Below are 115,343 nucleotides of genomic sequence, written 5' to 3'. Positions count from 1 at the left end.
GGTATACGTCATCTGAAACGGTTTTTTTACTGTTGCGATCCCAATATTCGGTTTCGCCGGATGCTCCATACGCGAATACGGCGCGAATGCCGGCATTTTGCAAACCTTGAATTAATCCGTCTGCGTGCTCAGGGGAATAAATCATCGACCAATCCAAAAGGGTAGTTACACCGGCATTCAGCGCATCCAGTGCTCCCAGCAGATTAGCGGCACAACTGTCTACTGGCCGCAATTTGCTGCCAAGCCCGCCATAATAAATGTTTTGCAAATAGGTAGGCAGTGACCAGTCCGTGCCTATGGTTCGAACTAATGATTCCCAAATATGACGATGGGTATCGACGAAGCCGGGCATGACAATCATATCTGTAGCATCGACAATTTCGCAATCTAAAACATCGAGCTCTTCTTTTATCGCTACAATGAGCGAATCTTCTACTAGAATATCCGCTTTCTTAAAATCTCCTAAAGACTTAAAACGAAGCCGTTTTTAATTAAGTATCGTTTACTCAACATTTCCATCTTCTTTGATAAATGAATGGGATTACAAAAGTGATGATAAAAAAGAATGCTCAAGGGCGACTAATCAACTAAATAATGCAATGATTAAAATATATACATTACATAATTTATCACAATTTGTAAACCATACTTAGCGGAATTATCGACTGAATGTCTGGCAGCAGCTAGAGTTTCAAATGTGAAAAGAAAATAAAGTGTTAGACTGAAAATTATCAAGACCTTGGTTGAAAAAACTTATTAAAATAAAAGCATAAATCGAGGATCGATCGTTACGCTAACGGGCAGTTAACGCAACAATATTGGCCTTCAAGATCGAAACATACGCGGTATGTGTGTCCGCAACAGCAAGAATTGCCCTACCGAACTACAGATGGACGGAGCACCTTAGAATTAGCAAAAGAAACCCGAAGTCTCATAAAAGACTTGGGTTTCTCGTCAATCTGAGTAGCCTTTAGGACTACTTTTTATTTTCTAATATTAAACCAACCTGGCATTGCTTGAATTACATTCCAAAGTTTTTCTGGAATATTAAGCTGGTCGAGTTTCGAAACGTTCAATTCAGAATCTACCTCGGCTTCACGTCCATTTGCGACCTTTTCAACCCAATTAGGATCCATAATTAACGCATGCCCAATGGCGACTAGCGGCAAACCTAATTCCATAGCTTCAAGAGCATCATCCGGTGTTATTATGGAACCAGCAGCCATCACATGTACCTTACCGTTTGCTCTTTCAAGAATTAATTCAAGTCGTGTTTTTTCATCTTGACTATCTACTGGCTTTGAAGACACATTATCTAATGAAGCATGTATATAATCTAAATCCTGTCCAACAAGGAAATCAATTAATTCATACGTGTCTTTCATACGTAATCCGCCCACTTTGGAGGATTCTTCAGGAGAAAGTCGGAATCCTATAATGAATGGTTTTGTAGCATGTTTTTCAATGACTTTTTTGATTTCTTCAATAATTGCCAACGGAAAACGCAAGCGATTTTCAAGTGATCCTCCCCATTGGTCCGTCCGTTGATTTGTCGCTGGCGACCAAAAATTCTGAATTAAAAATCCATGAGCCCCATGAATTTCGACGCCATCAAATCCGGCTTCAATTGCTCGTCTTGTTGTGTCTCCAAAAGCACGTACAATCGACAAGATCTCCTCATGTGATAGTTCTCTTGTTTCTGAAGTTGAACCTAAATTTGTAACTTCGGGTTGCAATGCACTCGCACTAACTGCATCCAATCCAGGCACGGCTTTATTGCCAGCATGGAAAATCTGTAGGATCGCAGGAGCGCCTCCACTTTTCGCTGCCTCAGCTAATTTTCGTAAACTTGGAGTAAATTCATCATTGTATCCAGCGAATTCATTCGTAAAACCCTGCCCATTAGGTGTAACATGAGTACACCCTGTAATGACGAGTCCTACTCCATTCACTCTTTGTTTGTAATACTTTACTTCGTCATCCGAAATGGTAAGATCGTCATTACTTGACCAGGTTGTCATAGGTGCCATAACGATACTATTCTTAATTGTTATTCCATTTCTGAATGTGAAGGATTCAAATAACCTACTGTATTTCTGATTCATTTCATAAACCTCGCTCTCATATTCTCTTTTCTATTTCAGTTTAATTGGTTTCCGTTACGGAAAGTCAAGTATTTGTTTTTATATGATTAAATATAGATTTTTTGCGTTGTCATTCTCTTTATGATATATATTTAGTTATAGTAACTGTAACTAAAGGAGGGGGACAAGTAGATGTTGTATTCAATGACATATGTAGTGGAGAGTTTAAATGTATCTGCAAAGACGCTTCGATTTTATGAAGAGCAGGGGATATTACCAAATATATCTCGTGACGAAAAAGGCCGTAGAGTTTATAGCGAACAACAAATAGACTGGATTTCTTTTATTCGCTGCCTTAAAGAGACAGGCATGCCTCTTTCAAAAATAAAGGATTACAAGGAACTTTATGAATTAGGAAATACTACCTATTTACAAAGAGAAGAAATGTTGATGCAGCATAAATTGGAAGTGCAGAAGAAAATTGACGAAAGTTTTAAACACTTAGAAGAAATAAACTATAAAATAGCCATGTATGAACTTCAGAAAGAAGAGGTTATGAAAAACCCAAACTATAATTTTAAATGTCACGGACTGGAGATTAAGACGGTGAATTAATGTAAGGTACTTACGCTAAAGGGCAGGATTGCTTCATAAAATGTGGAATTATAATTACAGTTTGGTGTCTCTAGGAGAATGTTTTTAAGACCTTAAACCATTCCAAATACCGTCTGGCCCTTCACGATTGCGGTACTATATTTTCCTTGAAACTGATTGTACATAACAAAAATATTCTAGGAACCGCCGTGCTGCGCTACAATGGCCGTTTGCGCGCTTCCGACGGGGTTACGCCTTTGTACTGCTTGTACAGCTTTGTAAAATAATTCGGATTGTCGCAGCCTACTGCTGCTGCAATTTCGGCAATGGTAGATGCCGTTTGCAGCAGCAGCCTTTGCGCCTCGTTTACGCGACAAACATTGACATATTCGATGAAGGTGCGCCCAGTCAGCTTTTTGAACTGCTTGCAGAAATGGAAGGGGTTCAGATTAACCTGCCGCGCCGCTGCTTCTACCGTTATTTTGGTTTGAAAATCGGATTCCAATCGTTTGATCAGCTGCTTGAAGCGGTCGCGGTTAGCCAAATGAGAGGCTGCTGCGCCTCTGCCACTGTTTGGCGGCTGGCTGTCGTAACGGCGGGCAAGCAGTGTTAGCACGCTGTACAGCTTCGCTTTGACGAGCAGTTGATAGCCGGTCTGCTTGTCGTCAAGCTCTCCCACCAGCTCATCCAGCAGCTTCACGATAGCGCCGCCATGCTGCTCATGCTCTAGCGGTTTGACAGGAAATCTCAGCGTTCCTTCCAGGTAAGGCGCAACAAGCTGCGCATGCACGGGATCATGAACCCACTCATTGAACAACGAGGCATTAAAGACGATACAATCATAACGAATATCGCCCTCGCTCAGCGCATAGCCAACATGCAGGCCGCCTCCCGGAATAACGATCAGCTCCCCCTGCGATATCTCATAAGGTCTGCTGTCGATATGCAGCAGCGCACTGCCTTCCCGCATCAGAATAATCTCGAAATGCTCATGCCAGTGCAAATACAGCATGCTGTCACCCGGTTTAATGCCAAGTGCTTGGTTATGAAATAATTGAATGGGATACGCCTTATGCTCTAGTCGCGTATTTTCCCAAAGTTCCTTTGGATACGTCATAATATCATTCACCACCACAAGATTAGACTACTTTTGCTCAAGATTGTTTAGAGTCATCTCGTAATTCTCTCGTTATAATGAAGGTGCTAAGCATACTATAAGCCAATATTGGAGTGATATTCAAGTGAGTGAACAAATGCGAATAGGTACCTTGGTAGGCGGCGGGAATGCCGATGTGATTATACCGCAAATCGTGGGACATGGTTTTGAATCTTTTAATTTGACGTTCTGGCAGACTACGGGCGAAAACGATTTGACGGAATTGGCTAAACGTGTAAGAGCGTTATCCGATCAGCATGGGTTTGTGGTGTCGGCTCTTAGCGTCTTCGGCAATCCGCTTACAGGTGCAGGCGACAATGCGGATACTTTAGCTAGCTGGGAGCGCTTAATCGACCATGCGCCACTCTTTGGCGCTAATATTGTATCTGGGTTTACTGGGCGATTGACGGACCAGCCGATTGATGAATCCATCCCGCGTTTTAAGGAAGTGTTCGGGGAACTAACGAGGCGTGCGGCGGACAAAGGCGTGCGAATTGCATTTGAAAACTGCGATATGGGTGGTACTTGGACACAGGGAGACTGGAATATTGCGCATAATCCGGCAGCGTGGGAGCTTATGTTCAACGCAGTGCCGGAAGATAATATCGGGCTGGAGTGGGAGCCTTGCCACCAGATGGTCAGCCTGATTGATCCGATCCCGCAGCTTCGCAAATGGGCAAGCAAAGTATTCCATGTTCATGGCAAAGATGCGACGATCGCTTGGGATATTGTGAAGGAGCACGGTGTGCATGGTCCACAGCCATTTGTATGGCATCGGACGCCGGGCTTTGGCGACAGCAACTGGAGCGATATTATAACGATTTTGCGTCAAAATGGCTATAGAGGCACAATCGACATCGAAGGCTGGCATGATCCTGTGTACAAGGACGAGCTGGAAATGACAGGTCAGGTTCATGCCTTAAATTATTTAAAGCGCTGCCGCGGCGGCGATTTTGTTCCAAATCCAAGCGTATAAAACGAGCTGAAGAGAAGCGGGAGGAATAACACGATGCCAGCAAAATATCGGGTGGTTGTCGCAGGCTGCGGCGGAATGGCGAACAGATGGGTGGACTATGCCTTAGGCAGGAAGGATACGGAAATCGTTGGTCTGGTCGATATCAAACAGGAATTTGCCCAGGCGATGGCTGAGCGTAAAGGATTGAGCTGTCCGACTTTTACCAGCTTGCAGACTGCACTTATGGAGACGGGGGCGAACCTTGTTTTTGATATTACAATCCCATCTAGTCACTATTCAATCGGCAAAACAGCGCTAGAGCAGGGCTGTCATGTATTTGGCGAGAAGCCCTTGGCGGAATCAATGGAAGAGTGCCTGTCTATTGTGAAGCTGGCGGAGCGCACGGGCCATACACATGCCGTTATGCAAAATCGCCGTTACGATGGGCGCATTCGCGCTTTGCGCAAGCTGCTGACGGATGGCCACATTGGGCGAACCGGCTTTATCGGTGCGGATTTTTTTATCGGCGCGCACTTTGGCGGATTTCGTGATGCGATGAGCAGTCCGCTGCTGCTCGATATGGCGATTCATACGTTCGACCAGGCTCGGTATGTATCGGGAGCGAATCCGGTATCGGTCTACTGCCATGAATTTAACCCTCCTGGCTCCTGGTATGAAGGAAATGCCGCAGCGCTCTGTATTTTTGAAATGTCAGACGGCTCACTATTTAATTATCGCGGCTCATGGTGCGCGGAGGGTGCGATTACGTCATGGGAAGCTCAGTGGCGTATAACAGGAGAATATGGTACAGCCATCTGGGACGGAAACGGTGAGCCCTATGCAGAAATTGTTGCTCCAAGCGATCAGACGGGCAAATTTATTCGCGATTATGTGCGCATAGAGGGTGGACTTGTGCAGCTGAATAATGAGTTCCACGAAGGCTGTCTTGATGAAATGTTTGCAGCGCTTGATGAAGGGCGCAAGCCGGAAACCGACAGCAGCGATAATATTTACAGCATGGCCATGGTGCTTGCATCGCTGGAGAGCGCGCGGCTTGGGCAGAAGGTCCTTATTGCTGATATGATGAAATAATAATGGCAAATATGAGCGAATGTTAAGAGGCTCATTGGCTAAATTTTCAGGTCAAAAACCGGCTTCCAACCTTTGGATACCGGTTTTTGTTCAAATATAAGCATGTATATGCCATTGAAAATATTCCTAAGCTGGACGGTTTAAATGACCCCGTTCGTGGTATCTGCAAAAGCAGAAAATAAGTATTCTTTACTTTCGTTTGCCATTTTACGTATATGATTTAAATCGACATGCTGCAGCTGGCCGTGACGTTTGACCGGACGTCCAGCAACAAATACGGAATCAACGTTGGACGGGTTTGCAAATTGTACAATGGCCCCCACCGGATCGGAGGCAGGGAACAGATTCAAATCTGTCATCCGAACCATAATGAAATCGGCTTCTTTTCCAGGCGTTAGGGTTCCGACTTTACGGTCTAATCCTAAAGCTTTGGCTCCAGCTATCGTTGCAAAATGCAAGACTTGCTGTGCCTTTAAACTTAATTCACCGGGCATGTTTTTGGATGCCAAAAGATTCTGGTTCGTTCTTGCCCGCTCCGCCTGCAGCATAAATTTCATTTGTGTAAACATGTCTCCGCTGGTTGAAGTCACCACATCTACGCCAAGGGTAGGCGTTCCGCCATTTTCAATAAACAGCCCGGTGGCTGGATAGCCATGCCCCATCATCATTTCCACCTCAGGAGTAATCGATATCGACGCCCCTGAATCTGCTAGCATTTTGTACTCGTCATAGCCCATCGTATTAGCGTGAACCATATTTAAATCGGGACCAAGCAGGCCGGCCTTGTATAGCTTTTCAATAGAGCGGTCATCCGGGCCCCAGCTGCCAAAGCCGACATGCATGGAACAGATCGCATCGAGTTCTCTTGCAAGCCGTATTTCCTGAACGGTAGCGTCCCAATGGCTGAATTCCGGTCCTCTTATGGCTAATCCCATCGTTAGCAGTTGATCATCGGAGGAAAAATACTGCCTTTTTGCGCGGTAGACGTCATCGGAAACGATCTTTTTGCTGCTGCGGTCCCAATATTCAGTCTCGCCGGAGGCTCCATATGCGAATACGGCGCGAATGCCAGCATTTTGCAAGCCCTGAATGAATCCGTCTGCATGCTCGGGAGAATAAATCATCGTCCAATCCAAAAGGGTAGTTACGCCGGCATTCAGCGCTTCCAAAGCACCTAGCAAATTGGCAGCATAGCTGTCTGCTGGGCGCAATTTGCTGCCAAATCCGCCATAATAAATATTTTGCAAATAGGCCGGCAGTGACCAGTCCGCTCCTATCGTGCGGACTAAAGACTCCCAAACATGCCGATGGGTATCCACAAAGCCTGGCATGACAATCATATCCGTTGCATCGATGATTTCGCAGTCTGAAGCATCGAGCTCTTCTTGAATCGAGACAATGATAGAGTCCTCAACTAACATATCAGCCTTCTTAAAATCTCCTAGAGCTTTATCCATTGTTAAAAAATAGCCGTTCTTAATTAAGTAACGATTACTCAATCTATTCATCTCCTTTACATATGTGTTTACAAATATAGATTACATATTTTTACACAATTTGTAAACCGGTAGGTGAAGAAGCCAATAGATTAAGAGATTCAGGAAAATTGACCAGAAAAAACACACATGATACAATATATACTGAACGTTCAGTCAGTAAAATGTCGAATTTTGTTTTGAAATATGCAGTAAATTCAGGAGGTGAGTGCTCTTATGAATAGAAAGCAAGAAATAACGATCGTCGAATATGACCCCCGATATGCGGGCTCCATTGCTGCGATGTGGAATACAAGCAATGAGAGTTGGGGTGGAGACAACTCGCTCCAGACGGAGGAAAGCATTCTTAAAGAACATCATAACAGCACATTTCTTCATGTATTTTTGGCGATAGCTGGTGAGGAGGTTGTTGGGTATTGCAGCTTCTCCCATTACAAGGAGGATGCAGGTGCCCTGTACATTCCTTTACTAAATGTCCGCCCTGATTATCACGGTCACAAAGTCGGCAAGCGACTTATTTTGCGTGCATTAGAGGAAACCTTGAAGCTTGGCTGGCCTAGACTCGACCTCTATACGTGGCCAGGCAATACCAAAGCTGTCCCTGCGTATAAGAAGAGCGGGTTTTTCTGGGAGAAAAGGGATGACACCACCCATCTAATGAACTTGATTCCATCCGTATTGCAGACCGGCGCTGTGAAGGATTATTTTGAAGAAATCAACTGGTACACGGATAGCATACGCGAAATTGCGGTCAGTCCCGATGGACGTCAGGAACAAGGTTTTGATTATTTTACTTATGAGTGGAAAAAGGGCTCCTTGCATCTAAGGATGGAATATGAGCGGACGGGACGCGGGTTAAGACTAATTGAAACAGATGACTATCTCATTAAGGCCACGATTCCAAATCACCATAAGCTGCCTTTCGGCGCAAGCTATCCGATCGTATATGAAGCCGTCAATAAAAGCGGGAAGAGTCTAGCTTTGGAAATCAAGAGCGTTGGCAATGCTGCAATTAGCTTTGAGCTGCATGAATCCAGAGTGGTTGAGTCACAGGAACGAATAGAAGGCAGCTTCTTAGTCCAAGCCATAGAAGAGGATCAGAACTTATTTCAGACACATCCGGTTGTTGAAGCGGAGCTGCTCATTAATGGATTGCCAGCTACCTTCAAAATCGGCATTGAGCCAAAATTCCCAGCGAAGCTAAAGCTTCAAGCACCAGCTGGTCCCATTTATGCAGGCGAACCTATTGCGATTGATTTAACAGTAGAAAATGAGTACGAGACTGAGGCTGAGTTTGCTTGCGAGCTGGCCGATGATGCTGTTCTTTCCTTCAGCCAGCCCTCCGTCCGTATCAAGATACCCGCCAGAGGCCGGAAGACCATTACCATTGAAGCTCGATTGCTGACCTATGGCATTTGGCATCATCGTCTCGCTATTCACAAGGTGGTCGGCACTGGCGAATTACTTGTATCGCAGCAGGAGGTCAGTCTTGTGTTCCCGGGAATACATGCTGCTTTCGGAGGCGAAACCGATCAGGACTGGGTAATCTTTAACGGACAACACTCCGCTCGTTTAAATAAATCAAGCAATATGCTGTCCATTAATGAGGGAGCTCGCGGGGTAATGAATCTGCATTATCCCAAATTTGGCTTGCCTTATAGTGGAGCATTTGCAAAAAATCCTGTCTCGCGTGTGACATGTCGACAAGACGATGCTATGGTGCTCGAAGCCGAATATGATTTGACTGCAGTTGACCTGCAGCTAACCCTTGTCGTCAAATTGTACAGCAATGGCATCATTACCCGTCATCATGTTGTACAGCGCAAAGCTTCCTCCGCCTCGGAAGAGCCCTTATTTTTGAAGGAAAGCTTTCATTTCAATCTGGAGGACAGCATTATTCCTTATGAAGGCCAATATGTGGATTTAAGCAAAGGACCTGACGCCTATAACTCCGATTATTGGGAGAAAAATAGGTTTACGGAAAATTGGATTTTTGCTAATAACGGACAGTCATCACGGGGGATAACTTGGCCGGCACAATTAGAAATCATTTCTGAGGGCTGGCTTTACGGACTTGAGCATCCTCTAGGTGTCATACCCGCTGGGGGTATTGTAAAGACTGAGCCTATCCGCATTGCGCTGGGAACGTGGAGAAATTGGCGCGATTTCCGTTCTTTTGCCCAGAACAATGGAGCGTCACAGGATCTCAGGGCTGCCGAGCAGCTGGACACGATTGTGAATCAGGGAAATCCCTTTCTCCAAGGAGCGTTCGAGGTTCGGATTGTTGAGCGGAAAAATACATTTTTGGACGGTGAAATTGAAATCACTTCTGCATTGGATAGTGTAGATACGGTGAATTGCTTAATATCTAGCGAGCAGCAGCTCACCGAAACAGCTGCGTCGCTAACTAGAAAATCCAGTCCTGAGGCCGACATTTTATCACTGCGTTTGGATATGGAAACCTATGAAATAGGACGAAGCCGCCTTATTTTCCCGCTATCGAATCATCCTATAGTCCAACAAACGGAGCCAGCAGATGAGGGTGAAGTACTGACGGCGGGTAATGGGGTTTTGCAAATTCAGGCAAGCAGCGCCTTTGCACCAGCCTTATTCTCACTAAAGCATAGCGGCGTAGAATGGCTCGATTCCTCCTTTCCTCATCCAGGTCCCAAGTCTTGGTGGAATCCTTGGATTGGCGGCATTGCAGCAGAAGTATCCGGCATGTCCGCAGCGAGCTTCATGGAAGAGCCGCGTGAGGCAGCCTTTGCAGCGATTACAGATAATCTGGGTAATAGCTGGTCAGGTATCCGAATGAGTGTGACGATCAGCAGCCATGCAAAACTCAGAGGACTTGTGCTCCATCACTATTTCTTAATGCTGCCAGGGGTACCTGTACTTGCAACTGTCACTCGGGTGGAGCAAAATACAGGTGCGCCTTTGCATCCGCTAACCCTTTCCAGTTCGACCTTCTACCGGGCCAGCAGCGATATCAAGGATAGCAGGGGGCATGTCAAAAATAGCAATGGTGAAAATATTACCTATAAGGCTGGCAGGGTTCAGTATAGCGCGGGCAGTCCAAACGGAATCTTCCAGTATAGCTCCCGTGAGCGAAAGCAGAGGCTGACCTTCATGGCCCACCCAGAGCTTGATTCAAGCGAGCTGCATATGAATACCCATGTAGTGGCATCCTTAGCAACAGAAAAACTATTTTTGCAAGACGGAAAGCAGCAATTCAGCAAACCGCAGTTCTATATCATTTCTGATCTGCTTGCCCCGGAGGAAGCTTATCAGGATTTGCTCAACATTCGTTTTGACCAGTTGACTTAAGAGAGGATACTTTAATGAAAATTATAGATGCACATGTCCATTATTCCAATATTGCAGCCTTTAAAGAGACGGCCCAAGCTTTGGCAGCCATTGATTACACAGCAAGCGGTTTGCTAAAGGAGTTTAGAAATGCTGGAGTCATCGCGGGTGTGGGGATGGGCGTTACGGAAACGGTTGAAGGGGCATTTCCGGATTCCGCAGCCCTTAATCCTATGCTGCTTGATTTGAGCGACCAGCTTCCTGATAATCTGTTTACTTGTGTCGGTATTAATCCATTAACCCTGCATCTGGATGGTCAACTCGAAGCGCTGGAACAATCGTTGCGCTCGAAAAATGTCGTTGGTATTAAGCTGTATGCGGGTTATTACCACTACAATGTAGGTGATGAAATTTATGACCCGGTATATAAGCTCGCTTCCACTTACGAGCTTCCCATCGTCATTCATGGAGGACTGACCTATTCGGACAAAGGCTTGCTCAAATATTCGCATCCGCTGTCTATGGAAGAAACCTTTTTGAAGCACCGTAATCTAACCTTTATGCTTTGTCATCTCGGTGATCCTTGGGTCATGGAAACAGCCGCATTGCTGGAAAAAAATCCGAATCTCTACGCAGATCTATCAGGCTGGATAGTAGGCGATGCCGCGAAGGTGGAACGGTTGCTGCTGGAGCAAACGTATACGGATCATTTCCGACGTGCCATTGTGTTTGCCGAAAAATATGACCGGCTTGTGTTCGGTACCGATTGGCCGCTTGTTCCGCTGGATGCCTATATCCAGTTTGTAAAGCATCTGATTCCTGAGGCTCACTGGGAGGATGTTTTTTATAACAATGCGCTGCGGGTATTTCCAAAGCTGAAACAGCTGCTTGTAGAAGAATAGGGTAGAGAAGAGTCCCTGTGCAGGGGAAGTCGTTAAAAGTCGCCAATGTGGCGGCTTTTTTTATTTTAACGTTTCGCGAGTTTTCCTATTGACTTGGAGTGAACTCCAGAGTGTAAGCTACTCCTTGTAGCATTAACCAATAAAAATAGAGCGAGGGAGCAGAAAAAATATGTGTAAAACGAATGTCCTAAGTGTTCCAAGCGCAAGAGCGCCTTTTGAAAAGACGGTTATGGAGCGGAGAGAATTACGACCGAATGATATTTTAATCGATATTAAATATTGCGGCATTTGCCACTCTGACATTCATAATGCCTTCGATGAATGGGGTAACGGCATGTTTCCGATGGTTCCTGGTCACGAAATGGCCGGTGTGGTAACCGCAGTAGGAACGCAAGTTAATAAGTTCGCTGTTGGCGATCGGGTTGGAGTCGGGTGCTTCGTTGACTCCTGTGGACAATGCGAGTACTGTCTCAGCGGAGAGGAGCAATATTGTACAAAAGGCGTTATCAATTCTTATAATTCTTTAGATTACGATGGCAATCAAACCTACGGCGGTTATAGCCAGAAAATCGTTGTTAAAGAAGATTTTGTTGTCCGCATTCCAGATGCCTTGGATTTGGATGTTGCAAGTCCGCTATTATGTGCGGGGATAACTACGTACTCCCCCTTGAAGCATTGGAACATCGGCCCAGGCAAGAAGGTTGCTATTGTAGGGATGGGGGGCCTTGGTCACCTAGCTGTCCAATATGCTCATGCTTTAGGGGCAGAAGTTACGGTACTGAGCCAATCGTTGAATAAGAAAGAAGAAGCGCTTAGCTTTGGAGCAGATCATTACTTTGCAACTAGCGATTCCGCTACATTCACGGCGTTAGCCAATCGTTTTGACCTTATTTTAAATACAGTGTCTGCCAATCTCAATGTTGATGCCTATTTATCGATGCTTCGGTTAGATGGAACGCTCGTAAACGTCGGCGCACCTAGCGAGCCAGATCAATACCATGTGTTTTCCTTGATTATGCAGCGTCGCAGCATCGCAGGCTCACTCGTTGGTGGCATTCGAGAAACCCAGGAGATGCTCGATTTTTCCGCTGAGCATGGCATTGCCCCTAAAATCGAGGTTATCAATGCCGATCAAGTTGATGAAGCTTTTGAGCGTATCATCCGCAGTGATGTGCGTTATCGATTCGTAATCGACATATCCACTTTATAGTAGGAGGAGCAGGAAGTTGGAGCTCGATCATTTTCAAGCACGTATACAAAAGGCAAAACAGGCTATAGCAGAGGCTGAATATATTCTATTGGGTGGAGGAGAGGGTATTTCGGCTGCTGCTAGCATACTGTGTAGCGGGAAAAGGTTTACGGACAAGTTTGCTCCACGTATTCGTCATTTTTCTTTAAACGATATGTATGCGTCCGGCTTATCTACGTTCCCGGTACAAGAGGACAAATGGGGCTTTTGGGCAAAACTAATCCGTCATACTCGGTATGACGCCGGTCCTGCCAGGCTTTACAAGGATTTATATAGCTTAATCAATGAGAAGCATTATTTCGTGCTGACCATGACTGTCGACAGCCAATTCGAGCTGGCAGGTTTTTCATCTGACAAAATATTTGAGGTTCAAGGCAATTACGGAAAACTACAGTGTGCAATTGGCTGCCATGACAGGGTCTATTCTAGTGAAATACCGGTAATGGAAATGGCCGAGAGTGTTGTTGATTATAAAATACCGCTGGAACTCATCCCCAAATGTCCGATTTGTGGCGGTGAGATGCTTCCAAACATAAGAAATAACAAAAACTTTGTTCAGGATGAGAAGTTTTTTGAATTAGAAGCATTATATAAAGGATTCGTGCTGGACTCTATGAGTCAGAAACGGCTTTATATCGGATTAGGCGTTGATCGTGAATCTTTGGTAATCTTGAAGCAAGACGATCCAATAGGCTCTGAACATAATAACCGGAACATGATTTCATTCCCGGAAGGCATTCATGAAACGGTATCGGCATTATTGAATTAAAACATTACAACAAAGACAGCACGTCAGCCAGAAGAGATGATTATCGCAAATGTAGAACATTATGAACGATTACACAGCTATCAACGAACGGGTGGCTGGATTACTTGGTAAAAATATAATGACCATGCAAAAAAGTGCATCACCAGGGAGGAGCCATTGTGGCTGCTCCCTGTTTAATGACTTCTTTGATTAGAAAATCAATAATCGGATTGTAGAAGGATAAAAAAGAGAACTATGAAAGATTCATTATTGACTTGGAGTCCACTCCAGACGTTAAACTGCTTTATATGATTCGAAAAAGGAGAAAGAATGATAGTATCAGACGAGGAAACACTTGCATTAAATTAGTTTGCTCCAGAGGAGGAAAGAACAGTGGAACGTCTATGGACAAAATCATTTACGCTGATGACTATAGGCAACCTATTCTTATTTAACGCCTTTTATATGCTGTATCCGACGATGCCGCTATTCATTACACAGATGGGCGGCAATGAATCGCAGGTCGGGCTGGCGATGGGAGCATTTATGCTGTCCGCCGTTTTTTTCGGCCGCTCATTGGCGGGCTGCTGGACCGTTTCGGCAGGCGTCCGTTTCTCATCTGGGGGCTGATTCTGTTCATTGTGGCGATGTATATGTATAACTGGGTCGGGGGAATGATCGTTCTGATGGGACTCCGAATTTTGCATGGGATGAGTTGGGCCGTTTCCACCACGGCTACGATGACTGCAATTACGGATATGATCCCGCCGGCCCGCCGAGGGGAGGGAATGGGGTGGTTTAGCACGTCCATGACCTTGGCTATGGCCATCGGACCGATGCTGGGCATCTGGGTGACAGAGAACCAATCGTACAGCGCTTTGTTTTTAATCGCAGTCATCCTCTCTGCGGCAGCGCTGCTCCTGATGCTAGGTGCAAAAATGCCATTCCGGCCGCAAACGGGCGTTCGAAAAATCGAGTTATTCGAAAAATCGGTTTTGCCGATTGCGGCATCGGTCTTTTTTCTGTTCATCGCTTATGGGGGCATTACGACCTTTGTTCCACTGTTTGCTAAGTCGATCCAGGTCAATTCGGGCGCGTTCTTTCTGGCCTTTGCGGCATCACTGGCGCTCAGTCGTCCCATTTCGGGAAAACTTTCGGATCGATACGGCGAGATATCGGTCATTGTACCAGCCCTTGTAATTACTATCGCTGCCTTGATTGTCTTGAGTCTCTCGACCGGCTTGATCGGTGTGCTCGTGTCAGCGGTTCTATATGGAATCGGCTTCGGTTCTGCGCAGCCAGCTCTTCAAGCGGCAACAATACGTCTCGCTCGTCCGGACCGTATAGGAGTCGCCAACGCCTCCATATCGACGGCTAATGATCTTGGTATTGGGTTAGGTGCGATCATGCTAGGCTGGGTTTCCCAGTACATGAGCTATCAGGCATTGTTCACGGTCAGCGCCGTGTCAGTAGTATTTTCGTTATTGCTTTTCACATTTTTTGTGAAACGACTGTTGAAAAACAATCAACGGCACCCTCTTAATAAGGATCCACTTCCTTCAAAAACCTAAAACTCAAAAATACAGACTTAGCTGTATCCCTAATTTTTCTTGGCCGTATGCGATTTGGTGAAGCAAAGCAGGGTGGACATCAGTGGGTGCTTGATGGAGCGGGCAGACTTGACTTTGATCGAACGTTCTTTTATTATAGGCGCATGAGACATAAAGATGAAAATAAAAGCGAGAGCATTTTTAATGCAGCGATCCACCTGATAAATGAACATGGTTTGTCTGAAACTTCGATGTCCAAGATCGCGAAAAAAGCCGGTGTATCTGCTTCAACGATTTACGTTTACTTTGAAAATAAGGAAGATATGCTGAATAAATTGTATTTGAGTGTCAAAAAAAAGATGAGTCTAGAAGTGTTTTATAATTACGATGACTCGATTTCGCTACAAGCTGCATTCGAGCATGCGCTCAGAAAGTTTATAAATTTTATTTTAACCAATAAAGAAGAGTTCTTATTTATTGAGCAATTTTCAAACTCGCCACTTCTTCATAAGCTATCTCTAAAAGAAGGAATAGAAATGTTTGAGCCGATTTTCAGCTTACTTGAGAAAGGAAAAAGTCAGAATATTTTCAAACAAGTGGATACGGGACTGCTCCATATGTTCATGTTTAACCCGTCCATGCAATATGTGAAAGAATATTTTGGCGGGCGAATAGAGTTGAAACAGGATAGCTTGAACGAATTAATTCGAATGACCTGGGATGCTTTAAAAGCATAATTTGAGACTTTCAGAGGGGCAATCATCCGGATAGATGGTTAATAAGTCCCTCTGAATTAAAAAGCTTGATATTAATCGAACGATCGTTTATCATAAGCAATGAACAAGCGGGTTATAAAAAAGAGAGGGATAATTTCATTATATAATAAATGAACGTTCGATTTATATGATTATTGGTTATTAATTAACAAATGAAAAGAGGACAAAAAATGAATTCGAAATATAATCAACTTTTCCAGCCCTTCACTTTTAAAAATGGTATCACGATCAAAAACCGCGTCGTTATGGCTCCAATGACAACTTGGGCAAGCAATGATGATCTAACAGTCTCCGATGAGGAAGTCAGCTATTACCGCAAAAGAGTTAGCGGGGTAGGGCTTGTTATAACAGGATGCACGCAGGTCACTCCAAATGGGCAAGGCTTTACAAACGAATTTGCCGCTTACGACGATTCCTTTATTCCGAGTCTGCGGAAACTTGCTGAAGCTGCGAAAAGTGGCGGCGCTCCTGCTTTACTTCAAATTTTCCATGCTGGTAATAAAGCTCTGCCTAACTTTGATGTCGTAAGTGCTAGTGCAATGAAAACGGAAGCTACGGCTTTTGCTGCTAGCGCAGAAGCCAGAGCATTATCCGGCGAGGAGATTTTGTCCATTATCCATGCTTTTGGCGAAACTACGAGAAGAGCAATTGAAGCTGGGTTTGATGGTATTGAAATTCACGGCGCACATGGATTTTTAGTGCAAAGCTTCTGGTCCCCAATGACCAATCAACGTACCGATGAATGGGGCGGCACACTCGAAAATCGTTTGCGCTTTCCAACTTTACTTATTGAGGAGATTAAAAGTGTCATTAAGAAGCATGCACAAACACCATTTATTTTAGGCTTTCGTTTCTCCCCAGAAGAATCGAGAGAAGGGGGCCTGCGAATGAAAGATACGTATGAATTAATCGACCGGCTTGTTCAACTGGATATTGATTATATTCATGCTTCATTGGATGACTTGTCTTCGAAACCGATTGACAGCGAGGTTGACAAATCAAGACTTGAATTAATTCTAAATAAAGTAAACGGAAGAGTACCCGTTATGGCTGCCGGCACTGTCAAAACACCAGATGATGCCCTTCAAGCTCTAGAAAAAGGATTACCACTTATGGCTATTGGCCATGCGCTGGTCATGGACCCAGAGTGGGTCCGAAAAACTGAAAATGGCCGTGAAGCTGAGATCGATATGGAATTGAACGTCTCTAAACTCAGCCAGCTTGAACTGCCGGATAAGCTTTGGCATGTCATTCAGACGATGCCGGGCTGGTTTACGATCAACAAAGAAGGCAAACACTCTAATTATTGAATGTAAAAAATGCTAAAAGCAAATTTCATAATAGCTTTACAATCTATTTGCTTATCGAAAAATTCAATCGATGGAGCAATTGACGCTCGGGATCGTTCGTGATAATTTATATAAATCACTTAAACCAATAATTCCAATGAGATAAAGGGGTTTTTATAAATGTCTTCTATCGTGCTTGCTGCTGCTGAAGATGTACGAAGCAAGGATTCCGAGCAATTAATTAGGGAGCTTAGCGAAGAACTGGGTTTGTTGTATGGCGGTGATGGGACGGCAGGATTCCAGCCCTCCGACGTGGAGGCACCAAGATCAGCCTTTATTGTTGCCCGTCTGGACGGTTACCCTGTAGGCTGTGGGGCAATCAGGCTCCTTGATGAAACATCGGTTGAGGTCAAGCGCATGTACACACGCTCAGATTTCCGCCGCAAGGGTGTTGCTCAGGCGATACTCGCCGAAGCGGAGCGTCTTGCCCGCGAATTTTCCTACAGCAATCTAAAACTGCAAACAGGTCCCAAGCAGCCGGAAGCGGCAGCGCTTTATGAAAGAGTAGGGTACTACCGGATACCGGTTTTTCACGGGGAGTGGGATGAGGTACTAGCGTTTCAAAAAGATTTGGTGCTCAAGCAGGCTTGATCTCAAATAGCCTTGCATCCGGCCAAGCTATTTTGAAGCGTGAAGCGCAGCCAGCTCGGCAGGATGATCGTACCTTTCCGCCTAAAGTAATTGAACCGAAATCTCCTATATAAATGGAATGATAAAATTCGCTGAATCAGGAGATTTGGTTCAATGATTGGCAAATAACCAAATCTAAATGTACGAATTTGTGTTTTCCTACTCTTTTACAACTGAGGCATTCACAGCGCTTTCCATCTGATCATTATAGGCACGAAATAATCCTAGGCGCCAGAAAGCGGCACCTTTTAAATCATAGCGCTTGGCAAGACCCAGCTTGTCGTTGATGGAAGAGGGCGTTTCACTGCTTAGGCTTATGCCGAGTAGGAGCTTTTGCTTAGGAACACCAGCATCGAGCGCAAGCTGAATCGCCTGATCTACTAGACTATTGGGTTCGGGTACCTGTGACTTGGTGCCGACAGGATTATACTGATAAGCCATAATAATGAGATCATCTGCGATGGAAGCCAGAGTCTTGTAATCGTAGCCTTTATAGGCACTATTTAAGGGTGGGACTGCTAACGATAGAGCGATGTCACTTGGCAGGGAAGCCTTCAACTGTTTAACGTAATCGTTCAGCAGCTTCTGCTGTTGCACAGCATCCAATTTATAACCCAATCCTTCAAAATCAAGAACAATTCCTCCGAATCCGTTCTCTGCAACGGAAGCCGTTATGCCCTGAATGGACTTCTCGCGCATGCTGCTATCACTCAAAACCTTCGTTAGTTCACCATTTCCGTCTAATGCATATACCATAAGGTACGGTTTAATGCTCTGATTCGCTGCATCCGCTACAAGGGATTGAGGGGTAACGTCACCTGCCGCGTCAGGAAGCCGATACTCGTCACCCTGAAGTGTAAACTGACCTTCGCGATCGATGCGACTCCAGCCAAAAGCTACCGAGTTCATAGATGAAACCAAATCCCGCTCCTGAAAGGATTGCAATGCATAGAAGGCTCTCAAATGCATTTCGCGCTGTGGGGATAGAAGAGAAACTGTACGTGTTGTCTGATTCCAGGCTACAGCGACACCGAATTGGCCGCTGAATGAACTGAGAGGGATGAGCACACGCCCTTCAAGCTGGATCGGTGCTGCCGCGAGCTTCACTTTTTTTCCATTTACAGTAGCTGTTGTGCTGCCCACTTGAAGAAGAACCTCCGTGACTTGTCCTTTAACACTGCCTGTCGCTTTAACCGTTTGCGAACGGCTGTTCCATGTGATATGGATTCCAAGGGCTTCTCCAACCGTCCGGAAGGGGACGTAGGTAACCCCTTTGTCTATCCGCGGGGCTGTATCAAATTGCAGTAGAACATGATCCAGCGTGACAGATATAGCCGGTGCTGCATAGACATCACCGATATTTGGGTTGGTTCCGAGCAAGGCTAAGGCAAGAAGGGTGGCGGCAACTGTTTTACCAATTCGTTTACAGAGCATATTATGTTTTCCTCCATCTCATTAATTGGGAATCTAGCATACATTAGTATAGCAAAATTTTAATATAGTTCCAATTACATGAAGTGATATACAGTAGCAACGCTGATTATCCGATATATTCAAAGAGAGGCTATTACTAGCGCGACTTAACTGCAAAGCTATGCACTGTGTGTTAATCCTGAATAATAGAAAGGGAGGATCAAATGAAATGGATAGGAACATGCCTGTTGCTGGTAGCCGTGCTCTTCTCGAGCATTGGGGCGACTGCTGCAGGCAAGCCCACCTCGTCTTTGGGCTATTACCACACGTCGGGCAACCGTATCGTCGATGAGCAGGGCCAACCGGCTAATTTCAACGGGGTGAACTGGTTCGGATTTGAGACGGAAAATTTTTCTCCCCACGGCTTGTGGACACGATCAATGGATGGCATGCTGGACCAGCTTGCAAAAGAAGGGTACAATTTGCTGCGAATTCCGTATACGAACGAAATGCTGCTTCCCGGTAAAAAACCAAGCGGGATCGACTATGTGAAAAATCCCGACTTGAAGGGGCTGACGCCGCTTCAGCTGCTGGACAAGCTCATTCAGAAGGCGGAAAAGCGCGGTATGAAAATCATTCTTGACCGTCACCGCCCAACCTCCTCGGGGCAGGCGGAGCGATGGTACACCCAATCGGTGCCGGAAAAGACCTGGATTAAAGATTGGTCGATGCTGGCAAAGCGCTACCTGGCTAACGACACGGTGATTGGAGCCGATTTGCATAATGAGCCGCACGGTTCCGTATGCTGGGGCTGCGGCGATTCAGCCAGTGACTGGCGGTTGGCTGCGGAACGGGCGGGCAATGCGATTCTCGCTGTCAATCCGGACTGGCTGATCGTGGTGGAAGGGGTCGACGCAAATGTAAAGGGACAGAGCGGCTCCTATTGGTGGGGCGGCAATTTGAAGGGCGTCCGCAAATATCCAGTCCGGCTGAAAGTGGCCAACCAGCTCGTTTACTCTCCGCATGATTACGGCCCGGGTGTTTCGTCGCAGCCGTGGTTCACCGATCAGAAATTTCCTGCCAACCTGCCTAGTGTATGGGAGGCTAATTGGGGCTACATCCATAAGGAGAAAATCGCGCCGATACTACTCGGGGAGTTCGGCGGCCGCAGCGTCGATTCGGCTTCGAAGGAGGGCAAGTGGCAAAATGCGCTTGTCGACTACATCGGGAAGAATGATCTGTATTGGACCTACTGGAGCCTCAATCCGAACAGCGGAGATACCGGCGGATTGCTGTTAGACGATTGGCAAACATGGAACAAGCCGAAGCAAAAAATGCTGGCCAGAATCATGAAGCCTTTGAACGGCGGCAATTCGGAAGCTCCAAAGCAGACAGCAGGTTCGACGCCAACGAAGCAGACAGCAGCTTCGATAGCGTCTACGAGCAGCGGAATGGATTTACCCTTACTGCATGATCTGCAAGCATGGTAGTTTGTGCTGATAGAAGTAGAGGTACAGCAAAAGAGCCGAACGGTCTAAAAGCCGGATCGGCTTTCTTGTTGTTCGGCTAGCGAAGAGGGGAATTAATATATTTCTTGGGACATTGCACTGAAATAGTCAATAACAACTCTGCGAAACTCTAAAGCTGCTTTCGAAATGTACCTGCTTTTGTGCGACAATAAAGCAATTTCCCTCATCAGCAGATGATCTTCTACTTGGAGATATTTAATGTGATCTCGTGGGTTTCTTGCTGTTCTTGGTATAAATGCGATGCCGATTTCTGCTTCCACAAGTGCGGTTAATCTTGCGGGTTCATTTCCTTCGTAGACATACTTAGGTACAAAACCGACGGATTGGCATTTGGAATCCACCAGATCACGAACACCGTACCCTTTCTTCACGCCTACAAACCATTCATCCTTAAGCTCTGCTAACGATACGCTGCTTCGCTCCGCAAATCGATGACTAGCTGGAACGGCTACAATGATCGGATCAGCAAACAGGATCTGACATTCTATATCATCGCCTTCAATCGGAGGGGAGGACAGACAAAAATCGACCTCTCCTCGATGAAGAAGCGTGGACATGTCCCGTAAGGTGGCCATTTGTACATGAAATTTTATGTGCGGCTTGTTTTTCCGAAATTCCCGCAGGATGCTTGGCAATGTGCTTGCCGTGGTCACTGCGAGTTCCAAAGTGCCCTGTTCGGGACTTGCGAGGTCACTGATTTCCCGTTTTCCTTGCTCCAATTCAAATAAGGCTTTTTCGGTTCGGCGAAGAAAGGTTCTTCCGAATTCGTTTAGTCGAAGCTTTCTCCCCATTCGATCAAATAAAGGAGCTCCTAGATCATCCTCTAGCCGTTGTATTGTTTTGCTGAGTGAGGATTGCGTAACATGCAGTTTTCCTGCGGCTTCCGTAACATGCTCGCATCGGGCGACTGTCAGAAAATATTGTAGTTGAAGCAGCTCCATTTCACATGGCCCCTTATTCCTTCTGGTTCATTAAATCATAACATAAAATGCGTTGGAAAGAATGAAGCGTTTCATGTAAGATGACAGCAAGACAAGGAGATGTGATTAAAATGAACGATCGAAATAAATGGTTATTGATAGCTGTGGGATTGGGAATCATGCTGAACCCACTAAATTCCTCCATGATTTCTGTTGCCATTGCAAGGCTGCAACAGGTGTATCTGCTTGATTTTACAGACGTGTCATGGATTATTTTTTCATTCTATATAGCGAGTGCCGTCGCTCAACCTGTCATGGGCAAGTGCAGTGATTTGTTCGGCCGCAGGAAGATATTCCTTACCGGTCTTGTTGTTGTCTTTGTCTCCTCCATGTTAGCCCCGTTATCGCCGAGCTTTTCGTGGCTCATTGTATTTCGAATCGTTCAATCTATTGGCACAAGCATGATGGTTGCGGTCGGAATGGCGATTGTAAGAATTTACGTTACCGAGAAGCAAGCAGCTGCCTTGTCCGTCCTGGCGATATTTCTGTCCGGAGCAGCAGCGATTGGCCCCTTTATTGGTGGTATATTAATTCATTGGTGGAACTGGCCTAGCATCTTCCTTGTTAATATTCCGCTTGTATTAGCAAGCTTTTTATTTGCCTGGAGAGCAATCCCTAAGGACGAGCCAAGCGAATCTACTTCTGGCGAAAGGTCCATTCGGAATTGGCTAGGTTTGATTGATGCCCCAGGTATCTTGTTGTTTACGGTAGCTTTGGTTGGTTTGCTGATTGGGCTGCTTTCGTTCAAATCATCCGGACATCTTTCAACATGGAATCTGCTGGCAGGAGGAATCGGTTGTATTGCGCTCGTGACATTTATAAGACACGAACTAAAAACGGCATCACCTTTTATCCCTTTGCGAGCCTTCGCTAAATATCCGGCAATGACTTGGGTGAATGTGCAATTCATGCTCATCAATATTCTTTTTTACTCCCTGTTTTTTGGCATACCGACTTATTTGCAGCAGGTACGTCATATCAATGAATTTGATACAGGAATTCTCATGCTAGCCCTTGGCTTGTGTTCACTTGTTATTGCTCCTTTTGCTGGACGTTGGATTGACAAATCAGGTTCACGGCCAGCTTTAATCGTATCTGCAGGGTTCATGACATTAGGGTCTATATGGATCATGCTATTGGATGAAAATTCACCGGTCGTTAGTGTAATCCTGATTTTAGCTTTATTTGGAATAAGCAATGGGCTCAGTGGTGTCGGCATGCAGGCGGCCTTGTTCAAGAGCACGCCAAAAGAAATGATTGGTGTCGCATCGGGGATTTTTAATACTTCAAGATATCTGGGCACTATTTTATCATCATTGTTGATTGGAATCGTCATGGGGGATGCGTTCAGTGCTATAGGCTTCCAAATGCTCGGATTCATCCTTACGATACTGGCCACCATCTTGATCGTCATGAACTTACGAGGTCAGCGTTTATCGGAATCGCAAGCGGTTTAAACAACATGATGCGTTATATAAACAAATAGAGTTGCGTCAATAAAACAAAAGCTGCAATCAAATTGTGCAGCTTTTGTTTTTTACGTTATTTTAGTTGTTTTGATTTGTCTATCTAAGAGTTCCAACTTTTAAGTGCAATCGTATTACTCATCCATATCTGAGTTCGCATCAAGGTCGAGCTGTTTCAAAACCGGTACAGTTAATTCTCTTCGGAGCAACGCGATCTCATGTTTATAGGGCGGATTCTTATATTTAATTTTGCCTATGGAGGGAGTCTCCAGCAGCTTGGGCAAATCAATCAGTTGAGGATGGTGTACGATGTAGTCCAGTGCCGATAATCCAATGTATCCATGACCAATGTTCTCATGTCTATCTTGGCGAGAACCACGTTCATTTACACGTGGCAAGTGTCCAGACATATAGATAAACGTTCATTGTGCGTAACTCCATCGATAATCCGAGCCAGTTCTTCAAAGCTTTTGCCACACTCGGTTCCTTTTCCCGCCATTGTTTCAAGGGAAATTTGAACGTGTTTTTTGGGGGACAATACTTCGTTCAGTCCTTCTATTATTTTTTTGAGCCCCAAATCCACTCCTGCGCCTACATGACTCCCTGGATGCATCACAATCTGATCCGAGCCTAGAGCTTCTGTCCGTTCTATCTCATCACACATAAAAGACAGGCTGTGTTCAAATACTTTACTGTTAATCGTATTGGCCAAATTGACTAAGAAAGGGGCATGAACAACGATATGGCTAATGCCATGCTTCTTCATATGTGCGTGACCCGCTGAAATATTATAGTCGGTTATAGGCTTTCGCTTACTGTTTTGAGGGGCTCCTGTATAGATCAAAAATGTATTAGCACCATATGACGCAGCTTCTTCACTTGCTCTAAGCAGCATTGTTTTGCCACCCATGGATACATGACTGCCAATTAGCATGCAGAAGACCTCCGTTTAATGATCTTGCAGAGTAAGTTAAACGAAGTCTGCCCTTGATTATTTAGGAATATTCGAGGAAATGGCTTATGCTGATATTCAATAATACGGAGTTTAAAAATGTTGTTGACACGACACCAAATGGTGACCTATTATTTAAGTGACACTAAATGGTGTCGAATTGAAAATTCTCGCCTCGTGGGCGCTACGTTCGAAGAGCCGCATAATTTAAGAAGGTTGTGAAATTATCGGCTGTCCCTTGGTAATAATTTTTAGGAGAGGGTGTTGTGAGCGAGAACAACCCGATGCGGGATGTGTTTGACGCGATTGCAGATCCAACTAGACGCCGATTGATTCAGCTGTTAGCAGAAACAGAGGAGATACCGCTGCATGAGTTAACGGCACAGTTTCAAATGGGCCGAACAGCAGTATCCAAACATTTGACAATCCTTAAAGAGGCCGGGCTGGTGCTTGATCGAAAAGTCGGCAGAGAAACGCGATTTAGGCTAAACGCCTCTCCACTCAGAGAAATTCAAGATTGGGTAGGCTTCTACAGCAAATTTTGGAGTGCGAACATGCTGCGCTTGAACCAACTATTTGAGGAGGAAGAAGAATGAGTTTAACATTATCTTTGGATTTTCAGTACACGACATCAATCGAGAAGGCTTGGTCCGCTTTAACTGATCCAAGCAAGCTTGCCAAATGGATCATGGAAAATGATTTTAAGCCCGTCGTTGGACACCGTTTTCAGTTCCGCACGCAGCCGTCCGAATGGTGGGATGGCATTATTATCGGAGAAGTACTGATCGTGGAAGAACCAAACCGTTTGTCCTATACTTGGGCCAGCGGAGGGGAGCAGCACACGGTTACTTGGACGCTGCAGGATTTAGGGGAAGGAAAGGTTAATCTTCATCTTGAGCAAACCGGATTCTCCAATACTCAAGGACTTGAAGGCGCTAGGTATGGCTGGACCAATTGGTTCGGCGGGTTTGAACAGGTATTGGAGCAATAACCGTATTCGGTGTTAAAACAGCCTAATTCCCCATGCTGAAATAGTGGGGACGATCATTGAACCTTGCTTGAACTGAATAAACACATAAAAAGGCTGCATAGGCTGCATGTATATTGCAGCCTTTTTACGTCTATTTCTGAGATGTTCTTGTCGTTTCGGGTCAAGTTCGCACTAAGTGCATATATTTAAAGTTAGTCTGTGATTGCCCAAATGTCTAAGCCTTATTATAGCGAATTGGAGGGATGTTAAGCATGAGCGAATCTAATCAGGATTATATCGTAATCTCGGGTGCGAGGGAAAACAATCTTAAGAACGTATCCTTGCGTATTCCCAAGCGAAAGATCACGATCTTCACCGGGGTATCCGGATCAGGCAAGTCATCGATCGTCTTCGATACGATTGCCGCAGAATCCACGCGATTGCTGAATGAGAACTTCAGCATGTTCGTACGCAACTTTCTGCCCCGCGTCCCGCAGCCGGATACGGACGCGATCGAGAATCTGAGCATGGCTGTTATTGTGGATCAGAAGCGGCTCGGCGGCGGTTCCCATTCTACAATGGGCACGATTACCGATATCTCTCCCATTCTCCGTCTGCTGTACTCCAGAGTGGGTCAGCCCTATGTTGGACAAGCGAACATGTTCTCGTTTAACGATCCGCAAGGGATGTGTCCCGAGTGCAATGGGATGGGTCGCAGGCTGGGCGTCGACATGAGCAAAGCGGTGGATATGTCAAAGTCGTTGAATGAAGGGGCAATTCTGCTGCCGGGCTATGCGGTGGACGCTTGGGATTGGAACCTAATTGTGCAGACGGGCTTCTTCGATCCAGGCAAGAAGCTGAACGATTATTCGGCTGAGGAACTGGAGCAGCTCCTGTACAGCAAGGCAGGGAAAGTGGAGATGCAGTTCGCCGGTAAGGCAATGAACATTACACTCGAAGGCATCATTGAGAAGTTCATGAACAAGTACATTAAGCAGGATGTGAAGACGAAGTCCGAGCGGACACAACGAGCCGTTGCGCCGTTTATCTCCGAAGGTCCCTGCTCCAGCTGCCACGGAGCGAGACTGAGTCAGGCTGCGCTCAGCTGCAGGATCAATGGATTCAATATTGCGGAGATGTCCTCCATGGAGGTCGGGCAGCTCATTCGTGTCATTCGCGAGATTGATGATCCTGTCGCTGCGCCAGTCACCAAGTCGCTGACGGAGCGGCTGCAGCATTTGGTGGATATCGGACTTGACTACTTGACGCTGAACCGCGAGACGGATACTTTGTCCGGCGGCGAGTCGCAGCGCGTGAAGATGGTGAAGCACCTGAGCGGCAGTCTGGTGGATGTCACTTACATTTTCGATGAGCCCAGTGTTGGCTTGCACCCCCGTGATGTGCATCGGTTAAATGAATTGCTCCAGAAGCTGCGCGACAAGGGCAATACTGTGATTGTGGTGGAGCATGATCCCGATGTGATTAAGTTGGCGGATCATATCGTAGATGTTGGGCCTCACGCCGGCAGCCGCGGCGGAACCATCGTATATGAAGGAAGCTTCCAAGGCCTGCTGGAGTCAGGGACACTGACAGGCACCCATATGAAGCGGCCGCTCCAACTGAAGCATGATTGCAGGCAGCCATCCGGGAAGTTGTCCATCAAGGATGCGACACTGCACAACCTGCGGAGCGTGAGTACAGATATTCCAACCGGAGTGCTGACAGTAGTTACGGGTGTCGCTGGCTCGGGTAAGAGCACACTAATAAACGAAGTATTCCTCAGCCAGCATCCAGATGCAATCGTGATCGACCAATCGGCGGTGGGAGTGTCAACACGCTCGAATCCCGCAACCTACACGGGCATTATGGATGATGTGCGCAAGGCGTTTGCTTCCGCGAACAAGGTGGGCCAAGGCTTATTCAGCTTCAACTCCAAGGGGGCTTGCGAGAACTGCCAAGGGCTGGGTGTTGTGTATACAGACCTTGCCTTCCTCGATAGCGTGAAGCTGCCATGTGAAGTATGCGGAGGTAGACGCTTCAAAGAAGAGGTGCTCGCGTACAAGCTGGACGGCAAGTCCATTGCAGAAGTGCTGGAGATGACAGTAGAGCAGGCATTGGCATTTTTTCAGCTCAAAGAGGTAGTACGCAAGCTTCAAGCGATGAGTGATGTGGGTCTCAACTATATTACACTTGGCCAGCCGCTCAGCACGCTATCGGGTGGGGAATGCCAGCGGATTAAGCTGGCAATCGAGCTGCACAAGAAGGGCAGTATTTACGTGATGGACGAGCCGACAACCGGCCTACATATGTCAGATATCGGCCATCTTCTGGAAATTATGAACCGCCTCGTGGATGCCGGCAATACGGTGATTGTCATTGAACACAACCTCGATGTAATCAGCCAAGCGGATTGGATCATCGATATGGGACCAGACGGAGGAAGCAAGGGCGGCCAGGTAGTGTTCGAGGGCGCACCTGGGCAGATTATCCATGCGGAGCAGTCGATTACGGGAAAATACTTGATGTAAGGCATCAAATATACTTTCGTAATATATGGGATTCGTAATTTCTTAGCATGACAAGGAGAACATATTAAATGTTAAACCTTCGTATACTCAACCAGGGCTGCCAGCAAAATCGGCAGCCTTTTGCTTAAGTAACAGAAGTACGAAAACGGACAACTTTCGAAAATTGAGAGCCTGATACCGTCAAGCATAATTTAAGGTTCGAAGCTACCTTCATCGAGTGGAAATCAGTTCTAAATGTTGTTTTAAAAATGCTCGATCGCACCGCAGCTTCCATGGAACTTTCCTTTGGTGTAGTTACCAACCAGTACCAACATGGAATCTTTTAATTAGCCACAACCTTGGGGGGAAATTAACCCCTGAATCCATTAACATGAATTGAATTATGTTTAAACAAATGTATTGAAAGATCCAAGTTATTCAATAATTCAACATATTTAGCCAAAGCTACTCCTTATCTAATTAAATGGTGATGTCTGTATATTTCAAACAAATATCTTGATTACGGTCTAAATAGACTAGTACAAAAGTTTTGATTTAGATATAATATTACAAGTGGTGTTTGTATTTGGTGTATTAATTTGGAATCATTGGACTATTAAATTTTGGAGAGGAATGAGAGAACATTTGTCAGCTGCAATCGACTTTTATGTAGGACTCATTGACGACAAGACAGCTAACGATATTTTGGAGAGGTTTAAGGAAACTGTCCCTGGCTTTACAAGACCTCCATTAGCTAGAAAACGGACTCATATTGCTCAAGTTTTCAAACGTCAAACCCCAAAAACAAGAAGAAAAACAAATATCGACCCATTTTTTGATTATATCCATAATTCTCACAATCTGCATCATCTTGCTCATCTAGAAAATAATGATGAATTTCTGGTTAGTATTTCAAGAAAAGAATTTCCTGACCATTTAAAAGTTGCTCTAACGATAAAATATAATATGGAACTTTTTTTAAAAATTTTACCAGAATTACAAAGGCGTCAACAGAATAATGAGAAGTTATTTAATTATTTAAAAGATATTAAGACCGAAGAAGAAGCTTTAGAACAGTTTAAAAATGATTTATTTTTGACGGAAATTCAATATAACAGGCTGATTGAAATGTCCATCTCTATTCTACCGAAAATCCACGACAATACTTTTAAATCGGAAGTTGAAAAAGTGGAAAATTTATCATTACTTGAATTCTTTCATTACTTTGAGCAATCAGAATATGATGCTTTGCCTGGATTGGCCTATGCGACCCAAAAGAATAATCTAGACTACTTGACTCGTTACGGTTTAGTGACGAATGCGTTATTTCACTTCACGAGAGACAGCTTGCAACTCTATGAAGAGAACCAAAAGTATAAAGAAGAAATCAAAGATATTAAGATATCTTTAAACTCAGTGAAAGATGCAGTGAAAGATATTTCCGAACTTAATAAAGAACTAAGTTTGGCATCGAAAGATATCGAAAAACACAAAGCTATTGTTCAGCAATTAACACAACAACTCGAAAAAAAGGTCTCTGAAGTCAGCCAATTAACAGAAAAACAAAAAAAAGAACTACTGGAACAAGAGGAGCACTGGGTAAATAAATCTAAGAAAAAAGAACAGGAATTATTAGAGCTTCAAATGATAATAGATAGTTGGAAAGTAGAAGTAACAGAGAAAGTTACAGATTTTTGTATTATTTATGAATCAACCGATGTCTCCCTTGCTCAGCATCTATATCCAGAAGTCCAATTTGTCACTTACAAAGACTGGGATAAACAAAAAAGTATATTACAAAAGAACGGGTTAACTAGGTTATATATTCAACAAAATGGAGTGCCCTCAAAAAGACTGTTTCAATTGCAACAATCCACTACTGATATACAATCATCAACATTTGTGATGCATGATCATAAAACTCTTATTGAATTAATTGCGCTGTGGAAGAGAGGAGTACCAAACTATGTTCAGATTTGATCAAGAAGAGAAAAAAAGATATTCAAATATCGGGCAATGTTTGATGCTAGGTGCATTAGCCTCAAAAGCAGAATTGAATCATTTTAATGATGAACCAGTTATGCCTAAAGGTCTAACAAACAATCTTCAATTTTATGTAAAACCTTTATCACCTGAACCGGTACCTTTAATTGATTTAAACTATATGTTTTCTGAAAGAAACCTAAGCCCTTTATTCATTGGATTAACGGACAATAATTTGTTATTTCCACGAAATTTATACCCAGCTGGGTATATTTACACTTCTGATCTTGATAAACGGATTGAAATGCTGCGTGCTCGGCTTGAGGGTAAATTAATTGTTTTTCGTACCCAAATAAACTACCTTAAAACTGCAGATGGTTATTCAGAGAAGGTTTTCAAAAACGTTAAAGTAGATAATATTGAGCCAGGCTATAAAGAAGGCACAGAATATGCTTCTGTGCCAAAATTAACAATGAATATTAACTCTTGGGAGGTCAGTATACAATCAGGACAGGCACTCCGCTTTACAGACTACTATAATCATGCAGAAGGGCCCAAATACGTAATCTGTGGTGAATATTTATACAAGTTAGAAGGTACTTGGTCAACGACTTCATCTGACCTAGGTTGGACTTATGAATCTGCCTTAGAGACTGTTGAAAAAGTGAAAATTAATCCGGATGCAATCTCGGAATTTCAAATTTATGGTAGCGACAGTCTAGTATTTCTGGATAAAACTTATCTTCAGAAAACAAATTCATCTTTTACTCCGGTAGCCTCTCCTGAACGAGTAGGAGTAAAGGGATCAGTAGCACCAACTCCCACACATGAGCACCAAGATGAGAACGAACAAGAGGATTTGAAATATAATGATATTGAGAGCCAATTTCTGGAGCATCTTAAAACACTTGGTGAGTCTAAAGGTTTATTTTATGATATGTCAGATCTCGTAAACTTCCATGTAAGTGTTAAAACAAATCCTATAACTGTTCTGGCAGGGATGTCTGGAACCGGAAAATCACAACTTGCTGCTCTATACGCAGAGGCATTGGGACTGAAGCAAGAAAAGAATACTTTACTAATTCTTCCGATTAGCCCCAGCTATACAGAGCCAAGCGACCTTTTAGGTTATCTTAATGCATCAACAGGGCTATACGTTCCATCTGACACAGGGTTCGTTGAATTTTTAAAACATGCGAAGGACTATCCTGAACAAATGCATATGATAATGTTTGATGAAATGAATCTTAGTCAAGTTGAGCACTGGTTTGCACCATTTATCAGTATTTTGGAGATTCCTGAAAACCAAGTACGAAAACTTCGTTTATATAATAATGAAATGGCGACTTGCCATAATCGTTCTGACTATCCCGATTCGATTCAGGTTGGAGAGAACATTATCTTTATCGGTACGGCAAATGTTGACGAAACTACTAAAAATTTCTCAGACCGTTTTCTTGATAGGGCTAATATCGTTACTTTAAAAAAGCTATCTTTCAGCTCACTTTTGGAGAGGGAACCCGTAGAGCCTACTAAGCCACTATTATCCTTTGCTTCAAAAGATGTTTTCACAAAATGGCGCAGTAAAGATTCAGCGATGAGCGCATTCAGTATAGAAGAACTTAATTTTTTTGATCAATTACATGAACTTATACAACTATATGACCATCAGAAAGGAGTTTCCCATCGTGTACTACGAAAAATGGGCGAATATCTCAATTCAGTTCCGAAAGACCATGAAGGAAAACTTTATCTCGAACGTAGACTTGTAATTGACTTACAGGTTAAACAACGGATACTCACCAAAATCCGAGGTGCATCCGATCAATTTCAAGCACTTATTGGAATATCTAGCGACAATCAGGGTGGTGTGCAACACAGTGAGCTTTTTAAACTATTCACAAACGATATAGCGAGAGAAATTAGTGATTTCGAATTCACTTTAGGAGAAATCCATCGAAAGGCACGAGAGATGGCGATTCATGATTATGCTTCCTAAGGTTTTTATTGGGCGCCGTTATAGTCATGAGGAGTGGACGGAAGAAAAACTTATTCTACAGAAAAGTAATGAACGCTTATCTCCTTCACTAGTTGTTAATGAATATCAAGCAATCCGTATACGATTTGAATCGGATTGTTTGACCGATCGATTATTTGTAGATCGTTTTGATAAAGATGAAGTAATGATTCTTGAATCTGGTGATGACAAAGAACTTATTGATATCAATCAGACTGATCTTATGCCGGCCCCAGGTCATTATATGGTCCGACTTGAATCGAGTAGTGGTATTTATCAAGGTATGTATACTATACGTGGGAGTAACTTTGATGAAGATCGCCTGTTTCAATTGCGTAGTTATCTAGAACAAAAGATTGCTGGTTTATCCTACGATCTTGTAACTCGGCGTTTTGGGGCTTATGTAGATGAGAATCAATCTTCATCCCATATACTTAACATATTTCGGCACATACAATCCCATTACAAAAAGTTAATACACGCTTTGGAGTCTATTCTAGTGGAACCCTCAGAACATGTAGTGCAACAGTACAAGGTTCGTTCTTTTTGTAAAAAACCAGATATTAAAAGTCAAAGATGGTTAGCTACAAAAGGTGGACGAAAAAATGCAAATGCGTTTCGTCCAGAACGCTATTTTGAAAAGCATGCAATGCTTACGACTAATGTGCCTGAGAATCAGTGGTTAAAATGGTTTCTCCTCTACCTCAAAAGGAATGTTAAAAATTTGGAACACGGATTTAGCCAACGATATTGTTCTCAAATGGAGAAGGTGGAAAATTCCAAGTTGCGTCTTGTGAAAGCGAATGAGAACATCGCTAGACACGAAAGTATGAGAATTCAGTATGGGAACAAAAATGTACTACAAAATCTTCGTAAAGAGCAAGTTGGAATTAGTAGAACATTAAAGCAGCAGGAGGAAGAGGCTGCTCGTATCCAAAATGAATTACTACAAATTAAAAGAATGGTTAGCATATTCTCTCGGTATTTAGAAGATAGATGGTTAAAAGATGTAACGACCAAAACTTTCTTTACACGGCCACCTACAAAAGTGCTAAGAGATCAACGTTATTCTGTTTTGTATAGACTTTATAAAGAGATCCATGTGCAATTGAATAGAGATTCATCTAATAGGGAGAGCACTTATCCTTATAAACGCTCTTCTGTGTTAATGGAAGTTTATTCTGTTTGTCTTGTTATTGAATTATTGCAAGATATAGGTTTTGAATGGGAGAGCGGTTGGTTAGCAAATCATCTTCAAGAACGATATATCGGTGAGCTTGTTTCTGGAGATAAGGTGTCCTGTATAATGAAGAATGGATACCGAGTTGATGTGATTTATGATCAGGAAATTCCTAAACGTCTAGATGAGGGAGAGTTTGGATTCATAGCAAACCTTCATAATAGGCCGGATATAAGACTTGATTTATTTGAACCATCAGGTAAATTAATTAAAACATTAATAATTGAAGTAAAGTATCGTAAGTATCGATACTTGTGGAATACTGAACTAAATTCAGAAACGGACGACTTTATGCAAATTAGCGACTACAATCGAATTCTTTATCGCTGCCCTGTAGAGAGAAATCGTAGTTCTAAAATTGCAAAAGTTATCGCATTGTACCCAAAGCAGCGTGCTGGAGCTGAATATGAGCATAAACATGATGGATCTGTTACGTTCATACAACTTGAACCAGTGGACCCAAATACAAATGAAGTACCGTTTGGTTACGATAATCTTAAGGCGGAAATTTCGATCTTTTTAGAGTCCAATATTCCTGATTTAAGAAGAGTAGATGTGATTTAAGTCTAATTTATCCTGTAATAAAGTTCTATTACATCCTTGAGTCCTTCTGATACAAGGGTTTAAAAACATACTTCAAGGCTGACTTATATTTATTTGATGCCTTGCAGTATGTTTTTTGCGCTGCTGTCGAGTGACAAGAGCATTCTCCGAGTATAATCCGCGAAACCGCGGGGGTTTTAGTTGTCGGATCAAGTTCTTGTCATTTGGCGATGCCAAATCTCTCATCCAGGTTGGCGGCCTTGCTCTTTTGGATTTGGCCTTTGCCGGAGGTTTGCACAGGGGATTCGGTTATCGTCCATACCTGATGCCCTTCCAACAGAATATCGTCGTAGCGCCGATCCATGTCGTGCAGAATCGCTTCTCCTAGCGGAATTCTGGCTGCCCAGAATTTCTTTTTAACTTCTCAACTCTCTTGTTGAAATTCACGGATAAGCGTAGCCTATTCCTGACCGTCGCACGCTTCAATACCGAGACATTCCCGCAGTAAATGAGCGTGCATGACATGTTTAAAGAGATAATCGGTGTTGAAATACGTGCTAAAACAGTCGTGGATGACAATCCCAGAATTAACCGGCAAGAATCTGATCTCTTTTATGGTTTGCTTGCCTCGACTGGGATGAACTGTTCATCCGATTATTCTGCGGGGCCATTTTTGATGAATTTTCCAGGAGAAATCCCGGTCACCTTCGTAAAGCTGCGAATAAAATTCGCATAGTCACCAAAGCCCGATTGATAACAGGCCTCCGTAATACTCATACCCTCAGTTAAATAATATTTCGATAGCTCCACGCGGCGACTGAGAATGTACGCTCGAATGGTGAGTCCGGTGTGCTTCTTAAATTGCCGACTAATATAGGTGCTATTCATGTACAATACCTCTGACAAATGTTCAAGCGTCAGTTCCCTCGCAAGGTTGACTTCAATATAATTCATTGTGTTGCGAACCAGTTCAGGCATAATGTCTGTTGGAACAAAGGTGGTATTTTGAAATGCTAGATTCGTAATGACAAGCAACTGAGCGATTCGGACATTAGCTTCAATATCGGCTCCATAAGCACTCGATGAGAGACTCTGCTCAAGCTCGCGAGTTAATTGCAGTACTTGTTGCAGCTGGTTCTCTTCCAGATGTACGATATTTCCCTTGCCCATGGGGCGATAATCGAAGCATGCTGACAAGTTGGTGGTTGAGGTAGACAAGCGGTTCAGATATGACTTTTTGAGATTAATGGTTATTCGCTCATATTCGCTTTGGTCTAGGGCAAAGGAACGGTGCATTTCCTCTGGGCTGAGAACGAGCAGATCGCCAGGCTGCAGATGGTAACAACGGTTTTCAATATAAAAATTCACATTACCGCGAAGGAACAAATACAGCTCATACGCATTATGCCGATGATAGAACGTGCCCATGTTGTACGTGGTAACGCGGTGAAGATACAAGAGCTCAGTCTGAATAGGGTCGAACAGGTATTCCGAAGATTCATTCATACCAAACAGATGACCTCCTTGTCGTTTCGCGCAATAAATAAAGCAATTTGTGCAATGAAATTGCATACACGAACCTATAAAATGTAATCATCCTAGCATGTTGGATCTAAATTTACAAGCGTTTTCGAAGTTAGCATCTACAACGCGATTGGAGGATATTATGGAACTGATTTTCACTGCACGAAGCCGATTACAAAAGAATATGGAATATACGGGATTGAGTGGACATGGTCTGAAGGCTGACGTTGAACTAGCAGGCGGGACAGGAAGTGCAAGAGACCCTTGGCAGGCTAATGTAAAAATTCACAACTGTGGGGAAAACGCATGGTTCGGAGTCATTCATGTGGAATTGCCGTTTGGCAAGCAAAATCCGCGATTTTTCCTGCCGGCATTTATGTATGGACGCAACCGAGGAGAGGCACCGCAAAATGTCCCCAATCAGTTTCCGAGATTGCGGGAAGGGAATCCGACTCTCCCTTCGTCGCCTTGGTGGATGGTCCGCAGCGATCGGTTGTCGCATCCAGCCGCACTGGTCTATGATGAGGGGCACGTATACGGCCTGTGTGCAAGCCCGTACTGGATCAGCAGCGGCGGCAGAAAGCAGCAGTGGCAGCCAGGGCTGAATGGGACGTTTGTACAATATGGGGGATATACTTGCTCCATTGACAAAGGTACGGTTGGATATACATTGGGATATGAGAATGCGCCGTTACTATTCATTAAATCAAGACTTGTTCACGAGCGGGCTCCCCTGGGTGATAATGTTTTCGAACTGGCCGTTGGAGAGACTGTTGAGCTGACTCTTGCTCTGTACGCTTACGAGTCGTCATCAGAGCTTGGCATTAATACAGCGCTGGAAGCAATCTATGATCGGTATCATGAGCAGCCGAGAGAAGGAAGTGACATTCAGACAACCGTATCGGATCTATCCAGAGCGATTTATGAATACGCTTGGCTGCCAGAGGATCGTCATTATTCCACATTTGTATATGAGGATGCTGAAAGCGGAGGCTACAGGTACAACAAAATTATTTCTATCAGCTGGACGAATGGCATGACTGTTGCTGCACCGATGCTGATGGCTGCTCTGCGGCTTAATGACGAACCCATGCGGCAGCAGGCCTTGTCCTGCATTACGAATATTATTGAACATTCCATGAATCCTGAATCCGGTCTTCCTTATGATGCTTATCAAGACGGCATATGGAGCATAAAGGGCTGGTGGTTCGACGGAATGCGGACGCCGGGACATTCTGCGTATCTGGTCGCTCAAGCCATGTTCTACATCCTGAAGGGCTACGATTATGAGCTGCGAATTCGGAATTGCCAACACAATGATTGGCTTGTATATGTCAAGCAGGTGCTTGATCGCATGGAACGTACTAAAAATACGGATGGAGAGTATCCGATTATTTTGTCAGAGCGGACAGGAGCAGGTCTCGAATATGATGGATTCAGTGGCGTCTGGTGTCTCGCTGCTCTGGCATACTACAGTTGGCTAACCAAAGATTTATCTTCGATCGATGGGCTTAGACGGAGTGAAGCCCATTATTACGATACGTACGTCAAACATATGGAATGTTATGGTGCACCGCTGGATGCGGATAAATCGATCGATTCGGAAGGGATTCTGGCTTATATTAAAGCAGTTCGGTTTTTGCACGCGCTGACCGGAGATGATCTTTTCCTTGATCACATGAGGGACGCGATCGGTTATGAGTTCAGCTTCAAGTTTTGTTACAACTCACCCGTCAAGATTCCGCCGCTCAGTACATTGGGGTGGTCCAGTTCTGGGGGGAGTGTTACTTCAGTAGCCAATCCACATATTCACCCTATGTCCAGCAATCTAGTGGATGAGCTGTTTTATTACGTACAGCAGCGGGAGGAAGCTTATGTTCTTCAGCGCATGATGGACACAATCGGCTGGGGCTGTCAGACATACAATCGCTATGATCAGGAATACGGCTATGGAAAAAAAGGATGGATGTCCGAACGGTTCTGCCATTCGGAAGGACTTGTCACCGAAAAGTACGCAGATGGTACTCCAGCCAGCACCTGGTTCTGTCTGATGCCTTGGGCTGGCGGTTCGGTCATCGAGGGACTTGCTGGCGACTACTGGGAATATTCACAGACTTATTGAGAACTTACGTAAAAACATAGCAATAATTGCGGTACTTCCTGCTTGAAATCATCAGTAAAAGGAAGCATGCCCTTATCATTTCCGTGAGATTTTAAAATAAATCGTGCATCACCCTCATATGAACTTCCATTTATAATTGTTACTATAACAGTGTAGAAAGACAATACGGATTGAATTAGGAGGGTTAAAGATGTTGAAATGGAAGCGTTCTCTTACAGTCTTAGCGATGGCGGCTTTGCTGGGAACGGCGGCGGCATGCAGCGGCGGAGTGAATAACAATGCAGAATCCACTGCAGAACCTGCTGGTACTAATGCTGCGTCAACGGCTGCACCTAGCAATGAACCTGTTAAGCTGCGTATTATGTGGTGGGGGTCCCAGCCACGCCATGAGGCGACCTTGGCTGCGCTGGAATTGTACACAAAGAACAATCCTAATGTTACGTTTGAGCCGGAATACTCAGGCATGGATGGGTATCTGGATAAATTATCGACACAGGCTGCCGCTAATAACGCACCGGATGTCGTTCAGCTTGATCCAGGCTGGATGCCGGACTGGATGTCGCGCAACCAATTGGTTGAGCTGGCTCCTGAGGTTGATATAAACAAATTCGACGAGAAATTGCTGGCAGGAGGTCAACTTGACGGTAAGCAATACGCTGTTCCATTGGGTTCAGTTGCATTCGGTATGGTGTATGACAAAGCTGCTATGGATAAACTCGGTATTGCAAATCCGGTCAATGGCTGGTCATGGGATGATTTCTTCACCTTGGCCAAAGAATCCAAGTCCAAGCTGCCAAGCGGACAATATTTCACCTTGGACTATGCAGGTAACTACTTTATGTATTCAGCCTACCAATATGCTAAAGGTAAAGGCCAGGTTATCACTAATGATGGGCATTTCAATGCAGATCAAGCAACCTATCTGGAATGGACCAAGAAATTTGAAGAGCTGCGCAAGGAAGGACTGGTTCCTCCAGCTGATGTAAACGCATCCGACAAGGAAAACGATCCGCAAATGGACTTGATGGCCGCGGGTAAGGTTTTGTTCCGGTACAGCTTTTCCAATAATTTAGGCACTTGGGATAGTATTAAACCGGGGGCTTATGCACTTGTAACTATGCCGCGTGCAGAAGAAGCAGGCGGATGGTTGAAGCCATCGATGTATCTGTCTGTCTCCAAAAACTCCAAGCATGCTGAAGAAGCCAAAAAATTCATTAATTGGTTTGTGAATGATCAGGAAGCAGCTAACATTTTGCAGACATTCCGCGGGCTTCCAGCTAATAAGGAAATAGCAACCTCCCTAGAAGCAAGCATGAGTGATCTGGATAAGATTGGTTTAGGTCTCCTCCGTGCTACAGAGCCGGATGGTCAAACCTGGTCGGCTGGAGCAGGCGGCTGGACAAACTTTATCGATAAAGACTGGGTGCTTGTCAGGGATCAGCTCAGTTTTGAAAAAGTTACGCCTGAGAAAGCCTATGAGCAGCTGAAAGAAGCCGCGCAATCTTACGAAAAATAATGCAAGAACGAAGGCCCGGAGCAGTCTTGCTTCGGGCCTTGCATTTATTTCGGTAAGGAAGATTAGCTCTTCTTTTTTATCGTTATATTTTGAAAGAATTCGAGCATTCCCCTCCTTTAGCGGGACATGTACGACCTATATACTTAAACTATAAAAATTAAGCACAAGAGGTGACGACAGATGAACCGTTCTACAGCCACTATAGCCCAAACTGCTGCGAAAACGAAAAAAAGCTCATATTTCAAAAGCAGATGGAACGCTCCGCTAGCAGGATATTTGTTTATTTCCCCCTGGCTGATCGGGTTTCTAGCGCTTACGGCGTACCCGTTATTTTTATCGCTGTACTATTCATTTACCGATTACACGTTGATGCAGCCGATGAAGTGGATCGGGACCCGCAATTATGAGCGTATCTTTACAGCAGATCCCAAATTCATTCAATCCGCTAAGGTAACCTTTACTTATGTGCTGGCGTCCGTGCCTTTGAAGCTAATAGCCGCTCTTTTTGTAGCTATGATCCTAAGTAAGGCCGTAAGAGGTATCAGCATCTACCGTACAGCGATTTATTTCCCGTCACTCATCGGAGGCAGTATCGGGGTATCACTACTCTGGCGCAATATTTTTGGTGTAGACGGGGTCTTTAACAAACTGATTGCTGTCTTTGGCTTTGAAGGAAAGGGCTGGATTACCAATCCCGATACGGCGCTTGGCACGCTGATTCTGCTGACGGTCTGGCAGTTCGGATCTACCATGGTTATTTTTCTGGCAGGACTCAAGCAAATTCCGAATGATCTGTACGAGGCTTCTTCTGTAGATGGGGCAAGCAAAGTATCCCAATTTTTTAAAATCACGCTGCCGATGCTTTCACCGATTATTTATTTCAACCTGATCATGGCAGTCATTGGCGCTTTCCAAATGTTCACCTCCGCATTTGTGATCACAAACGGCGGGCCGATGAATGCCACTTATGTATATGCGATGTACTTGTATGAGAGGGCATTCAGCCGTTACGAGCTGGGATATGCTTCGGCACTTGCCTGGATAATGCTACTGGCCATTATTGCAGCTACCGTCCTGATTTCCCACACCTCGAAGTATTGGGTATTCTATGAAACAGACACTGGAGGGAGAAAACGCAAATGACAACAACACTAAAATGGAAGTCGGCGCTTCGTCATCTGTTCATGATTCTCTTCAGCTTCGTTATGGTTTACCCGGTTATCTGGTGGATCGGTGCTTCACTGAAACACAGCACAGAGCTTACCTCGCCGTCCATTTTTCCTGCTGTACCGCAATGGAGCAACTTCACTAAAGGCTGGAACGCGGTTCCCGGACATACGTTTACCGATTTTTATCTTAATACCTTCGGACTTGAACTTGCTGTAATTGTCACAACCTTGTTATCCTGTACACTGGTTGCCTTCGGTTTTGCAAGATTGGATTTTCCGTTGAAAAACTTTTGGTTCTCCATCCTCATGCTGACATTAATGATGCCTGGACAAGTGCTGATCATTCCTCAATATACCCTGTTTTATCAGCTGGGTTGGGTGAATACGTATCTCCCGTTCATCATTCCCCATCTGCTGGCTGGAGGGGCAGGCGGCAGCTTCTTCGTCTTCCTGCTGATCCAATTTATACGCGGTGTTCCCAGAGAACTAGATGAATCTGCCAAAATTGACGGGTGCTCCTGGTTCGGAATCTTCTGGAGAGTGGTCATGCCTCTTGCTTTTCCGGCAATTGTTACCGTGACCATCTTCTGCTTCCTGTGGAATTGGGACGATTTCCTGGGTCATCTCCTGTATATTAACACAGTAGACAAATATACGGTCGGCCTGGCGCTTCGAATGATCAATGATTCTCAGTCTGCTCAGGAGTGGGGTCAGCTGCTTGCCATGTCACTAGTGTCTATTCTTCCGGCAACCATCCTCTTTATGTTTCTCCAGAAGTATTTTGTGGAAGGGATTGCAACGACTGGAATTAAAGGATAAGATGTAAAAAAACATCTCTCCATCAACGGTAAAGCGTCGAATGCCCTTCGCTGCTTTACCGTTTATTGTGTCTGAACCGGACTTGAAGGGAGGTCGAGCATTTGTTCAATCCTTTTAAAAAATATAGAATTGACCGTCTGTTTTTTCATAGCTTTGCCATTGTGCTTATTGCAGTAATCGGTGTTACCGCATGGACAAGCTACAGCAATTCTTCCAAGGCGCTCGTACAGACCACCTCCCACTACCAGCAACAGCTTCTTGATGAATTGAATAATGAAATTAACACCAAGCTGGTCATGATCGAACAGATATCACTGTCCAGTTCCCGCGATAGCGAGCTGACCAATTATCTTCTGAACAGACAAGACGAATTTGAGAGATACCGCAGACGTGCTGAAGTGGAAAGCGCTCTTGCAAATTTGACTTATGCTATTCCTCTAATCCAAGGAATTGACCTGTATATGGATAATCCAATCCTAAGTGAACGGCAAAACTATATTCAATTCCGAAATTTTATGGATTTGGATACAAAGGGAAGAGCCGAATGTTTGGCGAAGAGCGATTATTGCTGGTCCAAAGAGTATATGTTCCCCAGTACGCAGGGCGAGATTCCTGTACTTAGCTTTTACAGAAAAATAGTCTTTGAGAATGACTATTTGGGAGTTCTAGTCGTTCACATCAAAGCCAACGAAATACGAAAACTGTTAACAGGCAATTCGGATGGATCAAACAGGATCATGGCGGATAGCGAAGGTCAGCAAATTATGAAAATAGGTGATGCGCTGGATCAGAACGATTGGTCTAGGTGGATTGATGTGAAAAGTAATAAATCCGGTTATGTCCATATTCCGGCAAAAGATGGCTCGCATGATACACTGCTCGTCTACTCCAGAATGGATAATTCCATCTGGACGCTTATTGAATTTACATCCTGGAAACAAATCACGGCAAGCAGCCTGAAGCTGGCAGAATGGATCGGCTTGATCGGTATTGCAGCAGTCTTGCTGGTCGTGCTCCTGACCCACTTTTTAAGCAGACAGTTTACTAAGCCTATCAAAAGGCTTGTAACTGCGATGCGAGTGTACTCCGTAGGAGGAGACAATGTAGAACTTCCGATGGATTATGAGAATGAATTCGGTTATTTATTCTCTGGTTACCGAAAGCAGAACGAGAGGATTGAAGAACTGTATCTCTCTCTGGAGCGCCGTTACGAACAGCAGCGGAAAGCCGAAATTGAGGCACTTCAGGCCAATATTAATCCGCATTTCCTTTATAATATGCTGGATCAACTGAACTGGATGGCGATTGAGGCAAGGCAGAATGAACTTAGCCGGATTTTGGAGCTGATGGGTCGTATGTTTCGGATCGGCTTATCCAACGGGAACAGTTTTATCCCTATAGCTGATGAACTGCTGCATATAAATTGTTATTTGGAAATCCAGCAGCTGCGCTGGGGAGAAGGACTTGAATACAGGATTGAGGCTTCCTCCGACCTTCAGACATTATATATTCCAAAGCTTACACTGCAGCCATTCGTGGAGAATTCTATCGTTCATGGCTTCAACAAACAGAGAAGCGGCTATGTGTCAATTTTAATGGAAATAATTGGTGATACTGTGCGCATTGTCATTGATGATAATGGTTCGGGACTGAAGCAGTCTGAAGACAGGCCGCATAACCGTCATACAGGAGGCTATGGTATACGCAATGTAAGAGAGAGGATTGCCGGATATTTCGGTGTGAGTTATGGAATCGTTCTGGGAGAACGTGAAGAAGGCGGAACAAGAGTGGAAATCACGCTCCCGTTGCTGACAGAGCCTCCAAGCAAAAATGACTGATCCCCGATATGATTAAAGTAAACGCTTCCTTAGGCGGAGTGAGCGATGGGCGTGCTTTCGTACTTAAGGAGTTTAGGAGGTAAGCGTAATGTGGAAAATCGCAATCATCGATGATGAGCGGCAAGTCCTTAATGGAATGAAAAGGGCGATTCCCTGGGATGAATTGGGAGCAGAGTGGGCTGGAGAGGCTATGAACGGTGAGGACGGCCTGGAGGTAATCCGCCGTACCCTACCGGACATTGTAATCACTGATCTTTATATGCCCGTGATGAGTGGGCTGGATATGATGGAGCAGCTTAGGAAGGAAGGATTTAAAGGCAAAATCATTATTCTCAGCGGTTATTCGGATTTTGAGCATGCGAGACAAGCTTTAAGGTTTCAAGTGACCGAATATGTATCCAAGCCAATCAGTCTGCCAACGTTAAAATCCATTTTGAGCAATGTCGTACAGGAACTTGAGGAAGAGGAGGAGAGGCGAAATAGGCAATGGGAGCTTGAGTTTAAAATGACGCTGTATGAGCCTTTTGTTGAAAAGGAGTGGGTCCGCTCCGCAGCTGTAGGCACCCTTGACCATGCATATAGAGAAAGCACGCGTCTTCCGCCGTCTTATCTTTTTTGGCAGGATTGCAAACATGTCACAGTTGGCATCGAGCTGATTCGGGATGAACGAGCCGGATGTCTATCGGTCTCCGATTGGAACCTGTTCCGGTTTGCAGTCAGCAATATTGCTTGTGAAGTAGCCCGTAAGCTGTTCCCTGATCTGGAATATGCAGAGCTGCACAGTACCCGAGCATTACTGATTATTCACCCGGATGCAGGAAATCTCGAACAGTTAGAGAACAAGCTGAAAGAGCTTGGGATCAGGCTGATTGACAGTATTGGCAGTTATCTAAAGCTGATTACACGTATAGGAATCGGGGGAGTGAAGGATTCATGGACCTCCCTCTCAGACTCAACAGAGGAAGCTTTCCGCGCGATGGATCAAAGGGCATTGCGTGCCGCCTCCTCACATGAAGTGTATAGATACCAGGAGAACAGCAGCAGCGAACCGGGAAATGTCGCCCTCTTTCCAGTCAAATTCTCGTATAAGCTGGCAACAGCAATGAAGGCATCGCAGGAAGTGGAAGCCCATCAGCTTGTGCTGGAATATATAATGGAAATGAAAAATCAAGAGGGGATAACACAGGGATACGTACAAATGCTGGGGAGCGAGCTATGGGGAATTATAACCTACTCGCTGTATGAAGCCGGCTTGGTACTGGATGACCTGTTCACCAATGACCAGATTGCCAAGGAAATCAATAGCCTGATCGTACCAGACCAGCTGGCAAGCTGGCTGATGGACAAAATCACCAAGATCTGCAGCAGCAGACAATGGAAAGGAAGCAGCAAGCACCGGCAGGTTGTCGAATTCATGACCAGTTACATTCATGAGCACTATGCGGAAGAGCTGACACTCGCCGAGCTGTCGGATAAGGTATACATTTCACGGAACCACTTGTCTATTATTTTTAAAAATATGACCGGAGAAACCTTTAACAATTACCTGACCCGAGTTCGGATCGAGAAGGCGCGCGAGCTGCTTATGGAGCGGAATATGCTGGTGTATGAAGTGGCGGAGCGGGTCGGTTATAAGAACATTCCCTACTTCAGCACACTGTTCAAAAAAATAACCGGTATGAATCCTACAGAACTCATAAAAAACTAAGGATTGAACTTCCCAAAGCTAAGCTCTTTTATGGAGAGATTGGAGTAAACAGACCACTCTCTCTATAACAGGGCTTTTTGCTGTTTGCGAGAGTAAATTCGGCAATAATCAGAAGTTTTCTTTTCGTAAAAAAACAAATCATTATAGTGTTATTTTAAAATGATTCGTGCATCGCTCTCATACAAATTTCAATTTTGAATTGGTAAGCTATAAACAGACAAAAAAATGTAAGCGCATACAGTATTGAATTTAGGAAAGGGGGAAATTCACACTTCACTACCGAACGTGCTGATTGAGAATGAGTGCTCTGTAGATCAAATGCGCACGATTATTTTACAACAAGTTAAATGATAAAAGGAGGAACACGTATAATGATTAAAAAAATCCGGAGAAAGACACTTGCGGCTTCAATAGCTGGCGCGCTTCTGCTGTCTGTTATGACTCCAGTGCCATTTTCCACCCCAATTCAGGCAGCTCCGGCAGTTGCGGCCCCGGCACAGGTAACCGCCGATTGGTACAAGACCTACCAGACAATGGATGGGGTAGGTGCCGCTTATGCGTACACGGATTCCATTCATATGATGCAGTTGGCTACGGCTGGTCATCAAGACACCGTCAGGCATCTGCTGGATCTGACCTTCAGTGAACAAGAAGGCACGGGCCACGACATTGTTCGGGTCATCATTGGTGATAATGGAGGCCTTGCCACTACAGGGGCCACAGCAGCCAGCCCAGGGTTCAATCCTCTAACAGGTTTGCTTGCAGATGTCAGCAACCCTGGTTTCGATGTTGAAGGGAATGCCATTCCCATGAGGGGATCGGCGGGTCAGTATGGTTATAAAATAGAAGCTGAAAACCGCTATGCAGACGGCAATACCGACAGTATCTGGCCTGTTGAACCTGAACACGCTCCAGGCACGCTGGTACCGGTGCAAGATTTCGTCTGGGATTATCCGTCATGGAATCAGCCAATTGGTAATGACGATGGAGGACCAACCAATCTCCTTAGCGCACCGGGGGAAAATCCTGTTGTAATTAAAAACTCGCCGCGTACCCGTAAAGAGCTGTTCGATTTCGATCAGGTGTGGACGATGCGTCAGGCGTTGCAGTATGGTGTTAAGCAATTTTACGCTTGTACGTGGACCGTACCTTATTGGATGAGCCAATCTTCGACCAATTCTCCAAGCAAAATTGTTCGTGGCGATACAGCTACTATTGATGGTAAAGTGGTGAAAATTTACTATCAGGCCTACGCGGACTACCTCGTTAATTATATTCGGGGAATGTGGGAGCAATGGGGAATTCCGATCACTCACATCAATCCTTTTAACGAGGTTGATCTTGCAGGCGGAACAGCTTCATATGTAACAGAGCTAATTAATGGTTATATCGGTCCTACCTTGAAAAAATCGATGCAGCCAGGCGGGGCCCTTTATGATATCCAAAACCCAGACGGAAAGCTCATTGACTTTATTCCTCAGCTTGCCGCCGTGGACGGAACCAATCTCAGCGCCTCACTAAGCAGAGGCGGCGAAGTGTTCTCTCAAACCGACCCTGATAATGCATTGGATAAAAATCCTTATCTCGACTTATTTACCACCCATTTGTATGGTACGGTTGGCATAGGGACGGATGAAAACAAACTGTACCATACAGGTGATTTTTCCCAGAGTCCTCTGGATTATTCAAAGGATGGAAGCAAGTATCCCGAATACCTGACCAAGTATAAACTGTGGCAGGCAGAGTTTATGAATCAGGATACCGCTGACGGATCAGCCGGTGCATATACGCAGCGGTACGGCAATCAGAATATCAATGACGCTGTGCGCTGGTCTAATCTACTGACCAATATGTTCAGCAGCAACCCCGGCTTTAACGGCTTCGTCTGGTGGAGCATGTGGGATAGTAACGGAGCGGACGGCTCTGACCTGATTCGCTTCGTCACTACCAACTCTCAACAGGAGCCGGGACGTATCAGTACGTTAACTGGTGAATATCGTATATTCAAGCGCTTCTACGGCTACGGGCATTTCTCCCGGTTTATGAATCCCGGCGATGTTCGTTTTGATGTTACACGTGTTCCCGCAGCCGATATTAATGTTATTGGGTTTAAGAACCAAAATACCAATGATTATTCGATCACGGTTTCCAATGCCAAAAATGATGACAGCATTCAGCCGCTTGAATTCAGCCTGAAGGATTTCCCCACAGGCACTACAAGTGTAACCTTGTTCCGTACTTCAGGAAGCGAAAATCAGAAGAAGCTGGGAACGATTCCGGTAACGAATGGCAAGTTCGTAATCGACATCCCGTCCGCCAGCATTGTTACTATCGTTCCGTCTCAGGGCACTTTTGCCACCTATAAGGGCCTTGACGGCGAACGCGATATTTTCTCCACTCTTGAGGCGGAGGGAAATGATAACGGCATACCTGGCGACAGCGCCGGAAATGCCGGCCGCGCAGGCGAGGCGGTGTCACTCGGTGACGGTGAGTACCTGGCCTATAAAAACCTGAACTTCGCAGATGGCTCCGCCAACGGCGGTGTTGTCCGCAGACACTTGTTATATTTGACCGCTCAGACGAAGTCGACTCAAGGAGGGAGGCTTACCGCTTATGTTCTTCCGGTAGGAACCGCTGTGAGCAGCAGTGCTGATGTCCAGTCCAACGGTACGCGAGTAGCGGAAATTTCGGTTCCAGCCAATGAAACATACGGTAAATTTCAGTCGATGGTCAATACAGGCGATCTTAGCGCCTATGGCCATAAGGATCTGTATATGATTGCCGAACCGAACGGATCTAATGGTGAGATCACCGTTGACCGCTTTCTGTTCGGAGCCAACGATTCCGACTGGAGTCTTGCCGCTAATAACTCGACAGCATCCATACCAGGGAACATACTGCAAAATGGAGATTTTGATACAGCAACGTCCTCCAATACAGATCATTGGTCCACAGGACGTTACAATAATGGAAGCTTTGAAACGGTTGTGAATGGACCTGCGTTAACTGCGGATACCATTCAGAGCTACTCGGGCCTTTCCCGTTATCTGAAAAACAACGCAACCTCGAAGGTTGCCGGAGCTGGAAAGATGTCAGGCCGCATTGATTCCGCGCAGCAATATGACGGCATGTGGCAGGATATTACCGGAAAGCTGAACAAGGGAGAGAGCTATAACTTTAAGGGCTATTTCCTCTCTATGATGAGTCGGCCTGAGAGCTATGATGTCGCTGCGGAAAATCCGGGTGACGTGGAAGTTGCGTTGGTGTATTACGATAAGAACGGTAATCAGCTGGGCCTGAACGGGATTAATGGCCGCGATATGCCTGAGCCTTACGCAGCCCGTGAGGCTGGTGATCCTGCTTATTGGAGCAACGGCAAGTTTATCGGGCGCATACTTGAAGGCGGGCCGCTCACCCTAAGCTCCTTCCAGCCCGTTGACGTGAAGGTTGCAGACTGGCATGAGACGCCTAACCAGCCGTTTACTTATGATGAACCGGCAGGTACTGCGAAGGTGGTAATAGCGGTGTATGCAAAGGATGCCAACATCCTGTATGCGGATCAGCTGTCGCTGACTCCTGAGCTTGTAGCTTCATACAGTATTTTTATTGACGGCGTTCAGCCAGCTAATTTTGATGCTACCAGACATGATTACGCCTATACGGTATCCGGCAGCGCCATACCGAAAGTAACGGCAGTTTCTAACGATCCTGCTGAACTCATTAGCATTTCGCAGGCGGACAGCACACAAGGTACCGCAGTTGTCCGGTTTATAAAAGGAGAAAACGTTAAGTCGTATAAAATCTCCTTCAGTACGAACGAAATCATTGATTTTGCCAATGGGCTTCCGGCAGGTTGGGAGGTCATGAATCCGGCGGAGCCGCAAAACGCATTAAGCTATAGCGCTGAGGGAGCGACGATCAAGACGTTGAAAGGCGATACGGATTATCCCAACAGCCATAATATGCTGCAGTTTCCGGGTTCAGCTGAAGGCAGCTGGACGCTGACGGCGAAGCTTACCGTAGATAAGCCGCTTAATGATTCTTCAATGGGTGAAAATTCCCAAGTGGGGCTTGGCATCAGCCGAACATCTAGCGGCGAGTTTTACAGAATAAATGCGCGTAAAGTAAGCACCAATATCAAAGTGAATAATTCAGGCAAAACAGGCAGTACCGCATTTACCAACAATACCAATCAAACCAATTTAAGCGGTACAAACTATTTTCTCCGGATTGTAAAGGAAGGAAATATAGTTCAAGGGTATTTTTCGACGAATAGCGGCACAACCTGGACGACTATGGGAAATTCGTCAACTTATACCCCGGAATTCTTCAAGGATGCAAAAGTTCAATTGTATGGAACCAATGTCAGTGCCTCGACCGATTTCAAAGTGACCTTCTCGAGCGTGACACTGATTAAGACATTAGGGGAATCCGGCGAACGGAGTGAGGATCAACTCGCTGTAGAAGAAGCAGCCGCGCTAATAGGCAACCGGATTACGGTTCCGAATTCAGCTGGTGATGACGCAGCTGCGCTGAAGATCAAAGCACAAGAATACCTAAATAACAATGAAGAGCTGAAGGCGCTTGGAGTAACCACAGCACTTTCCTACCAGAATGGTGGCTTTACGCTAATCATAACGAAAGGTAGCGCAAGCGTATCGATTAACTCGCTTACCATTGTGGCCGGAATGAAATCCACAAGGGATTTTGAGGATCAAACGGTACAAGGCTTCAAGCCAAAGGGCAGTGCTGGCGTGACGCTTACGGCTACCAACGAAGCCAACCATACTCAGGGAGGAGCTTATTCCCTCAAAGTAACCGGCAGAACCGCCAATTCGGACGGCCCGTCCGTTAATTTGAAGGACGCTGTCAAGATCGGCAATGAGTACAAAGCTACTGTATGGGTTAAGCTGATTGACCCGGCAAGCGCTCAGCTGAAGCTGACAGCACTGGTCAATGCCCCAACGCCTTATTACATTAGTCTTTCAACCCAGAACGTCAGTAAAAACGGAGAGTGGGTCAAGCTGGAAGGCACCTACCGTTATCTGCACAATGATGTCACTCTCTATGTAGAAAGCCCTAACAGTGCTGCAGCATCGTATTATATTGATGACTTCAGCTTCGAAGATACAGCGCTGCAGAATATTGTAGCTCTTAAAGATGTCTATAAGAGTGACTTCCTGCTTGGAAATGTACCGGGCAATAATGAAATTACCCCGGGCAACGGACAGAATGCCTTCTTTAACTATCATTTTAACAGTGTAACCTTTGGCAATGAGATGAAGCCGGATGCGCTGCAGAAGAACAAGGGTACCTTTACATTTACGAGGTCTGATGAAATGACAGCAAAGTCTCAGGCTATGGGAATGAAAGTACACGGACATGTACTGGTATGGCACAGTCAGAGCCCGGCGTGGTTTACACAGCAAGTAGACGCAGCGGGCAATGCATTGAAGGATCAGGCAGGCAACCCAATCTATCTCAGCCGCGATGAGGCGCTCGCGAATATGAGAACCCACATCCAAACGGTAATGGAGCACTTTGGGGATAAGGTAATCTCGTGGGATGTCGTCAATGAAGCCATGCAGGATGGGCCACCAGCTGTTGCTGACTGGAAGGATGCGCTCCGGCAGTCCCCCTGGTACTACTCCGTAGGTCCTGACTTTGTGGAGCAAGCATTTATTGCGGCAAGGGAAGTGCTGGTTAAACACCCAGAATGGAACGATATCAAGCTGTATTACAATGATTTCAATGACGAGTTTCCAGAGAAGCGGGACGCCATCTACGACATGGTTAAGGAAATCAATGACCGTTATGCGCTGACTCATCCCGGAGAACTTCTGGTTGACGGAATCGGACTGCAGTCGCATTACGACATGAGAACGAAGCCTGCCAATGTGGAAGCAGCAATTGTCAAATACGCTTCCCTGGGTGTTGAAATATCCATAAGCGAGCTTGATGTTCTCGCTGGAATGAATTCCTCCCTTTCTGCAGAGTGGGCGGAGAAGCAGGCTAGTTTGTATGCCCAATTGTTCCAGATCTATAAGAAGCATGCCGATAAGATTGCGCGTGTCACCATTTGGGGATATACAGACAGCACCAGTTGGAGAGCCAGCCAGAATCCTTTGCCTTTCGTTAGTTCTCTGGCACCGAAGCCGGCTTATTATGCCATTATCAATCCGGAGAAATATCTGGCCGAGCATCCGCTCTATATCACACCTGAAACCAAGAGCTCTACTGCGCTTTATGGTACGCCGGACATCGATGGAACCATTGATGGCATCTGGATGGACGCGCCTGAGATCCAAATCGACAACCACCTGATGATATCGTCCACAGCATCCGGAACAGCCAAAACGCTGTGGGACGAGGAACATCTGTATGTGCTGTTCCAGGTGAAGGATACGCAGCTGAGCAAAGACAACGCAGATAAGACAAAGCAGGATTCGGTTGAAGCCTATGTGGACGAGGATCGCATCAATGCCTGGCCGTACCGCGAAGATGATGGACAATACCGGGTCAACTTTGCCGGCGAGCAGTCCTTCAAGTTCCTCAGTAATTCGACACCGGCGGTTTCTCCCGGATTTGAATCGGCGGCATTAACAGCCGGAACGGAATATACGGTGGAAATGAAGATTCCGTTCAACACCATCACCCCGGTAAACGGGACACAAATCCGGTTTGATGCACAAGTAAACAATGCAACGGGAGCCAATCTGGTCGGCGTGGCAACCTGGAACGATCTGCTTGGCAGAGCCACAAAGTCGACAGAGGTGTTCGGAAGCCTCACCCTCATCGGCAAAGGAGATCAGGCTCCACCGACTTGGGCAGGGGGCAGCAAGCTGGAAGCTAATGATGTAACCAGCACCGGAGTCACCTTGTCATGGCCGGCGGCTGCGGATAACCTTGGAGTCATCGGTTACCGGATCTACAACGGCGTCGATGAAGTACCAGTTACCGTAACTGGTGGTAAATCCATTGAAACCGTAACGGTAGATGTATATCATCAGCTGTTGTCCGGATTAATGCCAAATACACAGTATACCTTCAAGGTGGAAGCAGGAGATGCTGCCGGCAACTGGAGCACAGACGGACCTTCCGTTTTGGTAACTACGCTGCCGACGTCCGACACCACGCCACCGGTTTGGGCAGAAGGAAGTATGCTCGAAGCCTCCAATGTCACGAGTAAGGGGTTGACCTTGACGTGGTCGGCGACGGCAGCGGATGACAGCGGCATTGCCGGTTACCGGATCACAAATGGAGTTGATAACAAGTCTGTTACGGTTACGGATGCCGTGTATACGGAGACTGTAACCGGGTCTGTATACAGTCATCAAGTAACGGGATTAAAACCGGCTACGCAATATACGTTTAAGGTAGAGGCCGGGGATACAGGCGGGAATTGGAGTACTGGTGGACCATCTGTTTCAGCAACCACTCTGCAGGCTTCTGACACTACCCCGCCGTCGTGGTCGGTTGGAAGCAAGCTCGAAGCCTCTCAAATAACGGCTTCCGGACTCGCCTTGACATGGACGGGGTCTGCAGATGATACAGCAGTTACGGCTTACAAGATTTACAGCGGACAGGAGGAGATCGCGACGCTGCCTGGAACGTTGCATAGGTACGAGGTGTCCGGACTTGCTGCGGGCACAGGGTATGCGTTCTCGGTGCAGGCAGGTGATGCGGCAGGAAACTGGAGTATGGACGGTCCAAACACCCGTGTAACCACGCTTAGCAACAGCGGGGGTTCAGCGGTGCCGACACCAGCAGCAACTCCGACACCTACGCCAACAGGAACAGCAACACCTACGCCGACACCGGTGCCAGCAAGTAATTTTAAAGATCTGGGCAGCAAATACAGCTGGGCTTCTGAAGCGATTGATGCGCTGTATGCAAAGGGGATTATTAAAGGAACCTCCGAAACGACCTTTAGTCCGGAGAAAAACATTACGAGAGCCGACTTTGTGCTGCTGCTGGTGCGGGCTCTGGGCCTCGACGCAGAAGCCGATACCCATTTCGCAGATGTAAGTCAAGGAGCATACTACTATGAGGCCCTCAGTATTGCTAAGAAACTGGAGATTATTCAAGGAATGGACGGCAATAACTTCAATCCGAAGGGTGAAATCTCAAGGCAGGATATGATGGTTATGGCAGCCAGAGCGTTGAAGGCGGTGAATAGGTTAACCGCCAGTGGCAGCGCCGGAGACTTAAGCGGCTTTACAGATGGAACGAAGGTTGCCAAATACGCCATCGATAGTATAGCAGCTCTGGTCAAGGAAGGGATTATCCACGGAGATGGAAAATCCCTTCATCCAACCGGAATAGCTACGCGAGCGGAAGCGGCAGTAATCATCTACAGAATTTACGGAGAGTAAGCTTTAAGTAAAAGCCTTCCTGATTATAGGGAAAAGTAAGAAGGAAGCTAGAGAAGGAAGCTGTTGAGGCTTCCTTCTCTCTTTTTTTTCTAGCTTCGGGAGAAGCGTATTTTTGGAATGTTATAGCTTGCAAATGGATAGGATTGTGAACGTTCAGGTTAGTTTTATACATTTATTTATTTATTTTTTTGTGAGGTTTAACTTAGAATAGGAGAGAGTCATCTGGCGAATTGCCCGTTCCGCCGCAAACGGGACTGTTCAAGCTTGAAGGGTGGCCGTTTATTGATTAGAGATATTTATCCTTAGGAGGTATTATAAGTGAATGCTATCATAACTAATCCTATCATATGGTCAGATGTTCCGGATGTTGACGTAATCCGGGTGGGGTCTGAGTTCTATATGACTAGCACCAGTATGCATTCAATGCCGGGCTGCCCGATTATGAAATCGGTTAACTTGAAAGATTGGGAAATTGTAAATTATGTATATGATACCTTTGAGGATAACGATGCCCATCGGCTGCTGAACGGAGAAGGTATTTATGGCAAAGGCTCTTGGGCGGCATCGCTTCGTTACAAGGATGGGGTGTTCTACGTTTGTTTTTCATCCAATGACATGAATCGATTTTATATCTACCGCACAACTGATATTGAACATGGAATGTGGGAGCGTTCGGAAATACCAGGTCTTTACCATGACCCGGGTCTTCTGTTGGATGACGATGGCCGCAATTATATCATCTACGGCAATGGTGATATTCGTATTAAAGAGCTTACGGAAGATCTTACGGCTATGAAGCCGGGTGGAGTCGATCAACTGCTGCTCGAAGGCGAACGGACTAACATAGGTCTGCGGATCGAAGGGTGTCATGCGTATAAGCTGAACGGCTATTACTACTTGTTCTTTATTGAATGGCCGAGAACCGGAAATAAGCGCAGACGTCAGATATGTTACCGTTCGCGTGAGCTTCTGGGTCCCTATGAGCGAAAGATAGTTCTGGATGACGACATGGGCTATTATAATAACGGTTTAGCACAGGGCGGTATTGTCGATACGCCAGATCACGAATGGTATGCAGTACTGTTCCAGGATCGTGATGCGGTTGGTCGGGTTCCCTGCGTGCTTCCCATGAGGTGGGAGGACGATTGGCCTGTAATCGGGGATAACGGTACAGCACCTAATGTAGTTATGACGAAGCTTCCCGTTGCTGAACCGAAGCCGCTTGTTATCAGTGATGAATTCGACTATGCTGCTGACCGGCTTGCTCTGAACTGGCAGTGGAATCATAATCCTGATAACAGGCTTTGGTCTGTTACAGAGCGGCCTAGCTATTTGCGGCTCAAAACCGGCCAAATCGCAGAGGGCATTTTGCAGGCTCGCAATACGCTGACGCAGCGGACGGAGGGACCAGCCTGTAGCGTGGAGACAGTGCTGGAGATATCCGGAATGCAGCCCGGCGACCGGGCAGGAATGGTGGCGCTGCAGAATGGTTTTGGCACTGTTGGGATTGCAGCCGGTGAGCAAGGACAGTTCAGTATTGATATGTGTATCAACGGCGGTGATGGATACGAGGATACGGTGGAAAGCGTTGTGTTCACTGGTGAAAGGGTTTATCTTAAAATTTATTTTAATTTTGAGGACAGCATCGACCAGGCAAGGTTCTTTTATTCGGAAGATGGGATCGCGTGGAAGCTGATCGGCCAGACGCTGCAAATGAAATACACGCTGGATCATTTTATGGGGTACAGGATTGGCCTATTTAACTATGCGACCATTCAGTCGGGCGGTTATGCTGATTTTGATTATTTTCATTATTATAGGCAGAATTAGGACGAAATGAGCAGTTGTATAGAGCCTGGCTAAGCTACAATTTTTGGAGCAAAGGGAATTCATAGGAAAGCCCTTTGCTTTTTTTAAGTAAAGACTATATGCTCCGATTTATTTAACCCCACCTCCTGCTTTGTGATTTACCCAGGAATCGGGATCTTTGATCATTAAAAATGGTTATGAATGCAGAAAATGTTATGAATGAACTTGAGTATGGGAGTGAGATCCTTATGTATGGAATCATTATTGTCGACGATGAATTATTTGTCCGCAAGGGATTGATTGAAATGATTGATTGGGAAAGCAGCGGTTTTGAGGTGATAGGTGAGGCAGACAACGGAGAAGACGCTCTGGATCTAATCTGCAAGCTGCAGCCGCATCTTGTCATTACTGATATTCGTATGCCAAGCCTAGACGGAATCGGACTGATCCAAGCCGTAACAGAGGCGCAGCTTGAAACCGAATTTATTATTATCAGCGGGTATAACGACTTCCGGTACGCCCAGCAGGCGGTTCGGTATGGGGTGCTGGATTATGTGCTCAAGCCTATTAATGAGAATGAAATTGTGAAAGCGCTTCATAAATATCGTGACAAGTTTTCTGCACAGAAACAGCTAAAAGAGAGACTTATTACACATGAGGGAGAGAAACTGATTGAGACGCTCATCCGCGGTGAAGCCAAGGACAATGTTCTCGAGGCTTGGGAAAAGCATTGGACGGGGATGGGAGCGAAGGAATTCATGTACGTACTGCTCGAAATCAATAATGTGTTTCCTTGGGGAGACAGGCTCATGCCTCCTAAGGCAGAACTCAAAAAGGCAATTCAGCAATCAGTTCAGCAGCTTTGTTCGGAAACTCCGATTGTGTACGAGCATCGCCGCGCATTCGGATTTATTATACCTGATCTCTATTTAAGCGGACATAATGGAGATGCCCGGAGCTTCATGGCAGATTGTCTGCTCCAGCTCGATAATCTCTTCTCATTAGACATTCAAGCCTATGTGGGCAGAACGGTAAGCTCCTTCATGCTGTTGAAGCATTCTTACGTCAGTGCCAAGGAGACCGTGCAATATAAATACTTCAGACACACCCAGCGAATCTTGCTGCATTCGGACATTGCCGATATGGATCTCAATTATGTCCATATCAGGGACGAGATGTACCGGACAATCATCGAAGCCATTGAAGAGAACAACGAGCATCAGCTTGTTTTGGTTATCGACCGAATGTTTACGGAGTTTGCAGAGAAGGTTGTATCACAGGAAGCTATAAAAGCGGCCACTATTCAATGTGTTCACAGTGTGCTGAATACGGTCAGAAGTATGGAAGGAGATGAAAAGAGGCTGGCAAGTCTTGTGCCGATCATGAACTGGCAGGATCATAATATCACATTTAGCGAGCTTCGGGCATTATTTGAAACCTTTGCGCTGGAGGCTGCCGGGTTCATTCAGAGTCTCTATCAAAGCTATGGAAGTGGCGGGATTTATAAAATTAAGTGTTATGTAGATAAAAACTTTCATGAAAATCTAAATCTGAAGAGTATTGCTAATCAATTTTATATGAATTCTGCCTATCTCGGACAAATATTCAAAAAAAACTATGGTATGTATTTCAACGACTACTTGCTCCAGCTGCGTATTACTGAGGCGAAGAAGCTTCTAAGACAGACCGACTTGCGGATTTATGAAATTGCCGAACAGGTGGGCTTTAAAAATGCTGATTATTTCGTGACTCAATTTGAAAAGCTGGGACAGATGACCCCTACGGAATATAGAAATCGGATCGGCAAGCGCTAAAGCGAGGAGGGGGAAGGGGAATCTATGAATCTACTGAATAATATCCGGCTGCGAAACAAAATGTTTCTGGTATATTTTCTTGGTGTCATTGCTCCTATCATTCTGACGAATGCGATTTTTTATAATATTATTACCGAGAATGTAAAAGAACAAAGAATCAATGATATTGACCGTGCCGTGGAGCAAATTAAAAATGAATTCCAGTTAATGGTTGACCAAGGTGTAGGGTTGTCTTCCTTTTTTTATGCGGATTACAAAACCAATGAAGTGTTAAACATGAATTTCACGCATACGGAAGACTATGTAGAAGCCTATGATCTCTATTTAAGATCCATTCTGAACAATTACTCCCCGTTCTCTTCTTCTCTGCAAAACAAAACGATATATGTAGACAATCCCACGCTTTTGAATTCAGGAAATATCGGCATATTATCCGATGAGGTTCGTGAAGAAGCATGGTATAAGCTTTGGCTGAAGGATGCGTCACCACAGCCTGTATTTGTTCGCATCGAAGACCCGGAGGGCCAGTTTCAATCTTTTTCGCTGCTGCGGAGAATGGATTATTTTGCGGATCGAATGGACAAGGAAAAGCTGATCAAACTCGACTTCAAGACGATTGATATCACAGAAGTTTTTTCTAATTTGAATGTGAAGGGAGATATGTACCTGCTAGGTCCAGGAGACCAGATAGAATACACAACCAACCCGGCAATTGACTGGCAGGCTAATACCAAGCATCTGTACAGCTCCTTAAAATCAGATAATATCATTCAATTTGAAAAAGGATATGGCAGCATCAGTTATCTGCGCGGCTGGAAGATCGTGGGTACCATCAATGAGCATGAGATTATTAAGGAGGAGCTGAAGTCCCGCTATTTCATTCTTTGGTCCGGTTGCGTAATGATGATTTTTCCTACTGTAATTATCTTATTTATTACTAGATCCATTAACGTACGGATTATCGAAATCCTGAAGCATATGAAGAAAGTCAAAACACAGAACTTCCAGATGATCATGTATGGGGAAGCCCGTGATGAAATCGGTCAGCTGACGCTCGAATTCAACAATATGATTATGCAGATTAAGACATTAATTAACGATGTGTATATCACAGCCATCCAGAAAAAATCACTTGAGCTGGAACGGCGGAAGGCACAGCTGAACGCTCTTCAAAGTCAGATTAATCCCCATTTCCTGTTCAATGCGCTGGAAACGATACGGATGCGCAGTCTGCTTAAGCATGAGAAGGAGACAGCCAAAATGATTCAAAGTATGGCGATGATTCTACGCAGCTCTTTAACCTGGAATAAGGAATGGGTAACGGTGGAGGAGGAATTGGGTTTTATCATGTGCTTTTTAGAAATACAGAAATACCGTTTTGAAGACAAGCTGAAATACCAGGTCGATGTAGAGCCTGAGGCCCGTGCTTGTGTAGTCCCTAAAATGGTGTTTCTGCCCTTTGTGGAGAATGCCAGCATTCATGGGATTGAACCGCTGAAAAAAGGCGGGGGAATTGATATCCGGATTGGGATTGAGGAGGATTTTGTCGTTTTTTCGGTCAAGGACAATGGAATTGGCATGAACGGGGAACAGGTCAGCAGGCTGTATGATTACCTCAAGTCGGAGGAGATTATTGGTGACCGGATTGGGATACAGAATGTCATCTACAGGGGCAAAATGCTTTATGGCGACCGAATGGTATTTGAAGTACACAGCGGGCCTGGTGAAGGAACGCGGATTGTGCTGAAAATTCCATCGAATCCATAGTTTTCAAAGAATAAACCATAATTTAATGGGTAACGATGGGATGAAAACGCTTTTATACTAAGGGAGTAGCACACCATTCATATAAAAGGGGGAGTAAAAGCAATGAGCAAAACCAGAAGAATGTGGCTTCTCTGTCTAACAGCCGTTTTATCGTTATCTATGATTACAGCTTGCTCTGGCAACAATAATAGCAAGGGGAGTACAGGAACGGCGGAGCCGAGTGGTAGTGCGACTGCCGAAGCAAAGCAGGATAAAGTCACATTTAAAATTTTCAACGGGGTAGCCGGCTCGAAGGATGGTAATACCAATCAAACTACAATCGGTAAGCTCCTTGAGGATCAAACCGGTGTGAATTTCAAGCTGGAGTTTGTAGTTGGGGATTTAAATACAAAGATTGGAACGATGATTGCCGCTAACGATTATCCAGATGTGCTAATCCCGGATGCAGCAATAGAAGAAGTACTGAATGCAGGTGCTTTTATACCGCTCGATGATCTCATTGAGCAATACGGACCGAATATCAAGCGGGTTTATGGAAAATCACTGAATCAAATGAAATCTAAAGATGGAAAAATCTATTTCCTCCCTATTGCCGCGCAGGTGAACGATTTTATTCCTGAGCCGGAAGCAGGAGCGGCTTTCTGGGTGCAGCGTCGTGTGCTGGAGGAAGCTGGATATCCCAAGATCAAAACGTTGGATCAATACGTCGAGCTGATCACGAATTACCGGGATAAGCATAAGGACGAAAATCTGACAGGATTAGTGTCACTTACACATGACTGGAGATTTTTTGCAACCTCTAATCCGCCTATGCACCTTATGGGCTATCCGAATGACGGAAACGTGACGGTAGATACCAACACTTGGGAAGCAAAAACGTATGCAGGTTCTGACGCCACCAAGAAGTGGCTGAAACAATTAAATACTCTCAATGCAAACGGACTTTTTGATAAAGCATCCTTTGTTGACAACTACGACCAGTATATCGCCAAATTAACTTCTCATAAGGTACTCGGCTTTTTCGATTACCGCTGGCAGGTAGACAATGCGCTTAATGTCCTGAAGGATGCGGCAAGAAAAGATCCTTCCTTGGACGGATATAATTACTTCCCGCTGCCGATTACCTTTGATGAAAATACCCCAGATGCTTATCTCGATCCTCCAGGCGGACTGGTAACCAACCGCGGAATCGGGATTACGGTCAGCGCCAAGGATCCGGTCCGAATCATTCAGTACTTTGACAATATGCTGACGGAAGAGAATCAGACACTGTTGTCATGGGGAATCAAGGGCGAAACCTATGAAGTAAATGAAGAAGGCCGCTACTATCGTACTCAAGAGCAAATTGACAAAATTGATGAGCCGTTCAGAGAAAGCTTTGGCTTCAAATATTACAGCTGGAACTGGCCAATGTATAATGCTACCTCTACACTTGCTGACGGCAATGCCCGAAATGTTGCCAGCCAGCCAGAGGTTTTCCAAATGACACTGACGGAGAAGGATAAACTCATTCTGGAGAAATATGGTGTTCAAACCTATAGCCAGTTGTATGCTGAGCAGGTCAGCCGTCCTTACTTCCCTGCGTGGGGATTTGCCAAGGAGCAAAATTCACCGGAACAGCTGTGGGAAGCAAGCAAGGATGAAATGACGAAGAAGTACTTCCCGAAAATGGTAATGGCAACTCCCGATAAGTTTGATGCCATATGGGAGGAGTATATGAAGGAGTTCGGTAAGCTAGACACTGCTGGCTATGAAAAATGGACAACGGAGCAAGTAAAGCTGAAGGTTGAGATGGCGAACCAGTAATCCTGTTTATGAGAAAGGCCGGACCGCATCGGTTGAGGCTGGCCTTTCTCAATGTTTGCTTTACCCGTATGGTTTTGGAAGGAGAGAATAAAGGTGGACAAAAATACGGTATTGGCCATGTCGCAGTCAAAGGCAAACAAACACTCGAGCCGAATCAGTGTTTTCTTTCAAAAGCTGTTTCAACAGCGTGCCCTCGCTGTCATGTCCGTTCCCTTTTTAATATGGCTAATTATATTTAAATATTTACCGCTATGGGGCTGGACCATCGCTTTCCAGGATTATAAGCCGGCTAAGAAATTTATGGATCAAGCCTGGATTGGGTTCGAGCATTTCAAATTTTTGTTCGGGGATGATCGGTTTCTCAGGGTTCTTCGCAATACGCTGGCGATGAGCTCGATTAATCTAATTTTTGGCTTCGTTACAGCGATTACACTTGCTTTGCTGCTTAATGAAATACGCAATATTGCCTTTAAACGTCTAGTTCAGACCGTCAGCTATTTACCCCACTTTATATCCTGGGTGGTAGCCGCGAGTATTATCCAAACGACTTTGTCGCCGGATGGAACGATCAACCAATTATTGGTAGGGTTAGGCTTTATTGATCGCGGTAGTGAGATATTATTCTTAGGCATTCCTGAGTATTTCTGGACCATATTCGGAGCCAGCTCTATCTGGAAAGACATAGGATGGAATACCATTGTGTATCTGGCGGCGATGACCACGATTGATCCTACACAATATGAAGCTGCAGAGATTGACGGTGCGAACCGTTTCAAAAAGATGATCTACATTACACTGCCTGGTATTAAATCTGTTGTGATCATACTGCTAATTATGAATATCGGATATCTGCTGGAGTCGGGATTCGAACCACAATATTTGCTAGGCAATGGCATGAATGTGGACTATTCCGAAAACATCGATATTTTCGTGTTGAAATACGGGATTGCCCAGAGTAATTTCTCTCTTTCCATTGCAGCAGGCATGTTCAAGACCGTGGTCAGCTTCATTCTCTTGTTCATAGCGAATAACGCTGCGAAACGCATGGGCGAAGCCAGGCTGTATTAGAAAAGGAGGAGCACGAATGGAAACCGTAGCTGCCAAAAAGAATAAACGGAACAAGCATCAAATGAACTCTTCCATCGGTGACCGCTTGTTCATCATTTGCAACTACAGCTTTATGATTTTTTTGATGATCATTACTCTCTACCCTTTTTTGAATGTACTTGCGGTTTCTCTCAACAGTGCACAGGATTCAATAAAAGGCGGAATATACCTGCTGCCAAGAGAGTGGACACTCGCTAACTATAGCTACATTTTTAGAGAGGCGACCATTTTTCATGCGACTTTCATATCCGTCCTGCGCACAGTCATAGGAACCGTCGTCACAGTCTTCTGCTCAGCCATGGTGGCTTTTACGCTTAGCAGACAGGAATATGTGCTGCGCAAATTCATCACCGTGGCCTTCATTATGACCATGTATTTTAACGGAGGATTGATTCCTAATTATCTCCTAATGAGAGATATGGGGCTGGTGGGCAGCTTCTGGGTGTATATTCTTCCAGGTATCATTGGCGTTTTCAACCTGATCATTATCCGTTCCTTTATTGAGAATCTTCCGGAAAGTATTCTTGAGTCGGCAAAAATTGACGGTGCAGGAGATTACAGAACCTTTTTCAGTATTATTTTGCCGCTAACGGTGCCCGTGCTTGCAACGGTAGCTTTATTTTCCGGGGTATACCAATGGAATATGTGGTTTGACGTATTTCTTTATAATTCATCAGACAGCAATTTAAGCACCTTGCAATATGAACTGCAGAAAATTTTGCAAAACTCCAATACGACCACCGGAACATCCAGCATGGATGGAATGATTCAAGGGGCCACCGGAGGACAGCAAAATATGGTTACGCCTATGGCAGTTCGTGCTACGATGACGATTGTTGCCTCGGTGCCGATTATTATGGTGTATCCGTTCCTGCAGAAATATTTTGTTAAAGGCATGATGGTAGGCGGAGTAAAAGGGTAAGTACGAGCTTATATTCAGAGAGGAGCGAATGCATGTTAAGAGAAGTGCATGTTGAGAATGGTATCGTTCAAGGTCTGCCCGCGGCTGATCCGCGTATTACCAGCTTCAAGGGAATTCCGTTTGCAGCCCCGCCTGTTGGAGAGAACCGCTGGCGTGCTCCTCAGCCTGTGCAAAGCTGGGATGGGAAACGGAAAGCGTATGATTTTGCCCCCATTTCAATGCAAGCACCGACCGTCATTGATATCAATAATATTTATTCCCGGGAATGGGCAGTTGATCCAAACCTTCCGATGGACGAAGACTGTCTTTACCTTAATGTGTGGACACCTGCCAAACAGACCGATGAGAAGCTTCCTGTTTTTGTATGGTATTTTGGCGGAGGATACCAGGTCGGACATACGGCTGAAATGGAGTTTGACGGCGAACGTATTGCCCGCAGAGGGATTGTCGTCGTGACCGTGAATTACCGCTTGAATGCCTTTGGCTTTCTAAGCCATCCTGAAATTACTGCCGAATCGCCCGATGCTCCCGCGAATTTTGGACATCTTGATCAGCAGGCGGGTACGCAGTGGGTGAAACGAAACATTGCTGCTTTTGGCGGAGATCCTGATCAAATCACAATAGGGGGACAGTCAGCTGGCGGCGGCAGTGTGCTGAGCCAGCTGACCTCGCCGCAAAATGAGGGGCTGTTCCAGCGGGCCGTGATTATGAGCGGTGTCTTTACTCCGCTCTACCCAAACAACCCAGTGCCTCCAAGAAACCGATCCCTTAAGGCGGCTGAGGAGGATGGAGCGTCCTTCTTTGAATTTATAGGTGTGTCGACACTGGAAGAGGCTCGCAAACTGGATGCCGTATATATTCGCGATAAAATGCTGGATTATGGGGGATTATGGGGAACAGTTGTGGATCAAGTGTACTGTAAAGGCAATCCCTATGAGCTTTTTCTGAAGGGGCAGCAACATAAGGTACCGATTATGCTGGGAAATACCGCCTCCGAATTTTTTAGCGTACCCGCTGTCAGCAGCGTGGATGAATTCAGAGCTATGGCTGTTGAAATGTTCGGCGAGGAAGCGAAGGAATACCTTGAGCTATTTGCTGATCATTCAGAAAATCTGAAGGAAATGATAAGTCAGGCTTCCGTTAACCATATTGAATACGCGGCTCGTGTTTCCGTTAAGGCCAACAGTGATTCCGGCAGCGGCGTCCCTATGTACTATTACACTTTTGATGCCGACATTCCAGGCTGGGACAATCCGGGAACCTTTCATTCGGTGGATCTGTGGTTTCACTTCGAGACACTGGCCAAATGCTGGCGGCCCTTTGTGGGCAAGCATTATGATCTTGCCCGTCAGATGTGCAATTATCTTGCCTATTTCATTGGCACGGGAGATCCAAATGGTAAAGATTCCACCGGAGAGGATATGCCTCTATGGAAACCGTGTACAGCGGAAGCACCTTACGGCATGAAATTTGCGGAAAAGGCGGAGTTTGTGGAGGAGCTTCCGGGTGAGGTTATGCAATTTCTGGTCAGGCAATATTTCAAGCGTTAAGCAAGAGCCATTTTTCGGTTTTGCACCTTGCTCTGAAATCCGATCTTTAGTAAAAAAGCTGGCGCTTGATATCCAAGGCACCAGCTTTTTTGCTGAGAAAACATATTCAATTCATGTTTCTTGGTTTCTTACTCGATCAAACAAAAATCGGCTGGCTAATTAATTTGAACCAACTGCCATTGCTGATTCAGATCGCCGCGGTATAAATTTTGTTGGATCTTCGCACCATTTGCCGTGGAGGATCCCAGAACTTCAACTGCTTTGTTGCTATTCACATTAAGCATGCTCCAGTATCCGTTACTCAGCTTGATTAATCGAAACTGTTGTGCTGTATTGGAGAGATCCTGCATAAGCTGAATCGCTTCCCCGTTGTTTTTCGTTCCGTTACGAACATCCATGACTTTATTGTCAGATGAGCTCACGCTCCGCAACTTGTAATAGTTGTTATAGGTTCCTTGATCCGTAACGACCCAGCGCTGCGCCGTCGTGTTATTGTCCGTCGACTGTTGAAGCTGCAGGGCGTTCGTATTTTGCCCGCCCGGCACCTCGAGTGTTTTCCCCGATGCACGGTTCACAAGCTTGTACGTGGCACCATTCGTCACTCCATTCCAAACACCATTCCAAGGATTGAACTGGGCGCGTTCATAATACCATTCAAAAATAAAACGGGCCATCCCATCGCGGGCTGTATTGCCATCATACAGCAAACCAGCTGTCGGGTCTGCGAACGAGCTTCTTGTGCCGGAATTCAGCAAAAATCCGTTCATATGGACGGCAATGCTCACATTTCCTGCTGCTGTGAAGATCGCTTTCGTATTTTTGCCGAATCCCTCGTTTGAACCGTTAAACAGCTCCCAATAGGAGGAGTCTCCGGGTTGTGTCTTAAACCAGGTGGTTTCCGTAATATTGATTGGATAATTATCAGCGCAAGGCTTAATATTGGTATCCCACTGCTGCTGTAAAGGCGCATAATTGTCATTGGCGCCATAGCCTGGATACCAATGGACCGAATAACCAACATTGTTCAGTGGATCCGTCAGTGGATACGCTGCGCATAACTGATAGTATTGATCCCAGCCGAGCCCAGCCGCCCAGACAACGTTATCTGCGCCTTTACTGCGGATTGTAGAAATCATTGAGTTTTGGAAATTTTTGAGCGAGTTCCAGTGAGCAACGAAATTGGACTGGGAAGGATGTCCGCCCCAAACACCGTTAACATCGGATAATACAGGCTCATTGATTAGCTCGAACATGACGTTATCCGCGCTCTTAATGCCGGGCTGGTCAGCTAGGTAGCCCCAGATCTGATTGAATTTAGCAAGGTTGTCGGGCGTTGTCGCTTGGTTGTTATTCAACGTGTAATCCAGACCGAGTGTAACATATAGGCCTTTGGTTTTAGCATAGTTGATATAAGGAATGATTACGTTCTGGGTGACGGCCTGCAAACCAGCAAAGTTATAGGTGCCCGCTGCAACGTCTCCCATGTCTTCCCGGTCTATGAATAGACGGACCTGATTCATATACCATCCATGGTTGTTGCCGTATTTGGCGGAAGTGCTCGTAAAGGTATCTGTAATATCCTTCAAATATGCCAGAATAGCAGCATGCCGATTCCCGCCGTTCTGATTCAGATAGTAGTTGCTGTTCTGGTAGGTCCAGTAGGCACCGGAAGGCTGATGCCACCCGCTAAGCAATACGGGCTGACCGTCAGTGTTTACCAACTGGTTACCATTAACATGAAGCTTGGACATTGGCATGCCAACCCAGGCTTCTGCCGGATTTCCGCTTAGCAGCATCGGTGACATCAATAGTGCGAGAAGCAGCATAATCTTGACTCCTAAACTAACTTTCTTCTTACTCATTCGATACATCTCCCTTATTTTTTTGATTTATGTGAATCATGGTAGTAATTAGGTAGGGTGGAGCGGCCAATACCTTTCTCTTTGGGGGCGTGTTTTCCAATGGAACTAAATGTATGCGCTTGCAAAATGAGTTTACTACTAGACAATGGTCGACGGCAACCTGTCGAATTATGGGGTATGCCCTGCTTAACTCTACTTTGAGGGGGTGAGAAAGAAGTATGAATCGACAGGTTGTTAGTAATGAATGGAAGTACTACACTGTTGGCAGTGAAGTACTTCCATTAAGGAAAGGAAGATAATGAACATGGCTAAATATCATTTAATATTGAATAACGCACCAGCAGGGTATGACCAATATGGGGAAACAATCGCCCGCGGGAAAATAGACACGGTTGAATATTTCTCAAGAACGGTAGGTACCTCACGCAAAATGATGATTTACACCCCACCCGGATATACAGAGAATCAAAGGTATAACGTACTTTATCTATTGCACGGTATCGGTGGGGACGAAACGGAATGGCACCATCATGGCAATCCGCAAGTTATTCTTGATAATTTGTATGCAGCGCGCAAGCTTGCGCCGATGATCGTCGTCATGCCAAACGGTCGGGCAATGCCCAATGATCGAGCGGAGGGAAATCTATTCGATACCGACAAGCTGAAGGCTTTCGAGGATTTTGAATATGATTTGTTACATGAAATCATTCCATTTATAGAATCAAACTATTCGGTTCTGGCCGAAAGAGAGAATCGTGCACTTGCCGGTTTATCTATGGGCGGAGGGCAATCGCTCAATATCGGGTTGGGGAATCTCGACCATTTTGCATGGATTGGCGGTTTCTCTTCTGCTCCTAATACAAAGGCACCTGAACGGCTAGTACCTAATCCTGAGGCAACAACCTCGAAACTTAAGCTGCTCTGGCTTTCATGCGGAGTGCTGGATAATCTTAAACATGTCAGCGACCAGACACATGCTTATTTGTCCCAGTATAATGTGCCTCACATTTGGTACGAGGAGAGCGGAGGCCACGATTGGCCAGTATGGAAAAATGATTTGTATCATTTTTCTCAGCTCATTTTTCAAAAATTTCAAGTTTAAGCTGACAGTCGTCATAACCTGGACGTCCAATTGGTGGGAACAAGCACCTTCTCCGACAACGGTACAAGAAGCTTTGGATCGGATCGAAGCAAAGTTTCCGCCAATTTATAGTACGTGGCTTGGCAGTCGATCAGAGGATCACTGCCTTTTTTATTGGAATAAAGATATAGAAGAGAGATGGAATAATACAAATTCGGTTAGGCTGTGAAATGAAGCTTAAGCTCAGAAATACAGAAACAATGTGTATATTGCGGGATTTATAAAAGCGATCATTCAAACGAAGGATATGAATACAGGCTTATTTAATCATTTATATTGGGAGAACACTCTATATTAATAATAATGAATAGAAAAAGTAACTTTTGAATAAAAGAGGTCATCTGCGATAGAGAGAACCTAGATCTTCCTCCACTATAATAAATCTATCCTGTTAATTAGAGTGAGGTTAAAGACTATGGCTATTCCATCCCCTGTAAATTCTTTGTCTAAGCAAACGCATTCACAGCGACAGAGGGGCATCACCCTTCTGCTGCGAAATATTGTGAAACATCGAGTGCTGCTGCTTATGCTGCTGCCGACAAGCCTTATTTTTTTTGTTAACTGCTATATCCCGATGTTTGGGGTGTTCATTGCTTTCAAGAATATTAACTATATTGATGGAATTATGGGCAGCCCTTGGACGGGGCTGGACAATTTCCGATTCCTCTTCGCGACCTCAGATGCATGGCGAGTAACCATTAATACGGTTTCCTACAATGTTGCCTTTATTGTATCCGGGCTAATTCTCTCGGTTGCAGTCGCTATTGCCGTTAATGAAGTACGTGCCAAGCTTGCTTCGCGAGTCTATCAGACCATTATGATCATGCCGAATTTCTTGTCTATGGTCGTTGTCAGCTATATCGTGTACGCTTTTCTGCATCCGGAATACGGCTTTTTGGTGAAATATATTTTGCCCTTGTTCGGCTACTCTTCCGTCAATGCTTATATGCACCCTCAGGCATGGCCTTATATTTTATGGATAACGAAAATGTGGCACTCTGTTGGTATAGGCAGCGTCATCTATCTGGCGGCAATAACCGGGATCAGTGAGGAGTTGTATGAAGCTGCGAAAATGGATGGCGCTAGCAAATGGCAGCAGATCACTCGAATCACGATTCCGCTCCTTACTCCTGTGATGGTCATCCTGACGATTCTGAATTTAGGAGGCATTTTCCGCTCTGATTTTGGCTTGTTCTATCACGTTACGCTGGACTCTGGCGCGTTGCGTTCTACGACAGATGTCATTGATACTTATGTTTACAGAGGCTTGATTCAGCTCAATGATTTGGGAATGTCCTCTGCGGCGAATTTTTACCAATCGGTTGTTGGATTTTTCCTTGTCATTGGAGCCAATAGTCTGGCTCGAAAACTTAATCGCGATACAGCACTTTTCTAGAACGGAGAATCGAAATGAACTCAAAAGCAAGCGTTAAAACGTCCCAGAAGGACTCCAAGCTAGCCGAGGCTATACTTCACATTATATTCATCGCTTTTAGTCTCGCATGTATTATGCCTATCGTGCTGATTGTCGCTATTTCGTTTTCAGAAGAAAAACAGCTAACGTTACAAGGCTACAAGTTCTGGCCTGACAAACTGGATGTATCCGCCTATCAGTATCTATTTACCAATTCCACAACACTCGTAAAAGCCTATGGGGTTAGCCTTAGCGTTACCATCATTGGAACGATAATTGCAGTATTATTAATTGCCTTATACGCCTATCCCATTTTCCGCAAGGATTTCCCTTTCAAAAAAGCATTTAATTTTTATCTTCTGATTACGATGCTTTTCTCAGGAGGGCTGGTTCCGTTCTATCTGCTATACGTCAACTTTTTGGAGCTGAAGGACTCGTTCGCCGCGCTCATTCTTCCTGGCCTTTCGAACGCGTTTTATATCTTCATTACTCGTACCTTCTTTCAGCAGACCATTCCGGAAGAGATGATTGAATCGGGTAAATTAGACGGAGCATCGGAGTGGCGAATTTTCTTCCAGCTGGTTCTTCCTATTTCTCTTCCAGTCCTCGCAACTGTGGGTTTGTTCACGACGCTGATGTATTGGAACGATTGGTTCAATTCTATGTTATTCATTAATGATACTGATAAATTTTCCTTGCAGTATGTCATGATTCAAATGATTCGCCAAGCGGAGTTTTTTAAAAATCAATTGGCGGGAAGCGGCGTAGCTCTTATGGTGCAAGAAGCGGTTCCAACGGAAAGTCTTCGCATGGCGATGGTAGTCGTCTCTATTGGTCCTATTCTATTCGTCTATCCGTTCTTCCAGAAGTATTTCACCAAGGGACTTACCATCGGAGCTATTAAAGGTTGATTCGTCTAACTCTAGCTAAACGGCTGGTTAGAATATATGATTATATGAATAGGGGAGGCAACAAAATGAAGAAAGTGAAAGGGTACGGTATTGCGCTTGCTTGGTTAACTGTGACCATGCTGGCAATCTCCGGCTGCAGCAGCAATTCAGGCTCAACTGGTTCGCCTAGTGTAGAACCGGCGTCAACCAGCAAGTCATCCGGAGACAGCGAATCCGGCAATCCCGACATCTCGAAGTACCGCAAGCTCAAAGTGTATACCGTAGGTAATTTCCCTCAGAACGACTCGAAGGAAGTTATAGCAGAAATCAACAAATATTTGAAAGAGAAAATTAATGCCGAGATCGACTTTCAAGGACTTCCCTGGTCTACCTGGTCGGAAAAGATGGCGCTAGCCTACCAATCCGGTGAACAAGTAGACTTGACCTTTGCTCCGAACTGGGCTGATTTTGCTAACAATGTATCGAAGGGTGCTTTCCTCCCGCTCGATGATCTGTTAGCCCAATACGGACAAGGAATTACAGAGACGCTGGATCCCCGTTTTCTTGACGGCGGCAAAGTAGATGATAAAATCTATGCCATTCCAACGAATAAAGAAATTGGTGAAAGCCATACGATTATGTTTAGGAAGGATCTAGTAGATAAATATGGATTTGATGTCGACTCGATCAATACGCTAGAGGATTTGGAGCCATGGCTTCAAACGATTAAGGATAAAGAGCCTGGCATAGCTCCAATCTGGCTCTCTGGCAGCGGCTCCGATACACTTGGTTATTTCGACAAAACAAAGCCGAGTGTGGAGGAAAACTTTCGTTACGAGCTCGTAGCGGGTGCGCCTGCCGGAATCGTGCTGGACACGAAAACAGACAAGATGATCATCAGCTCTATGGAGTCCGATATGGCTATTTATCGAATGAGACTCTACAGTGACTGGTTTAAAAAGGGGTACATTAATCAAGATGCTGCAACAACCAAAACGAGTGCCGAAGACGCGCTGAAGGCCGGGAAAACGTGGATGAAGTTTGGGTCCGATAAACCGGATTCCGACAAAGAGGATTCCATCGCTACGGGTATTGAGCTCGTCAAGCTTAAAGGGAACGATCCCGAGATTAGCACAGCTAGCGTTAGCAACTCCATGATGGCAATAGGGCGTACATCCATCGATCCGGAGCGGACAATGATGCTGCTGAATCTTTTGCATACCGATAAGAAACTAATTAATCTGATTGACTTCGGTGTGGAAAACCGGCAATATGTCAAGGTAGAAGGTACGGATAATTTCATTAAGCTGCCGGATGGCGTGGCTACCCGTACGGATACGGGATGGGCTCCGGGCATCGAGTGGATGTTTGGCAATCAGACACTCACTTATTTGTGGGAAGGAGAAAGCGCTGACAAATGGGAGAAGTTCAAGGCTTATAATGAGAAATCCCATAAGGTGAAGTCATTCGGCTTTAACTTTAATACGGTACCCGTCAAAACGGAAGTGTCCGTCGTCAGCAATATTATTAAGGAATATCGCCCATTGCTTGAAACGGGAAGCTTGGACGCAGACAAGGTATTGGCTGAATACAACGAAAAGTTACAAGCCAACGGTATCGAGAACATCCGCGCCGAAGTTCAAAAGCAGTACGATGAATGGAAAGCGAAGCAAAAATAAGCAGGCAAAGGGGGAGACTGATGAGGTCTTTCCCCTTTTGTGCCTCACAGGCGTTAATAGGATAGGAAAAGGAGAGAAACTGTGAAATTATCTTTACAATTTAAAGTAAGCGCTCTCGTTCTGCTTCTAGTGACGCCTATTTTTCTTTTTTTATACTACACTAATATTTATTCTACAAACATTGTTCGGGAGAAAGTCGCAAAATCTGCATCGGATACACTGACCCTTCACTTAGGTGCTCTTGATGAATTGCTAGAGCAGACGAGCACTTATTTACTTCGCACATCAAACGAGAGCATGCTGCTGGAGCTATACTCGGAAAGTGATCCGGAAAGTGTTAATTATTATTTATCTATACGCAAATTAATGGATCAATGGTATAGCGATGTCAGCTACTACTCCAGTATTCGCAGCGTGTTTGTGTATCACCTTGATAGGGATGAACTCTTCCTCAGCAGCCAAAAAGAGTATTACAAGGAGAAGGACGCCATTCGATCCGGACTGTCTTCCCAGCTGAAGTCCTTCAAGCTTCCGACTTCCTTGAAGTGGGAAATCGTTACCGTCGGAGGTGAGCCGGTCTTGTTTAAGGTACTGCCTGATAAAAGTGGGAGGCTGCTCATCGGTGTACTAGTCAGCATTGACTCATTAGCACAGCCTTTAACCCAATTGGAGTCTGTGAGTAGCGACGAAAAGATCGGCATTATATCCAAAGATGGCAATCTGCTATGGGGGCAATTCTCGAAGGAGGATCTTGCTTTGCTCCGCAGTAAGTTGAATGATCAATCGAATCATGCTAGTGCATCCTTGCGCCTCAATGATGGGAGCAGCTATTTGTTTGTAGACAAACCGTCCAATTTCTCGGATCTCAACGTATTCATTCTATTGGATGAAGAATCACTTTTGGATGAGCTGCCCATGTTCCAACGCGTGATTAAAGCGATTCCTATCGCGGTTGTTGTCATATTGGTTATTATGTTCTTTCTACTAAACCGGCTCGTGTTTAAGCCTATTCAACAGTTGACCAGCGGGATGCGCATACTTGGAAAGGGACAATTGGATTACCGTCTTAAGGAAGGGAAATCGAAGGAGTTCCAGTTGATTACAGAGCAGTTCAATCGGATGGCCGAACAAATCGGTAATCTTAAAATCGATGTATATGAAGAGAAAATGAAAGTGCAGCAAGCAGAACTTAAGCATCTTCAAGCTCAGATAAACCCGCATTTTTTCTTGAACTCTTTGAATATTGTCTTTCATCTTGTAGAGCTTCAGAAGTATTCGCTGATTAAGAAAATGATTGCCCATCTCGTTTCCTATTTCAGATTCATTATGAGCACTAACGATACGTGGATTACGCTTACTAGTGAATTGAATCATATTCGAAATTATATGGAAATACAGATGGTTATGTACCCAGGCAAGCTTAGCTTTCAGGATAGATTCCCGAAGGAGCTAGAGAATGCGCTCATACCACCCTTGCTTGTGCAGCCGTTCGTGGAGAATGCGATTAAGCATGGATTTATTAATAACACAAAACCATTTAGAGTCAACATTACGATAAATGAAGAAGTCGGCAAAGATGACGCTCTGTGGATGGTCATCCAAATCAGCGACTCTGGTCCGGGCTTCTCTGAGCTGCAGCTCGAAAGGCTTAACCTAGGATTGTATGAAAAAGATCCGACAGACCGCCAATTAGGGATATGGAATGTACGCCGACGCTTGAGTATGTTCTATAATGAACAGGCGAGTATCACCTTTTGCAATGATCCTCAGGGCGGTGGAGTTATAAAAATAATGTTGCCTATACATAGGGGGCTGTGATCTTACATATGTACCGGATATTGATCGTCGATGACCAATATTTTGCCTTGCTTGGTTTGCAACAAGGCGTGAATTGGAACGAATTAGGTATTGCCGATGTCAATCTGGCGGAAAATGTAGAACAAGCAGTGGAGTGCCTGGAGCGCCATCCTGTAGATTTGCTTATTTGTGATATTGAGATGCCAGGGAGGAGCGGGCTGGAATTATTGGTCTGGGTATCGCAGCACTCACCGGACACACTAACGATTATGCTGACTTGCCATGCTGATTTTGAGTATGCACAGCATGCCATCCAGCATGGGGCGTTCCATTATTTGTTGAAGCCTGTTGATTACGAGCAATTGAAACAGGTGGCCAGCGAAGCTATCGCAGAAGTCGCCAGGAAGAAAGAGCAGCATAAGTTTGAAATGCTTATACAAGACTATCGAACAAAATGGGAGCATCAGCTGCCTATATTAGTGGAACGCTTCTGGCAAGACATCCTTAGCCAGCGCACATCCCTTCTCCCGGAATCATTGCAAAGATCTACGGAAACTTGCGGCCTGGACTTCAAAAAGGATGATCGTTATATACTAGTTCTGTTAGGCCTGGAACAATGGAAGGAAAATTTAAGCGCTCGTGATGAGGCTATTATGGAGTACGCCCTTCGCAATTTGGCTGGAGAGCTGCTCCTGAGAGGGCTAGAGGGCGTCGTACTTCAGGATCATGTAGGTCTCAATTTGGCGATTGTATATGTGAGAGACGAAGAGGTTCTTGTTGGTAACGTACTGGGTTACAATTGTCGGCAGTTCCTGAATGAGTGCAAACGGATTCTTCATTGTTCCTTGTCGATTTATATCAGCCCGACGGTATTCCTGCCGGAGATCGTTAGCGCTTATGCTCACGTGACAGAAAGAGAGCAAAGCAACCTAAACAGCTCACAGCAAGTTTTCACTCCGGCCTATCCGCCTTCCGCTAGGCTGTTGAATCAGATACCGGTAGTTGCTCCAATGAACTTGTTTGCAGAGTGGGCGACCATTCTAGAACTCGGCGAGCTTGATGAGCTGGATAGCCGTGTTAAGCAATGGTTCTGTAGCAGTGAGGCGATCACATGGACGAATGAATCGCATCGACAATTCATTCATGGCATTCTTTTTATAGTTCATACCATTCTGGCCAAGAAAGGTTTGTCTATGCACGAGTCAGTGGAATTAAAGCAATTATTGGATAAGGAAAGTTACCCAAAACACTCGGTAGGTTTGCAAAATTGGACGAGAGGGATTCTAGGGGTGACCGTATTACTTCTTAGGACAAGCAAGAATGTTTCCTCTACCGTCGTCACCAAGATCAGACATTACATTCGTTCACGCTTGAATCAGGAAATCAATCGCGAAGAACTGGCCGCCCATGTCTATCTAAACCCGGCGTATTTATCCAGATTATTCAAGAAGGAGACCGGATTATCCTTGTCGGACGCTATTATTCAGGAACGAATACAGGAGGCCAAACGATTGCTGGAAGAAACCGAATACAAGATTACCGATATTGCGGAGAATGTAGGGTATACCAGCTTGGGAAGCTTCTCTAACTTATTCAAAAGAGTTGTCGGCGTAACGCCGCAGCTCTATCGGGCCCGGAAAAAAACGAATAATTAATATTGTCAACCGTGTGAAAGTAACGCGGGCAATTCGCTTGTGTTACTTTCGAAGGAACCAGTCGTGACCAGGTACTAGATAATATGCAAGCCAAGTTCGACACTGGAACAGTTGATCTACAATATCCATGATCTTAGTGTTACGGCTGTCTCTAAACAAGCTAGACGACATTGTCAATAGTTTGGTACAATATATGAGAACGTTGTTTTAAATTATAAAACGAAAGGAGGAGAATACATTCCATGCCCATCATTCAATCACTCGACCGGGCACTTACTATTCTTGATTTGTTTGATGAGCATAATCGAGTATTGAAAATAACCGAGATCAGTGTCAGGGTCGGCTTGCATAAAAGTACTGTGCATTCCCTGCTTAAGACGCTTCAACATCATCGCTACATTGAACAGGATGAGAACGGGCTGTATCGGCTCGGCATGCGTCTGCTGGAGAAGGGGCAGCTGCTATTGCAGAGCTTTGACATCCGGGAGATCGCAAGAGGACCGATGGATGCACTGTCAGGGAAGACGGGACAGACTGTTCATCTTGTCATCCGGGACGGAGCGGAAGGCGTCTATATTGATAAGGTTGAAGGCAGCAAAGCAGCCATTCGATATTCCCGGATTGGCCGACGTGTACCACTGCACAGCAGCGCAGTCGGCAAGATGCTAGCGGCTTACGTGCCGGAGGCTGAGCTGGAGCGGTTGCTGGAGAAATACGACTATTCCATTCATACGCCACATACGATCTCAAACAAGTCGGACTTCCTGAAAGAGCTGATCTCCTCGCGAAATGCGGGCGTCGCCTACGACCGGGAAGAGAATGAAGCAGGTGTCCGTTGTGCCGCGGCGCCGGTGTATGACCACAGCGGCCACATTACGGCGGCGATCAGCATCTCGACGATGACGTCAACAGTCGGAGATGAGGAATTAGCGGCTTTCGTCCTGCTTTTGCAGGAGACGGCAGAACAGATTTCACGCGGACTCGGCCACCGTCCAAGATAATGCGATTATACGCAAAGATTCTGGGCGGATCTTTTTTATTACAATATAAGAACGCGGTTTTATAATGTAAAACAATTTGATTGGAGGTCATGTCATTATGCGTATATTTCGTTACCTCGAAAACTCGCTTCCCTATTTGGGAGTAAAGACAGAAGACGGAGATTCTTATCGGCTCGATGCGCCGGATCTTATGACACTCGTCGCAAATGCCCGCACCGCTGGATTGACAACCGCTGCTTATGTTGAGACGATGCTCGGAAGTCTCTCGCCGATAGGCGCTCCCGCCGAAACGCTGAACCTGACGACGCCGCTGGACGCACCGGAGGTATGGGCGGCAGGTGTGACCTATCAGCGCAGCCGTGAGGCGCGAAATTATGAGGCGACGGATGGAAGGCTCGATGCGGCCACATTTTACGACAAGGTGTACGAGGCCGAACGGCCGGAGCTGTTTATGAAATCGACAGCAGCTCGTACCGTTGGACCTGGTGAGCCGGTATGCCTAAGAAGCGACTCCTCGTGGCAGGTGCCGGAGGCAGAGCTTGGGCTGGTCTTAGATAGTTCTGGCGTAATCGTCGGCTATACAGCTGGCAATGACATGAGCTGCCGCGACATCGAGGGCGAAAATCCTCTTTACCTGCCGCAGGCGAAAATTTGGAAGCGTTCCTGCTCGATCGGCCCGTTCGTCCGCTTGGCGGAGACGGTCGCTGACCCTTACGCGCTCTCAATTGCCTGCCGCATTTACCGGGACGGAGCGCTGGTCGTTGAAGAAACGGCTCATACCGGCCTGTTAAAGCGCAAACTGGAGGAGCTTGTCGGCTTCTTGAAACGGGATAACGAGCTGTTCGACGGTACGGTTTTGCTGACAGGCACCTGTCTCGTTCCGCCTAACCAGTTTACGTTGGCCTCTGGCGACCGCATCGAAATTGAAATCGAAGGTATAGGGACGCTGGTGAACACGGTAATTAGCACTCATGAGCTGGACATGGCTCCTAATCACGCCTAAGGGGGAAAAAATAATGGTAAACAGCGAATACACGGTGAACCCGGAAATTCCGGCCATAGATAACTATATCGGAGGCGAATGGAAGTCGCCTCTCTCTGGCAGCCGCAAGCCTGGCTGCAATCCGGCCCGCAACAGCGAAATCGTTAGCTTAACGCCCGACTCCGACTGCGACGATCTAGACATTGCGGTCGCATCCGCCGAGGCTGCCCGCCATGCCTGGCGTAAGCAAACCGGTGCTCAGCGCGGCGCCCTGCTGTTCAAGGCGGCTGATCTGCTGGAGAGTCGCTTGGAGGAGATCGGCCTTGCGATGACGCGCGAGATGGGCAAGACGCTTGGCGAGGCGAAGGGGGAGACGGCCCGCGGCGCAGCCATTTTACGCTATTACGCAGGCGAAGGTATGCGTCCGGTCGGTGATGTGATTCCGGCAACAGACGCAGAAGCGTTAATGTTCACGACCCGCGCGCCGCTCGGCGTCGTCGGCGTCATTTCACCCTGGAATTTCCCTGTAGCGATTCCCGTTTGGAAAATAGCGCCTGCACTGGTTTACGGAAACACTGTCGTTTGGAAGCCGGCGGCAGAGACGGCTGTTACCGCCTCGCTGATCATGGCTTGCTTCCATGAAGCTGGCTTTCCAGCCGGCGTTGTGAATATGGTTATTGGCAACGGTGCCGTCATTGGGCAGGGTATCGCCGAGCATCCGGGCATTCACGCCGTAACCTTTACGGGCTCTGACGCGGTCGGCAAGCGTGTCGGCCAGACAGCTCTAGCACGCGGGGCGAAGTATCAGCTGGAGATGGGCGGTAAAAATCCAATTATCATCGCATCCGACGCCGATCTGGACCTCGCGGTTGATGCGACAATCAGCGGAGGGCTTCGCTCAACCGGCCAAAAGTGTACCGCAACAAGCCGCGTTATCGTCGTGCGTGATGTTTACGAGACGTTCAGGTCGAAATTGCTCGACAAGGTGGAAAGGCTAAAGGTGGGCGATGGCTTGAACGCGGAGACGTGGCTTGGCCCATGTGCCAGCCGGAAGCAGTATGAAACCGTGCTGGATTACATTCGCAAGGGCAAGGAGGAAGGCGCGGAGCTTCTCATCGGCGGTGAGCGGCCGGACGATCCGGCACTCGCGGACGGCTACTTCATCACACCGGCCGTGTTCGATCGGGTAATGCCGAAGATGGCCATTGCGCGGGAGGAAATTTTCGGGCCAGTGCTGGCACTGATTGAGGCGCGTGACCTTGATGAGGCGATTGAACTCGCGAACGATACGGAATATGGACTCAGTGCCTCCCTTTATACGAGCAATCTGGGTTATGCACTGAAGTTTATTCAGGAAACGGATGCAGGACTCGTCCGGGTTAACGCCGAGACAGCGGGCGTGGAGCTGCAGGCGCCGTTCGGAGGAATGAAAGGCTCCAGCTCCCATTCTCGCGAGCAGGGACAGGCGGCCATCGAGTTTTACACAGCAGTGAAAACGGTGTTCATGAAGCCTTAACCAGAAGGGGATACGCGCGATGGAGGATCTGTTGAAAAACGTTATGGGACCGGACGGAGCGGATTATTTCGAGGTGACCACACATGCGGCTGGGCCGCCTGGCAAGCTCCCGCTGACCCCGGAGCTTCTTCTGAACGAGCCTAGCGGCAATCTGTTCGGCTGGAGCCAGAACGTCGGCATGGGATGGCAGACGGATCGCTTGCAGGGCAGGGAGGTTCTGATTTTGGGCACGCTTGGTGGTATCCGCAATGAGGACGGCACACCTGCCGCGCTTGGCTACCACACCGGCCACTGGGAGATCGGCCTGTTAATGAAGGCGGCGGCGAAAGAGATTGCCGACATGGGCGGTATCCCGTTCGCCGCTCATGTTAGTGATCCGTGCGACGGACGCTCGCAGGGCACGCCGGGCATGTTTGATTCACTGCCTTACCGCAACGACGCAGCAATGGTCATGCGCCGGCTGATCCGTTCGCTGCCTAACCGAGCGGCCGTTGTGGGCGTTGCGACGTGCGATAAGGGTCTGCCTGCGATGATGCTGGCGCTTGCCGGAATGAAAAGCCTGCCTGGCGTTATTGTGCCAGGCGGCGTTACGCTGCCGCCGACGAATGGCGAGGATGCTGGCAAAATCCAGACGATTGGCGCCCGATACGCGAACGGCGAGCTGTCGTTGGAGGAAGCTGCCGATCTTGGCTGCCGAGCCTGCGCGACGCCGGGCGGCGGCTGCCAGTTCCTCGGAACGGCGGGAACGGCGCAGGTCGTGGCAGAGGCACTAGGAATGACTGTGCCTCACGCCGCGTTGGCCCCGTCAGGCCAACCGGTCTGGACGGAGATGGCGCGCCAATCCGCCCGTGCGGCCATGGCGCTTGCAAGCAAGGGCCTCACGCTTGGTGACCTGCTGACGGACGCGTCTATCCGTAACGCTATGGTTGTTCATGCGGCTTTCGGCGGCTCCACAAACCTGCTGCTGCACATTCCTGCGATTGCTCACGCAGCAGGTCTCACGGTGCCGAACGCCGGGGACTGGGCAGCAATCAACCGCAACGTTCCTCGACTGGTCAGTGTGCTACCTAATGGGCCTGTTCCTCATCCGACAGTCCGTGTGTTTCTTGCCGGGGGAGTGCCGGAGGTGATGCTGCATCTCCGGCGGCTCGGCGTGCTGGATGTAAGCGTACTCACCGCGAGCGGTGTCACACTGAACGAGACGCTGGACTGGTGGGAGACGTCCGAGCGGCGGAAGAGCATGCGAAACTATCTTGCTGAGCGGGAAGGGATCGACCCGGATACAGTCATATACAGCCCAGATCGGGCACGGACCGCTGGCTTGACGCCGACCGTTACGTTCCCATCCGGAAATATCGCGCCGGAAGGCTCCGTCATTAAGTCGACGGCCATCGACCCTTCGGTTCTTGACGTCGAGGGCGTATTCCGGCATGTTGGACGGGTAAAGGTGTACACGACCGAGCGCGATGCGATCCGTGCAATCAAGACCGGTGGCATATTAGCTGGCGACATATTGGCTCTGATCGGCCGCGGCCCGGCAGGAACCGGGATGGAGGAGACCTACCAGTTGACGTCGGCGCTGAAGCATCTGACATTCGGCAAGCAGGTGACGCTCCTGACCGACGCTAGGTTCTCCGGCGTGTCGACTGGCGCCTGTATCGGACATATCGGTCCGGAAGCGCTCGCAGGTGGTCCAGTCGGGCGCCTGCGAGACGGGGATTGGGTAGACATCCGCATCGACACGCGCAAGTTAGAGGGCTCAATCGATATGGTCGGCTGCGGCGAGCTGCCGGATACGCCGGAGGCAGGGGCAGCGATCCTTTCCGCTAGATCGCCGCATCCCTCTCTTGCGGAGGACCCGGAGCTCCCGGACGATACCCGTCTTTGGGCCGCGCTGCAGTCTGCCAGCGGCGGAACCTGGAAAGGTTGTGTTTATGATACGAGCCGCATTATTCGGACGCTGGAAGCAGGCATGCGCATGCTCGCAGCGGAAGCCGACGGTGAAGAAGTCTAATTAACTGAATTTTTTAATGTGGATTTATAGTGACTCTTGATACGGATTCGCATTCACCTCTTTTACAAGCAAGCAACATGATAACCGATTTAGAAGGTGGACTAATTTAAAGTAAACAAAAGCAGGGGCATAATCCGTGATGGATTTGCCCCTGCTTTTGTTTACTGCTTGCCTAACTTCAATCCCAGCTTCTCAGCGTTATGTCTAATAAGCTCTACTAAAGCAGTGAGCTCATAGCCCATTGATTTGGCTGCAGGGATATAGCCACCATATGCCAATGACATGGTTACAAAGCTGAGAATTTTGTTAAACAATTAGCTCTTATGAGTCATGTGTTAAGAAGTAGAAATAAGCGACAATAGACATATGCTTATAAGTTCTATTGTCAATCTCAAAGGGGGATATTCGCACTGTATAAACAAATTAAATGGTTAATTTTAATTATACCAACTCTAACCATTTGGATATGGGAGTATGTTCGGCATGAATATTTATTACCCTATATATCGATGGATGCGGGGAATTGGATTTCACCGTTGATTGTATTTGTAGTCACGTTGCTGCTGATCACGCGGCTTTTTACAATTTTAGAAGCGATTCAAGAGGAACTGCAGCAAGCAAGGCTGATAAAAATGGCACTTCAGGAGCGTGAAAAGCTGGCTAAAGAACTTCATGATGGCGTTGCCCAGTCCTTATTTTTGGTTTCTGTTCAGCTCGAGCAGCTTAAACCAATTATGGAACAAGACGAGAAGCTGCTGTCTATTAAAAATACGGTACGGGAGGTCAATGAATACGTTCGTCAGTCCATTTCCCATTTGAAATATCCGCCTGAGGTAGCCGTTGGACCTTGGAATGATTCCATTAGCAACTTAATTAATGAGCTACATTTCGATTCAGATATAAATACCGAATATAGTTGGCCAATATCAGAAATTAATTTAACGGATAAGGAAAAAATAGCATTATACGCATTTCTTAGAGAAGGATTGCTTAATATTCGAAAGCATGCGAAGGAAGTCAATCATATTCGGATTCGCTTAGAATCAACAGAATGCGGCTGGACATGCCGGATTTCAGACAATGGATTAGGCTTTACCGATGATCCGTTGCTCAAGGAAGGCAGTTATGGCTTGAAATTTTTAGAGAAACGGACAGTAGAGTTGGGTTGGGAACTCCAATTGAGACGAGAATCGGAAAGAACCGTACTTGAAGTGATACAGCAGGAAGCAGGTGTAGCTTAAATGACCAATCAACAAGTACGCGTTCTTATTGTAGACGATCATCAGGAGGGAGTTATATGAATAGTAAGCTTAAGAACGGTTCTGTAATAGGCGTCCTTCTAGGTGTGTTGGTATTATCGGCATGTGGAAGTTCAGGTGCTGACGCTACAACGAATCATAACCGTACAGAAGAAATGAGTGTCCAAAATGGCGATCCAGAAATCATATACAAGAAGAAATGCATGTCCTGCCATGGTACTGATCTTCAAGGTAGAAGAGGGCCCAGTCTCCAGAGCATTGGAAGTCGATTAACGGAAGAGGAAATCGTTGACGTTGTTACAAACGGCAAAAATGGAATGCCCAAGTTTGAAAAAAACATTTCGTCAGAGGATATTCAAAGTGTTTCCAAATGGTTGTCGGAACAAAAGTCTAGATAAAAACGGCCGCGCTGTAATGATGCAGCGCGGCCGTTTTTGTTTTGTTCCTAATTCAACCTTCATCCTACTAGGCCTGCCTTGCTAAATATGTAGCCTACCCCTCGCACCGTTTTGATCATGGCTCCTATATCCGGTGAAAGGGGGGTCAGCTTTTCGCGAAGACGTTTGATATGTGTGTCTACCGTTCGGTAATCGTTTACTTCAGACTGTCTCCATATGATACCAAGAAGATGAGCACGCGTGTGAACGATATCTGCATGAAGCGCAAGATAATAGAGTAGATCGAATTCTTTTAGAGACAGGTGGATTTCCGTGCCATCTACTAGAATACGGTGAGCAGATGGATTAATGGTGAGTCTACTTAACTGTATAGTTGGATATTCCGTTCTGCTAGTTGCTTTCAGGGCTTGAGCAGTGCTTCTTCTAAGAATAGCTTTGGTTCGCCATATCATTTCTTTATAGGAAAATGGCTTTTCTAAACAATCATCGGCTCCTGCTTCAAAGCCAGCTAATCGCTGGTCTTCCTTGCCATTCTCTGTAATTAACATAATGGGGGTTTGTAGTCTTTTCCTGATGGCGATGCACGATTGAATATTACTCAAGCCGGTTTCCGCATGGTCAATAATGATTAAACCATAATGATTGCGATCTGGTTTAAGCCAAGCATTTTTCACATGAGACGTGGTGTCTGTAGGATAGCCCTCTTTCAAAAAAAAGGAATTCAATTGAGCTTGGGTATGTTTTTCCTGACTAATAATGAGAATAACACTTTTCTTTTGTTTCAAGGTAGCGACCCTCCATTAAGCAATGAGTTGAATCAGCAAGGTTATATTAGCTGACTATCTTGCATCATTATGCTCTTTACGAACATGAAGTCATATGCCTCGATATAGCTAAAAATCGATAAAATGTAACGAACTAATGAACAATACGCGAAGCAGAAGAAGATAATAAAAACCAGCCATCCTAAGTCGGAATAGCTGGTTGGGAGAAGCTCAATTAAATTTTCCAATGTCATTTTAACGGATTATTTTTCTTTAAGGAGAGCATTAATGTCTTTCAAAATAGCGGAGTTATCCATTTCTTCACCCATGCGATAGACCTTGCGAATTTGATGATTGGCATCCAGCAGCATGAGGGAGGTTACCGTATGTACAAACTGATCATCTTCCAGCTTTTGAATCGCAATCCCATACTCTCTTGCTTTCTCAATCGTATAGGCCTCGTCTCCACGCAGCAGCTTCCAGCCTGACCGATCAATACCCATACGCTCGGCATAAGCTGCAAAAACCTCCGGTGTATCCGAATTAGGGTCAAAGGTTATGGCTGCGAATTGTACATTTTCTCCAAAACGGCCCTGTTTCTTCAATTCATCCTGCAGCAGCACCATATTATATGTCGTTGCAGGGCAAATATCAGGACAGCTTGTGAACATAAATTCGATCAGCATTACTTTTCCCAAACTGTCGCTCAAATTATAGGCTGTGCCATCCAGCTCCTGAAGGGTGAAGGCTGGAGCTTCTCTCAATACAGGAAGCTTGCTGCTTCCTCCTTGAAACGTATACACAAGATAAGCGATCAAGGCCGCCACGAAAATAATGACTGCGATAAGAAGGGGGCTGCGCTTTTTTGTTATCATACCTGATTATCCTTATCACTTACGACTGGATGAGAAACGATGCTATCTTGCAGTTCATTGTCCTCCTGTACAAGCTTCGCTCCGTTGAGCATAACGTAAGCGCCGCCACCTAAAAATAATCCTCCTAAAATAAACCAATACAGCATGTCTCGTTCTCCCTTCTTCGTACTCATTCATTATATAAGCAAAGCATGATGCAACTTAATGACTCGTAGGAGCTATTTTCACAATCATAAAGAACAAATGTCACACGATAGTCAATATTGTGCCTTTTTTCACAAAGTAGCCGCTTTTTCGTGACAGCATTGTCACACGTACCCGCTCAATGGGGCCATACAAAAACATCGATGATGATCTATAATGATGATTATCTGAAAAGTGAGTGAAGAAAATCACATACTTTTTTCAGTACATAACATGCAGAAAAGAGGTAACCACCTAGATGGACGTAGTAGAATTAGCACGCCTTCAGTTTGCAACGACAACGATCCTTCATTTTGTCTTTGTCCCCATATCCATAGGTTTGTCTTTGCTTGTGGCTATCATGGAAACGATGTATGTCATTACAAAAAAAGAATTGTACAAGAAGATGACAAAGTTTTGGGCGCATTTTCTGTTGATCAACTTTGCTGTTGGCGTCGTTACTGGTATTTTGCAGGAATTTCAATTCGGGATGAACTGGTCTGACTTTTCACGCTTTGTTGGAGATGTGTTTGGGACTCCTCTAGCCATTGAAGCGCTTCTAGCTTTTTTTCTGGAATCTACCTTTATCGGACTATGGGTATTCGGCTGGGATCGCTTATCCAAGGGCGTCCATCTTGCCTGCATGTGGCTGGTATCCATTGGAACGATGTTATCGGCATTCTGGATTTTGACGGCGAATTCATTTATGCAGCGCCCCGTCGGATTTGCTTTGAATAATGGTCGGGCAGAAATGGTCGATTTCTGGGCGCTTGTAACGAACGAACAGGTGCTTTGGGAGTTTCCGCACACGCTGTTTGCAGCCTTTGCAACAGGCGCATTTCTGATTGCAGGAATCAGCGCATGGAAGCTGCTTCGTAAAAAGGATATGGAGTTTTTTAAGCCCTCCTTTACTTTAAGCATCATCGTCGCCTTTGTATCGTCCATAGCCATTGCATTATTCGGCCATGGTCAGGCTCAATTTTTGGTGGAGACACAGCCTATGAAGATGGCTGCAAGCGAAGGCTTATGGGAAACGAGCAGTGACCCCGCACCTTGGACCGTTATTGCAGGCATTGATCCGGATAAGCAGGAGAATTCATTTGAGCTGAAAGTGCCTTACCTTCTCAGCTATCTCTCTTACAGCCAGTTCTCAGGCTCGGTTATTGGAATGAAGGAGCTTCAAGCTCGGTATGAGGCTGAGTATGGACCCGGAAATTATATCCCGCCTGTACGCACAACCTTCTGGAGCTTTCGCATTATGATTGCTTGCGGCAGTGCCATGATTTTATTAGGACTGTATGGAGCTTATCTTGCGGTGCGCAAAAAGCTTGAACAGTCAAATAAGCTGTTTATGCGCGTGATGATGTTTGCAATCGCTCTGCCGTTTATGGCGAATACCTCCGGCTGGATTATGACAGAGGTAGGCCGTCAGCCGTGGACGGTATTTGGACTTCTGCAAACGAAGGATTCCGTCTCTACGACGACGAGCGCGGGGGAAGTGCTGTTTTCCTTCATTTTGTTTACCGTACTCTATGTCATTTTATTGGGTGTTCTCGCTTTTCTGTTTGTTCGCGAAGCTCGCAAAGGGCCGTATGCAGCCCATGAGCCAGAAATCGCCCTGCAGGATCCATATCATTTCAAGGAAGGGGTCTGACGATGTCGCTTAGTGATTTGTGGTTTTTGTTAATTGCCGTATTATTTACAGGCTTTTTCTTTCTTGAGGGCTTTGACTTTGGTGTTGGTATGGCAACGGGCTTGCTTAGTCGCAATGATAGGCAGAAAAGAGTGCTTATCAATACCATTGGTCCTTTCTGGGATGCCAATGAGGTATGGCTGATCACGGCCGCCGGGGCTATGTTTGCTGCTTTTCCGCATTGGTATGCTACGATGTTCAGCGGCTATTATGTCCTGTTTACGCTTATTTTGATAGCACTTATCTTAAGAGGTGTCGCATTTGAGTTTCGCGGCAAGGTGGACCATTCATGGTGGAGGAAAACATGGGATATAGCCATTCTGATTGGAAGCAGTGTTCCTCCGCTGTTATTCGGTGTTATGTTTGCTGGGTTACTCAAGGGACAGCCCATAGGACAAGACATGGAGATGCGATCTGGATTCGCCGATGTTGTGAACAGCTACAGCTTGTGGGCAGGCATTACGATTGTCGGTTTGTGCTTGCTGCATGGCCTTACCTTCATTTCTCTGCGGACAATGGGAGAGCTGCGAGAGCACTCCCGCCATATGGCGGCTAAATTTTTACCCGTGCAAGCTGTTTTGTTAGCTGTGCTTGTGGTATGGACCTATTCCGTCACTGATTTATTTGAACGCCGTGGAGGCTTATTGCTGGTATTTGTCCTGATAGGAGTCCTTGCGGTGTTGCTTGCCGGATGGTTCCTGAAGCGGGGACAGGAAGGCAGAGCCTTCTGCATGTCGGGGCTGTTGATATTGCTGACATTTGGATCGTTTTTTGTTGGACTTTTCCCTCGATTCATGGTCAGCTCAATAAACACAGCGTTTGATCTGACGCTTTATAACGCCGCTTCCAGTGCTTATACATTAAAAGCAATGACGATTGTGGCAGCTACGCTCCTTCCCCTTGTTCTGGCATACCAAGCCTGGAGCTACTTTGTCTTCCATAAACGTGTCAACGAGAAGGAGCATTTGGAATACTAATGGACAGGTCATGGTTTCAATTAAAGGGAATCCAGCTGCATATGCTGCTGCTGACTGTGCTTTCCCTTCTTCAAGGAGCAGCTATTATAGGTCAAGCCACCTTTTTGGCCAAAGCCATTACGTTGTTATTTGAAAATAAGCCGATTGATCAAGCAACTCAGCCGTTGCTCCTGTTTTTGATAAGCTTCGTCGCTCGCCAAACTTTCGTCTGGCTTCAGCGACGGCTTTCCGGCGGCTTCGCAGAAAAAAAAGCTGAAGCCATTCGGCAGCAGCTGCTTGTGGCGATATTCGGGCATGGTCCGAGCTTTGCAGCGAAGCAGGGGAGCGGGCGTCTGGTAACGCTAGTGTTAGACGGAGTGGATCGTTTTCGTATGTATTTGGAGCTGTCGATTGCCCGTATGATTGATATGCTCTGTGTTACGGTTCTACTTTTGCTGTGGGTATATAGGCTGGACATGATATCGGGAATCATTCTGATGTGTACGCTTCCGATACTTATCGGTTTTTTCATTCTGCTCGGGTTCGCGGCAAGGAAGCAGGCTGACAAGCAATGGCGAACTCATCGGATGCTGTCGCATCATTTCACAGATTCCTTGCGGGGCATACTTACGCTGCGCTTTCTGAAACGGAGCAGAGCACATAGCGAGTCGGTCGGAAATGTCAGCAATCAATACAGGGTATCGACTATGCGAACGCTGCGTGTGGCATTTCTTTCGTCTTTTGCCCTTGATTTCTTCAGTATGTTATCGGTTGCTTTTGTCGCAGTAGGCTTAGGCATTCGTTTGGTAAATGGAAATCTCGGACTCGAGGTTGCGCTGGCCGTGCTCTTAATCGCACCTGAATATTTCACGCCCGTCAAGCTGCTGGGTACGGATTACCATGCTTCTCTCGATGGCAAAGAAGCCTGGGGCACGATTCGCTCCATTGTTAGCTCTAAAAAACAATTTGAAGCAGGGCAGGAAGACAAACCTCCTTCTAGGCTAGCAGAGCAAAAAGGAGGGCTGGCTATGGAGCTTTCTGGCATCGAGGTTGCGGGCGATGCAGGGACTTTTCTGCTGAAGAAGGTGTCCGTACAGCTTCCGCAAAATGTTACCCGAATTGGCATTGTTGGTGCCAGCGGGGCAGGGAAAACGACACTTCTTGGCTTGCTGAGCGGGTTCATTGAACCAGATCGCGGTGACTTTCGTGTGAACAACGTACGGATGACCGGAACCGTCAGAGAAGAGTGGCGACGCCAAGTGGCCTATATTCCGCAGCATCCCCACCTGTTCAGTCAATCGCTCACTGATAATGTCAGGTTCTATGCTCCAGATGCCACACAGGAACAGGTTGAGAGGGCGATAGACACGGTTGGGCTGCGTTCTTTGGTCGATCAGCTTCAGACGGGAAGCGATTCGAAAATTGGAGAAGGTGGAAGAGTGCTAAGTGGGGGGCAAGCACAACGTGTTGCACTGGCCCGTGCGCTTCTGAGTAGCCGTCCCGTCATTTTACTCGATGAGCCAACGGCCCATCTTGACATTGAGACCGAATACGAACTAAAGCAGATGATGTTAACTGTTCTACAAGGAAGAAAGGTGTTTATGGCTACACACCGTCTGCACTGGATGCCAGAAATGGAATTTATCCTAGTACTGGAGCAGGGTCGCCTTGCAGAAAGCGGAACACATGAGCAGTTAATGGCGCAGCAAGGCGTCTATTATAATTTGATCTTGCAAGGCTCGGGGGAGGTTGGCAATGAAGGGGAATGACCATCGACAAATCGGATGGCTGCTGCCTTATCTGAGACAGCATGTTTGGACCTTCACAGCCGCACTTTTACTCGGTGCTTTGGCACTTGGCTGTGCAGGTGCACTGCTGTTCACTTCGGGCTATCTGATCTCACGCTCGGCATTAAGACCTGAAAATATTTTGATGGTGTATGTGCCGATTGTGCTTGTACGCACCTTTGGCTTTGGCAAGGCTATTATTCAATATATGGAGAGACTGACTGGTCATGATGCGGCACTTCACGTATTATCACGCATGCGTGTTCGATTGTATCGCGCCCTGGAGCCGCAGGCGCTGCAGCTCCAAACCCGGTTTCGCACAGGAGATTTACTAGGGCTGCTTGCAGAGGACATTGAAAAGCTCCAGAATGTTTATTTAAAATTCCTGCTTCCCGCCTTATCTTCCATCCTCATTTATGCTGTAGGAGTAGCCGCATTGGGACGTCTGGATCGTATGCTCGCACTTATGATGGCACTATATTGCGGCTTTTTACTATTTCTAGTACCCTTCTTTGCTTTAATGGCATCGATGGGGAGAAGGCGCAGAGCAAAGCAAGTCCGTAGTGAAGCTTATCAGGAGCTGACGGATGCAATGTTCGGCATGTCCGACTGGATTCTGAGCGGCCGAATTCAGCCGTTTTTGCAATCCTTTTTCAAAAAGCAGGAATCCTCTTCGCGGATAGAGAACTCGCTTCGCCGCAGCGAATGGCGGGTAAACTGGATTTCTCAGTGCGGTATAGGTGCTGCGGTTATGGTTATGACACTATGGGCAGGACGGCTAGCAGATGAAGGAACGATTCCAGCGACCTGGATAGCTGCACTGGCGCTTATTGCCATTCCGCTTCTAGAGGCCATGGTACGTGCAGCAGGGGCCGTAGCCCAATTGCCGGAATACCAGACTTCACTTAAGCGTCTGCAGGCTATAGAAAATGAAAATGCCACGGATGGTCGAATTTTCACATATTCCATTGCCTCTAAGCCTTCAAGTTTGTTGCCGAAAACAGGGCTGCTTGACCTACAGGGAGTAAGTTTTCGTTATTCTCATTCACGGGAATGGGCCGTAAATGATATTTCTTTACAGCTTCCTAAAGGAGGGAAAATTGCAATTCTAGGACGCAGTGGCTCCGGAAAATCGACATTATTGAATCTGATGCAAGGAGAATTACAGCCTGATAGGGGCAGTGTTAAGGTGAACGGTATTCCTGTAAATGCCGAAGCCGGAAATTCGAATTCGTTCTCCGTATTAAATCAGAATCCGTATCTGTTTGATACTTCTGTTGCTAATAATATAAGACTTGGCCGCCCGGAAGCTAGCGATGAGGAGGTGCGTTTGGTTACCGAGCAGGTGCGTTTGAATGAGCTGATTGAGTCTCTGCCAGACGGATACCATACAAGGATGGAAGAAACAGGGCTTCGTTTTTCAGGCGGTGAAAAGCAAAGAATCGCGCTCGCACGTATCTTATTGCAAAACCACCCGATTGTACTTCTGGATGAACCTACTGTTGGGCTTGATCCAAAAAATGAGCGTGAGCTTATGCGGACTGTTTTCCGCGTTCTGCATGGAAAAACGGTCGTTTGGGTCACCCATCATCTGAGTGGCATGGAAGAGATGGATGAAGTGATTTTTATGGATCAAGGCAGGATCAGCATGCGAGGCACGCATGAGCAGCTTATGAGGGGAAATATGCGATATCGCAAGCTTTACGAATTAGAATGAAGGTGCATGTTCATCATAGCCCTTTTGAGGCATACGGAAAAAAGTCTATTTTTGTTAAAATACAATTAAGAAACGATAGCGGGTAGGTGAAAAATTGCGAACAGTAGTCAAAATGACAGCAGTAGTAGGTTTAATTTGTACGTTTCTAGGAGCATGTTCTGCTTCTACTACCGCTCCTCTTGATCCGGCAGCTCTGGAGGCATCATTGACGACGGAGCCGGCTGCTCCATCAGCAGGTACCCCCATTAAGCTGAGTGCCGCATTTACAGGCGCCGAGCTTTCCAAATCATCTGAATTGACGTTTGAAATTCGGGTGGATGATAAACAGGCGTTAGTGGAGGCTGAGAAGGGAGGAAGCAACACGTTTGACGGGGTGTACACCTTCTCTAAATCTGGGACTTACGAGGTTTATCTGCATTTGTATACCGAGGATATTCATTTAACGAAAAAGAAGCAGGTTGTGGTTCAATGAAGAACGTTCAAAAATCCATATTGGTATTCCTATTGGGTGTTTTGTCCTTTATTTACATAACGCCTTCCATAAAAGCAGAGGAACAGGCCAAAGATTTGCAGTCCCTCATTAATGAGGCACAGCCAGGCACTACGATTATTCTGCCACAAGGAATATATGAGGGCCCCATAGTGATTGACAAGCCCCTTCAATTGGAGGCGAAGTCAGGGGAAGAGGTCACAATAAACAATCCTTCTAATAAGCCCGCTATTCAAATTATTGCTAATGATGTGGCGTTAACAAGAATCACAATTCGTGATGAACAGGTTAAGCAGCAGCCAACTGTGCTGATTCAGGCAGACGGCGTGTTATTGGATCAGTTGCAGATCCATACGGGCTCCTTCGGCATTAAGATGAGGAAGGCTGATTATGGTGAAGTGCGAAATACGAGTATTGTATGGGCAGGGAAGGGGGCTAATCGGTCAATCAAGATGTCCGACAAGGGAAACGGAATGGATCTGTATGACTCAGATAACAATACGTTTTATGGAAATACCGTCATCGCTATGCATGATGGCATTTATATGGAGAATAGCGACAACAATTTGGTTGAAGAAAATTATTTTGAGCGGCTGCGTTATGGCGTGCACTGCATGTATACAAAGGGAACGATTATACGCCATAACATCGGGAGGTTGAATATTACCGGAGCTATGGTTATGGCAGCCCGTAAGGTTGAGCTTTCTAATAATCAATTCACGAAACAAAGTGAGAATGTGAACTCACAGGGAATCCTTTTGTTTGATGCACATGAAATAATGGTTTTCGATAATCATGTGGAGGGAAACCGGGTTGGGTTATACGTGGAGCAATCGACACTCAACCGTATTACAAACAATAGCATCGTTGGAAACTTTATTGGCCTCCAGTTGCTAGATGCTGAAAACAATACCATGAGCGGAAATCAGTTTATTGGCAATGTGGCAAGTGCTGCGTCTAGGAACAGTGTCAATAATACACTCGATGGAAACTATTGGGATACTTTTCAAGGCATTGATCTGGACGGAGATGGAAAAAGCGAGATTTCTTACGCGATTAATCCTTTTTTCCAAAGCCTTGTGAAAGCAAAGCCAGGCTTTCAGCTTTTCTTTCAGTCTCCAGGTATGGTCTTTCTTGAAGGGCTTTACCAGTCGCAAAGAGAGCAATGGGCATCAGATGCTTCTCCTTTGATGGAGCCAACGGAAAATGCTCGCTTAGTTATATCCAAGCAGACCTTGCAGCACTCCGCTATCATAGGAGTCTTACTGCTTTGTCTATCTATATTATTCATTTATATGGGGGTAAGAAAAAGATGAAAATGAAGTCATTTAACGCAATGCTTTTGATAATGGTTATCGTACTGCTAACGAGTGCCTGTGGAGCAAAGGAATATAAGCCGCAGGAGATTAATGAAGAAACCGATATATGTGTCATTTGTAACATGGCGGTAAAAGATGACCCCTATGCTACGCAAATCATTACGAAGGATGGACAATCCTTGAAATTTGATGACATTGGCTGTATGAATGATTGGAAGGTTCAAAATGGAACGGAGACGGTAGGGGCTGAGTTTGTAAGAGACCATAACAGTGGAAACTGGCTCAAATATGAAAATGCCTATTATGCTTACGACGCGGAATATGTGACCCCAATGGCCTACGGCGTGATCGCCTTCGAGAACCAAGCTTCCGCACAAGCCTATATCGCTGAACAAGGTAAGGGCGAATTGCTTAGCTCAGCTGATCTAAAGGATCATAAGTGGGAAGTGAACCGCGATATGATGGACATGGAAAATATGGAGATGCACAACGAAAGCATGCACTCCGATGATAGTAAAGAAGAGATGGAAATGGGTCATGGAACAGAAGGGAAGGACTCGTGATTCAGACCGCGCACGTTGCAATAAGGGAAGTACGGCTAGGGTTTCGCAATCCGTGGGCCTATTCCTTCATGGGACTGTTTGCTATATTTATGCTGTGTCTGCTCCTCATCAATGCGCAGGGCTACGTACAAGGCTATTCGGGTATTACGGGGACGACGCTTAACTTAATTTTATACTTATTGCCACTAATGGCATTGCTGCTGGGCTCTTTTTCCTTGACTGCCGAGAAGGAGGACGGGAGCTGGGAGCTGTTATCCGTCTATCCGTTAAGCACATGGTCCTTTATCCTCGGCAAATATATCGGGCTCGCGATTGTGTTGCTTGTTATTGTTTCGATAGGCTTTGGGTTGGCAGGTGCTCTAGGATTTGCTGCAGGCTCTGGCTTTGGACTGCTTACTTACTTGCAACTGCTGGCTTTTTCCAGCAGCGTGGCCTTATTTTTTCTAGCTATCGCTCTGTTAATAGGTACGCTAGCGAAAAACCGTTGGCAGGCATTAACGATTGCCGTAGCGATCTGGTTTTTTGCGATTATTGGCTGGCCTCCGCTGCTTATTGCAGTGCTTGGCTTCATGCCTTACCCCATGATCAAACCTACGGTGACGCTGCTTACCTTTCTTAATCCAGCGGAGCTGTCCCGTCTATTTACAGTTGTAAAGCTTGGAGGCGGAGCTATTTTAGGTCCTGAATATTATGAATGGATTACATGGATCAGACGGCCTAGCGGCAACTTAGATTTTGTAGCAGTTGCACTAATATGGATTGGAAGTGTAATGGCAGCTGCACAACTCATATGGGAAAGGAGGCGCTTGCGTGGCTAAACCGATGGTTAGACTAGATGGGATTACAAAAAAGATGAAGAAGCAAGTGATTATAGAAGGGCTTAATCTACAAATAGAAGAAGGCCAAATTGTAGCATTATGCGGTGGAAATGGTGCAGGCAAGAGCACGATTCTGAGAATGATCGCGGGCATTTCGCATCCTGACAGTGGCAAGATTACGGTCGGCGGGTTACAGTGGAAAAATAATCGTAAGCGTTATGCGGACCTTATTGGCTATATGCCTGATGATTTTCGCTTTAGTCAGGGATTGACCGCATTCGAAACACTCGCCTTCTGGGCCGCGCTTCGTGGGGTACCACAGAGGAGAGTTAAAGAACTTCTGCAAGAAGTCGGGCTTGAGGATACGGGAAAAAAATCAGTCTCAAGCTTCTCTAAAGGAATGAGGCAGCGTATATTGTTTGCGCAGGCTTTGCTGGCAAAGCCACCTGTCGTTCTAATGGATGAACCTACGAATGGACTTGATCCTTACTGGATCGAATCTTTTGTACGTATGGTTAAAGAAACCGCTGCGAGCGGTCAGACCGTTATCTTCTCCACGCACCAGCTTCATGTAGCCGAAGCTCTGGCAGATCGTATTGCTTTGCTACGAGGAGGTCAAATTGAGCTTGAAGGTACAGCAGCTGATATTCGAGCGCAGCTAGGCGCGAGCGGACTGCAGGCAGCATTCGCTGAATGGTTTGGATTAACCGGAAAGCTTAACGGATACTAATCGGCTACTAATTGTATAGGTTATTCGATACTTAAACCCAATAACCCCGAGCCTGTGGCCCGGGGTTATTGGGTTTAAGTATCGTTATTTAATACTGTTCGCTTTAATGATGTCCGCCAGCAGCTGGAGCAGGCGCATCGGAGTGCTGCGCACTTTCAAGCTGTGCAAGGCGCTCTATGGCAGAGGCTCCAACCGCGAAGCGTTTAGTTGGCAGCACCTGAGCATCGGCAAATTTGATTCGAGATTGGACATAATACACTCCGTCTTCGTCAATGACATAAGCGGCGGTATACAAACCTGGAGAGGTTTCCTCGGCTTTAAGGGTTATGGCAGAATCCTTGCCGTCTTCCCGCCATATGACAAATTCCGCTGTATTCGCGTGCTCAAGCGGCTTATTGCTTTTAGACACTGCTACAGAAAAAACGTTGGAGCTGCCTTTTTCGAATGACTTAGGCAATTGAAGATTTACACTTAAATGAGGCGGCAGCCCGTTCTCATCCGTCACTACGGCTTTGGCGGTACATCCGCATAGCAACAAGACAATAAGTAGAAAGACAATAAGCAGTTGCCATGCCCATGTGTACATATTACGGTTGACTTTAATATTCATCATTAAACTCCCCTAGCTACTAGACCGAGAACCAGTGCCGAAGCGACTTTATTCTACGGAGAATGAATAAATCAAGAGCGATAACGATCAGAATGGACGAGCCTACTAGCGGCATGATGGCACCGCAAGCCAGCATAATAACCAGCACAGCAATGGTTATTTTGGTGCTTTTGGGCTTGGCTGGTGCTCCAAGCTTGCCAGCTGGTTTTCTTTTGCGCCACATGACATAAGAGCTGATAGATACGAGTATGAGGCCTATGCAGGCAATCAAACCCAGTATTTGATTGGCAAGTCCAAACAATCGCCCTTCATGAAAGGCTATCCCATAAGAAATGGCTTTGCCCATAATCCCGTAATCCGCAAAACGAACATCGGTCAGAACGGCACCACTATATTGGTCTATATGAAGCGTAGCGCTTTGCCCCGTCGTCGAATGGGCAGTAGACACCGTAAACACACCGGTTTCTCCCGCAGGCTTTGTAATCGTGTAAGGCATAATCACCCGCTGCTCATCGGCAATACCGGCAATGTCGTTTAGGCTCAAAGGAACGTACCCGCCGGCGATTGAAGCCGGGACTGGAACATTCTCCGCTGCCCAAGGCAGATCCTCGGCAATATCCTGTGCTACGGTGACGGAGTCCGGTTTGGCTCCGAAGCTGTAGGCAAAGGGCGGGGTATTCGTATTAGTTGAATTGGCTACCTTGTCAATTTGACTGCCCATGATTCCGGACCAAGGAAGTCCACTTGCGATAATAACCAGCAGCACAAGCGAAAGCCAGAAGGCAGGAACGGCATGCAAATCACGCCAAAAGAGCCGGCTGCCTGGTTTGCTAAGCCGTGGCAAAATCGTTCCCCAAATGGCTGCTTTGCTGCGAGGCCACCAAAGGAAAAGTCCTGTTAGGATTAATATAATAGCCCAGCATGCAGCGAGCTCTACAAGTCGATTGGCGAAGGTGCCCCCGATAACAAGCTCACTGTGCATTTTTTTGAAAAAGGCAGAGAACGTCTTGTTGCTATCCAGCATGCCAAGCGCATGTCCCGTATAAGGATCTACATACATGATGGTAGAAGCTCCATCGCGAGTGACGGACAGCTTATAGCTCGACTTCGCGTTGCTGTCCAGCGTAATCGAGGAAATAACCGTACCCGGGTAAGCTGTTACTATTTTGCCCACAATACTCTCAGGTGCCAGCGGAGCTGTCCCGACTTCGCGTACCATCAGCATATCCTTGTACAAATAACCTTCAATTTGAGGCTTAAATAAATAGACGGCTCCGCTAAACGCTAAAATAATTAAAAAGGGCGCGAAAATAATACCGGCGTAAAAATGCCATCTCCATACAGACTGATAAATAGACTGGCGTAATCCTGCTGAAGTTTTGCTTTTCACCTCGGGTGTAGAAGAGCTTGAATGTTCTGCTGGCATTGTCCTCATCATATAACTCCATTCCTAAATAAATAAAATCCTCCTTCATTATACGTGTGCCTTTCTAGTTAGCCGATGACTCATTAGAGCTATCCTACCGGATATGAAACTATCCTCGTTCATCATTTGTTCAAAAAACAGGATAAAATTGGCTCTCTTGAGTCATAGGCGGTATTTACTATTTATGTAATATTGGATAGGACATTGCCTTTGGCAAGCGAATGGAGGGAGCTTGTGAAACGGAAATATTCACTTTTGCTGGACTTAAAATCATTTGATTATGAAATCAGCCTCTTGAAAGATTATTCGAATGAGCACGCAGATTGTTATGAGCTGCTGCAATTAAAGCTGGATACGCTTTGTCAGTACATTATGAATGAGCAGCATCATGAGAGTTGGGAGCAGTGGGGGCATAACGAAGAAATTATACACCAAAGTGAAAAACTTCGATCGACCAGTAATCAGGCGCTTTGTGAACTGGAGAAATATCAGAGCAGCCAGCTATTGCAAAACAAAGAAAGCTTAAGTGAGTATTTGACTTTACTGTCTTCCTCTATAAAAAAAGAGCTTTTGGATTTTGAGTTTTATTCTGATTCTCGTGTGCTATTTATCGGTTCAGGTGCTTTTCCATTATCGGCGCTAACGATTGCAAGAGAGACAGGGGCAGAAGTGCTATGTTTGGATGTAGACGAGGAGGCGGTCAACCTTGGAGGGAAAATAGCGGAGATTGCTGGGCTGCGTAATCGGATTCGATTTTCTGGCAGTGATGTAGAAGGGCTGCATTATGCTCTGAAATCCACACATATCTTTATTGCTTCTTTAGTAGGAAACAAATTCGAGGTTTTAGAGAGACTTAAACCGGCTATTTCTCCGGAAACATCTATTATTTTACGATACGGCAATGGAATAAAATCTATTTTTAATTATCCTCTTGCGATAGATGTTGGAAATGAATGGGAGAAGAAATGGTTTACGCGAAACGACTGCATTTACGATACGCTGGTTCTGAAAGCAAAGCTTACTTTAGAAAAGGTGGCACGTGAGCAATGATGGATAACACGCATACCCCTTTTGGCAGCACCTTAATCATAGGGGCCGGTCCGGCAGGCATCCACGCGGCGGTTAACTGGAGTAAAATGTCTCGCTGTGTAGGTTTGTTGAATCGTAAAGGTAAGCACTCCCAAAAAGTGAATGAAGCACTTGAAAACAACCACTTTCAGTTGGATTGTGAAGTGCAGGTTTCTGGTCATCAGCATATATCAAGCCATGCAACCGTAGAGTGTTTTTATGATGGCTATGATGAGCTAGAAGATTTGTGGGACACTATTGTAATCGCTACGCCGAGTGATTGCTATGCCCAAGTAATAATAGAACTACAGCGAAGCGCGTTACGGAAAGTAAAGCAAGTCATTCTTCTTTCTCCCGGACTAGGCTCTAATGCATGGGTTCAACATTTATGGAAGGCTGCAAGGGGACAAATTGAAGCGATTAGCTTTTCGACTTATTATGCGGCCTCCAAATTTTCTCCTGCCTCACAAAATGTGTTGAAAACAGTTGTTAAGGGGATTAAGCGGAAGGTATGGATTGCCTCCAGCCAAGCTGCTAGTTCCATGTCTTTTGTAATAAAAGAGTTAGTGGAGTCATTAGGGATTCAATGTGTTGTTGTCCACTCTCCGTTGGAAGCAGAATGCCGCAGTATTACCACTTATGTTCATCCGCCCTTCTTTATGAGTGAATTTTCTCTTCATGAAATTTTTAGGGAAGAACGCTCGAGGAAGCATATGTATAAATTATATCCAGAAGGCCCTATTACTCCTAACGCCATACATGTCATGGTACAGCTTTGGAAAGAAATATCTCACGTATTAGATGGACTTCATATTAACTCGTTTAATTTATTGAAGTTTTTGAACGATGACAATTATCCTGTGCACGAAATGAGTATTTCCAGAGCGAGCATAGAAAATTTTCAGAATGCGGAACAGATTACGCAAGAATATCTCCTTTATACTAGGTATGCGTCCCTATTAATTGATCCATTTTCCATTCCAAATGAGCAAGGAAAGTATTTTGATTTTTCAGCGGTTCCATACAAGCAAGTATCGCTTGATGAACATGGGTTTTGGATCATACCTCGGGTTCCCTACGAGGATTACAAAAAACTACTCTTAATTCGAGAATTAGGTCAACTCATGGGCATCCTTCTTCCGCAAACCCAGCATTTAATCACGCAGTTTGAAAATAAATTAAATGCCTTTGCTGAGGAAAAGGGAAGGAGTCATTTCAGGCAGGAGCTGTTTGAGGATCAAAGTAATGAGCAGGCATTAGCTATTCTTCATTCACATAATGTTCAAGTACATAGCTCTAACGGGTCATAGGAAAGGAAGGGGAAACTTGACACATGTACGATGCGAAAAAAAGGTATCAAATGGATTTGAAAATAATCGGAGCGGCTTTTTTGCTGCTAGCACTCCTAACGGCGGGGTGCTCCTCCAATCAGGCTGTTACGAATGACAAGGGGTCAACTAACAGTGAACAGTCATCTTCTACAGAAGCAGATTATGTAGTAGCGGATGAGAACAAAAAGATGACGATTATTCATAGCCTTCCCTCTGATACGTTGGACCCGCATAACGGCTGGATCTCGCTTCGAGCGGGTGTTACCGAAACACTGGTTCGTTTAGATAAGAATATGAAGGTATCGCCTTGGCTGGCTAGCAAATGGGAAGCCATAGATGAGCTAACTTGGGTATTTACGCTCCGAGATGATGTCACTTTCCAGGATGGTACAAAGCTGGATGCCGCAGCTGCTAAAGCCTCATTCGAACGGGGCATTGCCGATAGCACGGCTCTGAGCGCATCGCTAAAAATCGCTTCTATGGAAGCGATCGGTCAGGAGCTCACGATCAAGACGAAGGAGCCCCTGCCTGCATATCCAACCGAACTGGTGCATCCAACGACAAGTTTGATCAGTGTGGCTGCTGAAACGGCAATAGGTAAAGAAAAGTTTAATCAAGCACCGGTTGGCACAGGCCCTTTCAAAATAGCAAGCTTTGTGCCCGGTAAAGAAATGAAGCTTATACGCAATGATGAATACTGGGATGAGTTGGCGAAGCTAGCGGAGGTTACATACCAGTTTAACGCTGATGCCAACATTCGTACATTAGCCTTCCAGTCAAAGCAGGCAGACGTTGTGTATCATCTGGCACCAGAGTCGCTTGAGGCTATTGGAAAAGAACAAGGCCTCACTGTAGAATCTGTCACTAGTCTTCGTACTCATTATTTCACTTATAATCCTGCAAGCAACCAAGTAACAGACATTAAAGTTCGACAAGCCATCGATAAGCTTATCGACCGTGATGCGATTGTTAACGGTATTATGCTTGGTCATGCTAAGCCTGCCAACGGGCCATTTAATTCGAGCCTAGCTTTTGGTAATCCTGGAGCAGCTCAAAAGCTGGATCAGGCAGGAGCGCTGCAGCTTTTGGAGAGAGCAGGTTACGTAAAAGAAACAAGTGGAAAGCTGGAAAAGGACGGGAAGCCTCTAACCTTAAAATTAATCGCGTTTACAGGAATAAATCCCGAGCTCCCGCTTATTCCTTTGCTCGTGCAATCCGAAGCGGCCAAAATTGGCATCACGATTGAAATCATGTCTGTAGAATATCCGGAAGTCTATATCAAGGATCATACAGATTGGGATATTTCGACGAGTAGTTATTTAACCTCACCGCGAGGCGATGGAGGCTCATTCCTGAATTCCACGTATGTTCTTGGGGGCGCGTACAATCCTGCCAACATTCATATTGAAAAACTGGATCCCCTTATCAAGCAATTAAACGCAACGGGTGGAGTAGAAGAGCGAAATGAGCTGACTCGCCAAGCGGTGGAGGTCATTAATGAAGCGATGCCGCATTCGTATATTATTTACCCAAACATTTTGGTTGGGGTAAATAAGCGGATTGTGAACTGGAAGCCGGGAGCTGAGGAATTTTACATTGTAACCAATAAACTGGATGTGAATTAAAATGCTTAGGCATTTCACATCAAGGTTCATCCAACTTGTAGCTGTACTGATATTACTTAGTATGGTGACCTTTATCTTAATGAAGCTGGCACCGGGTGATCCAGTGCTAGCTATTTTACAAGCTAGCGACGGTGCACTGACACAAAGCAATCAAGAAGCTATCCGGGAAGAGCTGGGGCTAAATAGGCCGATCTATGTCCAATACGGAAACTGGTTCAAAAATGTGCTCAGCCTGGATTGGGGCAAATCCATGACGAGTAACCGAGAAGTATGGACGATGTTAATGGAAAGACTGCCGGCAACCATCTATCTTGCTTTGGGTGCGCTCGTTGTACTGCTTGTTTTCTCCGTACCCTTGGGCTGGCTGGCTGCAAAATATAAGGGGCGACTGCCCGATACCTTCAGCCGACTCTTCGCTCTATTTGGGGCTTCTATACCTAGCTTTTGGCTTGGATTGCTTTTGGTTTATGTATTTTCCTATCATCTAAATTGGCTTCCAATGATGGGGAGCGGCAGTGGTCTTCATCTTATATTGCCATCGGCCACGCTTGGGTTTGTGATAGCGCCTGAGTACATCCGGCTACTGCGGGCAGGGCTAATTGACACCATGTCACAGGAATATATCCTTGCTGCCAAATCAAGAGGAATTTCAGAATGGAGGATTACGATTCGTCATGCGATGCGTGCTGCCCTGATGCCCATTGTATCGATTTTTGGGATAAGTATGGGGGCTTTAATGGCGGGATCTGTTGTGACTGAATCACTATTCGGCTGGCCGGGGCTCGGCAGTACAGCTATAGAAGCCATTAGGCTGCGTGATTACCCCGTCATTCAAGGTTATGTGATATTAAGCGGATTCTTTTTTCTTACGGCTAACTGGCTTTCGGATATTGGCCTTGCCGTTCTCGACCCCAGACTTCGCTTGCAGAAAGCGGGGCGTCTATGAAAAAGAATCAGACTCTAGATATAAATAAGAAGCCTGGAGCTTTGAGAAAAAGGCATCGCTTTTTTAGGCATCCCATGTTAATGATCGGTACGGCAATAGCTCTTTTTTTTCTCATCCTGACTTTAACGGGTTCGTGGCTGGCTCCGAATGACCCGCTTCTGATTCAAATGCAGGATCGGCTGCTGCCTCCCTGTTTTACCTATCCGCTAGGTACGGATCATCTAGGTCGCTGCATTTTATCTAGATTGCTTGTAGGGGCACATACAACATTAGGCTTATCACTTGCAGTCATCTCAGTAGTCGTAGCGATTGGAGTACCCATTGGGCTAATTTCCGGCTACAAAGGCGGTCGAGCGGATACGATTTTAATGCGCATGGCTGATGCCTCGGGAGCACTGCCTGAATTTTTGATCGCGGTTGCCGTTGCGGGAATTGTCGGACCAGGGCTGATGAATGTGATGCTCGCTGTCGCCTGTGTAAAATGGATTGGTTATGCCCGTGTTGTACGGGGAGTTGTGATGTCCGAACGGCAGAAGGCGTATATTATGGCGTCTATTGTCGCTGGGAGTTCGACTGGAACAGTCATTAGACGTCATCTTCTTCGCAAAATAGCTTCTCCTTTGGGCATTCTTATTGCGGGGGATGTAGGGAGAACGATTCTGCTTATTTCTGCCCTTTCTTATCTTGGATTAGGCGCGCAGCCACCTGCTTCTGAATGGGGGGCCATGCTCAGCGATGGGCGGCCTTATTTTCAGGCAGCGGCACAACTGATGATTTACCCAGGATTATGTATTTTAATTGTCGTTTTGGCATGTAATATGCTAAGTGACGGTTTGCGCGAGCTGCTCGATGTCCGCAGAAGTTCATCCATTAAGTCCTGAAATGGACGGAAGGGGGTTAATGATGTTAAGAGATGGACGGAGTATCCCGCTTAAGACTGATCTTGAGATAGCTTCATATCCCTCGCAGAATGACGAATCGATGGTTCTGAGTGTAAAGCAACTGCAAATCGAAATAGCAGATCATGAACGGAGCAGGGTGCTCGTTCAAGGAATTTCATTCGATATCCGTAAAGGGGAAATGCTTGCACTTGTAGGGGAAAGCGGGAGCGGAAAAACCCTTACAGCCTCTGCGATTGCCGGATTATTGCCCAAGACACTGAGCGCCTCGGGTCAAATTCATTTTGCCAGCCAAGATTTAATGAAGCTGAGAGAGAAGCAGTGGAAACCGCTCCGCGGCAAACAAATCGGCTGGGTTTTTCAAAACTATCAGGGCAGCTTCACACCTTATTTAACCATTGGCTCACAGCTGCTTGAAATGATCCAAACGCATGAGCCATTATCCAGAAAAGAAGCGAAACAAAGGGTACTAAGCTGGTTGGAGCGGGTAGATGTTCCTGCGGAGCGTGCATATCGTAGTTTTCCGTTTCAGCTAAGCGGCGGACAGCGGCAGCGAATTGCGCTGGCAGCTGCATTAATGCCTAAACCGACCTTATTAATTGCAGATGAACCGACCACTGCTCTTGATGTGCTGACGAGCGGGAAAATCATGGAGTTAATTTTAAAGCTGCAAGCAGAGACAGGCTGCGCCGTTCTATTTATTACCCATGATTTGCGGAAAGTGTTGAAAACAGCGAACCAGCTTGTGGTAATGAGAAGAGGTCACATGGTTGAATCCGGGAAAGCCTCGAAGGTACGAAACCATCCGGACCATCCCTACACACGAGAGCTGCTAGCGGCTTGTCCAAGGCTGAGTCCACCAGTCGTGCAAGGGAGGGCAGCTCGTGAATAAGCTTTTGGAAGCCCGGAATTTACTGAAGCATTACAAGCGAAATAGCAAAATAATAAAGGCTGTACAAGACATTTCCTTTGTCATTCACGCAGGGGAATGTGTGGGACTGGTCGGAGAAAGCGGCAGTGGAAAAAGCACACTCGTTCGACTTCTGTTGGCTTTAGAAAACCCGGATCAGGGCGATGTCTATCTTTCAGGTCGCTCCTTTAGCTCTTCAAACAAGCGGGAATTGCGAAGGATGAGGCAAAGTATACAGGTTATCTTCCAGGACTCTACTGCTTCTCTAAATGATAGCTTGCCCGTGTGGCGCTCCGTCATGGAGCCACTCGATAATTACCCGAGCTTTACGCCGCCATACCATGCCCAAAAAAAGCTTGGAAGAAGGGATACCGCCTTGCTTTTATTTGAAATGGTTGGTTTGGAGGGGGAGCTTATGGATCGCTTTCCTCATGAATTAAGTGGAGGACAGCGCCAGCGTGTTTGCATCGCTCGTGGAATCAGCCTGTACCCGCAAGTACTCCTTTGCGATGAACCGACCTCCAGCCTTGATGTGACAACGCAAGCTCAGATTTTAAAGCTTCTTAAAAGCCTGCAACAGCAGTTAGGGATGTCTATGTTGTTTATTTCACATGATCTAGCCGCTGTAGAGCAAATGAGCAATCGTATACTGGTCATGAACGATGGTCGCCTTATCGACCAATTCGAAAGCTCAGACTTATGGAGTGAAGAGCGTCACTCCTACACTCGCATGCTTGTTCATGCTGCACAGTATTTATGATTTCTTATTCGATAGGTTGTCATTTGGCTTGAAGGAGAAAATCATGAAAAACGGATTTTGGTTTGCCTTGCTTTCTTCGCTTGTATTCAGCGTCATGAATGTCCTTGTCAAAGCGGTCAGCGATCACATTCCAGCGGCTGAAATCGCCTTTTTTCGAGGACTGATTGGTACCGTTTTAATTGTTTTCTTCATGCAATACAGCAAGACGAGCTTTTCTAGAAAGGGTATTCCCATGCTTATGGTCAGAGGACTTATGGGCGGTTTGTATATGCTGGCCTTTTTTTATACGTTGTCCCGAATGCCTTTAACCGATGCGAGTATATTGGCACAGACCTCACCGATCTTTGTCGTTTTGTTATCTGCGATTATTCTGAAAGAACGCATACAGGGAAACGCAAGGTGGCTGCTTGTGCTTACCTTCATAGGTGCTGTATTTTTAATCAATCCCTTTCAATATTCAAGCTTCTCGCTAATCGCTATAGTGGGCTTGCTGGGGGCATTATTCTCTGCAGCGGCAAGTATCTCGATCCGTCATTTAAGCAAATCACACCCAGCCTATGAAATCGTATTTTATTTTGTCGCGACCTCAACGTTGATAGCCATACCCTTTATGTGGAATTCTTTTGTAGTTCCAGGTCTAATGGACCTGCTATGTTTGTGTGCAATTGGTATCGTTTCATTGCTCGGTCAAATTTTCCTAACAAAAGCCTTTACGCATGAGAATGCTGTTGTCGTTCAAATGATTAGTTACTCGGGTTTGCTCATGAATGTGCTTTTTGGTTTGCTGCTTTGGTATGAGATTCCAAGCCTAATGACGATTATAGGCGGTATTTTTATTGTTGCTGGCTGCATTGGACTGTCCCTTCGGAAGCGAGGGCAGCCGCATGGCGTACAAATTCAACCAAATATAAAGCGATGAGGAGAAAAATGATGAATCCAAAAGAGAGCTTTTATGATGTATGGTGGAAAGACGGAGATCAAAGCATGGAGGATTCTCATTTGGCTCACTGGAAGCGTGTACTGGAATATATTCCAGAAGATGATTTGCGGACAAGCCGTATACTGGATGTTGGCTGTAATCAGGGAGGGTTTCTACGCATGCTCTATAATCAGCGCCCTTTCAAGGAGGCTGTGGGAACTGACCTTGCAAGGCAATCCGTAGATGTGGCCAATGAGCGAAAAGGGGATTTGCCCATTACGTATGCCGTTACTGCTGAGCCGGATAAATTAGGACAAAGCTTTGATTATGCGTTCAGCCTGGCCGTTTTATACTTACTTGATGATTTAGATGATCACGCAAGACGTATGAGACAGTGTCTAACGTCAGGCGGGGTCTATTATGCAACGTATGCTGACTATCCAAACAACCCAAGCTTCCCGTTCATCAGAGAGTCCATCAATCAGAAATCAGCCCAGCCTATGCAAGAGTATTCATTGGATACGATCGCAGAAGCCTTCTTTAATGCAGGTTTTCAGGTCGGGGTGCGCAGAATGATACCTACAGATTTTGTTGAACTCACTCCACAGCAAAATTGGTATCAATGCGCTGCGGACAAGCTGCAGTATGCTTACGAGCAAGCCTATGTATTTAGATTTGTTGCAATAGGATAGGGATACGCATGGAATGCAATCTATATAGAAAAAGTAAACCTGCAGCAGTCAAGGAACATTAAAACGCTCAAAGAAAAAAATCGTTCGAGTGGTACAATAGCTGAGAATTTAAAAAGTAGATTCGCGAAGAATCTACTTTTTAAAAACTGATTATTAAAATATGAAGGACTCACCCAATGGCTCTTCTTAAGAACGAAGCATTTTATTTACATGCGGTTGTTGTAACCAATCCTTCAGCGTGGTCAGTTGGAGATCAGGGACGATCACGCGATCCTTAACATCATAATAGTTGAGGGAATCGATATTGGCTCCAATCCAACGGTAGAAGCCCGCAACACCAGTTGCTTGCCTTGCACCCAGCACTGGCGTGAGAGATGCTTCGAAATCATCGTAGTTCAGGTAATGGAATGTGACATCTTGTCCCAGTGCTTGTGTAAAGCGATCCCCCAGTTCTGCACCCGTCAATGCTTCTGGCCCTGGAGCCAGCACCGTTTGTCCTGCCAGCTCAGGATGACTTAAAGCATAATAATGATATTGCGCTGCGTCATCGGAGTTAATCCAAGGAATAGGTTTATCTGCGGGCACAGGGTAGAACAGCATGCCGTTGTTGATGAGTCCTGGAATCAAGAAATTCTCCATGTAAAGTGTTGGTTTTACCAAGATGGTAGGAATGCCGCTTTGCTGTACGTACTCAATCATATCGCGCTTTACATCCAAAGTTTTGGTGTCGGTCGGCTGTTCCGGCAAGAAGCCATTCGAGTTCACTACAATCAATTTTACGTTAGCTTGCTTAGCAGCTTCAACGGCATTAGTAATGTGTTGCTTAATTAATGCTGTATCATACTCGATTGGCATATTCAAGAAGACTTTATCAACATCGCTGTTAACTTCTTTCAAGGTTTCTAGTACAGACAAATCGCCAACAAAAGCATCGATGCCTTGTTCCTTCAGCGCTGCTGCGTTTTTCTCCTGACGTGTGATTGTGCGAACGTTTATCCCTTTAGAGGTTAACAATCTTGCTACTGCTCCACCTTGTACCCCTGACGCTCCATAAACCAAAATAGTTTCCATTTATACGACAACCCCTTATAGTAAAGTTCATTTGTTCAATAACGAACCAAATGTTATATTTATAATAAACAACTTACAAACTTTATGTAAGTACGCACATTTGGGATATTAGGTATCTCACGTGATACTTTTGGAGGTAAACTCATGGAGACCAAACCACAGGAGAATTGTAGTCCATGCCCGGTCGAATTTGCAGTAAATGTTATTGGCGGGAAGTGGAAAATTTTGATCATGTACCATTTATTGAATAATGACATGGTCCGGTTTAACGAATTGCAAAAATTGCTCTCTACCGTGACGCATCGTACATTGACTCGCCAATTGCGCGAACTTGAAGAAGATGGGCTGGTCAATCGAGTTGCTTTTGCTCAAATGCCTCCTCGTGTCGAATACTCTTTAACGGATAAAGGAAAAAGTCTCACTCCTATTTTGTTGCAACTGCAAAACTGGGGACTTCAGCATATGTAGGTCTCTTGGACATCAGTAAAAACCAGTCGCACATGGGGACTGGTTTTTAAGTTGGTTATGTTTTTGAAGCAATGTTGGAGCAACTCCTGCATGCTGGCGCAAAACTGTATGGACAGGGAGGTTGTTTTTAAAATAGTACCTGATAGAGGTGATCATGCATGAATGATTATTCAAAAAACCAACCGTATAAAAGCTCCCGATCTGATATCCAAAATGTTCTGCGCGATTCTCGTCTACCTGCTTTAATCTGGGTCATTCTGATTTATTTTTCTGCATGGTTCTCCCAGCTTCCCATGTATCCCACATGGTTCGAATTTATTATTTTTACAGGTCTCATTCTGATTCACATTTTGCTGCATTGGTATGCCGGATCCGTTGTCGATAGAAGACCCTGGATTTATTTTGTGACGCAAGGATTTATTATCTGGGGTTGTGCGTTAATCATGCCTAATGCTCATTCTCTCATCTTTGTAAGTCTATTGACGGCTTTGGCCGGGCAAAGTATTGGTGTATACTCTCAACGGAATCAGGTGCTTTTGGTTTGTACCTTTTATTGTACTTTGTTTTCTGTTTCACTGGTTTGGCTCGGGACGACCGAGGATTTGCCATCAACATTGCCATCTCTCTTCTTCGTAATGTTTTTCGTAATCGGCTATGCTTCTTTGTTCTATAAACAAGTTCGTGCTAAATTGCGGACCCAATCGTTTTTAAGTGAATTGGAACGAGCGCACAGGAAAGTGGAGGATCTAACAATTGCCAACGAACGTCAAAGGATGGCCCGTGATTTACATGATACCTTGGCACAAGGGCTAGCAGGTCTCATCATGCAGCTTGATGCCGTGGATGCGCATTTAGAGAACGATAATATCCATCGTGCCCACGAGATTGTTCAGCTGTCGAAAGCCCAAGCAAAGCGCACACTTTCAGAAGCGAGAAGCGCAATTGACGACTTGCGTTCGTATTCTGCAGAGGTCATAGATATTTCTAAAGCGGTAAAGGATGAGGCTGAACATTTCACACATATGACAGGGATTCGTATTTCCACTCAGTTATCGATATCTCATTCGGTGGTACCGAAATTGATCTTCGAACATAGCTTACATATCATCCGAGAATGCTTGGCCAATACAGCTAAATATGCTAATGCTACGAACGTAGAAGTCGTAGTTGCAGCACGCGAAAACATAATTGAGCTAAGAATTACGGATGACGGAATAGGATTCGATTCCAAGCAAATCGAGAAACAATCCGGCAGCTATGGTTTAATTGGCCTATATGAACGAACCAGAATTATTGGCGGGGATATCAAAATCGAAAGCGGAAAGCAAGGAACAGAAGTTTCTGTGCGCATTCCATTACAACAGGAGGATACCATCTTATGACAATTCAGGTTCTTATAGTGGATGACCACCTAGTCGTTCGTGAGGGACTTAAGCTGATCCTGGAAACCAATCAAAGGTACGAGGTAGTCGCAGAAGCATCCAACGGTGTGGAAGCGGTCCGACTGGCGGAGGCACACAAGCCGGACATTATCCTATTGGATTTAAACATGCCTGAAATGGGCGGCTTAGACACCATGGCAGCGCTCAAAGCTAAAGGACTCGATATTCCGGTCATTATTTTGACTACCTACAACGAGGATGAAATGATGATTCGCGGACTGGCGTTAGGTGCCAAAGGGTATTTGCTTAAGGACACGGGAAGGGAGATGATATTTCGCTCGATTGATGCCGCTATGCGGGGAGAGACGTTGCTGCTTCCAGAGATCACTGAGAAAGTATTCGCTAACAAGACGTCAGGAAAGGTGAAAGAGCCAACCTCGGCGAAGACATCTCTTACAGATAAAGAGCTGATCGTGCTTCAAGCGATTGCCCGTGGATCTCGAAGTAAAGAGATCGGCTTCGATATGGGAATATCCGAACGGACAGTAAAGACTCATTTAACTAGTATTTACAATAAATTGGGTGTGGATTCGAGACCGCAGGCCGTCGCCGTCGCGGTGGAGCGTGGAATCCTGCATTTATGATTGAACATTTTATAGATTTGCCCGATCGTACACTTGGGGGTTGCCCTTTTGTACGATTTTTTATTTTTCTCCTTCGTTTATGATGGATGCATGAATCAAAGAGGAGTGGGTGCCAATCATCGCGGGATGGCCCTATTTTAAATTAGAATAAAGAGAAGCGGGAGGAGCTGCTGAATAAGGCTGGCCCAAAAAAGAAAGGAGTTTTTAAAAACCCATGGTCAAGAGTGCGATTTCGAACTTATGGTTCGTGACAACACGGCCGAGCCATTGAATGAACTGGAAATCAAGTTCGTTAAAACAATTATAACTCTTCCCGTAGATGTCTTGCTTCACTTATATCTGGATCTGTTCAAAGACAAGTCCATCGTTATATTCAAGGACAGCTTGCGACGGATGAGGTACGACGGCAAGCTCCGGCCCGATATTGACAACGACCTGATTTCCTTTAAATACGCGACTGTACAGTTCAATCTGATTTTATTTTACAGGGAAGCAGGCATTGTGACCAAAACCTGCGACCGGGTGGCTGTCATGTACAGCGAAACCTGCCCCTTCACGATTCAATAACTTAAATTGGAGGAGAAATTATGAAAAAACCACTGACAGCGATTATGACAATTGTGCTCGCACTGACCATGCTCTCCGCCTGCGGCAAAAATAGCGGGGCTTCCACACAGGAGGAAATTCCGAAACCGGAAAATAGCAGCACTTCCGCACAGGATGAATTTCCGAAACCGGTTGGAAGTTATACGGTCGGGCGTACACAGATGGACTTCAAGTACAAAGCATCAGACAATTCAGAAAGGGAACTGACGGCATTATTTTTCTATCCGTCCGACAGCAGTGAAGGCAAGCCAACGGCAGAATATGCATTTCCGGAGTTTCATTCACTGAGGGATGAGCTTCTGGTTAGATTAGGGGCTACAGCGGGTGGTGAGCAGCTTTTCGACTCCAATTTTAAGACAGGATCTTACGACGATCTGGCCTTGTCTGAAAAGGAAAAACAATATCCGGTTTTATTCTTTGTTCATGGCGCAGGCGCTTACCCGCAGCAAGGCACCTTGTTCTCTCAAGACCTGGCAAGCTCCGGCTATATTGTGGTGTCAATCGGCCATGCCGAAAGTGGTGTGTACAAACTCAAGGATGGACGAACGGTTGGTATGAAAGAGGAGTTTATGGACGAATTAACGAAATACGGAATGGAAGCGGCCGCCCTAACTCCCCCTGAAATTGTGACAGAGAAGCTCGAGGAAGAAAAAGCAATTGAGATTGCTCGTAAATTGACTTCGGCGCCTGAAGCAGTCAAGTTTGCAAAATATGCCGTTTTACAGAGCGAGGATGTTAGCTATGTCGCAGATAGTCTGCAAAAAATGAATGTAGGTGACATTGAATCCATGTTTAAAGGCAGATTGCAGCTTGAAATCGGTATGGGTGTGTTTGGACATTCTTTTGGAGGAACTACAGCGGCAATTGTTAGCCGTGACGATGACCGATTTGTCGGCGGTGTCAATCTTGACGGTAATATGTTAGGTGCCCTGGATAGCGACCTTAAGAAACCCTTCATGCAGCTCGGCACCGTGCTTGCTTATAATACGAATGCATTTCTTCTTGAGTCCAACAGCCAGGAAACTTACTTTGCCATTATTGATAATGTGGTTCATGGTGACTTCTCCGATTCCTTGTTTACTACTACGGATAAAGCCTCCAGAGGAACCCGGGACGCCATGGATCAGCGCAACATTATTACATCTTATACAAAGGCGTTTTTTGATAGATATATGTTGAAAAAGGAAACGGAAATTGAAAGCCTTACCTTTGACGGCGTAGAAATGATTAAGAAGCCTCAAAAGCCTTAGCATTTATTTGCCTAAATTTCGCCAGGGCATTCATCCATACCACCATGCATTAACGATTCGTCACCTTCTAGTACTGAATAATGGTGTGGTAGGAGATGAATTTAGAATAAAGCATATGGGGATATTCATGAAGAGGTTTTGAAAACATCTATTATATTTACCAGGATGTTATCGTATAATGGTCAAGTTCGTACTTTTGAATTCGAACAAATCATTGCAGCCGTCATATACATGGAACAGCCGTTAGTCCTTCAAATAAAAATGCTTCTATTGCTTCTTCATCAAGTGATCATTCATATGGTTATCTTTGGTGGCTCTTTCCAGATGGATATGGGTGTCGAGGATTTGGAGGACAGGAGATAAATGTAATTCCAGGCAGAAATTTTGTTTCAGTTATTCAAGCTACACCAACACCTTCGAGCAAAGCTTATGGAGATATCAACGAAAACATATTGAGAAAAGCTATTTTGTAGAATTTCCACAAAGTCGATCAAGGCGCGAGAATTACCAATTAAGAGAATGACACAAAACAGCCCTCAATCTATCTAGTGATTAGGGGTTGTTTTGTGTCATTAGACATGGACATAGAGACAACAAGCAGTCGTGGTAAGGTTTTGAGTCCATTTATACAGTATTTTCCTTATGCGGAAAGTATGGTTGTTAAATATTTAGAGCTTATTGATGCGGGGAACATCACTAAATTGGCTAAATTTTTAAACCCAGACGATATCGACGTTCCGGAGTGGGTTGCTAATGAAATAATAAGCAACTATGAGAATTTTTTTAGTTCCGTGAACATGTCAGTACGTTATAAAAACGGTTTACTTTCGTTATAGAGGACAGCAATGATAAAGAACACGAAATTGAATTGATTTATGGTGATGGATTGATGAGTATAAAGAATCAAGATCGTGGATCTTGATCCTGTTCTACAAGAGGGAAAAAAATCCTTGGCTGCGACGAAGAGCCAGAGGATAAACACATAAGAAAAACAACTCATAAACAACCTAAATAATGTGTCACATGATATTGGCGCGTCCCATTTATGTTATCGGGAGTGGCCTTTTTTTTATTGCCTTTGAACGGTTATCTAAGGGAGAATATGGGGAGCTATTTTCATCAATACTGTCCAGAGGGGACAGTTAGTAAGTACCGACTCATCGTATTTGATCATGAGAAGCAACCATTTATACCTCTCACCGAATATTATCATCATGAACTTCTCCAAATTGACTGTAATGAAAATGGCATATTTTCAAGCAAAATCTCCTATTGAATATGTGGATCATCTTCTTGAGCACGACCCCACTTTTTAAACATTTAACTTTACAAAGTAGAATGCTTCATGTATATTCAGAATGATAAGAGGTTTAATTTACCATAATAACCATCAACTTACGGAGGTGTGGAAGACAACCAACAATCAGATTGGGATTTTTGATGCTCAGTACAGGGCGCCTACAATTGGTATTATGCTGGTTCTGACAACCGTAGCTTTTGAAGGACTAGCTATCACGACTATTGCCGCGAAAATGGCACAAAGTTTAGAGGGCATTCATTTATACGGTTGGATCTTCAGCGCATTTTTGTTATCTCAGCTTATTGGAACCTTGGTTATGGGTCAGCAGGTTGACAAGCGCGGTGTTTTTACATCCATGCTGGTATCTTTTAGTGTTTTTGTGCTAGGAACTGTGGTCTCCGCTATTTCTTTCGATATGCACATACTTATTGCCGGAAGAGCCCTTCAAGGTTTTGGAGCGGGCGCCCTGATCACATGCGTTTATACCTGTGTGACATTGCATTATCCAGATGCACTTCGTACTCAAATCCTGGCCGCATTCTCTATGGCATTTGTACTGCCTTCCTTGATCGGGCCTTATGTAGCAGGCCTTATTGCTTCCTATATCTCGTGGCGATATGTTTTCTGGATCGTTCTACCTTTGATTGGATTGGCGCTCAGTCTTACATTCCGCTCTTTCCGTGATTTGCAGCTTCGGCAAGATCTGACAGGTCCAGCGCGAGCAACCGACTCGAAGATTATTTATGCGATTCTACTTGCCGTTGGAACGGGGCTGTTACTCACAGGACTTGGTATGATAACCGATTGGAAAGGCATAGTACTCACTTTGGGTGGATTAGTCGTCATGATCCCACCATTGCGTAAACTGCTGCCTGTGGGCACTTTTTCGGTAAAAAAAGGATTGCCTGCTACTTTGGTTTCCAGAGGGCTATATGTTGCTTGTTATTTTACAACGGAAAGTTTTGTGATCTTGGCACTAACCGAAGTGAAGGGGTTATCAGCTGACCTTGCTGGCCTTCTTGTAGCAGCAGGTTCTCTGAGCTGGTCCGCCGCAGCGTGGTTGCAAGCCAAGCTTGATGCACGAGATCAAGGTCTTGCCCGAAAGGGCAGAGTCATGACCGGCATTGGGATTATGATCGTTGGAACTGTACTCGTGATCCTGGCTCTTATTTTGACGGACGGTGGAATTATACTCATCCTTCTCTCGCAAATGATTACAGGGTTCGGTGTTGGATTGGCCAACCCTACTACTGCAGCCATTGCTTTACAACATGCCATGCCCAGGAAAGAGGGAGAAATGTCCGCGAATCTGCAATTTGTGGATTCCTTCTATATGGGAGTAAGCATTGGAGTTGGTGGCGCTCTGATTGCCTTGTCCGAAACTTTACAATGGGGCATATCGACAGGCGTTTTGATCGTGTTAACACTGCAATTACTATTAGTCTTATTAAGTTTCTTGGCAGCACTACGAATTAACAAACTCGTTCATCAAGAACATCATCCGATCAGCCAGGTGAAGGACAACATTTCCATGTAACGGATGACGGCCGCGTCGTTAAATACATCACGAAGAACGGGGGGACAAATTGCATTGGGAGGTAGATAAGATGGCACGTGTATTAGTAGTCATTACTCCAGCTGAAGGACATGTGAATCCGTCGTTAGGATTAGTTACTCAGTTGACGAACAATGGTGAGGAAGTCATCTATGTATGCACGGAGGAGTATCGTTCCCGAATTGAACAAACCGGTGCCCAGATACTTACCTATCCATTTCCACAAGATGCCTTCTCTCATGATCCGGTGTTGAAACCCCAGGAGTACAGGCATTCTTATCAGTTCATTCATATGATGGTAAGCGGTATCATTCGGAGGATCATCCCCAATGTGCTGCGAGTAATAGAGAATCAAAAGTTTGACTATATAATCTTTGATTCCCTGATGGGATGGGGAGGGACTATTCTTTCAGAAAAACTGGGAATTCCCGCGGTGTGTTCGATTGCCTCCTTTGCTTTTGTAGAGCCTCTTGGGTCTGGATCAGACCTTAATGAGACGGAGACGAAGGAGCTTTATGAGACTACGATGAAGATAACAACTGAGTTATCCGAAGAGTTTCAAGTGAGTATTCCAGCCATGGAAGAGATTCCTGCACATGCAGGTCAGTTAAAGCTCGTGTACACCAGCCGTTATTTTCAGCCGCAGGCAGAAAAGCTGGATGATCGTTTTATTTTCACTGGTCCTTCGATCATAACACGTCAAGATGCTCCGGCCTTCTCGTTCGAGCTGCTTCGTGAACGGTACCCTCAAACCGTGTACATTGCCATGGGTACGATTTTAAATAAGAACTTGGATTTCTATCAGCTTTGCTTTGAAGCATTAGGGGATCTACCCGTGAATGTTGTTCTATCTTCAGGGAAATACACGGATATGGAGCCGCTGAAGGAACAAATTCCTCCTAATTTTATCGTCAAGCCATACATTGCACAGTTGGACATGCTGCAGCATACAGATGTTTTTATTACACATGCTGGAATGAACAGCACGAGTGAGGCGCTATATTACAACGTTCCGATGGTGATGATCCCATTAACGTCAGATCAGCCTCTTGTTGCAAATCGGGTACAGGAGTTGGGCGCGGGTATTACTTTGAATAAACATAACCTCAGTGCAACTGATTTGAGAGAGGCGTTAACAGAAGTCCTACACAATTCACTTTATAAACGGCAGGCTTACCTCATCGGTGAATCTTTACGCCAGGCTGGCGGTTACAAGCGGGCCGCCGAAATGATCATGAGTCATATGGGTTCAGCCCGAGGAAGTTACACAGTTTAGTGGTGTTCCATTCAAAGTCGCTTACAAAGCGGCTTTTTTTGTTTTTAGGAACCAAGTTCTTGTCCAAAGCCAAGGACAAGAACTTGGTTCCTTAGCCGAGAAAGACAAGAACATTGTGCCATTGTCGAATAGATGCTGATGTAAAGGGATTTGCACGTTTTAGCCCAAGCCTTAAAAGCATGCAAACAAACCATTAAAAAAAGATTGTTTTAGTATTAAAAGTGAGACAACGACTTTATGGAAGGGTCATCCTTAAGAGGATGGCAGCGTATCTGAGCTAACGTTAACAGCTCCGCTGAATTTTAGGTCCATGGAGAAAGGGCTTACAACCGAGAGAAAGTGGGACCAATTTGTTTATGGTGATCATCCGCTTCCGCGACAATACGCAAAATCATATGAGAAGCCTAATGTTAGGAAAAAGGCAAGGAATAAACTGATGCCAACATAGATTGAAATTTTCACATAAAGATTGCTTTTCCCAAAAAATCTCGAATGGTATACTTTCATAATGGGTTATCCCTCCAACGTTTTCCAACGGTCATTCAAGAATTTCTTAAGACAAGAAAAAAATTAAGGTTGACATTAAATCATTCAGTTCTATAATTTGGTGAGGTGAGTTCTATTGAACTTTTGGTTGATGGAGAACATAAAGAAAGCTTAAAGGGACATATCGATTTGGAACGTCCAATGATCAGAAATGAGGATAGAGAACATTGATTTTTAGAATATTCAAACCATTAATTACAGTAATCGTCGTTTGTATACTGGCAATATATGTGTTACCGCACTCCGTTTCAGCCACGAACCAAGGAACACTTAACTCATCAGGGATGTCTGACATACCGACTGTGGAATCATTGCATCTTAATGTTAAATCTGCCATTCTCATTGAACAAACTACAGGAGATGTGCTATTGTCCATCAATGCCGATCAGGGCTTTGCGCCGGCAAGTATGGTCAAAATGATGACAGAGTACATTGTTGCCAAAAAAGTTAGAACAGGAGAACTATCCTGGGATGACATCGTCACAGTCAGCGATCATGCATCTAAAAGCATAGGCACCCGTGCATTTCTTGCAGAAGGAGATCAGCATACGGTAAAAGAACTGTACACCGCAATGGCAGTGGGATCCGCGAATGATGCTGCGATTGCTCTTTCTGAGCATGTATCGGGTACAGAACAGAACTTTGTAACACTTATGAATGAGGAAGCCAAACGCATGGAACTGACTAAAACCCATTTTATCAATGCTACCGGACTGAGCCGCGCCGACATGCCAGAAGGCTTTCGCCCTGATGAAATGGGAGAAACGCTGATGTCAGCAAAAGACGCGGCCACATTGGCGAAAAACCTTATTCAAGATGAACCAGATTATGCTGATGTCACAGCCATTCCTTTTTACAAAATGCGTAACTCCGATAAAGATCCAATTCTTAATTCAAACCGGATGCTAGAGACTAACAAAGCTATTCCGAGTTATGCTTATAAGGGCTTGGATGGGCTTAAGACAGGATATACCGAAAGCGCAGGCTATTGCTTTACCGGAACTGCAGAGCGCAATGGTATGCGTTTAATCAGTGTTGTCATGGGGACTCCATCGATGGGGAGCCGCTTCGAAGAGACGGCAAAGGTATTAGATTATGGGTTCAATCACTTTACAATGAATCAAGTCATTCCTGCTGGGAGTTTAGTCACTGGGATGGAAACATCTCCTGTCAAGGGCGGGAAAGAAAAAAATGTTCAGATAGTAACAAAAGATGATGTTTAT

The 115,343-nt window shown here is 45.6% G+C and carries 86 protein-coding genes and 2 pseudogenes (2 of these 88 running past the window's edge); 72 read left to right on the top strand and 16 right to left on the bottom strand.

Annotated features, from left to right (window positions below; translation table 11 throughout):
- Positions 1 to 412, bottom strand: the beginning of a protein-coding gene (locus tag AC50YG_RS04630) for an amidohydrolase family protein (protein WP_494825315.1). The gene continues 839 nt to the left of window position 1, outside the view; only the first 412 of its 1,251 coding nucleotides appear in the window; the start codon lies at positions 410 to 412; its stop codon lies off the left edge, out of view.
- Between the two features lie 571 nt (positions 413 to 983).
- A complete protein-coding gene (locus AC50YG_RS04625) occupies positions 984 to 2,105 on the bottom strand; it encodes an NADH-dependent flavin oxidoreductase (RefSeq protein WP_494825021.1) in 1,122 nt (373 codons plus the stop codon).
- 171 nt (positions 2,106 to 2,276) lie between these two features.
- Here AC50YG_RS04625 and AC50YG_RS04620 point away from each other — a divergent pair, with 171 nt between their 5' ends.
- Entirely contained in the window at positions 2,277 to 2,699 is a 423-nt protein-coding gene (locus tag AC50YG_RS04620; protein WP_494825020.1) for a MerR family transcriptional regulator, read from the top strand.
- 196 nt (positions 2,700 to 2,895) lie between these two features.
- Here the strand turns inward: AC50YG_RS04620 and AC50YG_RS04615 are convergent, their stop codons facing one another.
- The gene (locus AC50YG_RS04615; protein WP_473755569.1) at positions 2,896 to 3,795 is read right to left on the bottom strand and encodes a helix-turn-helix transcriptional regulator; all 900 of its coding nucleotides are present in this window, start codon (positions 3,793 to 3,795) and stop codon (positions 2,896 to 2,898) included.
- Between the two features lie 136 nt (positions 3,796 to 3,931).
- Between AC50YG_RS04615 and AC50YG_RS04610 the strand changes: the two genes are divergently transcribed.
- A complete protein-coding gene (locus AC50YG_RS04610; RefSeq protein ID WP_494825314.1) occupies positions 3,932 to 4,810 on the top strand; it encodes a sugar phosphate isomerase/epimerase family protein in 879 nt (292 codons plus the stop codon).
- 33 nt (positions 4,811 to 4,843) lie between these two features.
- Complete coding sequence (locus tag AC50YG_RS04605; RefSeq protein ID WP_473755570.1) at positions 4,844 to 5,881, top strand: Gfo/Idh/MocA family protein; 1,038 nt, start codon at positions 4,844 to 4,846, stop codon at positions 5,879 to 5,881.
- A gap of 140 nt (positions 5,882 to 6,021) precedes the next feature.
- On the opposite strand, the gene AC50YG_RS04600 is transcribed toward AC50YG_RS04605, so the two are convergent.
- Positions 6,022 to 7,380, bottom strand: a complete 1,359-nt coding sequence (locus AC50YG_RS04600; protein ID WP_494825019.1) for an amidohydrolase family protein — start codon at positions 7,378 to 7,380, stop codon at positions 6,022 to 6,024.
- A 213-nt stretch (positions 7,381 to 7,593) separates the two neighbouring features.
- On the opposite strand from AC50YG_RS04600, the gene AC50YG_RS04595 reads away from it, so the two are divergent.
- The 8 genes and pseudogenes from AC50YG_RS04595 (at position 7,594) to AC50YG_RS04560 (ending at position 17,848) form a co-directional block, all read left to right on the top strand.
- Positions 7,594 to 10,704, top strand: a complete 3,111-nt coding sequence (locus AC50YG_RS04595) for a GNAT family N-acetyltransferase (protein WP_494825017.1) — start codon at positions 7,594 to 7,596, stop codon at positions 10,702 to 10,704.
- A gap of 14 nt (positions 10,705 to 10,718) precedes the next feature.
- Positions 10,719 to 11,585, top strand: a complete 867-nt coding sequence (locus AC50YG_RS04590; protein WP_494825015.1) for an amidohydrolase family protein — start codon at positions 10,719 to 10,721, stop codon at positions 11,583 to 11,585.
- Positions 11,586 to 11,754: 169 nt separating this feature from the next.
- The gene (locus AC50YG_RS04585; RefSeq protein WP_494825013.1) at positions 11,755 to 12,795 is read left to right on the top strand and encodes an NAD(P)-dependent alcohol dehydrogenase; all 1,041 of its coding nucleotides are present in this window, start codon (positions 11,755 to 11,757) and stop codon (positions 12,793 to 12,795) included.
- A 16-nt stretch (positions 12,796 to 12,811) separates the two neighbouring features.
- Positions 12,812 to 13,603, top strand: a complete 792-nt coding sequence (locus tag AC50YG_RS04580; protein WP_494825011.1) for an SIR2 family NAD-dependent protein deacylase — start codon at positions 12,812 to 12,814, stop codon at positions 13,601 to 13,603.
- Positions 13,604 to 13,975: 372 nt separating this feature from the next.
- Positions 13,976 to 15,153, top strand: a pseudogene (locus AC50YG_RS04575) (MFS transporter).
- An 86-nt stretch (positions 15,154 to 15,239) separates the two neighbouring features.
- A complete protein-coding gene (locus tag AC50YG_RS04570; RefSeq protein ID WP_494825009.1) occupies positions 15,240 to 15,869 on the top strand; it encodes a TetR/AcrR family transcriptional regulator in 630 nt (209 codons plus the stop codon).
- Between the two features lie 209 nt (positions 15,870 to 16,078).
- The gene (locus AC50YG_RS04565; protein WP_494825007.1) at positions 16,079 to 17,218 is read left to right on the top strand and encodes an NADH-dependent flavin oxidoreductase; all 1,140 of its coding nucleotides are present in this window, start codon (positions 16,079 to 16,081) and stop codon (positions 17,216 to 17,218) included.
- Between the two features lie 159 nt (positions 17,219 to 17,377).
- Entirely contained in the window at positions 17,378 to 17,848 is a 471-nt protein-coding gene (locus tag AC50YG_RS04560) for a GNAT family N-acetyltransferase (protein WP_494825005.1), read from the top strand.
- A gap of 198 nt (positions 17,849 to 18,046) precedes the next feature.
- Here AC50YG_RS04560 and AC50YG_RS04555 read toward each other — a convergent pair whose 3' ends face one another.
- The gene (locus AC50YG_RS04555) at positions 18,047 to 19,321 is read right to left on the bottom strand and encodes a stalk domain-containing protein (RefSeq protein ID WP_494825003.1); all 1,275 of its coding nucleotides are present in this window, start codon (positions 19,319 to 19,321) and stop codon (positions 18,047 to 18,049) included.
- 203 nt (positions 19,322 to 19,524) lie between these two features.
- Between AC50YG_RS04555 and AC50YG_RS04550 the strand changes: the two genes are divergently transcribed.
- Positions 19,525 to 20,790 carry a glycoside hydrolase family 5 protein gene (locus tag AC50YG_RS04550; protein WP_494825001.1) on the top strand — a complete coding sequence of 422 codons (1,266 nt, stop codon included), beginning with the start codon at positions 19,525 to 19,527 and terminating at the stop codon, positions 20,788 to 20,790.
- A 92-nt stretch (positions 20,791 to 20,882) separates the two neighbouring features.
- Here AC50YG_RS04550 and AC50YG_RS04545 read toward each other — a convergent pair whose 3' ends face one another.
- A complete protein-coding gene (locus AC50YG_RS04545; protein ID WP_494825000.1) occupies positions 20,883 to 21,770 on the bottom strand; it encodes a LysR family transcriptional regulator in 888 nt (295 codons plus the stop codon).
- A 110-nt stretch (positions 21,771 to 21,880) separates the two neighbouring features.
- Here AC50YG_RS04545 and AC50YG_RS04540 point away from each other — a divergent pair, with 110 nt between their 5' ends.
- Positions 21,881 to 23,266, top strand: a complete 1,386-nt coding sequence (locus AC50YG_RS04540; protein ID WP_494824999.1) for an MFS transporter — start codon at positions 21,881 to 21,883, stop codon at positions 23,264 to 23,266.
- Between the two features lie 143 nt (positions 23,267 to 23,409).
- On the opposite strand, the pseudogene AC50YG_RS04535 reads toward AC50YG_RS04540, so the two are convergent.
- Positions 23,410 to 24,209, bottom strand: a pseudogene (locus AC50YG_RS04535) (deoxyribonuclease IV).
- Positions 24,210 to 24,493: 284 nt separating this feature from the next.
- On the opposite strand from AC50YG_RS04535, the gene AC50YG_RS04530 reads away from it, so the two are divergent.
- From AC50YG_RS04530 to AC50YG_RS04505, 6 genes are all read left to right on the top strand, one after another.
- A complete protein-coding gene (locus tag AC50YG_RS04530) occupies positions 24,494 to 24,823 on the top strand; it encodes an ArsR/SmtB family transcription factor (RefSeq protein WP_338556431.1) in 330 nt (109 codons plus the stop codon).
- Positions 24,820 to 25,218: an SRPBCC family protein gene (locus tag AC50YG_RS04525; RefSeq protein WP_494824996.1), complete on the top strand. Its 399-nt coding sequence runs from the start codon at positions 24,820 to 24,822 to the stop codon at positions 25,216 to 25,218. Before AC50YG_RS04530 ends, AC50YG_RS04525 begins: the two co-directional genes overlap by 4 nt.
- Positions 25,219 to 25,469: 251 nt before the next feature.
- Positions 25,470 to 27,725 (top strand): ATP-binding cassette domain-containing protein, encoded by a 2,256-nt coding sequence (locus AC50YG_RS04520; RefSeq protein ID WP_494824994.1) that lies wholly within the window; start codon positions 25,470 to 25,472, stop codon positions 27,723 to 27,725.
- 612 nt (positions 27,726 to 28,337) lie between these two features.
- The gene (locus AC50YG_RS04515) at positions 28,338 to 29,684 is read left to right on the top strand and encodes a hypothetical protein (RefSeq protein ID WP_494824993.1); all 1,347 of its coding nucleotides are present in this window, start codon (positions 28,338 to 28,340) and stop codon (positions 29,682 to 29,684) included.
- Positions 29,671 to 31,686, top strand: coding sequence for an McrB family protein (locus tag AC50YG_RS04510; RefSeq protein WP_494824991.1), 2,016 nt, complete (start codon positions 29,671 to 29,673; stop codon positions 31,684 to 31,686). The genes AC50YG_RS04515 and AC50YG_RS04510 overlap by 14 nt, the downstream gene beginning before the upstream one ends.
- Complete coding sequence (locus AC50YG_RS04505) at positions 31,670 to 33,508, top strand: DUF2357 domain-containing protein (protein ID WP_494824989.1); 1,839 nt, start codon at positions 31,670 to 31,672, stop codon at positions 33,506 to 33,508. The genes AC50YG_RS04510 and AC50YG_RS04505 overlap by 17 nt, the downstream gene beginning before the upstream one ends.
- A gap of 199 nt (positions 33,509 to 33,707) precedes the next feature.
- On the opposite strand, the gene AC50YG_RS04500 is transcribed toward AC50YG_RS04505, so the two are convergent.
- Together AC50YG_RS04500 and AC50YG_RS04495 are read right to left on the bottom strand one after the other, a co-directional pair.
- Positions 33,708 to 33,851, bottom strand: a complete 144-nt coding sequence (locus AC50YG_RS04500) for a hypothetical protein (RefSeq protein ID WP_494824987.1) — start codon at positions 33,849 to 33,851, stop codon at positions 33,708 to 33,710.
- 290 nt (positions 33,852 to 34,141) lie between these two features.
- Positions 34,142 to 34,993 (bottom strand): helix-turn-helix domain-containing protein, encoded by an 852-nt coding sequence (locus AC50YG_RS04495; RefSeq protein WP_494824986.1) that lies wholly within the window; start codon positions 34,991 to 34,993, stop codon positions 34,142 to 34,144.
- Between the two features lie 160 nt (positions 34,994 to 35,153).
- Here AC50YG_RS04495 and AC50YG_RS04490 point away from each other — a divergent pair, with 160 nt between their 5' ends.
- The 14 genes from AC50YG_RS04490 to AC50YG_RS04425 all read left to right on the top strand — a co-directional run bounded on the left by AC50YG_RS04490 (position 35,154) and on the right by AC50YG_RS04425 (position 63,333).
- The gene (locus AC50YG_RS04490) at positions 35,154 to 37,133 is read left to right on the top strand and encodes a hypothetical protein (RefSeq protein WP_494824984.1); all 1,980 of its coding nucleotides are present in this window, start codon (positions 35,154 to 35,156) and stop codon (positions 37,131 to 37,133) included.
- A 190-nt stretch (positions 37,134 to 37,323) separates the two neighbouring features.
- Positions 37,324 to 38,649, top strand: coding sequence for an ABC transporter substrate-binding protein (locus AC50YG_RS04485; RefSeq protein ID WP_494824982.1), 1,326 nt, complete (start codon positions 37,324 to 37,326; stop codon positions 38,647 to 38,649).
- A gap of 180 nt (positions 38,650 to 38,829) precedes the next feature.
- Positions 38,830 to 39,792, top strand: coding sequence for a carbohydrate ABC transporter permease (locus AC50YG_RS04480; RefSeq protein ID WP_473755614.1), 963 nt, complete (start codon positions 38,830 to 38,832; stop codon positions 39,790 to 39,792).
- The gene (locus tag AC50YG_RS04475) at positions 39,789 to 40,637 is read left to right on the top strand and encodes a carbohydrate ABC transporter permease (RefSeq protein ID WP_494824979.1); all 849 of its coding nucleotides are present in this window, start codon (positions 39,789 to 39,791) and stop codon (positions 40,635 to 40,637) included. The genes AC50YG_RS04480 and AC50YG_RS04475 overlap by 4 nt, the downstream gene beginning before the upstream one ends.
- A gap of 101 nt (positions 40,638 to 40,738) precedes the next feature.
- A complete protein-coding gene (locus tag AC50YG_RS04470) occupies positions 40,739 to 42,475 on the top strand; it encodes a sensor histidine kinase (protein ID WP_494824977.1) in 1,737 nt (578 codons plus the stop codon).
- Positions 42,476 to 42,563: 88 nt separating this feature from the next.
- Positions 42,564 to 44,183: a response regulator transcription factor gene (locus AC50YG_RS04465; RefSeq protein WP_494824975.1), complete on the top strand. Its 1,620-nt coding sequence runs from the start codon at positions 42,564 to 42,566 to the stop codon at positions 44,181 to 44,183.
- Positions 44,184 to 44,554: 371 nt separating this feature from the next.
- The gene (locus AC50YG_RS04460) at positions 44,555 to 52,558 is read left to right on the top strand and encodes an endo-1,4-beta-xylanase (RefSeq protein ID WP_494824973.1); all 8,004 of its coding nucleotides are present in this window, start codon (positions 44,555 to 44,557) and stop codon (positions 52,556 to 52,558) included.
- Positions 52,559 to 52,876: 318 nt separating this feature from the next.
- Positions 52,877 to 54,388, top strand: coding sequence for a glycoside hydrolase family 43 protein (locus AC50YG_RS04455; RefSeq protein WP_494824971.1), 1,512 nt, complete (start codon positions 52,877 to 52,879; stop codon positions 54,386 to 54,388).
- A 227-nt stretch (positions 54,389 to 54,615) separates the two neighbouring features.
- Positions 54,616 to 56,181, top strand: a complete 1,566-nt coding sequence (locus tag AC50YG_RS04450) for a response regulator transcription factor (RefSeq protein ID WP_494824969.1) — start codon at positions 54,616 to 54,618, stop codon at positions 56,179 to 56,181.
- Between the two features lie 24 nt (positions 56,182 to 56,205).
- On the top strand, positions 56,206 to 57,948 hold the full coding sequence (locus AC50YG_RS04445; RefSeq protein ID WP_494824966.1) for a sensor histidine kinase: 1,743 nt from the start codon (positions 56,206 to 56,208) through the stop codon (positions 57,946 to 57,948).
- 102 nt (positions 57,949 to 58,050) lie between these two features.
- Positions 58,051 to 59,754, top strand: a complete 1,704-nt coding sequence (locus AC50YG_RS04440; RefSeq protein WP_494824964.1) for a type 2 periplasmic-binding domain-containing protein — start codon at positions 58,051 to 58,053, stop codon at positions 59,752 to 59,754.
- A 117-nt stretch (positions 59,755 to 59,871) separates the two neighbouring features.
- Positions 59,872 to 60,822 carry an ABC transporter permease gene (locus AC50YG_RS04435; RefSeq protein ID WP_494825313.1) on the top strand — a complete coding sequence of 317 codons (951 nt, stop codon included), beginning with the start codon at positions 59,872 to 59,874 and terminating at the stop codon, positions 60,820 to 60,822.
- A 61-nt stretch (positions 60,823 to 60,883) separates the two neighbouring features.
- Positions 60,884 to 61,783: a carbohydrate ABC transporter permease gene (locus AC50YG_RS04430; RefSeq protein ID WP_341282970.1), complete on the top strand. Its 900-nt coding sequence runs from the start codon at positions 60,884 to 60,886 to the stop codon at positions 61,781 to 61,783.
- Between the two features lie 32 nt (positions 61,784 to 61,815).
- Positions 61,816 to 63,333, top strand: coding sequence for a carboxylesterase/lipase family protein (locus AC50YG_RS04425; RefSeq protein WP_494824962.1), 1,518 nt, complete (start codon positions 61,816 to 61,818; stop codon positions 63,331 to 63,333).
- Positions 63,334 to 63,488: 155 nt separating this feature from the next.
- On the opposite strand, the gene AC50YG_RS04420 is transcribed toward AC50YG_RS04425, so the two are convergent.
- Entirely contained in the window at positions 63,489 to 65,195 is a 1,707-nt protein-coding gene (locus AC50YG_RS04420; protein WP_494824961.1) for an RICIN domain-containing protein, read from the bottom strand.
- Positions 65,196 to 65,499: 304 nt separating this feature from the next.
- Between AC50YG_RS04420 and AC50YG_RS04415 the strand changes: the two genes are divergently transcribed.
- The 12 genes from AC50YG_RS04415 to AC50YG_RS04360 all read left to right on the top strand — a co-directional run bounded on the left by AC50YG_RS04415 (position 65,500) and on the right by AC50YG_RS04360 (position 80,941).
- Positions 65,500 to 66,297, top strand: coding sequence for an alpha/beta hydrolase (locus AC50YG_RS04415; protein ID WP_473755626.1), 798 nt, complete (start codon positions 65,500 to 65,502; stop codon positions 66,295 to 66,297).
- A 541-nt stretch (positions 66,298 to 66,838) separates the two neighbouring features.
- Positions 66,839 to 67,732 carry an ABC transporter permease gene (locus AC50YG_RS04410; RefSeq protein WP_473755627.1) on the top strand — a complete coding sequence of 298 codons (894 nt, stop codon included), beginning with the start codon at positions 66,839 to 66,841 and terminating at the stop codon, positions 67,730 to 67,732.
- 14 nt (positions 67,733 to 67,746) lie between these two features.
- The gene (locus AC50YG_RS04405) at positions 67,747 to 68,661 is read left to right on the top strand and encodes a carbohydrate ABC transporter permease (protein ID WP_494824959.1); all 915 of its coding nucleotides are present in this window, start codon (positions 67,747 to 67,749) and stop codon (positions 68,659 to 68,661) included.
- Positions 68,662 to 68,726: 65 nt separating this feature from the next.
- Positions 68,727 to 70,319 carry an ABC transporter substrate-binding protein gene (locus AC50YG_RS04400; protein ID WP_494824958.1) on the top strand — a complete coding sequence of 531 codons (1,593 nt, stop codon included), beginning with the start codon at positions 68,727 to 68,729 and terminating at the stop codon, positions 70,317 to 70,319.
- Positions 70,320 to 70,400: 81 nt separating this feature from the next.
- Positions 70,401 to 72,137: a sensor histidine kinase gene (locus AC50YG_RS04395; protein WP_473755631.1), complete on the top strand. Its 1,737-nt coding sequence runs from the start codon at positions 70,401 to 70,403 to the stop codon at positions 72,135 to 72,137.
- Between the two features lie 8 nt (positions 72,138 to 72,145).
- A complete protein-coding gene (locus AC50YG_RS04390; RefSeq protein WP_494824956.1) occupies positions 72,146 to 73,771 on the top strand; it encodes a response regulator transcription factor in 1,626 nt (541 codons plus the stop codon).
- Between the two features lie 242 nt (positions 73,772 to 74,013).
- Positions 74,014 to 74,772, top strand: a complete 759-nt coding sequence (locus AC50YG_RS04385) for an IclR family transcriptional regulator (RefSeq protein WP_473755633.1) — start codon at positions 74,014 to 74,016, stop codon at positions 74,770 to 74,772.
- 97 nt (positions 74,773 to 74,869) lie between these two features.
- Positions 74,870 to 75,775 (top strand): fumarylacetoacetate hydrolase family protein, encoded by a 906-nt coding sequence (locus AC50YG_RS04380; RefSeq protein ID WP_494824954.1) that lies wholly within the window; start codon positions 74,870 to 74,872, stop codon positions 75,773 to 75,775.
- A gap of 13 nt (positions 75,776 to 75,788) precedes the next feature.
- Entirely contained in the window at positions 75,789 to 77,270 is a 1,482-nt protein-coding gene (gene gucD, locus AC50YG_RS04375) for an alpha-ketoglutaric semialdehyde dehydrogenase GucD (RefSeq protein ID WP_494824952.1), read from the top strand.
- A 43-nt stretch (positions 77,271 to 77,313) separates the two neighbouring features.
- On the top strand, positions 77,314 to 79,284 hold the full coding sequence (locus AC50YG_RS04370) for a YjhG/YagF family D-xylonate dehydratase (RefSeq protein ID WP_494825311.1): 1,971 nt from the start codon (positions 77,314 to 77,316) through the stop codon (positions 79,282 to 79,284).
- Positions 79,285 to 79,820: 536 nt separating this feature from the next.
- Entirely contained in the window at positions 79,821 to 80,525 is a 705-nt protein-coding gene (locus AC50YG_RS04365) for a sensor histidine kinase (RefSeq protein ID WP_494824950.1), read from the top strand.
- 56 nt (positions 80,526 to 80,581) lie between these two features.
- The gene (locus AC50YG_RS04360) at positions 80,582 to 80,941 is read left to right on the top strand and encodes a c-type cytochrome (RefSeq protein ID WP_494824948.1); all 360 of its coding nucleotides are present in this window, start codon (positions 80,582 to 80,584) and stop codon (positions 80,939 to 80,941) included.
- Positions 80,942 to 81,000: 59 nt separating this feature from the next.
- On the opposite strand, the gene AC50YG_RS04355 is transcribed toward AC50YG_RS04360, so the two are convergent.
- From AC50YG_RS04355 to AC50YG_RS04345, 3 genes are all read right to left on the bottom strand, one after another.
- Positions 81,001 to 81,726 carry a response regulator transcription factor gene (locus AC50YG_RS04355; RefSeq protein ID WP_494824946.1) on the bottom strand — a complete coding sequence of 242 codons (726 nt, stop codon included), beginning with the start codon at positions 81,724 to 81,726 and terminating at the stop codon, positions 81,001 to 81,003.
- Positions 81,727 to 81,968: 242 nt separating this feature from the next.
- Entirely contained in the window at positions 81,969 to 82,580 is a 612-nt protein-coding gene (locus tag AC50YG_RS04350) for an SCO family protein (protein ID WP_473755650.1), read from the bottom strand.
- Positions 82,577 to 82,726 carry a hypothetical protein gene (locus AC50YG_RS04345; protein ID WP_494824944.1) on the bottom strand — a complete coding sequence of 50 codons (150 nt, stop codon included), beginning with the start codon at positions 82,724 to 82,726 and terminating at the stop codon, positions 82,577 to 82,579. Before AC50YG_RS04345 ends, AC50YG_RS04350 begins: the two co-directional genes overlap by 4 nt.
- A gap of 296 nt (positions 82,727 to 83,022) precedes the next feature.
- On the opposite strand from AC50YG_RS04345, the gene AC50YG_RS04340 reads away from it, so the two are divergent.
- The 9 genes from AC50YG_RS04340 (at position 83,023) to AC50YG_RS04300 (ending at position 92,836) form a co-directional block, all read left to right on the top strand.
- Positions 83,023 to 84,417, top strand: coding sequence for a cytochrome ubiquinol oxidase subunit I (locus AC50YG_RS04340; protein ID WP_494824942.1), 1,395 nt, complete (start codon positions 83,023 to 83,025; stop codon positions 84,415 to 84,417).
- A gap of 2 nt (positions 84,418 to 84,419) precedes the next feature.
- Entirely contained in the window at positions 84,420 to 85,433 is a 1,014-nt protein-coding gene (gene cydB / locus AC50YG_RS04335; RefSeq protein ID WP_494824940.1) for a cytochrome d ubiquinol oxidase subunit II, read from the top strand.
- Entirely contained in the window at positions 85,433 to 87,181 is a 1,749-nt protein-coding gene (gene cydD, locus AC50YG_RS04330; RefSeq protein ID WP_494824938.1) for a thiol reductant ABC exporter subunit CydD, read from the top strand. The genes cydB and cydD overlap by 1 nt, the downstream gene beginning before the upstream one ends.
- Positions 87,168 to 88,916, top strand: a complete 1,749-nt coding sequence (gene cydC, locus AC50YG_RS04325; protein ID WP_494824936.1) for a thiol reductant ABC exporter subunit CydC — start codon at positions 87,168 to 87,170, stop codon at positions 88,914 to 88,916. Before cydD ends, cydC begins: the two co-directional genes overlap by 14 nt.
- A 112-nt stretch (positions 88,917 to 89,028) precedes the next feature.
- Complete coding sequence (locus AC50YG_RS04320; RefSeq protein WP_494824934.1) at positions 89,029 to 89,388, top strand: hypothetical protein; 360 nt, start codon at positions 89,029 to 89,031, stop codon at positions 89,386 to 89,388.
- Complete coding sequence (locus AC50YG_RS04315; RefSeq protein ID WP_494824933.1) at positions 89,385 to 90,722, top strand: right-handed parallel beta-helix repeat-containing protein; 1,338 nt, start codon at positions 89,385 to 89,387, stop codon at positions 90,720 to 90,722. The genes AC50YG_RS04320 and AC50YG_RS04315 overlap by 4 nt, the downstream gene beginning before the upstream one ends.
- Positions 90,719 to 91,288, top strand: a complete 570-nt coding sequence (locus tag AC50YG_RS04310) for a nitrous oxide reductase accessory protein NosL (protein ID WP_341282770.1) — start codon at positions 90,719 to 90,721, stop codon at positions 91,286 to 91,288. The genes AC50YG_RS04315 and AC50YG_RS04310 overlap by 4 nt, the downstream gene beginning before the upstream one ends.
- Positions 91,285 to 92,106: an ABC transporter permease gene (locus AC50YG_RS04305; RefSeq protein WP_494824930.1), complete on the top strand. Its 822-nt coding sequence runs from the start codon at positions 91,285 to 91,287 to the stop codon at positions 92,104 to 92,106. Before AC50YG_RS04310 ends, AC50YG_RS04305 begins: the two co-directional genes overlap by 4 nt.
- Complete coding sequence (locus tag AC50YG_RS04300) at positions 92,099 to 92,836, top strand: ABC transporter ATP-binding protein (protein WP_341282772.1); 738 nt, start codon at positions 92,099 to 92,101, stop codon at positions 92,834 to 92,836. The genes AC50YG_RS04305 and AC50YG_RS04300 overlap by 8 nt, the downstream gene beginning before the upstream one ends.
- Before the next feature lie 103 nt (positions 92,837 to 92,939).
- Here the strand turns inward: AC50YG_RS04300 and AC50YG_RS04295 are convergent, their stop codons facing one another.
- Together AC50YG_RS04295 and AC50YG_RS04290 are read right to left on the bottom strand one after the other, a co-directional pair.
- Entirely contained in the window at positions 92,940 to 93,449 is a 510-nt protein-coding gene (locus AC50YG_RS04295; RefSeq protein WP_494824928.1) for a FixH family protein, read from the bottom strand.
- Positions 93,450 to 93,465: 16 nt separating this feature from the next.
- Entirely contained in the window at positions 93,466 to 94,884 is a 1,419-nt protein-coding gene (locus AC50YG_RS04290) for a PepSY-associated TM helix domain-containing protein (protein ID WP_494824926.1), read from the bottom strand.
- Positions 94,885 to 95,106: 222 nt separating this feature from the next.
- Here AC50YG_RS04290 and AC50YG_RS04285 point away from each other — a divergent pair, with 222 nt between their 5' ends.
- The 9 genes from AC50YG_RS04285 to AC50YG_RS04245 are packed head-to-tail and all read left to right on the top strand — an operon-like array spanning position 95,107 to position 104,022.
- Complete coding sequence (locus AC50YG_RS04285; RefSeq protein WP_494824924.1) at positions 95,107 to 95,922, top strand: nicotianamine synthase family protein; 816 nt, start codon at positions 95,107 to 95,109, stop codon at positions 95,920 to 95,922.
- Positions 95,919 to 97,250: an opine metallophore biosynthesis dehydrogenase gene (locus tag AC50YG_RS04280; RefSeq protein WP_494824922.1), complete on the top strand. Its 1,332-nt coding sequence runs from the start codon at positions 95,919 to 95,921 to the stop codon at positions 97,248 to 97,250. Before AC50YG_RS04285 ends, AC50YG_RS04280 begins: the two co-directional genes overlap by 4 nt.
- Before the next feature lie 23 nt (positions 97,251 to 97,273).
- Entirely contained in the window at positions 97,274 to 98,896 is a 1,623-nt protein-coding gene (nikA, locus tag AC50YG_RS04275) for a nickel ABC transporter substrate-binding protein (protein WP_494824920.1), read from the top strand.
- 1 nt (position 98,897) lies between these two features.
- Positions 98,898 to 99,842: a nickel ABC transporter permease gene (nikB, locus tag AC50YG_RS04270; RefSeq protein WP_494824918.1), complete on the top strand. Its 945-nt coding sequence runs from the start codon at positions 98,898 to 98,900 to the stop codon at positions 99,840 to 99,842.
- Positions 99,839 to 100,723, top strand: coding sequence for a nickel transporter permease (gene nikC / locus AC50YG_RS04265; protein ID WP_494824916.1), 885 nt, complete (start codon positions 99,839 to 99,841; stop codon positions 100,721 to 100,723). The genes nikB and nikC overlap by 4 nt, the downstream gene beginning before the upstream one ends.
- A gap of 22 nt (positions 100,724 to 100,745) precedes the next feature.
- Positions 100,746 to 101,633 carry an ABC transporter ATP-binding protein gene (locus AC50YG_RS04260; protein ID WP_494824914.1) on the top strand — a complete coding sequence of 296 codons (888 nt, stop codon included), beginning with the start codon at positions 100,746 to 100,748 and terminating at the stop codon, positions 101,631 to 101,633.
- A complete protein-coding gene (locus AC50YG_RS04255; RefSeq protein ID WP_494824912.1) occupies positions 101,626 to 102,411 on the top strand; it encodes an ABC transporter ATP-binding protein in 786 nt (261 codons plus the stop codon). The genes AC50YG_RS04260 and AC50YG_RS04255 overlap by 8 nt, the downstream gene beginning before the upstream one ends.
- Positions 102,412 to 102,454: 43 nt before the next feature.
- Positions 102,455 to 103,330 carry a DMT family transporter gene (locus AC50YG_RS04250; protein ID WP_494824910.1) on the top strand — a complete coding sequence of 292 codons (876 nt, stop codon included), beginning with the start codon at positions 102,455 to 102,457 and terminating at the stop codon, positions 103,328 to 103,330.
- Positions 103,331 to 103,341: 11 nt separating this feature from the next.
- Positions 103,342 to 104,022: a class I SAM-dependent methyltransferase gene (locus AC50YG_RS04245; protein ID WP_494824908.1), complete on the top strand. Its 681-nt coding sequence runs from the start codon at positions 103,342 to 103,344 to the stop codon at positions 104,020 to 104,022.
- Between the two features lie 186 nt (positions 104,023 to 104,208).
- On the opposite strand, the gene AC50YG_RS04240 is transcribed toward AC50YG_RS04245, so the two are convergent.
- Positions 104,209 to 105,093, bottom strand: a complete 885-nt coding sequence (locus AC50YG_RS04240; protein WP_494824906.1) for an SDR family oxidoreductase — start codon at positions 105,091 to 105,093, stop codon at positions 104,209 to 104,211.
- A gap of 144 nt (positions 105,094 to 105,237) precedes the next feature.
- On the opposite strand from AC50YG_RS04240, the gene AC50YG_RS04235 reads away from it, so the two are divergent.
- The 9 genes from AC50YG_RS04235 to AC50YG_RS04195 all read left to right on the top strand — a co-directional run.
- Positions 105,238 to 105,561 carry a winged helix-turn-helix transcriptional regulator gene (locus AC50YG_RS04235; RefSeq protein ID WP_494824904.1) on the top strand — a complete coding sequence of 108 codons (324 nt, stop codon included), beginning with the start codon at positions 105,238 to 105,240 and terminating at the stop codon, positions 105,559 to 105,561.
- Between the two features lie 158 nt (positions 105,562 to 105,719).
- Positions 105,720 to 106,943: a sensor histidine kinase gene (locus AC50YG_RS04230; protein ID WP_494824902.1), complete on the top strand. Its 1,224-nt coding sequence runs from the start codon at positions 105,720 to 105,722 to the stop codon at positions 106,941 to 106,943.
- Positions 106,940 to 107,587: a response regulator gene (locus tag AC50YG_RS04225; protein WP_494824901.1), complete on the top strand. Its 648-nt coding sequence runs from the start codon at positions 106,940 to 106,942 to the stop codon at positions 107,585 to 107,587. The genes AC50YG_RS04230 and AC50YG_RS04225 overlap by 4 nt, the downstream gene beginning before the upstream one ends.
- Before the next feature lie 240 nt (positions 107,588 to 107,827).
- A complete protein-coding gene (locus tag AC50YG_RS04220; protein WP_494824900.1) occupies positions 107,828 to 108,154 on the top strand; it encodes a hypothetical protein in 327 nt (108 codons plus the stop codon).
- 20 nt (positions 108,155 to 108,174) lie between these two features.
- The gene (locus tag AC50YG_RS04215; protein ID WP_494824899.1) at positions 108,175 to 109,443 is read left to right on the top strand and encodes an alpha/beta hydrolase; all 1,269 of its coding nucleotides are present in this window, start codon (positions 108,175 to 108,177) and stop codon (positions 109,441 to 109,443) included.
- A 566-nt stretch (positions 109,444 to 110,009) separates the two neighbouring features.
- On the top strand, positions 110,010 to 110,279 hold the full coding sequence (locus AC50YG_RS04210; RefSeq protein WP_494824897.1) for a hypothetical protein: 270 nt from the start codon (positions 110,010 to 110,012) through the stop codon (positions 110,277 to 110,279).
- 636 nt (positions 110,280 to 110,915) lie between these two features.
- Entirely contained in the window at positions 110,916 to 112,280 is a 1,365-nt protein-coding gene (locus AC50YG_RS04205) for an MFS transporter (RefSeq protein ID WP_494824895.1), read from the top strand.
- Between the two features lie 70 nt (positions 112,281 to 112,350).
- Complete coding sequence (locus AC50YG_RS04200) at positions 112,351 to 113,574, top strand: macrolide family glycosyltransferase (RefSeq protein WP_494824894.1); 1,224 nt, start codon at positions 112,351 to 112,353, stop codon at positions 113,572 to 113,574.
- 713 nt (positions 113,575 to 114,287) lie between these two features.
- On the top strand, positions 114,288 to 115,343 hold the 5' portion of the coding sequence (locus AC50YG_RS04195) for a D-alanyl-D-alanine carboxypeptidase family protein (protein WP_494824892.1). The gene runs 246 nt beyond the window's last position; only the first 1,056 of its 1,302 coding nucleotides appear in the window; its start codon is at positions 114,288 to 114,290; its stop codon lies beyond the right edge, outside the window.

This window comes from Paenibacillus sp. J31R34, from assembly GCF_059383715.1.
The sequence above is the reverse complement of the archived record's forward strand: the minus strand, read 5'-3'. Positions and strand labels throughout refer to the sequence as shown.

Excerpts from the sequence above, each read along its gene's own strand:
- AC50YG_RS04625 (WP_494825021.1), bottom strand. The coding sequence starts at position 2,105 with ATGAATCAGAAATACAGTAGGTTATTTGAATCCTTCACATTCAGAAAT.
- AC50YG_RS04620 (WP_494825020.1), top strand. The coding sequence starts at position 2,277 with ATGTTGTATTCAATGACATATGTAGTGGAGAGTTTAAATGTATCTGCA.
- AC50YG_RS04615 (WP_473755569.1), bottom strand. The coding sequence starts at position 3,795 with ATGACGTATCCAAAGGAACTTTGGGAAAATACGCGACTAGAGCATAAG.
- AC50YG_RS04610 (WP_494825314.1), top strand. The coding sequence starts at position 3,932 with ATGCGAATAGGTACCTTGGTAGGCGGCGGGAATGCCGATGTGATTATA.
- AC50YG_RS04605 (WP_473755570.1), top strand. The coding sequence starts at position 4,844 with ATGCCAGCAAAATATCGGGTGGTTGTCGCAGGCTGCGGCGGAATGGCG.
- AC50YG_RS04595 (WP_494825017.1), top strand. The coding sequence starts at position 7,594 with ATGAATAGAAAGCAAGAAATAACGATCGTCGAATATGACCCCCGATAT.
- AC50YG_RS04590 (WP_494825015.1), top strand. The coding sequence starts at position 10,719 with ATGAAAATTATAGATGCACATGTCCATTATTCCAATATTGCAGCCTTT.
- AC50YG_RS04585 (WP_494825013.1), top strand. The coding sequence starts at position 11,755 with ATGTGTAAAACGAATGTCCTAAGTGTTCCAAGCGCAAGAGCGCCTTTT.
- AC50YG_RS04565 (WP_494825007.1), top strand. The coding sequence starts at position 16,079 with ATGAATTCGAAATATAATCAACTTTTCCAGCCCTTCACTTTTAAAAAT.
- AC50YG_RS04560 (WP_494825005.1), top strand. The coding sequence starts at position 17,378 with ATGTCTTCTATCGTGCTTGCTGCTGCTGAAGATGTACGAAGCAAGGAT.
- AC50YG_RS04555 (WP_494825003.1), bottom strand. The coding sequence starts at position 19,321 with ATGCTCTGTAAACGAATTGGTAAAACAGTTGCCGCCACCCTTCTTGCC.
- AC50YG_RS04550 (WP_494825001.1), top strand. The coding sequence starts at position 19,525 with ATGAAATGGATAGGAACATGCCTGTTGCTGGTAGCCGTGCTCTTCTCG.
- AC50YG_RS04545 (WP_494825000.1), bottom strand. The coding sequence starts at position 21,770 with ATGGAGCTGCTTCAACTACAATATTTTCTGACAGTCGCCCGATGCGAG.
- AC50YG_RS04540 (WP_494824999.1), top strand. The coding sequence starts at position 21,881 with ATGAACGATCGAAATAAATGGTTATTGATAGCTGTGGGATTGGGAATC.
- AC50YG_RS04525 (WP_494824996.1), top strand. The coding sequence starts at position 24,820 with ATGAGTTTAACATTATCTTTGGATTTTCAGTACACGACATCAATCGAG.
- AC50YG_RS04520 (WP_494824994.1), top strand. The coding sequence starts at position 25,470 with ATGAGCGAATCTAATCAGGATTATATCGTAATCTCGGGTGCGAGGGAA.
- AC50YG_RS04515 (WP_494824993.1), top strand. The coding sequence starts at position 28,338 with ATGAGAGAACATTTGTCAGCTGCAATCGACTTTTATGTAGGACTCATT.
- AC50YG_RS04510 (WP_494824991.1), top strand. The coding sequence starts at position 29,671 with ATGTTCAGATTTGATCAAGAAGAGAAAAAAAGATATTCAAATATCGGG.
- AC50YG_RS04505 (WP_494824989.1), top strand. The coding sequence starts at position 31,670 with ATGATTATGCTTCCTAAGGTTTTTATTGGGCGCCGTTATAGTCATGAG.
- AC50YG_RS04500 (WP_494824987.1), bottom strand. The coding sequence starts at position 33,851 with ATGGATCGGCGCTACGACGATATTCTGTTGGAAGGGCATCAGGTATGG.
- AC50YG_RS04495 (WP_494824986.1), bottom strand. The coding sequence starts at position 34,993 with ATGAATGAATCTTCGGAATACCTGTTCGACCCTATTCAGACTGAGCTC.
- AC50YG_RS04490 (WP_494824984.1), top strand. The coding sequence starts at position 35,154 with ATGGAACTGATTTTCACTGCACGAAGCCGATTACAAAAGAATATGGAA.
- AC50YG_RS04485 (WP_494824982.1), top strand. The coding sequence starts at position 37,324 with ATGTTGAAATGGAAGCGTTCTCTTACAGTCTTAGCGATGGCGGCTTTG.
- AC50YG_RS04480 (WP_473755614.1), top strand. The coding sequence starts at position 38,830 with ATGAACCGTTCTACAGCCACTATAGCCCAAACTGCTGCGAAAACGAAA.
- AC50YG_RS04475 (WP_494824979.1), top strand. The coding sequence starts at position 39,789 with ATGACAACAACACTAAAATGGAAGTCGGCGCTTCGTCATCTGTTCATG.
- AC50YG_RS04465 (WP_494824975.1), top strand. The coding sequence starts at position 42,564 with ATGTGGAAAATCGCAATCATCGATGATGAGCGGCAAGTCCTTAATGGA.
- AC50YG_RS04460 (WP_494824973.1), top strand. The coding sequence starts at position 44,555 with ATGATTAAAAAAATCCGGAGAAAGACACTTGCGGCTTCAATAGCTGGC.
- AC50YG_RS04450 (WP_494824969.1), top strand. The coding sequence starts at position 54,616 with ATGTATGGAATCATTATTGTCGACGATGAATTATTTGTCCGCAAGGGA.
- AC50YG_RS04445 (WP_494824966.1), top strand. The coding sequence starts at position 56,206 with ATGAATCTACTGAATAATATCCGGCTGCGAAACAAAATGTTTCTGGTA.
- AC50YG_RS04440 (WP_494824964.1), top strand. The coding sequence starts at position 58,051 with ATGAGCAAAACCAGAAGAATGTGGCTTCTCTGTCTAACAGCCGTTTTA.
- AC50YG_RS04435 (WP_494825313.1), top strand. The coding sequence starts at position 59,872 with ATGTCGCAGTCAAAGGCAAACAAACACTCGAGCCGAATCAGTGTTTTC.
- AC50YG_RS04430 (WP_341282970.1), top strand. The coding sequence starts at position 60,884 with ATGAACTCTTCCATCGGTGACCGCTTGTTCATCATTTGCAACTACAGC.
- AC50YG_RS04425 (WP_494824962.1), top strand. The coding sequence starts at position 61,816 with ATGTTAAGAGAAGTGCATGTTGAGAATGGTATCGTTCAAGGTCTGCCC.
- AC50YG_RS04420 (WP_494824961.1), bottom strand. The coding sequence starts at position 65,195 with ATGAGTAAGAAGAAAGTTAGTTTAGGAGTCAAGATTATGCTGCTTCTC.
- AC50YG_RS04415 (WP_473755626.1), top strand. The coding sequence starts at position 65,500 with ATGGCTAAATATCATTTAATATTGAATAACGCACCAGCAGGGTATGAC.
- AC50YG_RS04405 (WP_494824959.1), top strand. The coding sequence starts at position 67,747 with ATGAACTCAAAAGCAAGCGTTAAAACGTCCCAGAAGGACTCCAAGCTA.
- AC50YG_RS04400 (WP_494824958.1), top strand. The coding sequence starts at position 68,727 with ATGAAGAAAGTGAAAGGGTACGGTATTGCGCTTGCTTGGTTAACTGTG.
- AC50YG_RS04390 (WP_494824956.1), top strand. The coding sequence starts at position 72,146 with ATGTACCGGATATTGATCGTCGATGACCAATATTTTGCCTTGCTTGGT.
- AC50YG_RS04385 (WP_473755633.1), top strand. The coding sequence starts at position 74,014 with ATGCCCATCATTCAATCACTCGACCGGGCACTTACTATTCTTGATTTG.
- AC50YG_RS04380 (WP_494824954.1), top strand. The coding sequence starts at position 74,870 with ATGCGTATATTTCGTTACCTCGAAAACTCGCTTCCCTATTTGGGAGTA.
- gucD (WP_494824952.1), top strand. The coding sequence starts at position 75,789 with ATGGTAAACAGCGAATACACGGTGAACCCGGAAATTCCGGCCATAGAT.
- AC50YG_RS04370 (WP_494825311.1), top strand. The coding sequence starts at position 77,314 with ATGGGACCGGACGGAGCGGATTATTTCGAGGTGACCACACATGCGGCT.
- AC50YG_RS04360 (WP_494824948.1), top strand. The coding sequence starts at position 80,582 with ATGAATAGTAAGCTTAAGAACGGTTCTGTAATAGGCGTCCTTCTAGGT.
- AC50YG_RS04350 (WP_473755650.1), bottom strand. The coding sequence starts at position 82,580 with ATGATAACAAAAAAGCGCAGCCCCCTTCTTATCGCAGTCATTATTTTC.
- AC50YG_RS04345 (WP_494824944.1), bottom strand. The coding sequence starts at position 82,726 with ATGCTGTATTGGTTTATTTTAGGAGGATTATTTTTAGGTGGCGGCGCT.
- AC50YG_RS04340 (WP_494824942.1), top strand. The coding sequence starts at position 83,023 with ATGGACGTAGTAGAATTAGCACGCCTTCAGTTTGCAACGACAACGATC.
- cydB (WP_494824940.1), top strand. The coding sequence starts at position 84,420 with ATGTCGCTTAGTGATTTGTGGTTTTTGTTAATTGCCGTATTATTTACA.
- cydD (WP_494824938.1), top strand. The coding sequence starts at position 85,433 with ATGGACAGGTCATGGTTTCAATTAAAGGGAATCCAGCTGCATATGCTG.
- cydC (WP_494824936.1), top strand. The coding sequence starts at position 87,168 with ATGAAGGGGAATGACCATCGACAAATCGGATGGCTGCTGCCTTATCTG.
- AC50YG_RS04320 (WP_494824934.1), top strand. The coding sequence starts at position 89,029 with ATGACAGCAGTAGTAGGTTTAATTTGTACGTTTCTAGGAGCATGTTCT.
- AC50YG_RS04315 (WP_494824933.1), top strand. The coding sequence starts at position 89,385 with ATGAAGAACGTTCAAAAATCCATATTGGTATTCCTATTGGGTGTTTTG.
- AC50YG_RS04310 (WP_341282770.1), top strand. The coding sequence starts at position 90,719 with ATGAAAATGAAGTCATTTAACGCAATGCTTTTGATAATGGTTATCGTA.
- AC50YG_RS04295 (WP_494824928.1), bottom strand. The coding sequence starts at position 93,449 with ATGATGAATATTAAAGTCAACCGTAATATGTACACATGGGCATGGCAA.
- AC50YG_RS04290 (WP_494824926.1), bottom strand. The coding sequence starts at position 94,884 with ATGATGAGGACAATGCCAGCAGAACATTCAAGCTCTTCTACACCCGAG.
- AC50YG_RS04280 (WP_494824922.1), top strand. The coding sequence starts at position 95,919 with ATGATGGATAACACGCATACCCCTTTTGGCAGCACCTTAATCATAGGG.
- nikA (WP_494824920.1), top strand. The coding sequence starts at position 97,274 with ATGTACGATGCGAAAAAAAGGTATCAAATGGATTTGAAAATAATCGGA.
- nikB (WP_494824918.1), top strand. The coding sequence starts at position 98,898 with ATGCTTAGGCATTTCACATCAAGGTTCATCCAACTTGTAGCTGTACTG.
- nikC (WP_494824916.1), top strand. The coding sequence starts at position 99,839 with ATGAAAAAGAATCAGACTCTAGATATAAATAAGAAGCCTGGAGCTTTG.
- AC50YG_RS04260 (WP_494824914.1), top strand. The coding sequence starts at position 100,746 with ATGTTAAGAGATGGACGGAGTATCCCGCTTAAGACTGATCTTGAGATA.
- AC50YG_RS04250 (WP_494824910.1), top strand. The coding sequence starts at position 102,455 with ATGAAAAACGGATTTTGGTTTGCCTTGCTTTCTTCGCTTGTATTCAGC.
- AC50YG_RS04245 (WP_494824908.1), top strand. The coding sequence starts at position 103,342 with ATGAATCCAAAAGAGAGCTTTTATGATGTATGGTGGAAAGACGGAGAT.
- AC50YG_RS04240 (WP_494824906.1), bottom strand. The coding sequence starts at position 105,093 with ATGGAAACTATTTTGGTTTATGGAGCGTCAGGGGTACAAGGTGGAGCA.
- AC50YG_RS04235 (WP_494824904.1), top strand. The coding sequence starts at position 105,238 with ATGGAGACCAAACCACAGGAGAATTGTAGTCCATGCCCGGTCGAATTT.
- AC50YG_RS04230 (WP_494824902.1), top strand. The coding sequence starts at position 105,720 with ATGAATGATTATTCAAAAAACCAACCGTATAAAAGCTCCCGATCTGAT.
- AC50YG_RS04225 (WP_494824901.1), top strand. The coding sequence starts at position 106,940 with ATGACAATTCAGGTTCTTATAGTGGATGACCACCTAGTCGTTCGTGAG.
- AC50YG_RS04220 (WP_494824900.1), top strand. The coding sequence starts at position 107,828 with ATGGTTCGTGACAACACGGCCGAGCCATTGAATGAACTGGAAATCAAG.
- AC50YG_RS04215 (WP_494824899.1), top strand. The coding sequence starts at position 108,175 with ATGAAAAAACCACTGACAGCGATTATGACAATTGTGCTCGCACTGACC.
- AC50YG_RS04205 (WP_494824895.1), top strand. The coding sequence starts at position 110,916 with ATGCTGGTTCTGACAACCGTAGCTTTTGAAGGACTAGCTATCACGACT.
- AC50YG_RS04200 (WP_494824894.1), top strand. The coding sequence starts at position 112,351 with ATGGCACGTGTATTAGTAGTCATTACTCCAGCTGAAGGACATGTGAAT.